97 protein-coding genes, 1 tRNA gene and 7 pseudogenes (1 of these 105 only partly in view) are annotated in these 104,025 nt (G+C 67.9%); 69 read left to right on the top strand and 36 right to left on the bottom strand.

The window, feature by feature from the left end; genetic code table 11:
• Positions 1-257: 257 nt before the first annotated feature.
• On the top strand, positions 258-599 hold the full coding sequence (locus tag MKK54_RS15455) for a hypothetical protein (protein ID WP_244012077.1): 342 nt from the start codon (positions 258-260) through the stop codon (positions 597-599).
• A gap of 88 nt (positions 600-687) precedes the next feature.
• On the opposite strand, the gene MKK54_RS15450 is transcribed toward MKK54_RS15455, so the two are convergent.
• Positions 688-764 (bottom strand) — tRNA-Arg (locus MKK54_RS15450).
• Positions 765-985: 221 nt separating this feature from the next.
• Between MKK54_RS15450 and MKK54_RS15445 the strand changes: the two genes are divergently transcribed.
• A complete protein-coding gene (locus MKK54_RS15445; RefSeq protein ID WP_244012076.1) occupies positions 986-2,584 on the top strand; it encodes a hypothetical protein in 1,599 nt (532 codons plus the stop codon).
• Here the strand turns inward: MKK54_RS15445 and MKK54_RS15440 are convergent.
• Entirely contained in the window at positions 2,566-2,781 is a 216-nt protein-coding gene (locus MKK54_RS15440) for a hypothetical protein (protein WP_244012083.1), read from the bottom strand. The genes MKK54_RS15445 and MKK54_RS15440 overlap by 19 nt on opposite strands.
• An 883-nt stretch (positions 2,782-3,664) precedes the next feature.
• On the opposite strand from MKK54_RS15440, the gene MKK54_RS15435 reads away from it, so the two are divergent.
• A complete protein-coding gene (locus tag MKK54_RS15435) occupies positions 3,665-4,228 on the top strand; it encodes a metallophosphoesterase family protein (RefSeq protein WP_244012075.1) in 564 nt (187 codons plus the stop codon).
• 94 nt (positions 4,229-4,322) lie between these two features.
• A complete protein-coding gene (locus MKK54_RS15430) occupies positions 4,323-4,502 on the top strand; it encodes a hypothetical protein (protein WP_244012074.1) in 180 nt (59 codons plus the stop codon).
• A gap of 55 nt (positions 4,503-4,557) precedes the next feature.
• Here the strand turns inward: MKK54_RS15430 and MKK54_RS15425 are convergent, their stop codons facing one another.
• From MKK54_RS15425 to MKK54_RS15405, 5 genes are all read right to left on the bottom strand, one after another.
• The gene (locus tag MKK54_RS15425) at positions 4,558-5,100 is read right to left on the bottom strand and encodes a hypothetical protein (RefSeq protein WP_244012073.1); all 543 of its coding nucleotides are present in this window, start codon (positions 5,098-5,100) and stop codon (positions 4,558-4,560) included.
• Positions 5,101-5,439: 339 nt separating this feature from the next.
• Positions 5,440-5,655, bottom strand: a complete 216-nt coding sequence (locus MKK54_RS15420; protein WP_244012072.1) for a hypothetical protein — start codon at positions 5,653-5,655, stop codon at positions 5,440-5,442.
• A gap of 68 nt (positions 5,656-5,723) precedes the next feature.
• A complete protein-coding gene (locus MKK54_RS15415; protein ID WP_244012071.1) occupies positions 5,724-6,044 on the bottom strand; it encodes a hypothetical protein in 321 nt (106 codons plus the stop codon).
• Positions 6,038-6,307, bottom strand: coding sequence for a hypothetical protein (locus MKK54_RS15410; protein WP_244012070.1), 270 nt, complete (start codon positions 6,305-6,307; stop codon positions 6,038-6,040). The genes MKK54_RS15415 and MKK54_RS15410 overlap by 7 nt, the downstream gene beginning before the upstream one ends.
• Entirely contained in the window at positions 6,300-7,124 is an 825-nt protein-coding gene (locus tag MKK54_RS15405; protein ID WP_244012069.1) for an HIRAN domain-containing protein, read from the bottom strand. The genes MKK54_RS15410 and MKK54_RS15405 overlap by 8 nt, the downstream gene beginning before the upstream one ends.
• Before the next feature lie 518 nt (positions 7,125-7,642).
• Between MKK54_RS15405 and MKK54_RS15400 the strand changes: the two genes are divergently transcribed.
• The 3 genes from MKK54_RS15400 (at position 7,643) to MKK54_RS15390 (ending at position 9,243) form a co-directional block, all read left to right on the top strand.
• Complete coding sequence (locus tag MKK54_RS15400; protein ID WP_244012068.1) at positions 7,643-8,026, top strand: hypothetical protein; 384 nt, start codon at positions 7,643-7,645, stop codon at positions 8,024-8,026.
• Positions 8,027-8,143: 117 nt separating this feature from the next.
• A complete protein-coding gene (locus MKK54_RS15395; RefSeq protein ID WP_244012067.1) occupies positions 8,144-8,554 on the top strand; it encodes a hypothetical protein in 411 nt (136 codons plus the stop codon).
• Between the two features lie 104 nt (positions 8,555-8,658).
• Entirely contained in the window at positions 8,659-9,243 is a 585-nt protein-coding gene (locus MKK54_RS15390; protein ID WP_244012066.1) for a hypothetical protein, read from the top strand.
• Between the two features lie 161 nt (positions 9,244-9,404).
• Here the strand turns inward: MKK54_RS15390 and MKK54_RS15385 are convergent, their stop codons facing one another.
• Positions 9,405-9,722 (bottom strand): response regulator receiver protein, encoded by a 318-nt coding sequence (locus tag MKK54_RS15385; protein WP_244012065.1) that lies wholly within the window; start codon positions 9,720-9,722, stop codon positions 9,405-9,407.
• 190 nt (positions 9,723-9,912) lie between these two features.
• Positions 9,913-10,284 (bottom strand): hypothetical protein, encoded by a 372-nt coding sequence (locus tag MKK54_RS15380; protein WP_244012064.1) that lies wholly within the window; start codon positions 10,282-10,284, stop codon positions 9,913-9,915.
• Between the two features lie 128 nt (positions 10,285-10,412).
• On the opposite strand from MKK54_RS15380, the gene MKK54_RS15375 reads away from it, so the two are divergent.
• From MKK54_RS15375 to MKK54_RS15365, 3 genes are read left to right on the top strand one after another with little or no spacing between them, the layout of a single operon-like run.
• Complete coding sequence (locus MKK54_RS15375) at positions 10,413-10,559, top strand: hypothetical protein (protein ID WP_244012063.1); 147 nt, start codon at positions 10,413-10,415, stop codon at positions 10,557-10,559.
• Positions 10,556-10,840, top strand: a complete 285-nt coding sequence (locus MKK54_RS15370) for a hypothetical protein (protein WP_244012062.1) — start codon at positions 10,556-10,558, stop codon at positions 10,838-10,840. The genes MKK54_RS15375 and MKK54_RS15370 overlap by 4 nt, the downstream gene beginning before the upstream one ends.
• Positions 10,837-11,589 (top strand): toll/interleukin-1 receptor domain-containing protein, encoded by a 753-nt coding sequence (locus MKK54_RS15365; RefSeq protein WP_244012082.1) that lies wholly within the window; start codon positions 10,837-10,839, stop codon positions 11,587-11,589. The genes MKK54_RS15370 and MKK54_RS15365 overlap by 4 nt, the downstream gene beginning before the upstream one ends.
• Positions 11,590-11,596: 7 nt before the next feature.
• On the opposite strand, the gene MKK54_RS15360 is transcribed toward MKK54_RS15365, so the two are convergent.
• The 4 genes from MKK54_RS15360 to MKK54_RS15345 form a co-directional block, all read right to left on the bottom strand.
• Entirely contained in the window at positions 11,597-11,953 is a 357-nt protein-coding gene (locus MKK54_RS15360) for a hypothetical protein (RefSeq protein ID WP_244012061.1), read from the bottom strand.
• Between the two features lie 33 nt (positions 11,954-11,986).
• Positions 11,987-12,754: a hypothetical protein gene (locus MKK54_RS15355; RefSeq protein WP_244012060.1), complete on the bottom strand. Its 768-nt coding sequence runs from the start codon at positions 12,752-12,754 to the stop codon at positions 11,987-11,989.
• Positions 12,755-12,793: 39 nt separating this feature from the next.
• Entirely contained in the window at positions 12,794-13,099 is a 306-nt protein-coding gene (locus tag MKK54_RS15350) for a DNA-binding protein (protein ID WP_244012059.1), read from the bottom strand.
• Between the two features lie 96 nt (positions 13,100-13,195).
• Entirely contained in the window at positions 13,196-13,447 is a 252-nt protein-coding gene (locus MKK54_RS15345) for a DUF2188 domain-containing protein (RefSeq protein ID WP_244012058.1), read from the bottom strand.
• A gap of 304 nt (positions 13,448-13,751) precedes the next feature.
• Between MKK54_RS15345 and MKK54_RS15340 the strand changes: the two genes are divergently transcribed.
• The 8 genes and pseudogenes from MKK54_RS15340 to MKK54_RS15310 form a co-directional block, all read left to right on the top strand.
• Complete coding sequence (locus MKK54_RS15340) at positions 13,752-14,081, top strand: CsbD family protein (protein ID WP_244012057.1); 330 nt, start codon at positions 13,752-13,754, stop codon at positions 14,079-14,081.
• Between the two features lie 461 nt (positions 14,082-14,542).
• Positions 14,543-15,556 (top strand): HWE histidine kinase domain-containing protein, encoded by a 1,014-nt coding sequence (locus MKK54_RS15335; protein ID WP_244012056.1) that lies wholly within the window; start codon positions 14,543-14,545, stop codon positions 15,554-15,556.
• Between the two features lie 178 nt (positions 15,557-15,734).
• Entirely contained in the window at positions 15,735-16,559 is an 825-nt protein-coding gene (locus tag MKK54_RS15330; protein ID WP_244012055.1) for a Crp/Fnr family transcriptional regulator, read from the top strand.
• A complete protein-coding gene (locus MKK54_RS15325; protein ID WP_244012054.1) occupies positions 16,556-19,888 on the top strand; it encodes a PAS domain S-box protein in 3,333 nt (1,110 codons plus the stop codon). The genes MKK54_RS15330 and MKK54_RS15325 overlap by 4 nt, the downstream gene beginning before the upstream one ends.
• Positions 19,889-19,994: 106 nt before the next feature.
• Positions 19,995-23,750, top strand: a complete 3,756-nt coding sequence (locus tag MKK54_RS15320) for a GAF domain-containing protein (RefSeq protein WP_244012053.1) — start codon at positions 19,995-19,997, stop codon at positions 23,748-23,750.
• 145 nt (positions 23,751-23,895) lie between these two features.
• Entirely contained in the window at positions 23,896-25,611 is a 1,716-nt protein-coding gene (locus MKK54_RS15315; protein WP_244012052.1) for a sensor histidine kinase, read from the top strand.
• 84 nt (positions 25,612-25,695) lie between these two features.
• Positions 25,696-26,127 (top strand): annotated as a pseudogene (locus MKK54_RS24785) (PAS domain-containing protein); the annotation flags it as partial.
• Between the two features lie 9 nt (positions 26,128-26,136).
• Positions 26,137-28,452, top strand: a pseudogene (locus MKK54_RS15310) (PAS domain-containing protein); the annotation flags it as partial.
• A 36-nt stretch (positions 28,453-28,488) separates the two neighbouring features.
• On the opposite strand, the gene MKK54_RS15295 reads toward MKK54_RS15310, so the two are convergent.
• From MKK54_RS15295 to MKK54_RS15285, 3 genes are all read right to left on the bottom strand, one after another.
• On the bottom strand, positions 28,489-29,394 hold the full coding sequence (locus MKK54_RS15295) for an SDR family oxidoreductase (RefSeq protein WP_244012049.1): 906 nt from the start codon (positions 29,392-29,394) through the stop codon (positions 28,489-28,491).
• A gap of 164 nt (positions 29,395-29,558) precedes the next feature.
• Positions 29,559-29,840 (bottom strand): hypothetical protein, encoded by a 282-nt coding sequence (locus MKK54_RS15290; RefSeq protein ID WP_244012048.1) that lies wholly within the window; start codon positions 29,838-29,840, stop codon positions 29,559-29,561.
• Positions 29,841-29,906: 66 nt separating this feature from the next.
• Positions 29,907-30,260 (bottom strand): hypothetical protein, encoded by a 354-nt coding sequence (locus MKK54_RS15285; protein ID WP_244012047.1) that lies wholly within the window; start codon positions 30,258-30,260, stop codon positions 29,907-29,909.
• Between the two features lie 278 nt (positions 30,261-30,538).
• Here MKK54_RS15285 and MKK54_RS15280 point away from each other — a divergent pair, with 278 nt between their 5' ends.
• A complete protein-coding gene (locus MKK54_RS15280) occupies positions 30,539-30,967 on the top strand; it encodes a LexA family protein (protein WP_244012046.1) in 429 nt (142 codons plus the stop codon).
• Positions 30,964-32,253: a Y-family DNA polymerase gene (locus MKK54_RS15275; protein WP_244012045.1), complete on the top strand. Its 1,290-nt coding sequence runs from the start codon at positions 30,964-30,966 to the stop codon at positions 32,251-32,253. Before MKK54_RS15280 ends, MKK54_RS15275 begins: the two co-directional genes overlap by 4 nt.
• Positions 32,254-32,620: 367 nt before the next feature.
• On the opposite strand, the gene MKK54_RS15270 is transcribed toward MKK54_RS15275, so the two are convergent.
• The 4 genes from MKK54_RS15270 to MKK54_RS15255 all read right to left on the bottom strand — a co-directional run bounded on the left by MKK54_RS15270 (position 32,621) and on the right by MKK54_RS15255 (position 38,419).
• A complete protein-coding gene (locus MKK54_RS15270) occupies positions 32,621-34,450 on the bottom strand; it encodes a cation:proton antiporter (protein WP_244012080.1) in 1,830 nt (609 codons plus the stop codon).
• Positions 34,451-34,725: 275 nt separating this feature from the next.
• Positions 34,726-35,928 (bottom strand): alpha/beta hydrolase, encoded by a 1,203-nt coding sequence (locus MKK54_RS15265; RefSeq protein ID WP_244012044.1) that lies wholly within the window; start codon positions 35,926-35,928, stop codon positions 34,726-34,728.
• A 248-nt stretch (positions 35,929-36,176) separates the two neighbouring features.
• Positions 36,177-36,380: a hypothetical protein gene (locus MKK54_RS15260; protein ID WP_244012043.1), complete on the bottom strand. Its 204-nt coding sequence runs from the start codon at positions 36,378-36,380 to the stop codon at positions 36,177-36,179.
• A gap of 65 nt (positions 36,381-36,445) precedes the next feature.
• Positions 36,446-38,419 (bottom strand): AI-2E family transporter, encoded by a 1,974-nt coding sequence (locus tag MKK54_RS15255; protein WP_244012042.1) that lies wholly within the window; start codon positions 38,417-38,419, stop codon positions 36,446-36,448.
• A 186-nt stretch (positions 38,420-38,605) separates the two neighbouring features.
• Between MKK54_RS15255 and MKK54_RS15250 the strand changes: the two genes are divergently transcribed.
• The 22 genes from MKK54_RS15250 to MKK54_RS15145 all read left to right on the top strand — a co-directional run bounded on the left by MKK54_RS15250 (position 38,606) and on the right by MKK54_RS15145 (position 52,772).
• Positions 38,606-40,159: a helix-turn-helix transcriptional regulator gene (locus tag MKK54_RS15250; RefSeq protein WP_244012041.1), complete on the top strand. Its 1,554-nt coding sequence runs from the start codon at positions 38,606-38,608 to the stop codon at positions 40,157-40,159.
• 105 nt (positions 40,160-40,264) lie between these two features.
• A complete protein-coding gene (locus tag MKK54_RS15245) occupies positions 40,265-40,444 on the top strand; it encodes a hypothetical protein (protein WP_244012040.1) in 180 nt (59 codons plus the stop codon).
• A 256-nt stretch (positions 40,445-40,700) separates the two neighbouring features.
• A complete protein-coding gene (locus tag MKK54_RS15240) occupies positions 40,701-40,961 on the top strand; it encodes a GlsB/YeaQ/YmgE family stress response membrane protein (RefSeq protein WP_244012039.1) in 261 nt (86 codons plus the stop codon).
• Between the two features lie 73 nt (positions 40,962-41,034).
• Entirely contained in the window at positions 41,035-41,991 is a 957-nt protein-coding gene (locus MKK54_RS15235) for a PhnA-like protein (RefSeq protein ID WP_244012038.1), read from the top strand.
• A 2-nt stretch (positions 41,992-41,993) separates the two neighbouring features.
• Complete coding sequence (locus MKK54_RS15230) at positions 41,994-42,491, top strand: YsnF/AvaK domain-containing protein (RefSeq protein WP_244012037.1); 498 nt, start codon at positions 41,994-41,996, stop codon at positions 42,489-42,491.
• On the top strand, positions 42,488-43,372 hold the full coding sequence (locus MKK54_RS15225) for a YsnF/AvaK domain-containing protein (RefSeq protein ID WP_244012036.1): 885 nt from the start codon (positions 42,488-42,490) through the stop codon (positions 43,370-43,372). Before MKK54_RS15230 ends, MKK54_RS15225 begins: the two co-directional genes overlap by 4 nt.
• Before the next feature lie 78 nt (positions 43,373-43,450).
• The gene (locus tag MKK54_RS15220) at positions 43,451-43,741 is read left to right on the top strand and encodes a 3',5'-cyclic-nucleotide phosphodiesterase (protein ID WP_244012035.1); all 291 of its coding nucleotides are present in this window, start codon (positions 43,451-43,453) and stop codon (positions 43,739-43,741) included.
• A gap of 37 nt (positions 43,742-43,778) precedes the next feature.
• The gene (locus tag MKK54_RS15215) at positions 43,779-44,327 is read left to right on the top strand and encodes a cupin domain-containing protein (protein WP_244012034.1); all 549 of its coding nucleotides are present in this window, start codon (positions 43,779-43,781) and stop codon (positions 44,325-44,327) included.
• 51 nt (positions 44,328-44,378) lie between these two features.
• Positions 44,379-44,843, top strand: a complete 465-nt coding sequence (locus MKK54_RS15210) for a YidB family protein (RefSeq protein WP_244012033.1) — start codon at positions 44,379-44,381, stop codon at positions 44,841-44,843.
• Between the two features lie 112 nt (positions 44,844-44,955).
• Positions 44,956-45,147 carry a hypothetical protein gene (locus MKK54_RS15205; protein ID WP_091713696.1) on the top strand — a complete coding sequence of 64 codons (192 nt, stop codon included), beginning with the start codon at positions 44,956-44,958 and terminating at the stop codon, positions 45,145-45,147.
• A 63-nt stretch (positions 45,148-45,210) separates the two neighbouring features.
• Positions 45,211-45,573 (top strand): CsbD family protein, encoded by a 363-nt coding sequence (locus MKK54_RS15200; RefSeq protein ID WP_244012032.1) that lies wholly within the window; start codon positions 45,211-45,213, stop codon positions 45,571-45,573.
• Between the two features lie 46 nt (positions 45,574-45,619).
• Positions 45,620-46,066: a hypothetical protein gene (locus MKK54_RS15195; protein ID WP_244012031.1), complete on the top strand. Its 447-nt coding sequence runs from the start codon at positions 45,620-45,622 to the stop codon at positions 46,064-46,066.
• Positions 46,067-46,110: 44 nt separating this feature from the next.
• Positions 46,111-46,476, top strand: coding sequence for a phage holin family protein (locus tag MKK54_RS15190; protein ID WP_244012030.1), 366 nt, complete (start codon positions 46,111-46,113; stop codon positions 46,474-46,476).
• Positions 46,466-46,822, top strand: coding sequence for a DUF3618 domain-containing protein (locus MKK54_RS15185; RefSeq protein WP_244012029.1), 357 nt, complete (start codon positions 46,466-46,468; stop codon positions 46,820-46,822). The genes MKK54_RS15190 and MKK54_RS15185 overlap by 11 nt, the downstream gene beginning before the upstream one ends.
• A complete protein-coding gene (gene aqpZ, locus MKK54_RS15180; RefSeq protein WP_244012028.1) occupies positions 46,822-47,592 on the top strand; it encodes an aquaporin Z in 771 nt (256 codons plus the stop codon). The genes MKK54_RS15185 and aqpZ overlap by 1 nt, the downstream gene beginning before the upstream one ends.
• 24 nt (positions 47,593-47,616) lie before the next feature.
• The gene (locus MKK54_RS15175) at positions 47,617-47,928 is read left to right on the top strand and encodes a hypothetical protein (protein ID WP_244012027.1); all 312 of its coding nucleotides are present in this window, start codon (positions 47,617-47,619) and stop codon (positions 47,926-47,928) included.
• A gap of 30 nt (positions 47,929-47,958) precedes the next feature.
• Complete coding sequence (locus MKK54_RS15170) at positions 47,959-49,095, top strand: chromosome partitioning protein ParA (RefSeq protein WP_244012026.1); 1,137 nt, start codon at positions 47,959-47,961, stop codon at positions 49,093-49,095.
• Between the two features lie 60 nt (positions 49,096-49,155).
• On the top strand, positions 49,156-49,692 hold the full coding sequence (locus tag MKK54_RS15165) for a CsbD family protein (protein WP_244012025.1): 537 nt from the start codon (positions 49,156-49,158) through the stop codon (positions 49,690-49,692).
• Between the two features lie 66 nt (positions 49,693-49,758).
• The gene (locus MKK54_RS15160) at positions 49,759-50,751 is read left to right on the top strand and encodes a mechanosensitive ion channel family protein (protein WP_244012024.1); all 993 of its coding nucleotides are present in this window, start codon (positions 49,759-49,761) and stop codon (positions 50,749-50,751) included.
• 17 nt (positions 50,752-50,768) lie between these two features.
• Positions 50,769-51,518, top strand: coding sequence for a hypothetical protein (locus tag MKK54_RS15155; protein WP_244012023.1), 750 nt, complete (start codon positions 50,769-50,771; stop codon positions 51,516-51,518).
• Positions 51,519-51,613: 95 nt separating this feature from the next.
• A complete protein-coding gene (locus MKK54_RS15150; RefSeq protein WP_244012022.1) occupies positions 51,614-52,459 on the top strand; it encodes a transglutaminase-like domain-containing protein in 846 nt (281 codons plus the stop codon).
• A gap of 121 nt (positions 52,460-52,580) precedes the next feature.
• The gene (locus MKK54_RS15145; RefSeq protein ID WP_244012021.1) at positions 52,581-52,772 is read left to right on the top strand and encodes a hypothetical protein; all 192 of its coding nucleotides are present in this window, start codon (positions 52,581-52,583) and stop codon (positions 52,770-52,772) included.
• Positions 52,773-52,825: 53 nt separating this feature from the next.
• Here MKK54_RS15145 and MKK54_RS15140 read toward each other — a convergent pair whose 3' ends face one another.
• On the bottom strand, positions 52,826-53,239 hold the full coding sequence (locus MKK54_RS15140) for a DUF1236 domain-containing protein (protein ID WP_244012020.1): 414 nt from the start codon (positions 53,237-53,239) through the stop codon (positions 52,826-52,828).
• A gap of 254 nt (positions 53,240-53,493) precedes the next feature.
• Between MKK54_RS15140 and MKK54_RS15135 the strand changes: the two genes are divergently transcribed.
• The gene (locus MKK54_RS15135; protein ID WP_244012019.1) at positions 53,494-56,154 is read left to right on the top strand and encodes an MHYT domain-containing protein; all 2,661 of its coding nucleotides are present in this window, start codon (positions 53,494-53,496) and stop codon (positions 56,152-56,154) included.
• Positions 56,155-56,192: 38 nt separating this feature from the next.
• On the opposite strand, the gene MKK54_RS15130 is transcribed toward MKK54_RS15135, so the two are convergent.
• The 3 genes from MKK54_RS15130 to MKK54_RS15120 all read right to left on the bottom strand — a co-directional run bounded on the left by MKK54_RS15130 (position 56,193) and on the right by MKK54_RS15120 (position 61,627).
• Entirely contained in the window at positions 56,193-56,567 is a 375-nt protein-coding gene (locus MKK54_RS15130; protein ID WP_244012018.1) for a response regulator, read from the bottom strand.
• 6 nt (positions 56,568-56,573) lie between these two features.
• On the bottom strand, positions 56,574-59,063 hold the full coding sequence (locus tag MKK54_RS15125; protein WP_244012017.1) for a GAF domain-containing protein: 2,490 nt from the start codon (positions 59,061-59,063) through the stop codon (positions 56,574-56,576).
• 140 nt (positions 59,064-59,203) lie between these two features.
• The gene (locus MKK54_RS15120; protein ID WP_244012016.1) at positions 59,204-61,627 is read right to left on the bottom strand and encodes a PAS domain S-box protein; all 2,424 of its coding nucleotides are present in this window, start codon (positions 61,625-61,627) and stop codon (positions 59,204-59,206) included.
• A 359-nt stretch (positions 61,628-61,986) separates the two neighbouring features.
• Between MKK54_RS15120 and MKK54_RS15115 the strand changes: the two genes are divergently transcribed.
• From MKK54_RS15115 to MKK54_RS15105, 3 genes are read left to right on the top strand one after another with little or no spacing between them, the layout of a single operon-like run.
• Positions 61,987-63,111, top strand: a complete 1,125-nt coding sequence (locus MKK54_RS15115) for a sensor histidine kinase (protein WP_244012015.1) — start codon at positions 61,987-61,989, stop codon at positions 63,109-63,111.
• On the top strand, positions 63,095-63,520 hold the full coding sequence (locus MKK54_RS15110; RefSeq protein ID WP_244012014.1) for a response regulator: 426 nt from the start codon (positions 63,095-63,097) through the stop codon (positions 63,518-63,520). Before MKK54_RS15115 ends, MKK54_RS15110 begins: the two co-directional genes overlap by 17 nt.
• 8 nt (positions 63,521-63,528) lie before the next feature.
• Complete coding sequence (locus tag MKK54_RS15105; RefSeq protein WP_244012013.1) at positions 63,529-64,734, top strand: hybrid sensor histidine kinase/response regulator; 1,206 nt, start codon at positions 63,529-63,531, stop codon at positions 64,732-64,734.
• A 263-nt stretch (positions 64,735-64,997) separates the two neighbouring features.
• Here MKK54_RS15105 and MKK54_RS15100 read toward each other — a convergent pair whose 3' ends face one another.
• The 6 genes from MKK54_RS15100 to MKK54_RS15075 all read right to left on the bottom strand — a co-directional run bounded on the left by MKK54_RS15100 (position 64,998) and on the right by MKK54_RS15075 (position 72,561).
• Entirely contained in the window at positions 64,998-65,168 is a 171-nt protein-coding gene (locus MKK54_RS15100; RefSeq protein WP_244012012.1) for a hypothetical protein, read from the bottom strand.
• Positions 65,169-65,255: 87 nt separating this feature from the next.
• The gene (locus MKK54_RS15095) at positions 65,256-68,015 is read right to left on the bottom strand and encodes an SNF2-related protein (RefSeq protein WP_244012011.1); all 2,760 of its coding nucleotides are present in this window, start codon (positions 68,013-68,015) and stop codon (positions 65,256-65,258) included.
• A 203-nt stretch (positions 68,016-68,218) separates the two neighbouring features.
• Positions 68,219-68,512: a hypothetical protein gene (locus tag MKK54_RS15090; RefSeq protein WP_244012010.1), complete on the bottom strand. Its 294-nt coding sequence runs from the start codon at positions 68,510-68,512 to the stop codon at positions 68,219-68,221.
• 663 nt (positions 68,513-69,175) lie between these two features.
• A complete protein-coding gene (locus MKK54_RS15085; protein WP_244012009.1) occupies positions 69,176-69,436 on the bottom strand; it encodes a hypothetical protein in 261 nt (86 codons plus the stop codon).
• Positions 69,437-69,814: 378 nt separating this feature from the next.
• The gene (locus tag MKK54_RS15080) at positions 69,815-70,216 is read right to left on the bottom strand and encodes a hypothetical protein (protein WP_244012008.1); all 402 of its coding nucleotides are present in this window, start codon (positions 70,214-70,216) and stop codon (positions 69,815-69,817) included.
• A gap of 1,367 nt (positions 70,217-71,583) precedes the next feature.
• Positions 71,584-72,561, bottom strand: coding sequence for a hypothetical protein (locus MKK54_RS15075; protein ID WP_244012007.1), 978 nt, complete (start codon positions 72,559-72,561; stop codon positions 71,584-71,586).
• Positions 72,562-73,385: 824 nt separating this feature from the next.
• Between MKK54_RS15075 and MKK54_RS15070 the strand changes: the two genes are divergently transcribed.
• The 5 genes from MKK54_RS15070 to MKK54_RS15050 all read left to right on the top strand — a co-directional run bounded on the left by MKK54_RS15070 (position 73,386) and on the right by MKK54_RS15050 (position 77,303).
• A complete protein-coding gene (locus MKK54_RS15070) occupies positions 73,386-74,090 on the top strand; it encodes a hypothetical protein (protein ID WP_244012006.1) in 705 nt (234 codons plus the stop codon).
• On the top strand, positions 74,009-75,385 hold the full coding sequence (locus tag MKK54_RS15065; RefSeq protein ID WP_244012005.1) for an N-acetylmuramidase domain-containing protein: 1,377 nt from the start codon (positions 74,009-74,011) through the stop codon (positions 75,383-75,385). Before MKK54_RS15070 ends, MKK54_RS15065 begins: the two co-directional genes overlap by 82 nt.
• Positions 75,385-75,711 carry a hypothetical protein gene (locus tag MKK54_RS15060; protein ID WP_244012004.1) on the top strand — a complete coding sequence of 109 codons (327 nt, stop codon included), beginning with the start codon at positions 75,385-75,387 and terminating at the stop codon, positions 75,709-75,711. Before MKK54_RS15065 ends, MKK54_RS15060 begins: the two co-directional genes overlap by 1 nt.
• Before the next feature lie 196 nt (positions 75,712-75,907).
• Complete coding sequence (locus tag MKK54_RS15055) at positions 75,908-76,408, top strand: hypothetical protein (protein ID WP_244012003.1); 501 nt, start codon at positions 75,908-75,910, stop codon at positions 76,406-76,408.
• Positions 76,409-77,126: 718 nt separating this feature from the next.
• A complete protein-coding gene (locus MKK54_RS15050) occupies positions 77,127-77,303 on the top strand; it encodes a hypothetical protein (protein WP_244012002.1) in 177 nt (58 codons plus the stop codon).
• Positions 77,304-77,511: 208 nt separating this feature from the next.
• Here MKK54_RS15050 and MKK54_RS15045 read toward each other — a convergent pair whose 3' ends face one another.
• Entirely contained in the window at positions 77,512-77,670 is a 159-nt protein-coding gene (locus tag MKK54_RS15045; protein ID WP_244012001.1) for a DUF3606 domain-containing protein, read from the bottom strand.
• A 740-nt stretch (positions 77,671-78,410) separates the two neighbouring features.
• On the opposite strand from MKK54_RS15045, the gene MKK54_RS15040 reads away from it, so the two are divergent.
• The 12 genes and pseudogenes from MKK54_RS15040 to MKK54_RS24775 all read left to right on the top strand — a co-directional run.
• Positions 78,411-80,336, top strand: a complete 1,926-nt coding sequence (locus tag MKK54_RS15040; protein WP_244012000.1) for a methyl-accepting chemotaxis protein — start codon at positions 78,411-78,413, stop codon at positions 80,334-80,336.
• Positions 80,329-81,807, top strand: coding sequence for a chemotaxis protein CheW (locus tag MKK54_RS15035; RefSeq protein WP_244011999.1), 1,479 nt, complete (start codon positions 80,329-80,331; stop codon positions 81,805-81,807). The genes MKK54_RS15040 and MKK54_RS15035 overlap by 8 nt, the downstream gene beginning before the upstream one ends.
• Entirely contained in the window at positions 81,804-82,910 is a 1,107-nt protein-coding gene (gene cheB / locus MKK54_RS15030; RefSeq protein ID WP_244011998.1) for a chemotaxis-specific protein-glutamate methyltransferase CheB, read from the top strand. The genes MKK54_RS15035 and cheB overlap by 4 nt, the downstream gene beginning before the upstream one ends.
• The gene (locus MKK54_RS15025) at positions 82,910-83,452 is read left to right on the top strand and encodes a HEAT repeat domain-containing protein (protein ID WP_244011997.1); all 543 of its coding nucleotides are present in this window, start codon (positions 82,910-82,912) and stop codon (positions 83,450-83,452) included. The genes cheB and MKK54_RS15025 overlap by 1 nt, the downstream gene beginning before the upstream one ends.
• 4 nt (positions 83,453-83,456) lie before the next feature.
• Positions 83,457-84,320 (top strand): CheR family methyltransferase, encoded by an 864-nt coding sequence (locus MKK54_RS15020; RefSeq protein WP_244011996.1) that lies wholly within the window; start codon positions 83,457-83,459, stop codon positions 84,318-84,320.
• Positions 84,313-84,711, top strand: a complete 399-nt coding sequence (locus tag MKK54_RS15015) for a response regulator (RefSeq protein WP_244011995.1) — start codon at positions 84,313-84,315, stop codon at positions 84,709-84,711. The genes MKK54_RS15020 and MKK54_RS15015 overlap by 8 nt, the downstream gene beginning before the upstream one ends.
• Positions 84,708-86,984 (top strand): chemotaxis protein CheA, encoded by a 2,277-nt coding sequence (locus tag MKK54_RS15010; RefSeq protein WP_244011994.1) that lies wholly within the window; start codon positions 84,708-84,710, stop codon positions 86,982-86,984. Before MKK54_RS15015 ends, MKK54_RS15010 begins: the two co-directional genes overlap by 4 nt.
• Positions 86,981-87,244: a hypothetical protein gene (locus MKK54_RS15005; RefSeq protein WP_244011993.1), complete on the top strand. Its 264-nt coding sequence runs from the start codon at positions 86,981-86,983 to the stop codon at positions 87,242-87,244. Before MKK54_RS15010 ends, MKK54_RS15005 begins: the two co-directional genes overlap by 4 nt.
• An 88-nt stretch (positions 87,245-87,332) precedes the next feature.
• A complete protein-coding gene (locus tag MKK54_RS15000; protein ID WP_244011992.1) occupies positions 87,333-87,716 on the top strand; it encodes a response regulator in 384 nt (127 codons plus the stop codon).
• Complete coding sequence (locus MKK54_RS14995) at positions 87,713-88,354, top strand: chemotaxis protein CheX (protein ID WP_244011991.1); 642 nt, start codon at positions 87,713-87,715, stop codon at positions 88,352-88,354. The genes MKK54_RS15000 and MKK54_RS14995 overlap by 4 nt, the downstream gene beginning before the upstream one ends.
• 41 nt (positions 88,355-88,395) lie before the next feature.
• Positions 88,396-89,196 (top strand): annotated as a pseudogene (locus tag MKK54_RS24780) (PAS domain-containing protein); the annotation flags it as partial.
• 366 nt (positions 89,197-89,562) lie between these two features.
• A pseudogene (locus MKK54_RS24775) lies at positions 89,563-90,771 on the top strand (ATP-binding protein); the annotation flags it as partial.
• Positions 90,772-91,094: 323 nt separating this feature from the next.
• Here the strand turns inward: MKK54_RS24775 and MKK54_RS14980 are convergent.
• Complete coding sequence (locus MKK54_RS14980) at positions 91,095-93,149, bottom strand: ATP-binding protein (RefSeq protein WP_244011990.1); 2,055 nt, start codon at positions 93,147-93,149, stop codon at positions 91,095-91,097.
• A gap of 763 nt (positions 93,150-93,912) precedes the next feature.
• Here MKK54_RS14980 and MKK54_RS14975 point away from each other — a divergent pair.
• Positions 93,913-94,307, top strand: a pseudogene (locus tag MKK54_RS14975) (response regulator); the annotation flags it as partial.
• Entirely contained in the window at positions 94,307-94,906 is a 600-nt protein-coding gene (locus MKK54_RS14970; protein WP_244011989.1) for a GAF domain-containing protein, read from the top strand. The pseudogene MKK54_RS14975 and the gene MKK54_RS14970, both read left to right, overlap by 1 nt.
• A 137-nt stretch (positions 94,907-95,043) precedes the next feature.
• Here MKK54_RS14970 and MKK54_RS14965 read toward each other — a convergent pair whose 3' ends face one another.
• From MKK54_RS14965 to MKK54_RS14950, 4 genes and pseudogenes are all read right to left on the bottom strand, one after another.
• The gene (locus tag MKK54_RS14965; RefSeq protein ID WP_244011988.1) at positions 95,044-97,416 is read right to left on the bottom strand and encodes a PAS domain-containing protein; all 2,373 of its coding nucleotides are present in this window, start codon (positions 97,414-97,416) and stop codon (positions 95,044-95,046) included.
• 144 nt (positions 97,417-97,560) lie between these two features.
• The gene (locus MKK54_RS14960) at positions 97,561-99,870 is read right to left on the bottom strand and encodes a PAS domain S-box protein (protein ID WP_244011987.1); all 2,310 of its coding nucleotides are present in this window, start codon (positions 99,868-99,870) and stop codon (positions 97,561-97,563) included.
• 398 nt (positions 99,871-100,268) lie between these two features.
• Positions 100,269-100,745, bottom strand: a pseudogene (locus MKK54_RS14955) (GAF domain-containing protein); the annotation flags it as partial.
• Positions 100,742-101,529, bottom strand: a pseudogene (locus MKK54_RS14950) (Crp/Fnr family transcriptional regulator). The pseudogenes MKK54_RS14950 and MKK54_RS14955, both read right to left, overlap by 4 nt.
• On the opposite strand from MKK54_RS14950, the gene MKK54_RS24770 reads away from it, so the two are divergent.
• The 4 genes from MKK54_RS24770 to MKK54_RS14935 form a co-directional block, all read left to right on the top strand.
• Positions 101,416-101,661, top strand: coding sequence for a hypothetical protein (locus tag MKK54_RS24770; RefSeq protein ID WP_409564191.1), 246 nt, complete (start codon positions 101,416-101,418; stop codon positions 101,659-101,661). The pseudogene MKK54_RS14950 and the gene MKK54_RS24770 overlap by 114 nt on opposite strands.
• Positions 101,662-101,794: 133 nt before the next feature.
• The gene (locus MKK54_RS14945; RefSeq protein WP_244011986.1) at positions 101,795-102,004 is read left to right on the top strand and encodes a hypothetical protein; all 210 of its coding nucleotides are present in this window, start codon (positions 101,795-101,797) and stop codon (positions 102,002-102,004) included.
• A gap of 364 nt (positions 102,005-102,368) precedes the next feature.
• Positions 102,369-103,397 (top strand): IS110 family transposase, encoded by a 1,029-nt coding sequence (locus tag MKK54_RS14940; RefSeq protein ID WP_244011985.1) that lies wholly within the window; start codon positions 102,369-102,371, stop codon positions 103,395-103,397.
• Positions 103,398-103,891: 494 nt separating this feature from the next.
• Positions 103,892-104,025 carry the 5' end (the start) of a hypothetical protein gene (locus MKK54_RS14935; RefSeq protein WP_055882999.1) on the top strand. Its footprint extends 250 nt past the window's final position, so only the first 134 of its 384 coding nucleotides appear in the window; its start codon is at positions 103,892-103,894; the stop codon falls past the right edge of the window.

Raw genomic sequence — 104,025 nt, 5'->3', positions numbered from 1 at the left:
CGGTAGATTAGGTCGGACAGCTGACGAGACGGAGCGCGGGTCCCCTCTCCTGGAAGGAGAGGGACAGGGTGAGGTGCGTGACCTCTCCGGAGATGGACTACACCTCACCCCAACCCTCTCCTTCCAGGAGAGGGAGCCCGTCGCGATCCAGTGATCCGAAGTGATCAGCCGGAACCAGTATCACAGCCGGGATCGCTCGTCTTGGCGTCGGCTTTGTCGGGAACCTACGCGCACCACAAGGGGGCAACTCCAAGCCGATGACCCCGGACATCCCGGTTCTCTCCGAACGCGCCAAAGCGATCGAGGATTGTCCGAGTGGCCAGGACACATGCCTCGTCAGCGAATGGGGTAAACCGTTCACGTCGAACAGCTTCGGCAACAAGGTCAAGGATTGGCGCGTCCAAGCGGGGCTGCCGCACTGCAACGGCCATGGGCTTCACAAAGCGGGCGCCGTCCTCGCAGCCGAGAACGGGGCAGCGATGCATCAGATGATGGCGATCTTCGACTGGCGGACCACCGACACGGCCGAGCCTTATACGAGAAAAGCGTCTCGTCGGACGCTCTCGAAAGGCGGGATGGGCCACGTAAAGTTCAAGTGAACCGCCGTCCCATCTGCGAGCCCGCCAAATTCAGAGTTGGACAACGAGGCCGAACAGTCATCGACTTTCAGCGTCATCATAGAGGGAGTGGCGACCCCGGTTGGGCTCGAACCAACGACCTGCCGCTTAGAAGGCGGCTGCTCTATCCAGCTGAGCTACGGAGTCGGGGCGCCGAAACGGTGGTAGCAGGCCCCTCGCCCCCTGTCACCAAGGGACTCAGTTGAAAGGCGTTTCCCCTCTGCAGAGGCCCCGTTTTCGGGCCATTCCGAAGGGTCCGGCAAACCCTGGCCGGTCCCGTCCCTGGGGATCCGAATACCGGAATTGGCCAATCGCATTTGCTACGGGTGCGCTACGCGGTAGAGCAGACGCCTACCTCGGAGCCATGCATGCCACGGAAAGCCGTCGCCGTCCTCACCGGCAAGCAGATCGACGACTTGATCAGGGACGCCCGCGCGACCCGGGCGGCGGCGCGTGACGTCAGCATCGGCGGGTGCGAGGGCGCCACGCTCCGGCTGACGCCGACGGCGGCGGTCTACTCGATGCGGTTCCGGCACGAGGGCGAGCCCCTGCGCATTCGCCTCGGCGACGCGGACGAGTGGACGCCGGTGCAGGCCCGCTCCGTCGGGGCTGCCGTCCGCCTCCACGTGGAGGAAGGCGCCGGCGTTCCGGACCCGGCCTGGATCGCCCTCAAGCGGGCGGCCCTGTTGGCGAAGGCAACCAAGGGCGAGGCGGTGGTTGTCCCGGCCCACATGCCGAAAAATCGCGCCCCGGAGACGTGGACCTACCGGCAGGCTCGGGAGGCGTGGGTCGTGCATTTGAAGGCCGAGGCGGAGAGCCCGGCTCAGGTCTACCGGCCCGACACCGTTCGGAACTATCGGAGCGTGATCGGCTGCCCGGCGATGCGCGCCCTCGACGACCGGTTCGTCTCCCGCATCCAGGCGCCCGATGTCGCCGAGGCGGTGGCCGGGCTGGTGCGCGAGGGCAAGCGAAGCCAAGCCCGCGACGTCGTCCGCGTCTCGAAAAGGTTCTGGGCCTGGATGGCGGAGCCCGGGCAGGTCCGCCTCAGCGGTGCCGCGCGGAAGGCGATGGAGGAGCTCAAGGCCCCGAAGCTCGGGGACACGAAGTCGAGGCAGCACTTCCCGTTCGTGTCGGAGGTCGCGATCATGCTGTCGATTGCACAGACCGGCATCCTCGTGGATTCGGTCGGGTTCGCGGTCGAGCTTCTCGTGTTCACGGCGCAGCGCCGCCTATCGATCTGCAAGGCGCGCGTCGAGGAGTTCCTGCCCTGGCCCGAACGCGATGGCTGGGGGATCTGGTGGGAAGGGCACCGGAAGGTCGGCCGGGGAAGCCCGACGGCGCGGGACCCGTTCGCCGGTAGCCATGCCATCCCCCTGCCCCCGGTCGCCTGGCACCGGTGCCAAGCCTACATCGAGCGCACCACCGAGGATGCACTGGCGGCCGGGAGGCTGAGGTCGCCTTGGATGTTCCCGCAGGTCCGGGCGCGCCGGGTCGGGGACCGGACGGACTGGCACCTCCACGAGGATACCCTGTCCCACGACGTCGCTGCGATGCCCGGCTGCCGGGCCACGCCCCACGACGTCCGGCGGGCGTTCGCCTCATACCTGCAGGAAGAGGCGGGCATTTCATCGAATCTGGTCGGCCTGGTGATGGACCATGCCAAGAGCGATTTGCTCCACGTCACTGACGCCAACGGCATGACGCGCCGGTACACCCGTGACGAGATGCTCGCCCTGAAGGCGAAGCCGATGACGGCCTGGGTCGAGGCGCTGCGGCTCGCCAGGATCGACGTCGAGCTTCCCGACAGCACCGAGCTCAAGGCCCAACTCGTTGCCGAGCATCAGCGCCAGCGCGGGATCAAGGACGTCGCGGCCGAAACAGCGCGTCGGCGTTCCGTGTCGGCCCAGGCCTACGCCGAGGGGCGAACGTCCCGGCAGCGCAAGCGAGCTCAGCCGACCGTCGCCTGAGCCTCGCGTTCCCGCCGGTCGCGACCGAGCTTGCGTGTCAAGTCCGCCGGCCTGCCCGCTCGGACGTAGCCCCGGCTGACCTGGCCGGACACGGTCGCAATCTCAGTCATCGCGTCGGCCAAGGCCCGGCGCAGGGCATTCCGGGCGTCGCCGCTGGAGGCCTCCAGATAGACGCTTGCGAGCTCGTCCAACGTCACCTCCATGCCCCCCGCGATAGGAACAGATCGTGAACGATATGCGTTCGGGAGTCGAGTCCGGAGGGTGAATGAAGAGGCAGCAGGAACCCAGGAACCTTGGCGAATTTCCATATCGGCGTATCCGCGTGTCGTGCCGGTGGTGCCCTCATCGTAGGGGCGATAACGACACCGAGAAGATGCTAGCCAGGGTCGGGCCACGGGTCAGCCTCGACGCGTTGCTGGTGGCCATCACTGCGTCCTGTCCGAGGCCGAAGCCGTGGGGAAGAAGAGGTCCCTCGCAGTATCTGCCCTGGTGCCGCGCTGTGTATGACGACCTCCATCGAGGTAAGCCCCCGGACAGGGGTTTCACGACACCGGCAGCGCATTGATCTAGTGAGTATGGGCGGCGCCAAGCCGCCTTGTATCGTACAGATGAAGCCCCAAACCAGTTGGTTGCAGAGGTCTATCCGAAAGGTTGGTCGAGCCATTGGCAAGGCCGACCGAGCCCTCCCAAAAAGGCGAAAGAGAGAGGCCCGGCTCACGGTAGTCGGAGGGGGCATCGGCATCGTGTCGGGACTGCTCGTGGGAGGCTCGATAGGAATAGCGACAGGCGGCTCCGGGTTCGGTGTCGCAATCTGGATGATCTGTGCGTTGGCCGGTGCCGTCATCGGAAACCGCGTTGGCCTTGAGGCTGACCGATACGCCGAGGTTGCTACGTCAAGGCCAGGGAATCCGTAACCGTGTCTGACAGTCCCGCTTGCCCAGGGATTCGCGAGCTGCGATCCCTTCGATTCCCCCGGACAACGAGGCGTCCCGTGAAACGAATATTACGCCCCCGCCCGCCCGAAAGACCCATCCCCGGGGCGTGACGCGCATGCGCAGCCCCATAACGGAAGCTGCCAAGATGCGTACCTTTTTCACCGCTGACACCCACTTCGGCCACAAGGGCATCCTCGCCATGTCGGGCCGCCCGTTCGGCTCCATCGAGGAGCACGACGAGGCCCTGATCGCGGCATGGAACAGCGTTGTTGGTCCGCGCGACGAAGTTTGGCACCTTGGCGACTTCGCGATGGGCGTAACCCCGGAGCGATGCGCTCAGATCTTCAAGCGCCTGCGGGGCGCCAGGAAGATCCTGGTGAAGGGCAACCACGATAAGTCCAAGGTGACGAACCTCCCGTGGCACGCACAGCACATGCTGGCCACGCCCAAGATCGAGGGCGTTCGCCTCACCCTTTGCCATTACCCGATGAGGGCGTGGGTGTCCGCATGGCGAGGCGGGATCAATCTGTTTGGGCACACTCACGGCAAGTTGCCGGACACCTCACAGTCCTGCGACGTCGGTGCCGATCGGTGGTCTTATAGGCCGGTGACGTTGGACGAGATCCGCGAGCGCCTCGCGGCGACGCCCACGATTCCCGAAGAGCGTCTCCTTGGACAGCCTGATGAGGACGATGATGGCGAGGCGTGACCGCGTCGTCGGTCCCGGCGAGGTGACCTGCCTTGCGTGCGGGTGGGTGGCCTACGCCGTTACCCGGTCCGAGGCCGAATCGGAGGTCGCATCGATGCGCGCCTACCTCGCCACCCTGTCGGCCACAGACCGCAGGGGCTGGGCGCCGGAGAACCCGAGCGTCGCCTCGTACGTCTGCCTGAAATGCGGCGGGTCGGATTTCCGTCCAGCCCGGTCCGGGGATTGCCCCTACGGCGTCACGGTCAACCCGGTCGTGTGGGAGGGGGACCTCTGAAACGAAGACAGCCCCGGATCGCTCCGGGGCCGTCATCCTTGGTTGGTAGGCAGGCCTACTCGGCGGCGAAGCGCATGTTCCGACGGACCTGATCCAGGAGGCGGGCGGCCCCCTTCAGGTCGTCCATGAGCGCGGCCCACTGCTCGGCCGTGGCGCCTAGGCCGCCCTCCTGGGCGCTCTCGATGCGGCCCTGCGGGGTCATGCGCTCCCAGAAGCGCTTGATCTCGTCGCTCGCCCGTCCCTGGGTGTCGATCTCGCGCTGGCGCCACGCGTAGATCTGCGCGAACAGCTCGGCCTCGGCTCGGTCGTTGCACATGAATGCGGTCATGTGGAACGAGGTCTCGCCCTCGGCCTGCATTCTCAGCAGCACCTCAGCACCGCCCTTGATCTCGGCGAAATCGGCGCCGCACGGCTTGGCCAAATCCGGGAGATCCGGGAAGGCGCCGAAGACCAAATCGTTGGCCTCGAAGACCTTCGCCATCCTCACGGCCTGACGCTTGGGCGAGAGCCCCTTCATGTCCTCACTGTTGAGGTACGCCTTCATGAGCATGTCATGGGCGAACTCAGCGGTGGACGAGAGATGCTTGATGTTGGTCATGTCGTGTAGCCTCCTGCAGAGGGTTGCTCCCTCGCTGTCAGGATAGAAACACACGCGCCCATGACTCCGCGAGTCAATTGACTGGCGGAGCGGGACCTAAAGTGCACCGAGATTAACAGGTGCTCACCTGCAGTAGATTTCACGCAGCCAGGAAAAACACAAGTCCGCAGTTTTTGCTTGGTTAGTCTCTGGTTAACCTGTGAGGGATTCGTGTTACGGTTCTGAGTTAGTCGATGGGAGTGGCCTCACACTGCGTGCCGAGGCGGACGAAATACCGGGCCTCGTCCCCCTCGATCTCCCGCTCCAGGTCCTCGCCCCCGGCGGAGATATCCTCCTGCGTCAGGGACACCCCCTCGACAAATTTGCGGCGAGATCCTCGCCCTCGGGCGTCAGGACGTAGACGGCGCCCAAAGTCGTCATGGGGACGATCTCGAATCCGGCGTCGGCCAAGGACTCCCGCACGGCGTGTGCCGTCCCGAGGGGGGCCATGCCGAGGCGCTGGCGGATCGCGGTCGAGATGGCGCCGTCTATTGTCTGAGTGGGGGTCGTGCTCATGGGACGTTCCTGATGTGCGGGGGTGATCGAACGGCAGCGCCCCTGTCGCCGGGCGCGCGACGGAGACCTCAGGCGGCGCGGTCGGCGGGGAGCGGCAGGGCTGCGGCAGCACGCACGGCTTCCAGGAACTTGCGGGCCGGCTCCTCGCCGGAAAGATCAATGACGATCTGCATTGGACCGACTTGGCCGTCGTGGACAATGCGGTACCCGTCGGACGCGAGGCGCGCGATGATCCGGTCAGCGACTTCATTGGCCGGGCGAGACCCGGAGGCGACGACCTCACCGGCGATGTGGGCGTGGGGGCTGTGCTTGCTCATGACGACCTCGATGATGGGATGACCTGGATCGGAGTGCCCCTGCCGCCGGGCACGCGACGGGGCGATCAGCACCCAGGCGGCTCTTCCTCGTACCGGGCGGCCTCCGCCAGTTTTTCGGCGGGCGTTCGAGCCGGGCGCTCGGCCTCGGCGATGGCGGCATCGAGATGCCTGATCGCCCAGCGTGACGTCCGGAGCAGCGCGGCCTCGACCCGGCGCAGGGCATCCCCATCCGTGCCGGCACGTGCCGCGGCCATGGCGGTGGCGAGGCGCCGTCGGGTCTCGACGGCATCCAGGCGGTAGAGGCCATCGACGAATGAGCGGGGGGGCTCAGACATTGGCCGAGGTCTCCGCCTGGATGCGGGGGACGTAGACCGAGGCGCGATCCAGCTTGCTGCGGGGGGCGCGGGCCCAGGCGCGGATCTCGTCGGCGAATGCCTGGGTGAGCTCCGCGTAATAGTCGTACCGGCTGATGACGACGCCGGCCTTCTTCCCGATGCGGACCACGGTCGAATCGGAGCACGCCAGATCCCCGGCGAGGTCCGACAGGTCGATGCGCGATCCGATGGCTGGAAGGGCCGGCTCGAATCCGACCGCCATCAGGGTCTCGGCCGCGTCGGCAAGGCGGCGCCTGCGATGGGCCTGCAGGATGTGCGTGAAACGCTCCGCCCGACGCTGGAGACGGCGTTCTCTCTTCGGGCGCGCCGGGGCCTCCAGGGCGTCCCGGACGACGTGCTCGATGTGGCGCTCATATAAAGGAGTGGCCGCGGCGCCGACGACGAGGGCACGGAGGCTCCAGGCCTCGCCGTCGCCGGGGTCCACGACATACACCCGGGCGGCCGCGCCGGCATCGAGGAGCGGGGCAACCTGGGCCGCGGCATAGCGGGGGAGGTGCCCGAGCATGTGCTCGTTCCTCCACCAAATCTGGCAAGCGTTCCCGTCGTACTCGTTCTCGGGATCACGGACGATGTGGAGCCGGTCGCCCGGCTGCGGGCGAAGGCGCGTCCCGGTCATCTCGTCCCGGGCGTCGTAGCGATAGAACTGGAGCCCAGCGATCTCGGACGAGAACCACGGCTCGCCCTTGGCCAACACGGCGGCCTCGATTCCCACGGGGGCGTCGAGCAGGCCGGAGAGGTCGGGGACGGCGTCGGCCATCACGATGCCCACGCGGCCACGAGAACGGACCCGTCCGCGGCGTGGATGACGACTTCTCTTGGCCGACGCGGCTCAAAGGTCGGCTCCGCGCGCTGGAGATTGATCGTGCGCAGGACTGAGTCCCCAGGCGGGCGGCGTCCGTTCAGGACGTCATTCAGGTAGCCGAAGCTCAGACCGTGACGGTCTGCCCACACCTTCTGGCCGCCTACGGCTTTGCATGCCGCCCGCAGCCTATCGATAACGTCACTCCTCTTGAGGACGGTCCCACCGGTGGTCATTAAGGTACGCCTTTGTCGATTCCTCCGACAAAGATAGCGCCGATCCGCGTATTCGCAAGAATTTCAATTCATACGAATGTCAAAGAATTCCAAAAGCCACAGCCGATTAAGTGATACCATCAATACACCAGAAATTCTCAATTGTCGCATGGTGCGCTTTGTCTGTCTTATGGCATTCCCCATCGCAGGGTCGGGTGGTTTAATACGTCAGTTGACGGATTCGACAGGAGCACACCCACGATGTTCAGCCTCATCCTCCTCGCCATCGTCCTCGGGGCCATCGCTGCCTCGGCGGTCTCGGCGGCTCACTCTCCCGTCCCCGTGACGCAGGCCCTGCCGCTCGCCTGCCTGGGGCTCTCGTGGCGCCGCGTCGGCGAGCGCAACACCAGGAACGGGCCGAAGACCCTGTGGCGCTCGGAGCCGGCAGACACCTCGGTGTTCCAGCGCGCCTACGCCGCCCACAGGGACGCCATGCGCGTCGTTGGTTTCTCGTGGGATGACCGGACGCCCGTCTGCTGGGAAAGCATCCCGGCCGCGAGCGACGAGGAGGTCCTCGCTGTCGTGGCCGCCGCCGAGGTCAAGGCCGACGCCCTGAAGGAGCAGGAGCGCATCGAGCGGCTCTAGGAGGCCGACAGAGACTGGCTGGAGCACGGGGCCGAGAGGGCGCAGGCCGTCGCCCGACTACGGGAATGCCTCGACGGCAAGCCCTGGGCGTGGACGAAGCGGAAGCGCGAGTGGGCCGTGGCCATTCTCGACAACGTGGATCAGCCCACGGCAAGGGCCGCCCGGATCGCCGCCGAGCTCGTGACCGAGGTCGAGGCCATGATCGCCGCGGTGATCGCCCGCCTCGGTAAGGAGAGGATCATCGAGTGGTGGGATCGCGCCGGTGACGAGGGCGTCCGCATCGCCGTCCTGCAGGCTTGCCGCGTCCTCTCAGGTCTGGATGAGGACCGCGCCGCCATCCGGAACGGGATCGGTTGGAGCGCCGCCCACAGCCACGTCGGGCATGTCGTCGCCAGCCTGTCCGAGCTCGATCAGACCCAGGCCTCGCACGCCCTCAGGGCCGTCTGGACTAACCGGAAACAGATCCCGGTCGAGTTGCGCGAGCGGATCTTCGAGACCCCAGCCCCGGAGCTCGGGCTCACCCCCTAGTCGATTTCGTAGCCCACCGGAACAATCAAGATCTCACCACCAGGACAGGACACCCACCCCTCATGCTTAAAGCAGCCCTCCGCGCATTCGCCGTCGCCCTCGCCATGGCGACCACCTTCACCGTAAAGGCCGTCTGGGAATCTGGCCGATGGGTCCTTCGCTCGGTTCGGGACAGCCTCCGCCCGCCCGTAGGCGCCCATGCCGAGGTCGAGGACGCCCTCGATGCCATCGCTACGAAAGCCGAATCCGCGACGTCTGCCGTCTCGGTCCCCGCACTCGGATCCGCCGTCACCGTGAAGCCGGCGGCCACGCCGATTCCGCTGGACCCAATCCTCGCGAAGGGCCGCATCGCCTCCGCCTACGCCAGTGCGATGCTGACCCTCAACGACGAGCCTTCGACCGAGGGCCTGGACGAGGCCAGCGCGGCGTGGCTGAATTCTCTCAACGCCTCCGAGTTGATGCAGATCGACCGCTACGGCGCCCACCGGGTCGGCAGCCACATGGCGGGCCTACGCCAGATCGAAGGGCTTCCGCTCACCCCCACCCCGGCGGAGTACCGGAGCGCCCTCTGTGCGGCGGCGCAGATCATGCCTGAGATGCGGGCGAACATCCGAGACGATGAGACGCTGAAGCGGGTCATTGAGGAGATGCTGGACCAGGAGCCCGAGCGGTACGCCCCCGCGATGTAAGCCAACCCGCTTCAACGAACAGGCCCGCCCGGGATGACCGGAGCGGGCCTTTTTGATGCTCGGATGGCACCCTGCGACATGCGCGCGCACCCCCCAAGAAAACTGTTGTGCCACCCCGCTTGCACACACGGTGTGCTGACGTGCGCACACCGAATGTCGTCTCAGGCTGCCCTCATCACGCGGACGAGCAAGCCCTTCGCCCGGAGGGTTTCCGCCTTCGAGGCAGCGAGCTCGCGCTGCAGGCGGGCGTTCTCCGACACCAAGGCGGCGTTCTCGGCCTGGGTCGCGAAGAGCACCTGACGCAGGGCATCGACGGCCCGGGCGGCGCGCTGGGAGGCGTGAATGTTGCGGTTGGCCTGCACGGCATCGGCATGGGCCTGCGCGGCGAGGCGGTCCTGGCGAGCCCTATGGAGGACGCCCGCGAGACCGAGGCCAGCAGCGTCGAAGGGGGCAACGATTGCGTGGGGGGTCTGGCTCATCGGGGGTCTCCTCAGCGCTCGGTGTGAGGAGACGATCGCAGGTCGAGATTTACCCGTCGATGGGGAGCCAACACCTGTCCCTGGGCTGGACGCAGAAACAGGCGATCCATTTCGTGTAGGGTTAGCGCCCCGTTACTTCTTTAGTGAGTAACGGATAATCCGCTGGACGGCATCCGGCTGTAACGCGTGATCACACAATCCGGAGTCGCTGCGCCAGCACCTTTCCGGCGGTCTTCCTGTCGATGTGGCGCCCCTGAGTGAGCGTCAGCATGGCCTCGGCCATCAGGGTCTCCAGCGGCAGGCGGAAAATGCTCATGTCGCCACCCTTGGCCTGGATGCGGGCGGCCGCGTTGCCCTTCACGAGGACGGTCGCCAAGGCGGAGACGATTGCCGTATCGACCACCCGCGGGTCTGGCAGCCCCTGCGCCTTCCGCTCCGCGCGCTCTTCCCTCTTGCGCTGGGCCTCGCCCCGGCGTCCGGCGGCCGCCTGCGCAGAGGCGCTCTCGATTGGGGACGGGAGGGGCGTGCCGGGCGTGGGGAATACGGTCATCATCTGGGTCATGGTGGCCTCCGGGGGAATGAGGGATTCTCCCCCTCGGGGCCGAAAACGGCAAATCCGGACGGTGTCCGAGGCCGACGCCGTCCGCAGGCGGGGTTGTCCGTTGCGGACACCGTCCGCACCGTCGGGGCATGCTCAAGATTGATATCGAGATCGACATTTCTGCCTTCGAGAAAAACGTCGACGACCACAGGGTTCGCGCCTTCCAGCCGGCCGTCGTGGAGTCCCTGAACAAGGCTGGCGAGGCCAGGCGGGACGCCGTCCGGAAGGGGGGATGATCTCGGCTTTCGGCCTCCCCAATATGTTCACGCTGGCGGGCGTCGACATCGTGAAGGCGAGCGTCAGGACGGACGGCGGCGATCCGTCGGTACTGATCTTCATCCGGGATCGGACGGCGTCCTACCTCGATCTGCACGTCGAAGACGGCGTCCGTCGTGCCGGCTACCCTCGGAGTCCAACGGCCACCGTCCCGCAACCGATGCGGCGGATACACAGCCATCCCCATCGACGAACGGAACAAAACAGGTTCGGGACGCATGAATCCCGAACTTGGCCGTGATCACGACGGGGGCTTCCATGCGCGCCCGCGCCCTCAACCCAATCAAGAAGTCCGTCGCCCCTCCCAAGGCAGCCGCCGCGTCGCGACCGACGCCGAAGGCCGCCTTCCCGCCGAAGGCGACGTCGGAAAAGCCCGAGGTTCGCGTCTTCGTGTCCTACTCGCATCGCGATGCGGACGCCCGCGCCCGCCTCGAAACCCATCTGGCGCCACTCAAGCGCGACGGCGTCACGACCTGGTTCGACGGTGACCTCAACGCCGGCGACAAGCTCGACACGGAAATCTCCCGCGCGCTCCGGAACGCCCACGTTTTCGTGGGCCTGCTCAGCCCCGATTACCTCGCCAGCAATTACTGCTGGAAAATCGAATACCGGCGCGCCATGAACCGGCGCGCCAACAGGACCATGCAGGTCGTCGCGGTCGTCGTGCGGCCCTGCGACTGGAAATCGACCTCCGCCGCGGGCTTCAAGCTCCTGCCAGAAGACGGCAAGAAGGCGACCCGCTGGCGCAGCGCCGACGATGCCTACCTCAACGTCGCCCAGGGCATCCGGCGCGTCGTCGCGACCGTCCGGAAAGAGCTCGCCTCGAAGGCGATCACGTCGCCGGCCAGGAAGCGGCCGGCCGGACCGAAGGCAGTCTCCAAGTCGGCGATCAAGCCGCAATCGCCCCGCTCGCCGAAGACCGTCATCGCGGGCGCCCGCACCGCTCGCCCGCCCGCTGCGAAACCTCGGGCCGGGCGCAGGAAGCCTTGATCGGTCCCTAGATCAGGCCAGGGCTCGCCTCGGCCCAGATTAGCCGGAGGGTGGTTCCGTACATCTCGACTTTCAGGCCCGTCGCGTCCCGCAGTGCCTGCTCCATGCCAGCGAGTGCGCCCTTGCCGAAGCCATAGGTGGTCATCTCCAGAGAGGCTTCCTTGCACTCGGCCCGGTCGACGGCCTCCTGAACGATCCGGCCAAGGTTCGTCTCGACGAAGTCGGTCCCGGCATCCCGGCCATACAGCTTCACGTTCCGGAACAGGTCGTCGATGTTCGAGCCGCGCTGCATCTGCCGGAACCGGTCCTCCAGCGCCTTCAAGTAGGCGCCCTGGACCCTCGCCTTGATCTCACCTGGGGTCACCGAATCGTCTCCCGTCCAGACCGAGACCCGAGGCTACCCGGTCCGCGCCATCTGCAACAACGGGACTTCACCATCCCAAGGCACCTCGCCGGTCAGGGCGGCGAACCTGCCGTCGGCCAGCTCCTCAAACGGCCGGTGCTCGTCGATGCGGACCCGAAGCTTGTAACGCAGCCGGCCGGGCATGATCTTCTGGAAACGCCTCGTTTCGAGGACCAGTTGGGACGGCATCCTCGCCAGGATATCCTCGACCGGCAACGGGCCGTGTTCCACCAGGATCTGGTGCACGCTCAGGACGAACATGCGCCAGAAGGGGCGCTTGCCCAGGAGGTCGGCCTCGGCGGACTCCTGTATGCCCGCCGCCTCGTCGACCGCCGGAGCGACCGGTGCGAGGCTGAACCTCCCCTCGATCTCCGCCACCCCCTCGACCGCCTCCGACAGCCGAAGGAGGTGGTAGCGCAACCATGCCGGCGTCAGCGGTAGCCCGACCTCCGCGCCGCGCGCCTTCAGGCGGTCCGGCAGCGCCCGAAAGAGCCCGTCGATGGCCATGGGACCTTTCCTGCGCATCGACGCCTCGACCGCATCCCGCACGTCCTGCCAAAACGCGTCGGCATCCCGGGCCCGCTTCCTGCCCATCAGGGTCTCGACGAACCCGGCCAGGTCGGGGGCATCCGGATCGGACGCCACCGGCGGCTCGGGAAGGACCGGGCGAGTATCAGGCGACGTCTCGCCGCCGGGGCGCGACCGGTCGACCTGAAGTCGCAGCGCCGCCACCTCCTCCTCTAGCTCCTCGACCCTATCCAAGGCCTCTTCGAGCGTGGATCGCTCCCGGGCGGCACCATCCTAGCGGGCGGCGTACTCAGCCAGCCGCTCCCTGGTCACCTCGATCCGAGCCTGCTCCAGCATCTCCCGCCCAAGCGTCGCCAGCCGGGTCGCGAACGCATCCGGCAGCGCAGCCTCCTCGATGATTGGCTGGTATTTCTCGACCCGCTTCCAATTGAAGAGCGGCCGGGCGATGTCGCTGAAGGACCCCTTCCCGAGTTCCTTCCTCACCGACCGAACGGAAACACGCTCCTTCCAGCCGTCCTGCCCGGGCGGCCTCGCCCGTATCCTCGCGGCCGCGTTCCAGACCTCGTTCCGCCCGACCATGCCCGCCACCTAGAATTAACGGCGGCATCTTCGGCGGAAGCGATGAAGAAACGGTCGAGGTCCGACCCAAGTGGCGCCTGTTCCCCGAGAGCTAACTCAACCGGGCGACTTCTTGGGATCCGCCCCGTAGGTTCGCTCCTCACGGATCGTACCATCGCTCTTATGCAGGACGGCCTGCCCAAGGCCGCCGGCATCCTGCGCCGCATGGCCGGCCTTCACCGCGGCACGTTCGGCGGTGGCCTGCTTGCGATGGTTCGAAACCACCTCGCCTCCTTGCTGGACGACCCAACCATTGCCGTCCTTCTTGGGTGTCGAGTGGAAGACCTCGCGCTTGGGTGATTTGGCCATGACTTCCTCCATCTATCGCCGCTCGACAAATCGGATGCCGGCGAGCCGGCTTCAAGTCATTGATCCATCGAACCCAGTATTCAGAACGTCACGACGGAGCCCATCGATATCCGGTCGGTCCGACCGGGGTCATAGTGCACATGTCCCGGAAACCATGAGCTTGGCCGGAACAAGGTTGCACACGAATCGTTTTTGATCCGCTGCCGACGCATCGCGATACCAGGTCTGCAATGCGTCAAGTCGCTGCCGCCAAGGATCTCGCGGGCCGTCGCACAACCCATCCGAGCCGAGCTGGAGGACGATCATGGTCGACACGCACCGCATCACGGGCGCCGCGAAGGATCTCGCCGGCAAGGCGCAGGGCGCCATCGGAGACCTGGTCGGGTCGCATGACGACTCGGTCAAGGGGCGCCTCCACGAGGCCCAGGGCTCGGCCGAGAACCTCTACGGGCAGGCCAAGGACGCGGCCCGGCACGTCGCCGACGAGGTCTCCGACTATGCCGAGGACGCCTACGACCACGGCAAGCGGCAGTTGCACGACGTCCACGAGCGCTCGACCGAGTGGCCGCATGCCTCCCTCGTCGTGGCAGGCCTCGTCGGGTTCGGCCTGGGGCTCCTCGTCGCCAAGCTTTGAGGCCCGCTTTTCAATTTTTCGAATTAGCGTGACTTCCGGAGATCCAAGTTCCGCCGCGGCACGGCAGCGAGGGGCGTCACGGGCGCCCAGGCGGGAGCTTTTTTCGAGCTGGACCGTCTCGCACGCGGTGCCGTCGGCCATGAGGCCTTCGCGCGTGAGTTGGCGAGGATCTCAGAGATCCTCAGGTGCGACGGGCACCATGCCTCCGCAGAAGGTATGATGAACCTCAGCCTTCACCACCGCATCAGGGGCATGGAAGTTCGCGGCAACCTCGCGGCACTCAGGAACGACGTCCCACATGAGGCCGGTGGCGAGTGATATCGGGTGGTAGCCCGTCGAGCGCCCGGTAACGGGACGCGACCGCAACCCGCACCTTCATCCCCCGGAAAGTCGGCAACCGATGTTTGGTCCGCCGGTTGCCCGTCCAGGCCTGACGCGAGCGGCCGGGACCGGAGGCGACCGTGTTTGAGGACGAGGAGGCAAGGCGTGGCCGGCCCGATCCGGACGTGCTCCTTGCCGCGGTCGAGGCGACCGGCGAGGCCATCATCATCACCTCGGCCGTGCTTGACGAGCCGGGACCCACCATCGAGTACGCCAATGCCGCCTTCACCCGGATGACCGGCTACGCGGCCGACGAGGTCCTGGGCCGCTCCCCGCGCCTCCTGCAGGGCCCCCTGACCGACCGGGCCGTACTCGACCGGATGCGGGCCGCCTTCCTCGCCGGCGAGGCGTTCCAGGGCGAGGCACTCAACTACCGCAAGGATGGCACGACCTATGTCGTCGAGTGGCTGATCACCCCGTTGCGCGACGACGACGGGCGCATCACGCGTTGGGTCTCCGCCCAGCGGGACATCACCGACCGCCGGGCCGCGGAGGACCGCCAGGCCCTGATGGTCCGGGAACTCCACCATCGTGTGAAGAACACGCTGGCTACCGTCCAGGCCATCCTCAACGCGAGCCTGCGCTCGACCGGCGGCCTGGCCGAGTTCCGCCAAGCCTTCACCAACCGGATCGCCTCGCTCGCCAAGACGCATGCCCTCATCACCGAGGACGCCGGCCAGGTTGTCACCTTCGAGGGACTCCTGCGGACCGAGTTGGAGGCCTACGACGAGCCGGGACGCCAGCGCGTGACACTCGACGGCCCGAGGGTCAGGTTGATTTCCGAGCAGGCGGTTCCGATGGGCATGGCGCTGCACGAGTTGGCTACCAACGCGATCCGGCATGGTGCGTTGGGCCACCCGTCAGGCCGGCTGGAAGTCCGCTGGTCGCTTCAGGACGTCCCGGATGGCCAAGCCCTACTCTGGACCTGGCACGAGCGGGGCGGTTCGCCCGTCGCCCCGCCGGCGCGCGAGGGCTTCGGCTCCCAGCTTCTCAACCGCGTGCTCAGGCTTCAGGTAGGCGCGACGGTCGAGACCTCATTCGAGCCGGACGGATTGAGCGTGACCGTCACCCTTCCGCTTCCGAGCCAGAAATAGGCATCCTGGCCGGTGGCGGACGTCTTGGCCGGGCACGTCCGCCATCTGCGACGCAGGCTTTGCGCGACGGCTCACGACAATATGACAAAAAACGACAAAGGCTCGATTGTGGCAGATAATCGCTCATGCCATACGGCGACCACGGTGGCCGTTCCACCGGCCGCGAAATTCTCATTCCATGTCGAGCCATCCTTCCAATCCATTCGAAGGCAATCTCCTGCTTTCCGCTCTCGACCCTCGGGACGCGGCTTTGTTGGAGCCTCATGTCGTGCGCCGCGACCATCCGCGCGGTGACACGCTTTTTCAGGTCGATGACGACGTCTCGCACGTCACATTCCCCCTCAACCGAACCGTGGCGACCCTTGTGGTCCCCCTGTGCAGCGACCGAACCGTCGAGACGGCCACGGTTGGGCACGAGGGCGCCATTGGCGGGGTAGTCAGCCAGGGATACCTGCCAGCCTTCAGCCGATGCGTGGTCCTGGTGGAGGGCTCCGCGCTTCGAATGGACGCCGACCGCCTCCGGGAGGCCAAGAAGGCATCGCCGACGCTGAACGACCTATTCGTGCGCTACGCCGACTGCATGCTCGCCCAAGTCCTGCAATCGGTCGCCTGCAACGCCGGCCATCCCATCGGGCAGCGCGTCCTGCGCTGGCTTCTAGGCCTGCAGGATCGGCTCGGAACCGACGACCTGCCGGTCACCCAAGCCGTACTGGGCAACATGCTCGGGGTCGGACGCTCCCACATGACCGGGGTGCTCGCCAACCTTCAGCGCCAGGGCCTGATCCATCTCGGACACGGCCGCATCCACATGCTCGATAGGGCACGGACGGAAGCCGCCTGCTGCGACTGCCATTCCCGGGTGCGCCGCCACTTCAGAACCGTGTTGGGTGCCACCTATGCGCCGGACGGAAAGTTCACCGCCATCGAGACCACGGAACCCGGTACGCCGCCGAGGCCACGGCCCGAGGCCATCCTTCCGAAAGTCCGGGAAGCGGCCCCATGATCACGTTCCTCGATGGTTCCGGCGAGATGGCGTCGCGGATGCGCGCGTTCGACTGGAGCACGACCTCGCTCGGGCCCCCGGAGAATTGGCCGGCCGGCCTGCGCACGGCCGTCAGGCTTCTGCTGAACAGCCACCACCCCATGCATATCTTTTGGGGGGCGGAGGCGATCTTCTTCTACAACGATGGATTCGTGCCCTCGGCCGGTCTGGAGCGGCATCCATCCGCGCTTGGGAGGCCGGCGGCGGAGAGCTGGGGCGAGATCTGGCCCGTCATCGGCACGGAGGTGGACAGGGTCCGCAGCGGCGGCGGCCACACCTGGTACGAGGACCAGCACGTGCCGATCCTGCGCAACGGCTGTTTGGAAGATGCCTACTGGACCTACGGCTTCAGTCCCATCGACGACGATACCGCACCGAACGGGATCGGCGGGGTCATTTCGATCCTCACCGAGACCACCCGGCGCAAGGAGTTGGAAGGCAGCCTGCAGGGGCTGAACTTGACCCTGAAGGCCGAGGGCGACCGCCTGCACGAGATGTTCGAGCAAGCTCCGAGCTTTATGGCGGTGCTGCGCGAACCCGACCATCGCTTCGAGCTCACCAACGACGCCTACCGACGCCTGATCGGCGGACGCGACGTGGTCGGCCTCACCGTCCGCGAGGCACTCACCGACGTCGACGGGCAGCCGTTCTTCGACCTGCTCGACCGGGTCTACGCCACGGGCGAGCCGTTCGTCGGACGCGGCATGGAGATCTGGCTGGAGCGCACGCCCGGCGCGCCGAGCGAGCGACGCATCCTTGACTTCATCTATCAACCGATCCGGGACCGAGCCGGCGTCGTGACCGGCATTTTCGTCGAGGGCAACGACGTCACCGAGATGAAGGTGGCTACGGACGAGCTTCGCGAACGTGAGCAGCGCCTGAGCCTCATCGTCGGGGCTGCCACCGACTACGCCATCCTGACCCTCGACGGCGACCGGACCGTCACGAGTTGGTCGGCCGGCGCCGCGGAGATCTTCGGTTATGCCGAAGATGAGATTGTCGGTCGGGGCGTCGACACGCTGTTCACGCCGGAGGATCGCGAGGCCGGACAACCGGCCCGGGAACTCGCCGGTGCGCGCGCCGACGGCCGATCACCCGACGTCCGCTGGCACCTGCGCAAGGACGGTGGTCGCGTCTTCCTCAACGGTTCGATGCGGACCCTGCGCGACGCTGCCGGCCAGGAACTCGGATTCCTGAAAATCGCCCGTGACGAGACCGAGCTTCGACGGGCCGAAGAGGCGCTTCGGCAGGGCGAGGAGCGCTTTCGGACGATCCTAGACACCGTCCAGGCGGCCTTCGCCATCGTTCAGGTCAAGTTCGACGCCGACGACGTGCCGGTGGACTACCTGTTCGTCGAGGCCAATCCCGCCTTCGAGCGCGAGGCCGGGGTCAATTTGCGCGGCAAGTGGGTCACCGAGTTCGCCCCGGACCTGGAGCGCTTCTGGTTCGAGACCTACGGTCGTGTCGCGAAAACCAGGGTGCCGGAAAACTTCGAGAACTATGCCAAGGCGTTCGGGCGGTGGTTCGACGTCCGGGCCGTCCCGGTCGGGAACGCTGCCGACCTCCAGATCGCGCTGATCTTCAACGACGTCACCGAGCGTCGCGATGCCGAGGAACGCCTACGCGCCAGCGAGGCTCTCGCACGCGAGAACGCGGAACGCGTCCAACTCGCCCTGGCCGCCGGCGCGATCATCGGCACCTGGCACTGGGATCTGCCAAGCGACCGCTTCACAATCGACGAGGCGTTCGCGCGTTCCTTCGGCGTTGATCCGGCGCTCGGTCGGGAAGGCATCCCGCTCGCCCGCATCGTCGAGACCGTCCATCCCGACGACCAAGCCGGCCTGGCGAAGGCCATCGAGGAGGTAATCCAGCGCGGTGGGGCCTACGCCCACCAGTACCGCACCCGACGTGCGGACGGGAACTACTACTGGCTGGAAGCGAACGGCCGGGTCGAGCACGCGCCGGACGGTACGCCGCTGACCTTCCCGGGGGTCCTCCTGGACGTGGATGGGCGGCGCGCCGTCGAGGCGGAGCGCGACCGTGCCGCGGCGGAATTGCGGGCACTGAACGAGACGCTGGAGCAGCGGGTCTCGGAGCGCACGGCCGAACTGATGACGGCCGAGGAGGCGCTGCGCCAGAGCCAGAAGATGGAGGCCGTCGGACAGCTCACAGGCGGCGTGGCGCACGATTTCAACAACCTGCTGACCATCATCCGCTCGTCGGTGGACTTCCTGCGGCGCCCGGAACTGCCCGACGCCCGCAAGCAACGCTATCTCGACGCCGTCTCGGATACGGTCGACCGGGCCGCCAAGCTGACCGGGCAGCTCCTCGCCTTCGCGAGACGCCAGGCCCTGAAGCCCGAGGTGTTCGACGTCGGCACAAGGGTGCGCGGCGTGAGCGACATGCTCGATACGGTCACGGGTGCGCGGATACAGGTCACCACCGTCGTACCGGAATGTCCGTGCTTCATCCGCGCCGACCTCAGCCAGTTCGAAACGGCGCTGGTCAACATGGCCGTGAACGCCCGTGACGCCATGGACGGCGTGGGCAAGCTGACCCTACGTCTGTCCTGCAACGTACCCATGCCTCCGATACGAGGGCACGCCGGCTCGCAGAGCCGCTTCGCGGCGGTCTCCGTCACGGACGAGGGCACCGGCATAGCGCCGGACCAGCTTTCGAAAATCTTCGAGCCGTTCTTCACCACGAAGGAGGTCGGGAAGGGCACCGGCCTCGGCCTGTCCCAGGTGTTCGGCTTCGCCAAGCAATCGGGCGGCGACGTCGACGTCGAGAGCGAGATCGGCGTAGGCACCACCTTCACCCTCTACCTGCCAGAGGTCGAGGTCGAGCCGTCGGATGCGCCGAAGGTCGACCCCAACCAGCTGCTGGCTCCGGTCGGGGCGGGGCAACACGTGCTGGTGGTCGAGGACAACATCGAGGTCGGCCGTTTCTGCACGCAGATCCTCGACGACCTCGGCTATGTCACGGCGCTGGCCAGCAACGCCGAAGAGGCCCTGGAGATGATCGGCTCTGATGGGGGTGGCTTCGACGCCGTGTTTTCGGACGTCGTCATGCCGGGAATGGGCGGCGTCGCCTTCGCCAGGGCCCTGCGCGACAGGCTCCCTGAACTGCCGGTGGTGCTGGCCTCGGGCTACAGCCACGTTCTGGCAAGCGGGGACGACCACGGCTTCGAGCTTCTGCACAAGCCGTACTCGGCCGAGCAACTCGCCCGTGTGCTGCGCCGTGTCACGGCCAAGCCGGTCATGCCGTTGCCGCAAGAGGCGAATGCGTGATCCCGCTCGTGGACATGGAGCGTATCCCAAGCCTTCGGACCAGGCCCGGTACGCCGCCGGGGTTATCGTCGGAGGACTTCCGCCTCAAGCTTCGGAAAACCGGACGATGATCGCACGGCCCCCCATCCCACCGGAGGTCGAGGTCCCCTTCAGGCTCGCGGCTCTGGATGCGTACGACATCCTCGATACACCGCCGGAAAAGGGTTTCGACGACATCGTCCTGCTAGCACGCAAGGCGTGCGGCACCTCCGTGGCGCTCATCAGCCTGGTGACGGGTGACCGGCAATGGTTCAAGGCCCGGGTCGGCTTCGAGATGTGCGAGACCTCGCTCGACGGTTCGGTATGCGCACATACGCTCGGCCGGTCCGAGATCCTCGTCATCCCCGACCTGACGCAGGACCCGCGGACCCGCGCGAACATCCTCGTGACGGGCAAGCCGTACATCCGCTTCTACGCCGGCGCTCCCTTGGTGTCGTCGAACGGCGAGGCCATCGGTTCCCTGTGCGTGATCGACGGAACCCCCCGTCCGGAGGGATTGACACCGGACCAGCAGGAATCCCTGCGGGCCCTCGCGGGGCAGGTGATGGCCCAGCTGGAACTCCGTCGGGCCCTGGCGGAGCGTGACAGCATGCTCGCCGGCCAGCGTGCGACCGTGACCCAGCACGAGGCGCTGCTAGCGGTCCAGGAAGCCATGGCGGCATCTGGTGACGGCCTCGATGGCATCCTCAAAGTCGTGGTGGACGGCGCCATGCGGGCATTGCCCCAGGCCGAAGGCGCCGTCGTAGAGATGCGCGAGGGCGACGAACTCGTCTACCGCAGTGGAACGGGCAGCCTCGGCCGGCATTCCGGCTTGCGGCTTCCGGTCCATAACAGCCTGGCCGGGGCATGCCTGCTATCTCGGACGGCGCGGGTCGTGGCCGACGTGTTCGATGACCCGAACGTCAAGCGGACCGTTGCCGAACACCTCGCGCTGCGCTCTTGCGTGGTCGTACCGCTCTATCGCGCCGGCGAGGGCATCGGCGTCCTGAAGGTGCAGTCGAGCCGGGTCGGCGCCTTCACCGAGCGTGACATGGAGGTCGCCGGCCTCTTCGCCGGCACGGTGGCGGCCGGGATTTCCCAGGTCGGGGAGGCGGAGGCCCGTCGCAGCGCCCTCGTAAGTCAGAGCCGCTACAAGGCGGTGTTCGACAGCGCCATCGACTACGCCATCATCGTCCTCGACCGGGACGGCATCGTCACCGACTGGAACGCCGGGGCCGCCACTATCCTCGGGTGGGAGCCCGGCGAGATGTGCGGCAAGCCGGCCGACACCTTCTTCACGCCAGAGGACCGCGAGGACCGCATCCCGGCCAAGGAGATGGCGGCCGCCCTGGAGACCGGGCGCGGCACCGACGAGCGCTGGCACCTGCGTGCGAACGGCGAGCGCTTTTGGGCGAATGGCGAGATGATGGTCCTGCGCGACGAGGCCGGCGAGGCGGTCGGCTTCGTCAAGATGCTGCGCGACCGGACGGAGCAGCGCCTCGCGGCCGAGGCGCTCCGTATGCAGACCGATTTGCTCCAGACGGTCACCGACCACGTCGGACAGGCCGTGTTCCAGATGGACGAGCGAGGGCTCATCACCTTCGCGAACCCCACCGCGGAGGCGATGTTCGGCTGGTCGGTATCCGAGTTCCACGGTCGCAACCTGCACGAGCTCCTTCACCACAGCCATCCGGACGGCAGTCCCTTCCCCGCCTCCGAGTGCAACTTCGTCGATGCCCTTCGGCACGGCCGGACCATGGTCGACCGCGAGGACACCTTCTTCCGTAAGGACGGCACCACGGTGAAGGTGCTCGCCACCAATGCACCCGTCCACGTCAAGGGGGCGGTGACGAGCGCCGTGCTCACCGTCAGCGACATCACCGCACGCAAGGCGAGCGAGCGTCGCCTCGACCTTCTTGCCCAGGCATCCACGGCATTGCTCGACGCATCGGACCCGGCATCGGCCCTTGGGCCGATCCTGGAGGACGGCGCTGCGGAGATCGGGTTCGACCGGAGCTTCACCTACGACGCCGACATGGCCTACGGCACCCTCGTCCTCACCCACACGGTCGGCGTGGACGATGCGGGCCGGACCGAGCTGCGCTGCACCCCCTTCGCCAGCACGCTCTGCGGGCTGGTGGCCGAACTCGGTCGTTCGGTGGTGCTGACGGACCTGCAAGGGAGCCACGAGCCGCGCCACGCCTTCGCGAAGGCCGCGGGCATCACGGCCTATGCGGGCTACCCAATCCTCAGCCAGGGCAGGGTGAGCGGCGTGATCTCGTTCGGCAGCGGGGACAAGGCCGCCTTCGACGACGAGACCCTGACGTTCTTCGAGACGGTCGCACGCTTCCTCTCCATCGCCCGCGAGCGCTTGGAAGACGAACGGAAGCTCACCGCGAGCGAGGCCCGTTGGCGGGGCCTGTTCGAGAACATGCAGGAGGGATTTTTCGTTGGCGAGGTCGTGCGCGACTCGGACGGCAAGGTTTCGGACTACCGGTACCTGAAGATCAACCCGGCTTTCTCACGTCAATCCGGGTTGCCCTCCAACTGCGTCGGACGCACCATCCGGGAGTTCGTGCCCGACATCGATCCGGGCCTAATCGCCACTTACGGGCGGGTAGTCGAGACGGGTCGACCGACGCTCTTCGACATCACGGTTCCGGGTCTCGGACGCAGCTTCGAGGTGCGGGTCAGCCCCGATCGCGGCGAACGCTTCACCTGCCTCTTCCTCGACGTCACGGCACAGCGCGGGAATGAGGCCCGCCAGGCTGCGCTGATCGAGCTCGGCGACCGCCTGAGGAACCTGAGCGACCGCCCCTGCATCGCCGCCGTCGCCGCCGAGATCGCCGGACGCACCCTCGGGCTCAGCCACGCCGGCTACGGCACCGCGGACGCCGACCGGGAGACCATCACCATCGAGCGCGACTGGTCGGCGCCGGGGCTCGGGACCATCCCGCGGGAGCATCGCTTCCGCGATTACGGGTCGTATATCGAGGAGCTCAAGCGCGGGGAGACGGTCGTCATCGACGACGTCACCACGGATCCGCGTTCGTCCGAGGAGGCGGCGTCCCTCGTCGCGATCCAGGCCACCTCTCTCGTGAACATCCCGCTGATGGAGCACGGTCGCTTCGTGGCGCTGTTCTTCATGCTGTCCGGGCATGCCCGCACCTGGACCGCCGATGAGATCGGCTTCCTGCGCAACGTCGCCGACCGTACGCGCTCCGCCATCGCCCGCTCCGAGGCGGAGGGCCGGCAGGACCTGCTCAACCACGAGCTCAGTCACCGGATGAAGAACCTGCTGGCCATGGTCCAGGCCATCGCCACCCAGACCCTTCGCGGCGCCACCGACATCGTGGCGGTCGGAGAGAAGCTGTCGAAGCGCCTGATCGCCCTCGGCAAGGCCCATGACGTGCTGCTCGGCGGCACCGCTGAGGTCGCCGGGCTCGACGAGGCGATCCGCGGCGGCATCGGTCTTCTCGACGACGGGTCGGGGCGCATCACCTACGAAGGGCCCGACATCCAGGTCGGGGGACCGGCCGCCCTGTCCCTCGGCCTGATGCTGCACGAGCTTTCCACGAACGCCGCGAAGTACGGGGCCCTGTCCCGTCCCGAGGGACGCGTGTCCATCACGTGGTCGGTGGACGGTGAGGATGGCGAGCCGATGGTGCACCTGGCTTGGCGCGAGAGCGGCGGCCCTCCCGTCTCGCCGCCTTCACGGAAGGGGTTCGGGTCGAGGCTCATCGAGCGGGGCCTGGTCGCCCAGGTCGGAGGTACGCTGAAGCTGGAATACCCCTCAGCCGGGGTCACGTGCCTGGTGGAGGCCCCGTTGCGGGGGTTCCAGTAGGATGCCCGATGCCCCGTCGTGTCGTCGCCGGCATGCCACGTCCGATCCATACGCCTCCTGGCGATGCCGCATGGAACGGCGCGCCCTTCCGGCGCCCCCAAACGTCCCGGTCCCCCAAGGTGCCGCGTAGGACCTCGTGCAAGCCATGTCCCTGACGACCCGCATCCTGCTGCTGGTGCTTCTCGCCCTCGCCCCCGCCCTCGCCATCCAGGGCTACAACGAGTTCGCCCTGCGCACCGCCCGCGACGCGGCCGTGCGCGCCGATACGATGGCTACCGCCCGTACCGTCGCCGAAGACCTGTCGCAGGTCGCCGACATCGCACGGCAGGCCCTGAACTTCGTGGCGCAGGACCGTACGATCAGGGCGATGGAGCCCCCGGGCTGCACCGAATACCTGCGCGGTGCCGTCACGGACAACCCGTACCTTGCGGTCCTGGCGCTGACCCGGCCCGACGGAACCGTCGTGTGCAACAGCATCGGGTCGGCTGCCGGCTCCTATACGGTACCCGACCGCGCCTACCAGCGTCGGGCTGTCGCGGAGAACGGGTTCGTCATGGGGACCTACGCCCGCGGCAATGCCTCCCGGAAGGACTCGCTGCATTTCGCGCAGCCGCTGCATGATGCGGAAGGCAAGACCATCGGCGTCCTGGCGGCGGCGGTCGACCTCGATTGGCTCGACAGGTACCTCAGGCGTAACCTACGGCTGCCCACGACCTCCGTCACCGTGGCGGACGGCGACGGGACCATCCTGGTACGCTACCCGGACGGGGGCGGCTGGATCGGCAAGCCGATCCCGGCCGAGCGGCAGCGCATCCTGACGGATCGGGGCGAGGGCGTCCGCGTAGACCTCGGCATCGACGGCCGGGAACGCGTCCTCGCCAACGCCAAGCCCTCGGGCGCCGCCTCCCCCGCATGGGTCACGGTCGGCCGCGACCGGGACGTCGCGTTCGCGGACGTGGACGCCGCCACGCGACGTGGGCTGGTGCTGATAGCGCTCGGTGCCATCCTCGCCTTCGCGGCCGCCCTCCTGGCCGGACGTGCCTTCATCCGCCGACCCTTCGACCGTCTGCTCCGGACGGCCTCGCGGTGGCAGGCCGGCGACCTCGCCGCACGCAACGGCCTCGACGGTGGCGACGAGTTCGGCAGGCTCGGGCGCAAGCTCGACGCGATGGCAGCGACCCTCCAGCGCAACGAGGCGGAGCTCAAGGACGAGATCCGCAATGGCCGGGCCATGCAGGAGCGTCAGGTCACGATGCTGCACGAGCTGAACCATCGCGTTAAGAACACGCTCGCCACGGTCCAGGCCTTGGCGAGGCAATCGACCCGCGGCGGCGATGCCCCCGGGGAACGCCTTGAGGCGCGCATCCTCGCGCTGTCGAAGACCCACGATCTGCTGACGCGGGACGACTGGTCGGGCGCCCCGTTGCGCGCGGTGCTCAAGAACGAGATCGACCCCTATCGCGGCGACGAGGTCCGGTTCGTGCTGGACGGTCCGGACGTCGACCTGCCGCCGCGCCACGTTCTCTCCCTCGGCATGACCCTGCATGAGCTCGTCACCAACGCCGCCAAGCACGGTGCCCTGTCGGTCGAAGGAGGCGAGGTCCGTGTCGCATGGTCCGTAATCGTCGACGAAGGCGGTAGGCGTCGTCTGCGGCTGGATTGGCGAGAGGCGGGAGGACCGCCCGCCTCGCCGCCGGCGCGTCGCGGCTTCGGAACCCGCCTGATCACGGTCAGCGTCGAACGTGAGCTCGACGGGACGGTGGCCCTCGACTTCGCCAGATCCGGGCTGCACGTGGCCGTGGACGTCCCGTTGACCGACATCGGTTCGGTTCATCTCAGTCCGCTCGCCACCGCTCACTGACCGGACATCGAGGAACGGGGCCGGTGTGGCGTCCCGCCCTAGATCCTCTCTCGTGCAACACAATCGCGCGCTAACCTGGTCCGCATGCACCCCGTGATACTTCCGGGACCCGAAACCCTATCCCGTGAGCAACTCGAAGCCGAGGTCCGCAACCTGCGTGCCCGGTCGGCCTCGCTCGCCCAGATGTTCGAACAGGCCCCGAGCTTCATCGCCCTGCTGACCGGATCGGAGCATCGCTTCGCGCTGACCAACGCAGCTTACCAACAGGTCGTCGACCATCGCGACGTGATCGGTCGCACCGTGGCGGAGGCGCTCCCGGACGCGGCCGCGCAAGGCTATGCGGACCTGCTCGACGAGGTTTTCCGCTCAGGCAAGGCACACAGGGCCACGGGCGCCAGGTACGACGTCCAATCGACGTCGGACGGTCCGGTCAACGAGCGCTACCTCGACTTCGTCTACCAGCCGATCACCGACGCGCACGCGGCGGTCAGCGGCATCTTCGTCGAAGGGCACGATGTCACCGAGCGTACTCTCGCCGAGGCCGCCCTGCGGAAGAACGAGGCGCGCTACCGCACGCTTTTCGAGAGCATCGAGGTCGGGTTCTGCATCGTTGAAATGAAGTTCGAGGGCACGAGCGCCATCGACTACCGCATCCTGGAGGCCAACCCCGCCTTCGTCCGCCAGACTGGCGCCGACGTCGCCGGCAGGTGGGTGAGCGAGTTCGCGCCCGACCTGGAACGGCACTGGTTCGACACCTACGGCGGCGGCGCACTGACCGGCGAGCCGGCGCACTTCGAGCACTACGCCGACGTGTTCGGACGGTGGTTCGACGTGCGCGCCCTGCGGACCGGCGATCCGGCCGCGAACCATGTCGCGATCTTCTTCTCGGACATCACCGAGCGCCGAACCATCGAGAAGCGTGCCGAGTCCGGCGAGCGCGAGCTCCGCCTCATCACGGACGCGCTGCCGGTCCTGATCTCCTTCATCGGCGCCGATCACGTCTACCGCTTCGCCAACAGGGCCTACGACGACTGGTTCTCGATCCCCGCCGAAGCGGTCGTCGGCCGGGACGTGAGGGAACTCCTCGGCCCGAAAGGCTACGTGGCCCGCAAGCCTCACATGGACCGGGCCCTGGCGGGCGAGGCGGTCACCTTCGAGCTCGACTGGCCCCGCCGCGACGGGGAACCGCGCATCGCCGAGATCCGATACCTGCCCCGCCGCGCCGCGAACGGGACCGTCGACGGCTTCCACGTGTTCGTCCACGACGTCACGGCACGTAAGCGAACGGAAGCCGGCCTCGCCCGTCAGGTCGCGGCCCGTACGGCCGAGCGCGACCAAGTCTGGCAGGCGTCGTCCGATATGCTCTGCGTGGCCAACCTCGACGGTTACTTCGTCAGCCTCAAACCGGCTTGGCCGGCGACGCTCGGCTGGAGCGAGGCGGAGTTGCGGGCCCGGCCCTTCCTCGACTTCGTGCATCCCGAAGACGTCGCCCCCACCCTGGCGGCCGCGGCCGGCCTGGCGCGCGGCGAGCCCCAGATCACCTTGGAGAACCGTTACCGCCACAAGGACGGCGGCGATGTCTGGCTATTATGGAACGCGGTGCCACGGGACGGCCTGATCTACGCCTCAGTGCGAAACGTGACCGGGATCAAGCGCCAGGCCGAGGCGCTTCGCCTGACCGAGGAGGCCCTGCGGCAGAGTCAGAAGATGGAGGCCGTAGGCCAGCTCACGGGCGGGCTGGCGCACGATTTCAACAACCTCCTGGCTGGCATTTCGGGTTCGCTGGAACTGATGCAGACCCGGATGGCGCAGGGCCGCCTCACGGAGATCGACCGGTACATGACGGTGGCCCAAGGCGCGGCCAAACGCGCCGCCGCCCTGACCCATCGCCTGCTCGCCTTCTCGCGCCGCCAGACCCTAGACCCCAAGCCCACGAACGTGAACCGCCTCCTCACGGACATGGAAGAACTCGTCAGGCGCACGGTCGGGCCGGCCATCCACCTGGAGGTCGCGGCCTGTCGGGGATCTGTCCGGCCCTAATCGACCCGGGCCAGCTTGAGAACGCGCTGCTGAACCTCTGCATCAACGCTCGCGACGCGATGCCGGACGGCGGCCGCATCACCATTGAGACGGCCAACAAGTGGATTGACGAGGCCGGTGCCCGCCAGCACGACATGCCGCCGGGGCAGTACCTCAGCCTGTGTGTCAGCGACACCGGCACGGGCATGTCGGCCGACCTGTTGGCCAAGGTGTTCGAGCCGTTCTTCACCACCAAGCCCCTCGGCGAAGGCACGGGGCTCGGCCTGTCGATGGTCTACGGATTCGCACGCCAGTCCGGCGGGCAGGTCCGGATCTATTCCGCGGTCGGCGAGGGTACGACCGTCTGCCTCTACCTGCCGCGCCACTATGGCGAGGCCGGAGAGGATAGACGTCGCCAGACGGCTTGCCGAGGTCGGACGGGCCGGCCAGGGCGAGACGGTGCTGATCGTCGACGACGAGCCCTCGGTGCGCATGCTGGTCACCGAGGTCCTTGAGGATCTCGGCTATACCGCCATCGAGGCCGCCGACAGCGTGTCCGGCCTGAAGGTGCTGCAGTCGGATGTGCGCATCGACCTGCTCGTGACCGACGTGGGGCTACCCGGCGGCATGAACGGTCGACAGATGGCGGACGCCGCCCGTGAGCGGCGTCCCGACTTGAAGGTGCTGTTCATCACCGGCTACGCCGAGAACGCCGTCCTCGGTAACGGGCACCTCCGACCGGGGATGCAGGTCCTGACCAAGCCGTTCGTGCTGGAGACGCTCGCGACCCGCATCAAGAATCTCATCGCCGCCTCCCTATGAGGGCGACGGCATCCGAATGGCGGAAGCCGCTTAACGCTACGCGGTGCCGTTACCCCCGGTGGCGCCGTAGACCTCGCCGGTGACGAAGCTCGCCTCCTGCGAGGCCAGGAACACGTAGATGGGGGCGAGCTCGACCGGCTGGCCCGGCCGGCCCAGGGGCACCTCGGAGCCGAATTTCTCGACCGCCTCCTGCGGCTGGCCGCCCGAGGGCTGGAGCGCGGTCCAGAACGGGCCCGGCGCGACCGCGTTCACGCGGATGCCCTTCTCGATGGACTGCTTGGCCAGCGCCTTCGTGAACGCGATGATGCCCGCCTTGGTGGTCGCGTAGTCGACCAGGATCTTCGGCGGGTTGTAGGCGACGACGGACGCCGTGTTGATGATCGAGGCGCCGGCCGGGAGCAACGGCATCGCCGCCTTGGTGATCCAGAACATCGCGTAGAGGTTGGTCTTCAGCGTCAGGTCGAACTGCTCGTCCGTGATGTCGCCGATGTCCTTCTGGTTCGTCTGCTTGCCGGCGTTGTTCACGAGAATGTCGAACCCGCCGAGCTCGACCACGGCCTTGTGGACGAGGGTCTCGCAGAACGCCTTGTCGGTAATGTCGCCGGGCAGCAGAACCGCCTTGCGCCCTTCCGCCTCGATCAGCTTGGCGACCTCGTGCGCGTCGGGCAACTCGGCCTCGACGAAGCTGAGGGCCACGTCGGCTCCCTCGCGCGCGAACGCGATGGCGGCGGCGCGGCCGATGCCGCTGTCGGCCCCGGTCACCAGGGCTTTTCGGCCAGCCAGGCGACCATGTCCCTTGTAGCTCGTCTCTCCATGGTCCGGCTTCGGGTCCATCGCCTTGGCGAGCCCAGGGGCCTCTTGCGGCTGACGCTTGAAGGGAGGCTGCGGGTACTGGGTGCGGGGGTCCTGCATCGTCAGGCGATGTTTCACGGCATCCGTCATTCTGGAATCCTGGAAAATGCGGTCGGATCAGATCGACCGCGGAAGGGCAGAGACCCGCTCATGCCCGGGCCCGTGAAAATCGTGTCGTGGCGACGGGAGTTCCGGTGGGACCCGCGCGAGCAATCGTCACCCGGAAGGGTCGCCTGCTGGAAAGGGGTGGTTCGTCAGGGCCGCGCTTCCAGAGAGGCCACCTCGTCGCCATCCCATCGAACGTGAAAGCCGGCCTCATTGGTCGCTTCGGCCACGACCGCCTTCCAATCGGACTGGGGGCGGTCGGCGGCATGCACATGGACGAGCTCGCAGATCCGCGTGACGCTGCCGACGGACGTGGCTCCCCGTGCGGACCAATGGCGGTTCAGGCTGGCGAAGGCGACGTCGTACAACGCAGCCTGTTCCGCGGCGGCGAGGTCCAGTCGCATGTCCTCGAATTCGGCTGCCCCGAGCATCGCTTCACCCTTTCATGTCGATGGATACCGATCCGGACCAATTCCGGACCGGCCGAAGCGGGTTACCTACGGCAGGGCGCCGATCATGCCCTTGGCCTCGCTCATGGTGTTCTCACAGGCGCGCTTGTCACCGCGACGGTCCTCGTCGGTCGCCCGGATGATGAGGGTTCTTGCGATTGCGACGTGGTCGGCCGTCGAGACGGTATCGGGATCGCTCGGGGCATCGAGGCGCACCGTGGTCACGGCACGGGGAGACCCGGTGCGGACCGTGTGGCCGTCCTGCAGTCCGGCGACCTCAATGGCGCCGGCGCTGTCAAGGCGGCGCTCGATGGTGCCGATCTGCTCTGCGCATGAAGAAGCGAACGCGGGAAGCGGCGCGAGCGCGATGAGAACTATGGATAGGGCGGGCACGATGCGCATTGGAACGGCTTTCGGCGAGGTGGCAGCATCGTGGCGGCGTTCGACGAACGCCTGGCCCGATGCCGTCCCTCACGCGGCGATGCAAGGGTAGCTTCCGTCCAACGGCTCAGGGCCCGCGAATGTTGCACTGCAACACGAGACGCCGGGCAGGGCTGCGTTGGGCACGGGCTGGACCCGAGCGCGCGTCCTGACATCTAGCCTCCCCGACGAAGCGTAGCTGCTATACGGAACTCCATAAACGTGTTCTGCTTTTGTTCCTGGATTCGCGGAGGAGCACCATGCACATCAGCGGCGTCACCATCGGCTTTCCCATGCCGGTCCCCCTTCTTGCCAAGCCGGTCCGGGCCGGCTTCCCGAGCCCGGCGGACGACTTCATCGAGGAGGAGATCGACCTCCAGCGTCTGCTGATCGTCAATCGCCCGGCCGCCTTCCTGGTCCGGGTCGCCGGTGACAGCATGATTCTCGCCCGCCTGTTCGACGGTGACCTCGCCATCGTCGACCGGTCACTTACCCCGCGTACCGGCGACATCGTCGTGGTCGACATCGACGGGGAGCGCTCCTTCAAGGTCTGGAAGCGCCAGGGACCGCGGATCAGCCTCCACTTCGCCAACCCGCGCTTCCCCGAGTTCCAGCTCTCCCCCGATGCCGTGATCGAGGTTTGGGGGGTCGTCTCCGGGTCCGTCTGCGCAAGACGCCGCTGCGAATGAGCGCCAAGGCCTACGCCCTCTCCGATGGAAACTCGTTCTACTGCTCGTGCGAGCGGGTTTTCGACGCGCGCCTAGCCAAGGTGCCGGTGATCGTACTGTCGAACAACGACGGCTGCGCCATCGCCCGCACGGCCGAGGCCAAGGCGCTCGGGATCAAGATGGGCGACCCGTTCTTCAAGATCCGCGATATGTGCAAGGCCCGGGGCGTCCGGGTCTACTCCTCAAACTACGCTTTCTACGGGGACATGTCGGCCCGGGTGAACGCGGTCTACCGGGACTTCTCGCCCCGCATCGAGATCTACTCGATCGACGAGAGTTTTCTGGACGTCTCCGACGTACGGGAGCGCGACCGGGAGTCCCTCGCCCGCGACATGCGCGAGACCGTCCGGGCCTGGACCGGCATCCCGACCTGCGTCGGCATCGGTCCCACCAAGACGCTGGCCAAGCTGGCGAACCACATTGCCAAGAAGAACCCCGTTCTCGGCGGTGTCTGCGACCTGACAGACGACGAACAATACGACCACTGGATCATCCGTGTTCCGGTGGCCGACATCTGGGGCGTCGGCCCGGCGAACGCCCGCCGCTTGGAGGCTCTCGGATGCGACAACGCCGCGGACGTCCGCGACCTCGATCCGAAGGTCGCCCACAAGGCCATGACCGTGGTCGGCGAGCGGCTCGTGCACGAGCTCCGCGGCACCCCCTGCCTCGACCTGGAGACGGTCGCCGCCACCCGGAAGGGATGCGCCGTCACCCGGTCGTTCTCGGAGCGGGTCGAGGATCGCGCCACCATGGAGCAGGCCGTGGCCACGCATGCGTTCAGGCTCGGGGAGAAGCTCCGGCGCGAGGGATTGGCCACCAACCACGTCACCGTCTTCTTCCACACCTCGGAGCATGACCGCGACCGACCGCAGCGTTCGGTCTCGACCCTGGTCACGCTGCCCGAGGCGACCAGCGACACCCTCGCCCTGCTGAAGGCGTGCCTACACGGCGTCCGCAAGACCTGGCGGGACGGGTACCGCTATTCCAAGGGCGGCGTGGTCACCACCGACCTGATGCCGCTCGCCACTTCGCAGCGGGCGATGCCCGGCCTTGGGCAACTCGAACGGGAGATGAGGGCGGCCCTCATGGAGGCGCTCGACGCCTGCAACCATCGCTTCGGACGCGGGGCGGTCGTCCCGGGGGCGGCAGGGTTCGCCCCGAATCACGAATGGTCGACCAAGTTCGAGATGAGGTCGCCCCGCTACACCACCAGGATCGACGAGCTTCCAGTCGTCAGGGCAGCCTGAGGATCGACAGTGGCCTGGATGGATCGCATCACCTACCTGCCGAGCGGAACCCGACGTTTGGTCCCCGGGAGGAAGGCTTCTTTCGACCCAACATGGTTGTACATGCTGTTGCGAGCGTCGCCCGTAAGCGGACGTTGCCCCAAGGTCGGCTAAACGACGGGAAACCAATCGTTGCAAGCATTGAGCCCGCGCCGGTTCAGAACTTGATTCAGACAATGGTCCGACATACTAAAAGCGAGTATAATCTGAACGCTAGCTCGATGGCTTAAACAGATCGCTCATGACGGTCCGTCCAAACCATCGATCCCCTGGATAGCCACGGCTTTTTTCCACTGGGGCACGAAAAACGTCATGAAGAACGTTTGTTTCACAGGAGTACGGGCGCGATTTCGTCGCGCTCAATGCTCGACGCCTTGACGACCGGAGAGCGAAGGACGAGCAACCTTCCATCTACGGATGCCTCCCTGGGCTCATGGTCGGCAGAGGAGAGTTCGATGACACCGTCCGCGCCTATCGAGAGCAGGCGGAGGTCGCCCTCGGCATGGTTGTCGTCAAATCCGACTAAGGCGAACCCCCATCCCGCTTCGTGCCGTCCGGCCATGGCATCGAAGTCGAGGTTCCCGTCCCCGAGTACCTTGCCGCGGGCATCCCGGCTGACCCCGGTGTCTTCGTGCAGTAGGTGGTCGGCCGAGGGCGCGAGCTGGTAGACCCGCTCCCGGCCGAGTTCGGGGGCCAGCCGCGTGCACACAAGGGCGTTGTAGAGTTCGTCCCGGGTGGCGGCGATCAGGTGGTCCGGCGGATGGTCGGCCAAGCTCTCCTCGGCGTGACGTGACAGAAGCTCGACCTGCAACGTCGGCACCCCGGCTTCCCGTGCCGTTCGCAGGGCGCCAGGATAGGTGTCCACCAGCACGACCGGCACACTCGCTCGATGCAGCGCGATCACGAGATCGCTTGCCCATGGGGAGGCTCCGACGACCGCGAGGCGCTGCGTATCGGCGGCGGTCGAGAGGCCGAACCTGCGCGCGAGCGGTGCCAGTGAGAACCCGTGGGCGAGCACGGTCGAGACGATGACCGCGAACACGGTCGGCTGGATGAGGTCGCCGCCGGCATAGCCGGCCGCGCTCAGCCTCGGACCGGCAAGGCCGGCCACGGCCGCCGCGACGATGCCGCGCGGCCCGATCCAGCCAACGAATAGGCGTTCGCGCCACGAGAGGTCGCTGCGCAGGGTCGCGAGCCAGATCGCCGCCGGGCGCACCACGAAGAGGACCGCCGCCGTAAGTCCCAGAATCGGCAGGGTCAGCTTGCCGAGGACGGCGACGTCGAGGTCGGCGGTCAGCACCACGAACAGGCAGGACACCAGAAGGACGACGAGAGCTTCCTTGAAGCGGCGCAGTTCCCCCAGCCCGGGCACGTGCCGGTTGGCAAGCGCGATGCCGAACACGGTTGCGCCGATCAGGCCGGCCTCGTGCATCAGCAGGTTCGGTACGACGTAGGCGACGAGTGCGAGCGCGAGCAGAACCGGCGTCTTCAGCGTCTCCGGGATGAGGTCGCGCCGGAATGCCCAAGCCACGAAAAGCGCCGAACCAACGCCCAGTCCGCTGGCGACGAGCACGCCCTCCGCGAGGTGGAGCGCGAGGGAACCCACCGCTTCCTCCGCCACGTGGTTGGGCACTTCGACGAGGATCTCGATGACGACTGCCGTGAGGATGGCGCCGACCGGATCGTTGACGATGGCCTCCCACTTCAGGAACGCGGCCGAGCGGCGCTCCAGGCGGGCATGGCGCAGGAGCGGCAGGATGACGGTCGGTCCGGTGACGACGAGGATGGCCCCGAACACAGAAGCCGGCCCCCACATCATCCCGCCGATCAGGTGGGCGGCGAGCGTGCCAAGAACGAAGTTGATGGGCAGGGCGAAGGTGGTGAGCCGGAGTACGCCCTCGCCGGACGCACGAAGTTCACGGAAGTCGAGGGCGAGACCGCCTTCGAAGACGACGATGGCCACCGCCAGGCCGATCAGCGGCCGCAGATTCGGACCGAACTCGGCGGACGGGTGCAGCCAGCCGAGCACGGGTCCGACGAGGAACCCGACCCCGAGCAGGAGGACGATGGCCGGGATGCGCAGGCGCGCCGCGAGAACCTGGGCCGCGATGCCGCCGCCCACGATGCACAACACCGCCGTTGCCACGCTAGTTTCCATCAAAGCGCTCCAGGCCGGATCGTCGTAGGCCCGGGAACCGTCCGAAAGCCGTCGGTGGTTCGTCCGCATCACCTCGAAGACGAGGGATAGCATATCCGCATCCGGATAAGGGAGCGGCGAGCACCCAGGGCGACACGGCTTGATTGGTTCAAGCCAGTATCCCCGCCCGAGGCATTGTCACCCACACGGATGCGGCCACTGTTCCTTGTTCATGCGACAACAATTCCCGACCGAGTCCGAATAACCCAACGTCGCCGAAGTCGGCGGCCGGCGTACTACCGCCCGGCGCCTGTGACGGCGCGGACCGGTGCCCCAGCGAGGTCGACCGTCGAGCCGACGGTGTCCCTGAAACCGCTGCCGACGTTCGAGAGGTGGTCGCCGTAGGTCTCTCGCGTCTGCGGATCGACGAGGGCCACCGGCGCCGCCACCGCCAGCGCGGCGCCGGTGGCCACCGTGGAGGCGGCACCCGCCGCCGTGCTCACGAGCTTGTCCCCAATCCCGACCTTGCCATCCGAGATCGGCTGGCCATCTGCTAATCGCTTGCCCAGTAGGGCGACGACGTCGCCGGAGGCGAACTTGCCGTGGTTGAGGGCGTCGTCGGATTTTACCGAGGATAGGTTGAGCACGCCGATGTTCTCGCGCTCCAGCTCAGACTTGTAGGGTTCGGCATTCGGGTCGATGGCGCCGAGACGTACGCTGTCGCCCCAGACAAGGCGCGACACGGCCAGCGCCTGGTCATCGCCCGAGACCATCAGTGTCAGACGCGGACGGTCCTTGCCCATGTCGTGGAAGGCGCCCCGTGCGAGGTCCATGTCGACGTCGGGGGCCGCCAGGATGACGTTCCGGATCTTGGGCGCCACGCGTTTGTCGCGGATGGCCATCTGACGGAGGCTCTCCAGGGTGAGCCAGTTGCCCATGGAGTGGGCGAGCACCGTGACCTCGCCAACATTCGGGTCCTTGGTAAGGTCGCGCAGCAGCGTCTCCAGTCCGTTACGCGAGAAGTTGGTGCTTTCCCGGTCGTAGCCGTAGGCGAGCACCGAACCGCGGGACGGCCAGGTGAACAGCACTGGCGCGACCTCGGCGCCGGAATCGTGCACGATCTGCGCGAAGCGGAAGACGGCGTCCTCGAACTTGTTGTTGAACCCGTGCACGAACACCAGGACGTGGCGCTTGCCGCGTCCCCTGACCGCCTTGCCGGTCCAGGCCGCGACCTTTCCGCGGTCCACCGGCTCGGCGCGGAGCGCGACGAAGTCGGTGGCGGGGTTGCCGGGCAGGCGTTCCGGCCACTGCACGGTGCCTGGCTGGCGGGTGGCGTCGGGCGGGATCGACACAGCGAGGTCGGTGTAGGTCACCGCCTCGCCGCGCTCGCCGGAGAACAGCACGCCGCGGTCGGTCGCGGACTTGCGGGTCGTGGCGACCAGCATCTCGACGCGGGACGTGCCGGCGACCGGTGCCATGTCGGCGATGGGCAGCAACACGCCGGTCGGGCGTCCGCCGCAGGCCCCGAGGCTTACGAGGACGGCGGCTACCAACGTGGCGGCCAGTGCCCGCCCGGCACATGCAAATCGTGGAAACACCCGCACCCCCGAACCATGGCCGGGACGGGTGACCGGGTCACGGTCCGTCGAGGCCGGGAAGTCCTAGCGGATGATTGCGGCGGCGTGCGGACGGCAAGCCCGAAGATCGGCTCCAGGGGCCGTCGGACAATCGTGACGGCCGGCAGACATCAGTTGCCGAAAGGCGAGGCGAGCACGACGCGTACCTTCTTGTTCGACGCTGCCTGCGCGACGGGTGCGGGGGCGGCGTTCACGACTGCGGCCATCTGGACCGTCGCCGGCTTCACAACGACCCGGACGACGTTCGGCGTCTCGGCTGCGATGGCGGGCGCGGCGGCCAGCAGGGAGATCGTGAGGGCGGCGATTGTCTTCACGGCGGCTGTCCGAGGCTTAGCTATATTGCGCCTGAAAACCGCCAAGCCATTGGCGGGTTCCAGCTTCAGGCGGCGTTCGCCGCGGCCGGGGTCTCGTCGTCCGTGGCCGTCGCGCCCGCCTCCCTCAGGCACGCCTCGACCGCGCCGCGCAGCGACGACACATATGCGTCGGCCCCGACCTGCCGGCCGAGGTCCGTATCGGTCAGGACCGCCTCGCCCTGCGGCCATAGGCCGACCAACAGCCTGATGTCCCCCGACTTCCTACGGAGACGCTCCAGCAGGTAGCGCAGGTGCGACGGGTTGCCGGTGATGTCGAGGTAGGAGATGCACACCATCGCCACGCCCGAGAGGTCGAGGTCGCGGATGCCCTCGCGTGAGGCGGACTGGTAGGCCGTTACGCGCGCGCCAAGCCCGTGCTTGCGCAGCAGTTGCGCCAGCATCGCCGAGGAGGCCTCGTCGAGGGGGCCGCGCCCGGCCAGGCACAGCACCGGCGCCTCGCCGCGCCACGCCTCCGGCAGCGCCTCGCGAGAGGGCGCTTGGCCGGGTACGGCCTCGTTCTTCGGATGCGCCAGCTCGGCGAGCGTCGGAGTGTCGTTCGGGTTGACCGTCGCGTCGGTGCCGGCCGGCTCGACGTCCGGGTGGTCCTCGAAGTCCTCGACCAGAGACCGCGCCGAGGCCCGGATGTTCTCAAGCTGCGCCGGTGTGACCACGCCGCGGGCGTAGTCGTTGGCGGCGAGCTGCAGGCCCTTCAGCGCCACCTCGTCGTAGTACGACGACAGGGAGCGCTCCTTCAGCATCTGCTCGCCGAGGTCCCGGGCCTCGTCCGGGTCGCCGGCCAGCATGCGCTGGTAGAAGTTCTCGACCGGGGTCAGCGGCGGCCGGTCGCCGAGCAGAATGTCGAGGAACTCCAGGCTGTCGACGTGGCGACCAAGCACCACGAGGCAGACTGTGAACGGGGTCGCCAGGATCAGGCCGATGGGTCCCCACAGGAAGCCCCAGAACAGGGTCGAGACGATCACCGCGAACGGCGAGAGCCCGGTGGAGTGGCCGTAGAGCAGTGGCTCGATGACCTGCCCGAACACCGGCTCGGCGATCAGGAACAGCGCCGCCGTGGCGATGACCATGTTCCAGCCCGGATCGACAGCAACCGCCAGCGCCACTGGAAGGATCCCAGAGATGAACGCGCCGATGTAGGGCACGAAGCGCATCAGCGCGGAGAACACGCCCCAGAGGAGGGGATTGGGCACGCCGATGAACCACAGGCCGACGCCGACGATGACGCCGAACGCGGCGTTCATGCCGAGCTGGGCGAGGAAGTAGGTCCCGAGGCGACCGGCCGCATCATCCATCGCCACGGTGGTGCGGTGCAGATCTCTCGATCCGAACAGGCGGATCATGCGGTTGCGCAGGTCCTCGCGCTGCAGCAGCAGGAACACCACCACGACGAGCACGATGCCGACCGTGGTCAGGGGCTCGAAGATCGGGCCCAATACCTTCTCAGCAAGCGCGAGCGGCGAGATCTCGGGTTCCTGCACCCGGACGAGCTGCGCCTTCGGCGTGTCACCCCCTGGGTCGGTCGCCGCGGTAGTGCCGGCGGCGTCAGCCTTCTGGGTGGCATCGTGGACTTGGTGGCTGAACTTCGAGATGACCCGATTGGCCTCTCCGAGCCAGCCCTGCTGCAGGCCGGCGAACTTCTTGGAGACCGTGGCCTGGTACTGCGGCAGGTTGCCGGCGAGCCCGGCCACCTGCGTGCCGATGACCGCGCCAATGCCGCCGATCACGCCGAGCGCGAGAAGGACGGCGACGATAACGGAGGGGACGCGCCCGAGCTTGATCCGCCGGAGCAGGTTGACCACCGGGGCCAGGACGAAGCTGAGGAGCACCGCCAGCACGAGGGGGATGAACACCTCGCGCCCGAAGTACAGGGCCGCGATCAGCACGACCCCGACCGCGAGGGTCAGCAGGCCGCGCAGGCCGGGCACGAGCGGGGGCGGCACCTGGGCGGGCGGCTTCGCGGCTACGGCGTCGTCCATCGGCATGCGGGATTCCCGGTCACGCCACGTTCCGCGGCGCATCGCACCTCAACGCCGAAAGCTTCGATTTGTCCCGGAGGACCTCGTGGCGTTGCGGACGGGGACGCCCACGGCCCGACATGCTAGTGTTGCGTGACACGATCCGGCTCTGCCGTCCTGCCGCGACGCTGAGCCAAGCCTACGGGGGCGACCATGAATCCAAAGGTCAACCCGAAAAATGCTTCGGTCGGAAGCCGACGCACCCCCGGGCGCGAGATCGAACCACGGGGCGCTGGCGGCCATGGCCCCGGACGTGGACCCGTCGCGACCGATGCCAACCGCTCGGAACTCCGCCAGCTCGTCGCCGGCCTGAGCGAGGGGGTGATCCTGGTCGAGCCGGACCAGCGCATCTCCTGGGCCAACGACGCGGCGCTGGCGATGCACGGCGTGGCGGCTCTGTCCGACCTCGGCGCGACGGTCGACGCCTACCGCGCGCGCTTCAGCCTTCGTTACCGCAACAACCGTGCGCCCGGCCGCTACCCCATCGAGCGCGTCATGGACGGCGAGACCTTCCGCGACGTCGTCGTCGAGGTCAGGCACGCCGACCGGCCCGGTATCGACTTCGTGCATTCCCTGCGCAGCCTCGTGGTCACCGACGCGGGCGGCCGCCCGACCTTCCTGGCATTGATCATCAAGGACATCTCGGCACAATTCGAGGCCGAGGAGCGCTTCGAGAGCGCGTTCGCCGCTAACCCCGCCCCCGCCGTGATCGTCCGCCTGACCGACCTGCGGCTGGTCCGCGTAAACACGGGGTTCCTGGAGATCACAGGTTACGTGCGCGACAAGGTCCTCGGGCGCAGCGTGTACGAGGTCGACCTCCTTGCCGACGCCCACGGGCGCGAGAGGGCGTTGGAGCACCTGAACGCCGGAGAGCCGATCCCCCATCGCGAGGCGTTCCTGAAGCGCCCGGGCGGTGGCACGCACGCCGTGATCGTCGCCGGCCAACCCATCGAGATGGGCGACGTTGCCTGCATGCTGTTCACCTTCGCGGACCTGGAACCGCGCCGAAAGGCGGAGACCTCCCTGCGCCAGAGCGAGGAGCGCTTCGCCAAGGCGTTCCGGCTGACCCCGGTCCCGACCGTGCTGACCCGTGCGAGCGACCACATCGTGACAGGCGTCAACGAGGCGTTCGTCCGGGTGTTCGGCCGTGCCGAGGGGGATACCCTCGGGCGGACGGTCGCCGAGACCGGCCTCTGGGTCGACGCCGCCGCCCGCGAGCGGTTCGAGGCGACCCTGGCGAACGAAGGGTCCGCTCTCGGCGTCGAGACCTGCGTGCGCGACGGGGGTGGGACGGCGCTCGATTGCCTAGTCTCGGCCGAGCGCGTGGTCATCAACGGCGAGGATGCCGTGCTGGCCGTGTTGCAGGACATCACCGAGCGCAAGCGTTCCGAACGCGAGCTGTACTCGGCCATCGAGACCGTGATGACAGACGCCTCCTGGTTCAGCCGCGGCCTGGTCGAGAAGCTTTCGGTTCTGCGGAACCCCGGCGAGGGTGCGCGGCCCGCGACGCCCGACCTCACCGCCCGCGAACGGCAGGTGCTCGACCTGATCTGCCGGGGACAGAGTGACAAGGCCATCGGCCAGGCCCTGGTGCTATCGGGAAGCACCGTGCGCAACCACGCCGCCGCGCTCTACCGTAAGATCGGCGTCAACCGGCGCACCCAGGCCGTGGTCTGGGGCCGGGACCACGGCTTCCCGGTGACCTGACCAGTACATAAAACATCTGAACAGGTACGTTCCGACGATTTGCACCCGACGGGACCAGGGCTATCTTCAACCACGACGCAAGGCTGGGCGTCGACCGGAAGGCGAATGGCCGACGAACCCAAGCCGACGGACAAGCCCGAGCCGATCCTGGAACAGGTCAGGGCCTCGGTACGGGACGCCCTGGAGAAGCTCACCGGAGATCCCGGCCGCGAACCCGGGATCACGCCGTCGAACCCAAGGGGGAAACGACGCAAGGATCGGAAGCTCGAACCCGGCGCCGACTGACGAAAACCGAAACCGCGTATATTCGCTACGAACCAACGCGGTGAACTTGCGGCTTTATTGGATGTTAATCGGCGGAACATCGCGGTCGCGGAAGCGCTTGTCGCGTATCGGGTCCGACCGTCGAGCGGACGAACGCAGGCAAGTTCGGCGGTAGGCAGCCGCCTTATCGCGAACGCCGTGACCGAGAGTAGCCCACACCCCATCCCTTCCCGCGCGGCCTCGGCACCGACCGACCACGCATGCCCGGAGATCTTCCATGTCCCTCCTCGCCTGGATCGTGCTCGGCCTGATCGCCGGCTTCATCGGCAGCAAGATCGTCAACAACACCGGACAGGGCCTCATCGTCGACATCCTGCTCGGCGTCGTCGGCGCCGTCGTCGGCGGCTTCCTGTTCAACCAGTTCGGCCAGCCTGGCGTCTCCGGGGTGAACCTCTACAGCCTGCTCGTCGCCGTCGTCGGCGCCGTGATCGTGCTGTGGCTCTACCACGCCCTGATGGGCCGCCGCCGGGTCCTCTGACCCGGCCGAACCCGCTTCCGCCGATCCTCGGCTGAAGTCCGACCCGACACTTCCCGACGAAAGAGTTTCCACGATGGCGTTGACACCAGACACCACCCGTCCGGCCTACGACCGCGACCTGCCGACCACCAGCTTGGCCACCCCGGCCGAGGACATGCGCACGATGGCGCTGCACTCCGTCTCCTGGGGCGCCGTGATCGCCGGCGCCGTGATCGCGCTCGTCGCCCAAGTCATCCTGAACATGGTCGGGCTCGGCATCGGGCTGTCGACCGTCGACCCGGCCGGCAACGGCACCCCGACCGCCGGCAGCCTCTCGTCCGGCGCCGGGATCTGGTTCGTGATCTCCGGCATCCTCGCCTCCACCGCCGGCGGCTGGCTCGCCGGGCGCCTCTCGGGGAAGCCCGCCAACACCACCACCGCCTACCACGGGCTCCTCGCCTGGGCGGTCTCGACCCTGGTCGTCGTTTACCTGCTGTCCTCGGCGGTCGGAGGCATCGTCAGCGGCGCGTCGAGCGCGGTGTCGAGTACGCTCGGCGGCGCCGGCAACCTGATCGGCGGCTCGGTGAAGACCGCTGCGCAGGCTGCGGCCCCGTCGCTGCCGGGCATGGACAACCCGTTCTCGAATATCGAGAGCCAGGTCCGCGGCACGACCGGCAATGATCCCGAAGCCCTCAAGAACGCTGCCGTCAGCGCCATGCGCGCCGCGGTGACCGGCGACGCCGCCCAGCAGAAGGACGCGCAGGAGAAGGCCGCCCAGGCACTGGCCAAGGCGCAGGGCATCCCGGTCGATCAGGCCCGGACGCAGGTCGCCCAGTACGTGCAGCAGTTCAACGACACGGTCGCGAAGACCAAAGAGCAGGCCAAGCAGGCGGCCGACGCCACGGCACGTGTAGCCTCGCAGGGGGCGCTCTACGGCGCCCTGGCACTGATCCTCGGTGCCCTCGCCGCCTTCTTCGCCGGCCGCGGTGCAGCCGTCGATCCGGTGCTCACCCGCACCGCACCCACCGTCACGACCCAGCGCCGGGTCTGATCGTGGGCGACCCCGCCGCCACCGAGCCGCATCCCTTGGGGACGCGGGACCAGCAGGCAGCGGAGGTCGCCATCGGCGAGGAGGCGGTCCTCCCGCTGATCGCCGAGAACGCCCGCATCGACAGGCGGGCGGTGGAGACCGGGCGCGTGCGGGTCTCGACCCGAACCGAGACCGTCGACCAAGTCCTGCGCGAGACCCTGCGCAGCGACATGGTCGGGGTCACCCGGGTGGCCATCAACCGGACCCTGGCCGAGGGCGAAGTGCCCCCGGTGGTCCGCGAGGCGAACGGGGTGACGATCATCCCGGTCCTGGAAGAGATCCTCGTCGTCGAGAAGCGCCTCGTCCTGCGGGAGGAGGTGCATGTCCGCCAGACCACGGCGGGCGAGGACGTCGAGATGCCGGTGACGCTGCGCAGACAGCACGCCGTGATCGAACGCGTGTCCCCCGAGGGGACCGTCACGGCCCTGATCCCAACGCCACAGCCGGACATCGACTCATGACCCAGACCATCACCGCAATGTACGACACCTACCCCGAGGCCACCGCCGCGCAGGCCAAGCTCGTCGCACTCGGCATTCCCGAGGCCGGCATCAGAATCTTGTCCGGCAGCCAGACCGGTACGACGGCCGCCACCCACGAGGGCGGCATGTGGGGCTCGCTGAAGGAGTTCTTCATGCCGGAGGACGACCGCCACGCCCACGCCGAGGGCCTCAATCGCGGGGGCACCATGCTCAGCGCGACCGTCGAGGACGGGTACGCCGAGCGGACCTACGACATCATGGAAGAGCACGGCTCCGTCGACATGGACGAGCGCGAGGCGTCGTGGCGCAAGGAGGGTTGGACCGGACAGGCTGCAGGCGCGCCGGTCGCGGCCGTTGCTCCCGCGTCGACGACCGCCACGACCGGTCTGCGTGCGGCCGGTTCCACCGAGGCCGTCGCGGCTCAGGGGACCGCCCAGGGCACCGACTACATCCCGGTGGTCGAGGAGCGGCTCAACGTCGGTAAGCGCATGGTCGACAGCGGCCGGGTCCGCGTCCGCTCCTACGCGGTCGAGAAGGACGTCAGCGAGAACGTCACCCTGCGGGACGAGACCGTGCACGTCGATCGCCGCGTGGTCGACCGGGCGGTGACCCCGGGTGACATGGCCCTGTTCGAGGACAAGGTCATCGAGGCCACCGAGATGCGCGAGCAGGCTGTGGTCTCGAAGGAGGCCCGCGTCGTCGGCGAGGTCGGCATCCGCAAGGACGCGACGCAGCGCGTCGAGACCGTGACCGACAAAGTGCGCCATACCGAGGTCGAGGTCACCGACGAGCGCGGCAACGTCGAGCGTACCGGCACGACCGACACGACGAACGGAACCGTCCCGCGCAAGCCGCTCTGAACCTCGCTGTCGGGGGCGGCCCATCGGCCGTCCCCATCCCGGTGCAAATGCATGCGCCCGCCATCGGATGCCAGCGTCATGATCCGATCTCGCATCCTGGTGCTGACCGCGCTGGTCGCCCTACCGCCCGCGGCGGCCCGGGCCAGGGACCTCGGCGCCTCGGTTGAGACGCTTAGGTTGGCCTGCACCGGCGACTACCGCAGGCTCTGCGCCGGCATCGATCCGAACGCCGACCATGTCGAGGCATGCTTCCGAGCCAGGATAGCGCAGGTCTCCGACGGCTGCCGTTCGGCTATCGCCCGTTACGGGATGCAGGAGTCCTCCGAGGAGGGTTGGTCACAGCAGGCCGAGAGCCGACGCCCCCGATGACGCACACACGCACCGAGCCAAACGAGGATCATTCCCGATGACGCAGGCAGCCGACGGTTCGCTGATCGCCGTGGCCGACGAGATCGAGACGTCCGGCATCAAGCTGCCTGGAGCGACGCCGGACGGCATCGAGGCCCAGTTGCTCAACATGGACGCCGCGCGCGGCGTGGTCGCCACGATCATCCACATCAAGCCGGGCGCCGACATCCCGGCGCACTTCCACAGGAACGGGGCGGAAGCCCACTACGTGCTGGAGGGCGACCTCGTCGACGCCGGCCGTAGCCTCGGTCCCGGAACGTACCTCACGCACGCGGCCGGGATCGTGCACGGTCCCCACGGGTCGGTCCACGGCTGCAAGGTCCTAACCATCCAGGCCACCGAGGTCGGCTCGCAAGGGTACGACTTCAACCTTGCGGATACCGGAGAGTCGCCAAAGCCTCCCGCCGATGCTTCGACGGACCCGATGCCGGCTCGCGGCACGACGCCCCCCGACATGGCCCTGGAAGAGGTTCCGACCGACGACCGTCCGGAGACCGAGAGGCTCGGACCGACCGACGACAACCCGACCAACCCGACGACCGGCTAGGCCCGACCTTGGGGCGCAGCGGACGGCATCGACGGCGACAGGAGACACGCGATGAGTGACGGCTTCCCTTCCATGACCGCCCTGCTCGGCCTGCTTGCCGTGGCCGGGTTCCAGAACAAGGACAAGATCGCCGAGATGCTCGGCGGCGGTCATCCCGCCCCCGGAGCGGGGTCCGCGGCCGCGCCCGGCCAGGCCGGCCTCGGGGGCCTGCTCGGCAACATCGGCGGTGCGCTCGGCGGGGCCGGCGTCAGCAACGTGCTCGGCGGGGGGCTGGGTCAGCTGGTCGAGCGCTTCCGGCAGAACGGCCACGGCGCGGCCGCCGATTCCTGGGTGAACCACGGTCCCAACCACGAGATCGCCCCGCCCCAGCTGCGCCAGGCCATCGGTCCCGACGTCATGGACGCCCTGTCCCGGCAGACCGGGCTGTCGCACGACGAACTGCTTTCCAGGCTCTCCCGGGAGCTTCCCTCGGCGGTGGACCGCTACACCCCCGACGGCAGGCTGCCCGCCCTCTGAGGCGGCGCGCCTGAGGACATCCCGCACGCCGGTCGGGATCCGTCCCGCCCGGACGCGCCGGTCGACACGACCGCAACGAGCACCGTGACGGTGCCGCACGAGGAACACCACCATGGCCAAGACCGCGCACGACGAGGCCGCCAAGCACCACGAGGCCGCCGCCAAGTCGCACAAGACCGCCGCCGAGCATCACGAGAAGGGCGACGAGGAGAAGGCCGCCAAGCACTCCAAGGAGGCCCACGGCCACTCCGAGAAGGCGCACGAGAGCTCGACCAAGGCCCACGGCAAGAGCGCCAAGAAGTAAACGACCTTCACCCCACCGCCGGACGCGCATCCCGCGCGTCCGGCCCCATTCAGGAGAAAACCCATGGACGAGAACCGCATCACCGGTGCCGCGAAGGAGTTCGGCGGCAAGGTCCAGGGCGCCGTCGGCGACGTGACCGGCGACCGCGAGACCAAGGCCAAGGGCGCCGCCAATGAGGCCAAGGGCAACGTCGAGAACCTGTACGGGCAGGCCAAGGACGCCGTGCGCGACGTGGCCGACCAGGCCGGTGATCTTGCACAGGGCGCGCTGAAGCAGGGTCGCGATGCCTTCCCCGACGCCGGGCGCGCCTACCGCCAGGGCGCCGACACGGTGACGAGCTACGCCAAGGAGTCTCCGCTGATGATGGCGGCGATGGCGGGCGCACTCGGCTACCTCCTCGCGATGGTCGTCCACGGTCGCCGCTAGGTCGGTCCCCCATTCCAACATCGTCCCGCAGGTCCGGAGCAGCACCATGAACGATCCGACCCGATCTGCGGGACTATCACCCGCCGTCGACGGCCCTATGCAGGCGGTGCGCTCGCCGGCGGGCCTAGCAGACGCCGTGCGTGATCAGGCGAGCGGCTATGCCGACCGGCGCAGGACCGAGGCGGCCGGCTTCCTGTCCGAACTTGCCCGCGCGTTGCGTTCGGGCGGCGGCAAGCTCGACGGGCAGGCGCGGGCAAAGCCCTTCGTCCACACGGTCGCCGACAACCTCGACGCGCTCTCGAACCACGTCGCACGCCGTGGCTTGCGCGAACTCCTTCGCGATGCCGAAGCGGTGGCGCGAGGCAACCCGCTGGCGACGGCCTTGGTGGCCAGTGCGCTCGGGTATAGCACTTTCCACCTCCTGCGGTCCGGGAACGGCGATGCCCCCAAGTCCCCTGGTGAGCCCAGGCAGGCCTGGGGCGGGTATCCGTGAGCGCCGTTCCCCCACCCCCGCCCTCCGGAGGGCTCCAGGGTCTGATGGCCGAGGCACTCCGCGGTGCCGGTGATATCCTGCGGGGCGAGATTGCCCTGTTCCGTCAGGAGATGGCCGACAACCTGCGCCGCCTGATCGTCGGCCTCGCGGCGATGGCCGCCGCAGCTGTGTTCGCCGTCGTCGGCTTCCTGGTCTTGGTCGACGCCCTGGTGAAGTGGCTCGCCACCGTCGTCGGCTCGGAGGCGCTCGCCGCCCTGATCGTTGGCACCCCCTTCCTCGTCATCGGCATCGTCCTGGCGCTCACCGCCAGGAGCCGGTTCTCGGTCGACGGACTCATACCGACCCGGACGGGCCGGCAGCTCCGGCAGGATGCCGTCGTCATCAAGGAGCGCGTGACGCATGACGAGTGACGCAGATGGCTTGGAGCTTGAGATCCAAGCGAGCCGTGTCCGCCTGGACCGGACGCTGGACAGGCTTACCCAGCGCCTCACCCCCACCGGGATCGTCGAGGACGTGCTCGGCACCGTCCGGCGCGACGCGACCGGGGCCGGCCTCTACGACGGGGCGCTGGAGGCGGTGCGGCGCAACCCGGTGCCGGTGCTGCTGATGTGCCTCGGTGCCACGATGCTGCTCAAGGGCAAGGAGCCGCGTGGGCCGGCGACCTACCGCGCCGTGCGCGATCCCGACCGGTACGCGGCGACGGCGATCACTTCCACCTTGGCCTCCGGCATCACCCTCCCGAAGGACCCCCGCTGATGCGTCCCTACCTCGCCGAGTTCATCGGCACCTTCGTCCTGGTGTTCTGCGGCTGCGGCAGCGCGGTCCTTGCGGCGGACCACATCGGCTATGCCGGTGTCGCGCTGTCCTTCGGCTTCGTCCTGATGGCGATGATCTACGCTCTGGGTCCTATCTCCGGCTGCCACCTCAATCCCGCGGTCACGCTGGGCCTGACCCTGAGCCGGAAGTTCAATGCGGCGCGCCTGCCCGGCTACATGGCCGCCCAGGTCCTCGGTGCCGTCGTCGCAGCCTACGTCCTCTACGTCGTCGCGCAGGGGCATCCCGGCTTCGACGTCGCCTCGGGCTTCGCCTCGAACGGCTACGACGCGCGCTCGCCGGGCCACTACAACGTGACGGCGGCGTTCATCGTCGAGTTCGTGATGACGGCGCTCCTCGTCCTCACCATACTCGGGGCGACCGACCTGAAGGCGCCGGTGGGTTTCGCCGGCCTCGCCATCGGCGTCGTCCTGGTGGTGATCCATCTCGTCTCGATTCCGGTGACCAACACCTCGGTCAACCCGGCCCGGAGCATCGGCCCGGCCCTGTTCGCCGGCTGGGACGCCGTGGGGCAGCTCTGGCTATTCGTTCTTGCTCCGCTCCTCAACGGAGCCGCCGCGGCGGGATTGTACTCGACGATGCGCGCCCTCGACCCGGTGCTGCAGATGCCGGTGCGCCAGGCGGTGCAGGCCCTGCCGGCCGAGCTTGAGCAGCGGCTGGAGAAGGCCGGCATCAAGCCAACAGAGTTCTAGCGCCACCACCGGAGGGACCCGCCGATGCCGACCATGCGAACGCAGATCCATGCCAGTGGCAACGACGACCGGTGGTTCCTCTGCCATGGCGACGATGCGGCTGACGTGTTCGTTTTCCACGAGCCGAACGGTCCGTCCGGCGGATTGCCGTCGCGTATCGAGCTCACGACCTTCCTCGCCTCCGGGAACGGATCGCCCGAGCACCGCGCGCTCCTGACGATGATCGGCTCCTTGGTGGAGGCGGGACATGCGGGCTCGGCCCCGCCCGTCCGTGGACCCGAGCCCGGAGCCGCAGGTGCCGAATCGACCCCGGGCGATGCCACCGCTTCGATCTGACCTGATACCCCTCGAACCCGAAGGACCGCCATGGCCGTCGACTATCGTTCCGAGCTTCGCCGCCCCCTCCCGTTCAGCCTGGCGGTCATCGCCGCCGTGCTGCTGCTCTGGCTGGTCGTGGCCTCCATCGCCGGTGCCAAGCAACGCGGCGCCAGGGATCACCGCATCGGCGAGTTGGAGGGCCAGCGGACGGCCCTGCAGACGGACCTCGACCAGCAGCGGTCCACCGCCGGCACCCTCGCGGCCCTGCAGGCCAGGATCGCCACGTCCGAGACCGAGGTGAAGCAAGCGACCCAGGCCGGCGAGGAGGCCAAGGCGAAGGCGGCCGGCCTTGCCGAGGAGCGACAGGTGGCCGAACGGAAGGCCGGCGAGGCGAAGGCGGCGTCCGATGCGGAGACGAAGCGCCTGTCCGACCTCCAGACCCAGGTGACGGAGGCGGAACGGAAGCTCGCCCCCCTGCGCGACGCGACCACCGCCGCGGAGAAGGCTGCCACCGCCCGAACCCAGGAACTCGCCGACGTCGGGCGTCGGGTCGAGGACGCCCGGCAGCAGGAAGCCAGGCTGCGCGCCGACATCGCCGCCATGGCCCAAGAGGCCAACGGAAAGACCGCCGACCTCGCCAAAGCCGAGGAGCGTCAGCAGAAGGCCCGTGAGGGGGCGGCCGTGGCACAGAAGGAACTCGCGGATGCCCGGACCGCGACCGAGCAGGCGACCAAGCAGCGCGGCGACCTGGAGCAGGCGGTCGCCGGCCTGACCGCGAACCGCGAAAAGCTCGTCGCCGGGAACGAGCAGATGACCCAGCAAGCCACGCAGGCACGGGAGACCCTGGACGGCACCCGGAAGGATCTCGCGACGGCGCAGGCCGAGCGGGACCGTGTCACCGCCGAGCGGGGACAGGCGGAGCAGTCGGTCCTGAAGCTGACCTCGGACCGCGACGAGGCCGCCGCGGCGTTGGAGGCGCTGAAGAAGCGGCAGGCCGACGCGCAGGGCCAGCTTGCGACGCTGACGGAGACGATGTCCGCCAGGAACAAGGAGGTGGCGGACGTCGAGGAGAAGCTGCGCTCCGCCCGGGCCGAGCTCGCGGATGCACAGGCCAAGCTGGCCGACACCCGGCAGCAACTCTCGACCCCACCGGCGCCGGCCGCGACGCCCGTGAAGCCCGACTGAGGCCGGCCGGCATCGGATGCACTATATCTAACCCCCCGCCGTGACGACAGGAGAGACGACATGGACGAGAACCGCATCACCGGCGCCGCCAAGGAACTCGGCGGCAAGGTGCAGGGCAAGGCCGGGGAACTGACCGGCGACCGTGAGACCCAGGCGAGGGGCGTGGCCAACGAGGCCAAGGGCAACGTCGAGAACCTGTACGGGCAGGCCAAGGACGCGGTGCGCGACGCCGCCGACGCCGTGGGGGATGCGGTCGAACGCGGCGGCATCGACGGCGACCGGGTCGCCGGGACCGCGAAGGAGATCCGCGGCAAGGTCCAGAGCGCGGTCGGTGCCGTCACGGGCGGCGAGCGTGACCGGGTCGAGGGCCGGCGGCGCCAGGTCGAGGGTCGCGCGCAGGACCTCCATGGACGGGCGGAGGATGCCGCACGCGACGTCGGAGGCTACGCCCGCGACCTGTACGAGCACGCCGGCGACTACGCCCGGGACGGTACCCGGGCCGTCCGCCACCAGGTCGAAGAGAGCCCGCTGGTCGCGATGCTGATCGCGGGCGCGGTCGGCTACGGCCTCGCGCTGCTCGTCCACGGCCGCCGCTGACGTCGTCCCTCGTCGCCCGGCCGCCGCACGGCGGCCGGGTCAAACACCGCCACCCGGGGCGTCCCCTTGCATCTGTTCGGAATCAATTGGGTCGGCGTCAACGCCGAGAACGGGCGTAAGCTCGTCCTGTCGCTGGTGTTCATCGCCGTCGTCCTCGGGGGCGGGTTCGGGCTGCGCGCCCTGGTCGGGCTTGTCTTGACGCGCACCGACCACGCCACGCTCCAGACCAAGTTCTGGACGCGTCAGGGCATCAGCCTGCTCGCGGCGGTCCTGCTCGTCCTCGGCCTGCTCTCCATCTGGTTTAACGATCCGACGCGCCTGGCGACCGCCTTCGGGCTGCTGTCGGCCGGCCTCGCCTTCGCCCTGCAGCAGGTCATCACCTCGCTGGCCGGCTACTTCGTCATCCTGCGCGGGGCGACCTTCACGGTCGGCGACCGCATCTCGATGGGCGGCGTGCGCGGCGACGTGCTGCGCCTCGGCTTCATTCAGACCACCATCATGGAGATGGGCCAGCCACCCTCGGTCCAGGGCGCCTCGCCGGCGATGTGGGTGCGCAGCCGGCAGTTCACCGGCCGCATCGTGACGGTGAGCAACGCCCAGATCTTCTCCGAGCCGGTGTTCAACTACACCCGGGACTTCCCGTTCATCTGGGAGGAGATGGCCGTGCCGGTGACCTACCAGGCGGACCGGGCCAGGGCCGAGGCGGTGATGCTGGAGGCCGCCCGGAGGCACGCGCTGGACACGAACGCCATGACCGTCGAGGCCAAGGCCAAGTTGCAGGAACGCTTCGGGGTCGAGCCGGTCGACCTGGAACCTCGGGTGTTCTACCGCATCACCGACAACTGGCTCGAACTGACGGTCCGGTTTATCCTCGGCACGCACCAGATCCGCGGCGCCAAGGACGCGATGAGCCGGGATATCCTCACGGCGTTCGACGCGGCCGGCATCGGTATCGCCTCGGCGACCTACGACATCGTCGGCCTGCCCCCCATCGAACTCGTCCGCCGGCAGCGCGTAGGGAGCCCCGATGCCGCGGCCGCCTCGAAGGCCGGCGAGTGACTGGCGCGATGGTGCCCATGGCGGCCCTTGCGGTGATCCTGCTCGGGGTCGTCCACGTCGTGACGCCGACCCTACGATTCCTGGACGGCTCACCTCGAAGCGTCTGGCTCTCCGCCGCGGGCGGGGTCGCGGTGGCCTACGTGTTCGTCCATTTCCTCCCGGAACTGGCCGGTGGCGAGGCCAGCGTCGGCCGCATGGCGGGGGACACATTCGGCGGCTTCTCGGAGCGCCACGTCTACCTGATCGCGCTCACCGGCCTGATGACATTCTACGGGCTCGACCGGCTCGCCAAGGTCGACCGCTCCCGCAGGGCCGGCATCCCTGTCACCGATGCCCGCGGCGCCTCGGTCGACGTCGGCACCGGGGCCGGGGTGTTCTGGATCCACATGGGGTCCTTCGGCCTCTATAACGGCCTCGTTGGTTATCTCCTTCTCCATCGCGAGGCGACGGGGCCCGCTTCCCTGGCCTTCTTCACGGTGGCCATGGCGCTGCACTTCGTCGTCACCGACTACGGCCTGAACGAGGACCACAAGGCCGCCTACCGCAGGATCGGGCGCTGGGTCCTCGTCGTCGCCGTACTTGCCGGGTTCGCCGTCGGCGCGGCCACGGCAGTCTCGGACGCGGCCGTCGCCGCCCTGACGGCCTTCCTTGGCGGCGGCGTGATCCTCAACGTCCTAAAGGACGAAGTGCCGAGCAAGCGCCAGAGCCGGTTCTGGGCCTTCGCGCTCGGGGCTGCCGGGTACTCCGCGTTGCTGCTCACCCTCTGAGCCGGTCGCCCCCGGGCGGGGCACGGCACATGCAGGCATCGCCGGACACCGCCGAACCGAATGGGGCGGCGAACCTCCCAACCACGAGGTGGACCATGAGGATCAGGGCTGGATACACCATCGGCTACGACACGTTCGGTCCGACGCCGATCATCTACCAGTTGAACGTCCACCCTTCCCGCGCCCACGACCTGCTGACCTCGGACGCGATGCGGGCCGACCCGCCGGTGCCGATGCGGACCTATTCGGACGGGTTCGGCAACACCTGCGTTCGCCTCGTCTCCCCGGGCGGGCGGATGACGGTCTCGGCGGACTTCCTGATCGCCGATACCGGCGAACCGGACGCTTACGCGCCGGATGCCCGCCAGATCGCGGTCCAGGACCTCCCGGACGATGCGTTGGTCTACCTGCTCGGATCGCGCTACTGCGACACCGACAAGCTCGCCGGCACGGCCTGGTCGCTGTTCGGCAATGCCCCCGAGGGGTGGGAACGGGTCCAGGCCATCGTCACCTGGGCGCACGAGCGCATCCGCTTCGACTATCAACTCGCCGACGCGACGCGCTCGGCCTTCGACGGGTATCACCAGCGGATCGGCGTCTGCCGGGACTTCGCCCACCTCGCCGTCACCCTGTGCCGGTGCATGAACATCCCGGCCCGGTACTGCACGGGCTACCTCGGCGACATCGGCGTGCCCGTGGACCCCAACCCGATGGACTTCTCGGCGTGGTTCGAGGTCTACCTCGACGGCCCCGACGGCCCGCGCTGGTACACCTTCGACGCCCGTCACGACGCCAGACGGATCGGGCGGGTCGTCATAGCCCGCGGTCGTGACGCCACCGACGTGGCCATCTCGACGAGCTTCGGCACGGCGCTGCTCGCCCGGTTCGACGTCCACACCCTGGAGGTCGCCGACGACTTCGTGCTTCGGCCTCAAGGCTGATGTTTCGATGCCGCGGGGCGAGGGAGGGACCCGCCGTCCGGACGCGTTCCGCGAAGGGGCCGCTGTAGCGGACCGATGACCCGTCCCGTGCTATGGGAGGGTCCGTTCGAGGAGGCGACCCATGACCGAGACGAACGCGTCCGGGGCGATGCACACCGAGGTCGTCATTGCTCGCTGGCACCTGACCCTTGCCCGGTTCGCGGACAACGACAACGAGCCGCGGGGCATGCGGGCCGCGGCCATGGTCGCGGTGGTGGGTCTGCCGCTCGCCTCCACGGCCGCCCTTGCGGCCTGCCTCCGATTCCTGCTCTAGGCCACGCCTCGTAACGCCACGGGCACGCGGCCCGTGGCGTTCCCTCGCGTCGCTCAGTCGATGACCTCGACGATGCGGCCGCTGCCACGCTCGACCAGGACGGTGCGGCCGTTGACGACGGTGTAGCGGTGCCCGCGGGCGCCGTATTCCTCCGGGACGTCGTAGTAGCTCACGCCGGCCGATGGCAGGACCGTACCGACCCGGACGTCGCCGTCGTAGGCGTAGGACGCGCGGCGCTCGCCGCGGACGTAGGTGCGGAAGCGCGGACGGTCGTCGACGCCGAGGATGCCGTTGACGGTGCCGGTCGCCGCGCCGATGGCGCCGCCGACGATGGCCCCGATGGGACCGCCGGCCGCGCGCCCGTCCTCGGCACCCTCCTGTGCGCCGCGCACGAGACCCTGCGCCTGGACGACGGCCGGGAGCGCGAGGGCGAGGGCCGCCGCGGCGAGAATGGACTTGATGCTCATGGAATCCCCCTGATGCCAATCGCGGCCGGTGGGTTACGTCCGGCGCGTTTGATCCGATGCCGGGACATCCGCCCCGGACGCCATGGGATACGGGATACGATGCCGGCGGATTTACGTCCGCATGGTCGGGGACGACGCGAAGGCCTCGACGCTCACCGGACCGCCGGATCGAGGGGCGGCTTCACGAATGGGCGATTGCCCCGACACCGCTGCGTTTCCATGGCATGACCCCACGGAAACCCGACGGAAATCCCATGGTCCACACCGGATACAACCCACTCCTCGTCGCGCTCTCCCTGATCATCGCGGTCTTCGCGTCCTATGCGGCCCTCGACCTCGGCGCGCGGGTGCGCCGGCCGGACGTCGGACCGCGCTGGGCCTGGGGTGCGGGCGCGGCGGTGGCGATGGGCGGGGGCATCTGGTCGATGCACTTCGTCGGCATGCTCGCCTTCGAGATGGGGCTGCCCGCCGCCTACGACCTCGGCCTGACACTGCTGTCGCTGCTGATCGCCGTCGGCGTGACCGCCGCCGCCTTCTCCTGGGTGGCGCGCCGGGGCACCGGCACGCGGTCCCTGCTGATCGCAGGCCCGCTCATGGGCCTTGGTGTGGCGGCGATGCACTACACCGGCATGGCGGCCATGCGCGTGCCCGGCAACCTCGCCTACGACCCTGCCGTCGTGGCCGTCTCCGTCGCCATCGCGGTCACCGCCGCGACCGCCGCCCTGTGGCTGACCTTCCGCCGCAACCGCCCCTGGCAGAAGCTCGCCGCCGCCTGCGTGATGGGCCTCGCGGTCGCCGGGATGCACTACACCGGCATGGCCGCGGCGACGTTCACGGCGCAGGAGGCCGGCGCCCACGCCGCGCACGCGACCACACTGGCGACCGGTCAGCGGGACGTCGCCCTGGCGGTTGCCGGCGTGACCTTCCTGATCCTGTTCCTGGCGATGATGGCCTCCTCGCTCGACCAGCGCCGGGTGCAGCGGCGCCTGCACGTCAGCGAGGAGCGCTTTCGATCCGCCGTCCGGGCCGTCAACGGCGTGATGTGGACCACCGACGCCGCCGGACATTTCGTCGAGGAGCAGGCGGGGTGGGCCGGCATCACCGGGCACGTACCGGAACAGTACATGGGCGGCGGCTGGGCGAAGGCGATCCATCCGGAGGACCTTCGTGCGACGGTGGCCACCTGGGGCGACGCCCTACGCGCCGGGACCCCGTACACGGTCGAGCATCGCGTGCGCACCGCCCACGGCGAATGGCGGCGGTACGTGGCCCGCGCGGTGCCGGTGCGCGACGCCGACGGTACGATCCGGGAATGGGTTGGGGTGCACGAGGACATCACCGAGCGCCACGCGTCCGAGGTCGCCCTGAAGGAGGCGAGGGACGCCGCCGAGGAGCACAGCCGGGCCAAGAGCCGCTTCCTCGCCAATATGAGCCACGAGCTGCGCACGCCGCTGTCCGCGGTGATCGGCTATTCGGAGATGCTGGAGGAGGAGGCCGAGGAGCTCGGCCAGGACAGCCTGCTGAAGGACCTCGGCAAGATCAAGTCGAACGCGCAGCACCTGCTCGGGCTGATCAACGACGTGCTCGACCTGTCCAAGGTCGAGGCCGAGAAGATGGAGCTCTACCCCGAGGACATCGACGTCGCCGCCTTTGTCACGGACGCCGCCGGCACCGTGGAGGCGCTGGTCGCCAAGAAGGGCAACGTCCTCGCGTTGGACGTCGCCGGGGACGTCGGTCGGGCGCGCACGGACGCGACCAAGCTGCGCCAATGCGTGTTCAACCTGCTGTCGAACGCGGCAAAGTTCACCGAGGGCGGGACGATCACCCTGGAGGCGGCTCGCGAGGTCGACGTCGTCGGCGACTGGCTCCGGTTCACGGTGCGGGACACCGGCATAGGCATGAACGCGGAGCAGGTCGGGCGCCTGTTCGAACGCTTCACCCAAGCCGACGAGAGCACCACGCGCAACTACGGCGGAACCGGCCTCGGACTGGCGCTGAGCCGCGCCTTCGCCCACTTGCTCGGCGGCGACATCACGGTCGAGAGCGTCGAGGGTCAGGGTACCAGCTTCACGCTGCGCGTCCCGGCGGTGGCGCCCGAGCAGGCCGTCGAGGCGGCACCGGCGGCACCCGAGAACCAGGTGACGGTGGGCGACCTCGTGCTGGTCATCGACGACGAGGCCAACCAGCGCGAGCTGATGACCCGGTTCCTAGAACGCCAGCGCTTCGCCGTCCGCACGGCCGGCGACGGACGAACAGGTCTCGACCTCGCCAGGTCGCTCAAGCCCCGGGCCATTCTGCTCGACGTGATGATGCCCGAGATGGATGGCTGGTCGGTGCTGGCCGCCCTGAAGGCCGACCCGGAGACCGCCGGCATCCCGGTGGTCATGGTCAGCTTCGCCGCCGACGCGGCGCTGAGCGCCTCGCTCGGGGCGGTGGAGGCGGTGCCCAAGCCCGTGGACTGGACGCGGCTCCGGACGATCCTCGACCAGTTCCGGGCGGCCGACGGCGACGTGCTCGTGGTCGACGACGATGCCGACATCCGTCATCGGCTCCGGACGATGCTGGAGCGCAACGGCTGGAGCGTCCGCGAGGCCGGGAACGGCTGCGAGGCGGTCGACCAGGTCCGGCACGGCGTGCCGCGCCTGGTGCTGCTCGACCTGACCATGCCCGTGATGGACGGGTTCTCGTTCCTCGACCGGCTCCGGGAGCTGCCAGGCTGCACCGAGGTCCCCGTGGTGGTGCTGAGCGCCCGGGACATCACCGCGGCGGAGCGCGACCGCCTGTCCGAAGCTGACCGGGTCCTGCGCAAGGGCGACACCAGCCTGCAGGACATCGCCACCGAGCTTCGCAAGCTCGACAACCGGCAGACGGACGCCGCGGAAACGGTGGCGGCGGAGAAGCCATCACGCGTTTGACGGCTCAACCCACAATCCGCCCGCCTCACGAAGCTGGATCAGGCGGCGAACTTCTGGATGGCCGCCACGATCCTGCGTCGGTCGAACGGCTTGCCCAGCACGATGCCGCGGGCGGGAATCTGCGAGGCGTCCCAGGGCTTCGACGAGACCATCAGCAATTCGATGGGTGGCCAGCGGTCGCGGATCGAAAGAGCCAACTCCATCCCGGCGGTCGAGCCGCGCATGTCGAGGTCCGTGAACACCGTGCGGATGTCGGGGCGCGTCTCAAGGATGCGGATCGCGTCGGCCACGCTGTCGGCCTCGATGGCCTCGCAACCGGCGTTCTCGACGAAGTCGACCAACGACAGCATCAGGATCGGATCGTCCTCGACGACGAGGACCAGGGCGTGTTCGGGGCGGTGCGTCTCGGTCATCAGGGGTCAATGCACGTGGATCTGGATGTCTGTCAGGGGTGCGCGGAATTCGGCGCGCAACCCGGTCTGACCATACTCAAGGTCGGCGTTGCGGGTTCCCACCAGACCCATGCGGATCAGCTTCGACCCGAACCCGCCACGACCGTCGGGCGCCGTGACGCTCGGGCCACCGGTCTCGGTCCAGTCGAGCACCAGCGTCGGCGCTTTGCCCTGCTCGGTCCGCCAGGCGATGCGCACGCTGCCCGCCCTTGCCGACAGCGACCCGTACTTGAGCGCGTTGGTCGCGAGCTCGTGCAGCAGCAGCGTCAGCGACAGGGCCGCCTGCGGACTGATGTCCATGTCGGGACCGTCCAGGGCGAAGCGGTCGAGGTCGGCCTGCATGCCGAGCACGCTCTCCATGACCGACCGCATCCGGGCCGCCGCCCAGCTCTTCTGCATGAGCACATCATGCGCGCGCGACAACGCCAGTACGCGGCGCTCGAACGCCTCCACCGGCTCGCGCTCCGTGACGCCGCGCAGGGTCTGCGTGGCGATGGACTGCACGACGGTCAGCGTGTTCTTCAAGCGGTGGGCGAGCTCGGTGTTCAACACGGCCTGGAGTTCCTCCGCCCGCACCCGGGCGACGCCGACCTCAAGCCGGTCGGCGACGTTGCGCAGGAAGGCGAGTTCCTCGGCCGTCCAGGTCCGCGGCTCGACGTCGTGGACGATGAACGCCGCCACGGTGCGCCCGCGCTCGCGTACCGGCATGTTGACGAGGGCGCCGATGGCGATGGCCCTCATCGGCCCCGGGTCGTCCCGCGTGCGCGGGTCGGTGGAAACATTGTCGATCACGAGCGGTTCGCCGCGCCTGAGCGAGCCGCGGAGGTCGCCGTAGTCGTCGAAGCGGTGCCGCCCGGCGATGCTGGCGATGCCCGGGGCGGTCCAGTCCAGCTCGATCTCGATGGCATCGACGTCGCCCTCGATCCGGCCGAACCCGGCGCGGGTTGCGCCCAGCGTCCGGCCGACGATCTCGGCGGCGGCCCTGGTCATGTCCGCCGTGCTGGTCAGGTCGCGCAGGCGGTCGCCAAGCGTCAGGAGCGCGGAGCGGCGGGCCTCGGCCTCGACGCGCTGGGTGACCTCCAGGAAAATGACTCCGAAGCGGTTCGCGTCGAGCCTGAACGCGCGGCCCTCGTACCAGCGGCGGATCGTGTCGATGCGCCGGGTGAAGTTGGCCACGACGCCGGTCTCGACCACCTGGGCGAACTCGTCGACCCACGCGTCCTCGATGCCCGGGATGACCTCGCGGACGGACCGACCGACCACCGTCTTCGGGTCGATGCCGAGAAGGTCGCCCCAGGCCGGGTTGACCTCGACGTAGGTCCAGTCGGTCACCCGCCCGCCCGCGTCCCTGACGACCTCGCCGACCACAAACCCCTCGCTCAGGCGGTCGAACAGGCCCCGCCAATAGTCGTCCTTGTCGCGGGTCTCGGCCCGGGCCGACTCCTCGGTCAGCCCGGCGGTCGCCGCGCTGGTGAACAGGCCCACGATGTCGAGGTCGCCCACCGTGAACGCGTCCGCCTTCGCCGACTGCAGCTTGAGCACGCCCAGCACGCCGTCGCCTCCCAGGATCGGCGCGAACACCGCCGAGCCCAGACCGAGCGTCCTGACGAGGTCGCGGCTGACGTGCGGGTCGGTACCCGCGTCCGCCATCAGGTAGGGCTCGCGTGACAGGGCGCAGTGACCCGCCGCGCTGGACGACACCGGGATGCGCTGGCCCTTGTGTCCCGCCAGCCTGCCGAGGACGGCGCGGTATTCGAGGTGGTCGCCGTCGAGGAGCTCGATCACGCCGCCCTCCGCCGCCGGCACCGCCGACATCGCGCCGGCGACGACGGCCCGCAGCACTGCGTCGAGGTCGCCGCCGGCGACCGCGATCCGTGCCTGCGCCTCGCGCAGCGCCTCGCGGACCTGGTAGGCGCGCTGTTCCTCGGCCCGTGCGGCGTCGCGGCTCGCCACCGCCCGGCGGAGCTCAAGCTGGGTGACGACCTGGCGCGCCAACGCCTTGAGGCTCTCGGTCTGGGCCGCGGTCAGCCCTCCGGGCCGGACCACCTTGTCGATGACGCACAGGGTGCCCAGCACGTGGCCGTCGGGTGTGACCAAAGGTGCGCCGGCGTAGAACCGGATGAACGGCTCGCCCGTCACCAGGGGATTGGCCCGGGTGCGCGCGTCGACCATCAGGTCGGGAATGACCAGCACGATGTCAGGCCGGGCCAGGGCGTGGGCGCAGACAGACCGGTCGAGGTCGGTCTCGCAATGCGGGAAGTCGACCCGGGCCTTGAACCACTGCCGGTCGCCGGCCACCAGGCTGACGAGGGACACGGGGACCTGGCAGAGTTGGCAGGCCAGCTGGACGATGTCGTCGAAGCCCTGCTCGGCCGGGGTGTCGAGGATGGCATAGCTCTGCAGGGCGCCGAGGCGTCGGGCATCGTCCACGAGGTTCGGGAGCGGACTGTTGTTCATCGGTGACCGTTTCCTGTCGCCGAATGCATAGCCCACCGGATTCCGTTCGTCAGCCGTCGTGGTGCCGCCGAAACGTCGGGTGTACCGGATGAGCGCGTCAGAGCACCGCGTCCGGTGGTGGGCTTACCGGGGCCGGGGCGCTAGCCCGGGCGCGAGGCGGCTCGCTCCACGGCCATCCTCAGGATGCGAGACAGGTCCGCGACGGAATACGGCTTCCTCAGCAACTCGAACCCGTGTGACCCTCGCGCCGCGAGCACGTCGCTGTAGCCTGAGGCCAGCACCACCGGCAGGCCCGGTTGCCGGCGCCGGATCTCGCAGGCAAGGTCGATCCCGTTCATCCCCGGCATCACCACGTCGGAGAACACGACCTCGAACCGGTACGGGATGCGTTCGAGTTCGAGCAACGCCCTCTCGGCGTCCACGGCCCACACCGTGCGGTAGCCGAGTTCCTCCAGCGCCTGGGCGGCGAAGGCGCCGACCTCCTGGTTGTCCTCGACCAGCAGGACGCAGGTCCCGTGCCCGTCCGCCAGCGGGGCGGGTTCGGGGGCCTCGCCCTCGGGGACGGCGGTGGCCGAGGCGCGCGGGAGGTACAGGGTGAAGGCGGCCCCCGCGCCCGGGCGGCTCTCGGCGACGACCTCGCCGCCGGACTGCTTGGCGAAGCCGAACACCTGGCTGAGACCGAGGCCCGTCCCCTGCCCGACGCCCTTGGTGGTGAAGAACGGCTCGAAGATCCGGTCGAGCACGTCCGGGGCGATGCCCGGCCCGGTGTCGGCGACCGAGACGGCGACGAAATCGCCTCGCAAGGCAGGATGGGCTCGCACGGCCGGCACCATGCTCGCGGTTCGCACCCGGATGGCGATGCGGCCCTCGCCCCGCATCGCATCGCGGGCGTTGACCACCATGTTGACCAGGGCGGTGTCGAACTGGCTCGGGTCGGCGTCGACGAGGCACGGGACCTCCCGGCCTCGCGCATCCCGGAACGGGTCGACGTGCGTCTCGACATGGATGCGCGATCCCGTCAGCGTACGCACCATGTCCGAGACCGAGGCGACGCCCCGCCCGACGTCGAACACCTCGGGCCGAAGCGCCTGGCGGCGGGCGAAGGCCAACAGCTGGCCCGTCAGCTTGGCGGCGCGGTCGACCGTGTCCGATATGGCATCGACGTAGCGGATCCGGCGCTCCTCGGCGAGGTTCGGCCGCTTCAGCAGGTCGGTGGACGACTTGATGACCGTGAGCAGGTTGTTGAAGTCGTGCGCGACCCCTCCCGTGAGCTGGCCCACCGCCTCCAACTTCTGGCTCTGGCGAAGCTGTTCCTCCAGGGTTTTGCGCTCGGTGACGTCCCGGCCGGCTGCGTAGAAATGGTCGCCGCGCGGGATCGCGTACCAGGACAGCCAGCGGAAGCCGCCGTCGCGCGTCCGCATGCGCACGTCGAGGTCGTCGAGCACGATCCCGTTCACGAGGTCCCCGAACACCGCTTGCACGGAGGCGAGGTCCTCGGGATGGATGAACGCGTCGAACGTCGCGCCGACGAGTTCGTCCTCGGACCAACCGAGCATCTCGGTCCAGGCCGGGTTCACCGAGCGGTAGTGACCGTCGAAGCCGCAGACCAGGAACAGGTCGCGGCTCGTGCGCCAGACCATGTCGCGCTCGTCCGTCCGCTCGCGGGCGGTGTCCTCCAGGACCCGCTCGGCCTCACGCCGCTCGGTGATGTCGTTGAACAGGATGGCAACCCGCCGCCGGGCGGCCTCGCCGATACGCAGGGCGTGGACGTCGAACCACCGGCCCATCGCCACCGCGCCGCTCTCGAAGCGCGTCGGACGGCCGGTCAGGGCGACCTCACCGTAGGCGTCCTTCCACGATTGCTCCAGACCGGGGATCACCTCGCTGACCCAGCGTCCGGCAACGTCCCGGAGCCCGGTGTGGCTCTCGAACGCAGGGTTGACCTCGACGAAGCGGTAGTCAACGGCGCGGTTGGCCGCGTCGTAGCGCATCTCGACGATGCAGAAGCCGGCGTCGACGGCCTCGAACAGGGTCCGGTAGCGGGCCTCGCTCTCGGCGAGCCGGCCTTCCTCGGTGCGGAAGCGGGTGACGTCGAGCTGGCTCGCGAAGAAGTAGCGCAGGCGCCCGTCCGGATCGAAGACGGGGCTGACGTACAGTTCGTTGCGGAAGGGCGTGCCGTCGCGGTGGTAGTTCACGATCTCGACGACCACGTCACGACATGCCGCGATGGCGTCGCGGACCTTGGCGACGTCGGCCGGGTCCGTGTCCGGCCCCTGGAGGAAGCGGCAGTTGCGTCCGATCAGGTCCTCCGCTCCGTAACCGCAGAGTTCCTGGAATGCGCGGTTGGCGAAGACGATGGGGTTGTCGGGCAGGTTGGGGTCGGTGACGATCTGCGGCATGCGAGTCTTCTCCGCCGCGGTGAACAGCAGATTGGTCCCGGCCGCCGAGGTGCGCTCCGCACCGACCGGGGCGTGGACATGGCCCTCGTTGCGTGCCCGCAACCGTTCGATCTCCGCCTCGGCCGCCCCGAGCCGGCGCCGCAACTCGTCGTTCTCCGTCGTCATCCACCCGTGCCCCGCCTGGCGTCCCGGAACCTGACCGCCCAGGTCAGAACGGTTGCCGGGGCGATGGGGTCCCGAGACTGGACGCATCGCCCCACGTCCGCGGGAGGACTGAGGTCACCGGAGGTCGGAGCCGCCGGAAAACGCGATGATTCCAATGTTCGCCCTGGGCCGGTCCTACGCTCGCGACAACCTTTCAGGACGACCGGCATCCCCCATTGATGGGCGGGGCGTCCAACATAACGCCGCCGATCCCTCGCCGTGGAAATGATGCCGATGACGGCGACCCGCTTCCCGTGTAAGCGTCTGTCGGGTCACACATCCGGGCCTCAGCGGCCATCCACGACGAGGGAGGCTTTCGCGTGGAGCGAGCCGCGAACCTGACCACGGACGACTTCCGCGCCCTTGCGGACGCACTGCCGCAGATGGCGTGGATCGCCGAGTCGAACGGCGACATCATCTGGTACAACCGACGCTGGTACGACTACACAGGCACGACCATCGAGCAGATGCGCGGATGGGGTTGGCGGGACGTCCACCACCCCGACCACGTCGAGCGGGTCGTGGCGCGCATCACCGAGTCCTTCCAGACCGGCGAGCCCTGGAAGGACACCTTCCCGCTGCGCGGCGCGGACGGTGGGTACCGCTGGTTCCTGTCGCTGGCCATGCCCCACCGCGGACCGGACGGGCACATCGTGCACTGGTACGGGACCAACACCGACATCACCGAGCGCAAGGGCATGGAGCGACGCCTCGCTAGGCACGCCATCGACCTTCGCCGATCCAACGAGGAACTTGAGCAGTTCGCCTACGTCGCCTCGCACGACCTCAAGGCCCCGCTGCGCGGCATCGAGAACCTCGTCGGCTGGATCGAGGAGGACCTCGAAGGCGCGCTGACCGGCGACGTCCAGAAGAACATGGAGCTTCTCAAGAGCCGGGTCCGCCGCCTCGACAGCCTGCTCGACGATCTCCTGGCCTACTCGCGCGCGGGTCGAGGCGAGGTCGTCCTCGACCGGATCGAAACGAGGAAGCTGGTCGAGGAGCTCTCCGTCCTGGTCAGCCCGCCCGAGGGGTTCACGGTGACGGCGGACGCCTCGTTGCCGACCCTGCGGACGGCGCGCGCGCCCCTGACGCAAGCCTTGCAGAACCTGATCGGGAACGCCATCAAGCATCACGATAGGCCCGCCGAGGGACGTATTCGCGTCACGGCCGAAACCCATGGGGATTCGGTCGAGTTCGTCGTCACCGACGACGGGCCGGGCATCCCCGAGCAGTTCCGCGAGCGTGTGTTCGGCATGTTCCAGACGCTCAGGCCCCGCGACGAGGTCGAGGGCAGCGGTATGGGGCTGGCCATCGTGCGCAAGCTGGTCGACCGCCAGGGCGGAAAGGTCTGGCTCGCGGACGGGACGGACGGGCGCGGCCTGGCGGTGCATTTCACGTGGCCGCCCGACGGCGGGAAGGGACAGGCGGATGGGGTCGACAGTTAACATCCTGCTGGTCGACGACGACGAGGTCGACGTCCAGGGGCTCAAGCGCGCCTTCAAGAAGAGCAAGATCGGCAACCCGATCACGGTGGCCCGTGACGGCGTCGAGGCGCTGGAGATCCTGCGCGGGCAGAACGAGCACGCCCCGCTCCCGAAGCCGCACCTGATCCTCCTCGACCTCAACATGCCGCGCATGAACGGCATCGAGTTCCTTGAGGCGGTGCGCGCCGACGACGAGCTGCGCTCCGCCGTGGTGTTCATGATCACCACGTCCAAGGCCGACGAGGACCGGATGCGCGCATACGGGCACAACGTGGCCGGCTACATCGTCAAGCGGGACCCTGCCAACACGTTCATGGAGGCGGTCGCCCTGCTGGAGCACTATTGGAAGGTGGTCGAGTTCCCAACCTAGGCCCTGCCGTGGCGACACCGACCCGCATCCTGCTCATCGACGACGACGCGGTCGACCGGACCGCCGTCCGGCGCGCGCTGGCCAAGTCCGGACTGGACCATGTCCTGACGGAGGCGTCGGGCGGCGAGGAGGGCCTGCGTCTCGCCGGGAGCTCGGCCTTCGACTGCGTTCTGCTCGATTACCGGCTTCCCGGCATCGACACGTTCGCCCTGCTCGACGCCCTGCTCTCGGCCGAGGGGGAGGCGCGCGCCGTGCTGATGCTGACCGGCGAGGCCGATCAGGACCTCGCCGCGCGGCTGATGCGGGCCGGCGCGCTCGACTACCTGGCCAAGGCCGAGGTCACCCCCTCCGGCCTCGCCCGGGCGATCCGCTACGCCGGGGCGCGCCGCGCCTTCCAGGCGGAACTCGCGGCGGCCCGGCGCGAGGCGGAGGCGAAGTCGCTGGAGCTCGACACCCTGAACCGGCAGAAGTCGCTGCTGTTCTCGATCATCGCCCACGACCTTCGCAATCCGTTCCAGGGGTTACTCGGCCTGTCCGAGGTGCTGGGGAAGGCCGTGGTCGAGCGGGACCATGCGTCCATCGAGCGTCGCGCCCGTGGCATCCACGATGCGGCGTCCCAGGCCTACGCCCTGCTCGACAGCCTGTTCGCCTGGGCGAGCGCTCAGATGGATACGCTGACCGTGACGCTCGGTCCCGTGGAGCTCGACGCGGTGGCCGCCGAGGTGATGCAGGCCGCGGGCGAACAGGCGTCGGACAAGGGGCTGACGCTCCGGGCGGAGACCTGCGGGCTCTGCGTGGTCGGTCAGCGCGACATGCTGGCGACCGTCCTGCGCAATCTCGTGAGCAACGCGATAAAGTTCACCTTGCCGGGAGGCGCGATCACGGTCGCAGCGGCCGGTGTCGCTGGCGGGGTCGAGATCACCGTCTCGGACACGGGTCTGGGCATGTCGCCGGGCAAGCTCGACGACCTGTTTCGGCTGGACCGCCGCGTCACCACGAACGGAACCGCAGGCGAACGAGGCAGCGGGCTCGGCCTTCTGCTGTGCCGAGACCTGGTCGAGCGCCAGGGCGGACGCCTCGACGTGCGCAGCGTCCTGAAGCGCGGCACCAACTTCGGCTTCGTCCTGCCTCGGGTGTCCGACGGGGCGGATGGCGCCCTGGGGCGGGACCCAGGCGCGTACCCGTCCGAGATCAAGGCCGAACCCGGCAAATGAGCTTCATTGAATCCTGCCATCGGACCAGGATCGGCGGTCCATCCAGGGAAAATCACCCGGATGGCGGGTCATCCGCAAGTTCGATACTGAACCTTGGCTCTTCCCGGCCGTGCGGCTTGCCACCCGGACCTCGGTCGCGTCACGGTAACATGCGGTTGCCGGCAACGAACCGCAGCACATCGCGTTGAGGCCCGCATCGAAAGTAGGCCCAAAGACAGACCCAGCAGCCGGCATCCTGCAGCGACGGAGAGGCTGCCGGGCCACTAGTCACGGGCGTAGGGCCGCTTCTCGGCGGTGGTCCCTGTCGCAGAGCTCCCTCTTAAAAACTCAAGCTCAAGAGCCTGCCGGCCGACGAGCCGTTCGAGCGCGGCGATGTGCGCCTCGTAGGCTTGCATCGTGTCGTCGTCGAACGTGTCAGTCTCGTACTTCTGCACCCACTTAGGAGCGAGGGCGACCAGGTGAGGAAGAGCGCATCCTGGCACCGAGGCGCCACCTCGCCCTCGACGTGTTTAACAATTTTCTCAAACAACTTCCCACCTAAGCGTGAAAAGAGGCAGCAAATCGGCGCTGATCTTCAAGCTTAATGCCATTTTGTCTAAATTTTCTTGCGCGGATTCTTGTATCTTCTTTCGCCGCGTCATTGTTTCCATTTCAAACACGTCTGAGGCATGCTTCAACATTCCAATTCGCTTGCGTTCCTTGATAGCATCTTCAGGGCTGATGGAGGTATTCGTCCTAAGCGACTTCTGGGCGGTCTTTATTTCCGCGTTAAGCGCTTTCGATTTTTCCTTGGCAGAACGGATTAAATCATCTGCTTGGGCCTCAAGGTGCTTATCCTCTTCCTCTAACCACTGAGTATTGAGCGACAGCGCCTCTTCTGTTCGTAGAATTTCGTGCTTCTGCTCCAAGGTTTTGAATTTATCGCTTGGAAGTTTTGACAGAGTAAGCCCATTGTAGTCTCCCGGTGTGAGGAATAAATGTTCCACAGTTTCTGGGGCGACTTCAACACCATCATCTGTCATAGCCGCAAACACAAAAACCTCGCGCGGCGCTTGTGATTCGGCCTCGGTTCGCAGGACAAGGCAGGAGACTCGTATCCAGCCAGCCTGACCCTTGAGGCGGTCCACATCCGCGAATCCAGGAAAGCCCAGAACACGAAGGCGTTCGCTGTCGAATACGACCTGACCAGCAGGCAGATCTCGAGTTGCTGCGCGTGCAACGATGTCGGACGCCATTTCCCCGTCTCCGAGCCGGAAAAAACGCCAACCTCGCTCGTCGGCAGTCGCCCAATCGGTTGTCCATGTCACGCCGTCCAGATCGAAGCAGCGCCCGTTCTCGGAATGAAACTGCGCTTCCGGAAGTTCAGCCCGAGCGACAGTGAGTAGCCATTGCTCGAAATCGCTGAGAAGTGCAACGACGGTCTCATTGCGTGCACGCAACTTCGCGACAACTCCTTGATCGAGGTGATCAAAAAGCCTGCGTCGAGCCTTCGACATATCAGAAGCAATGCTCGCGTCGAGAGTTGCTTCAAGTTTTGCGAAGGCATCCTCAATTTCTATGTCGGTTCTGCATGTTTGGGCAATCTCAAGAATATCACGCTCAAAATGAACTCCGGAAGCGATAGCGCCGAGCACATCATCAGATACACCGAACACACCTTCGAAAAGCTTGAACTTGTTTCTCAGAAGCTCGTAAACGCGTTCTTCCACTTTGTTGCGCAAGTTTAGGAAATTTATGACGGTAACGTCGAGTTTCTGACCGTAGCGGTGGCACCGACCGATACGCTGCTCCACGCGCTGAGGATTCCATGGAAGATCAAAGTTGACAAGAAGAGAGCAGAACTGAAGGTTGATTCCCTCTGCGCCGCTTTCAGTTGCGATCAGAATCGATGCTTCTTCGCCTTTGAACGCGTCTACGATAGCCGCTTTCATGTCAGCACTTTTCGAACCTGAAATCGCATCGGAGTTGACTTGCCGCTTTACCCAGTCTCTGTAGACTTTCTTACTATGCGGATCAGAATTTGAGCCATTCAGAAGCACGACTTGGCCGTTGAACCCGCCATCGGCCAGAAGTTCCGCAAGATAGATTTGTGTTCTAACACTTTCCGTGAAAACCACAGCCTTTCTTCGACCGCCCTTGCTGACAACATCATTCAATAATGCGGGAAGTTGAGCTACGAGCATTTCTCCCTTCGTGTTGAAGCCAATGCCTCGTGCCAAAGCGAGGTAATGCTCAACCTCGGCAATTTCCGTTTCCGTCGCAGCAAGCGTAGCGTGAACTGAAATGCTTTCTTCTTTTTCTTCGTAGCCCAACTCTTCTCTGGCTTCTGCTATTACCTCGTCTACATCGCCGACATCTACGAGATCGTTCGGGCTTATAGGCTCGCGTTCTTTCAGGCGAGCCAAAACAGTCTCGAGAAACCCTATAATAGCAGCAGTAGATGACCCGAGCGACTTACGCGCTCCGGTGAGCAGAAGCGGGTTTGGCCTACCTCCGAATGCAACGCTCGCCGATCTCTGCAAATAATCCGAAACTCCGTTGTAAAGGTCGACTTCTACATCAGCAGGTTTGAAATTAAACGTCACGACTTTTCGGTTTGTAAAGGAGACGTGACCTGCTTCTTGTACATCTTTTCGGAGATGGCGTTTATATATTGGCCCCAAGCGTGAACGCAGAGCAGTCAGGCCTGTCTCGCTGATTTTGCCTCCATACAGCGTTTGAAAAGTTTCTTTGTCGCCAAAAAAATCAGTGTCAATCATCGATACGAGACCGAACAGCTCCATTAGGCTATTTTGCAACGGTGTAGCCGTAAGAAGAATTTTGAAACGGCCATTTAAATTCTCTCTGAGTTCTTTCGCGCGCGCTGCGCCCGAAGAACGATACACGTTGCGCAAACGGTGCGCTTCATCAAACACAACCAAGTCCCAAGGCGTCAAACCTATTTCGGATGCATTAGCCGCCGCGAATTCATAGGACGTGACAATGACGGCACTCGAATCCTCAAACGGTCTCTTTCCAGAATTTATCGCATCGCGGTAGGATTTAGTTTCTATGATCACGCTGGCGAGGCTAAATTTTTCATGCAGTTCCTGCGACCATTGCTTACGCAGCGAAGCTGGCACCACAAGCAGAATGCGGCGGCGGTTCTCCGCCCATCGCTGTGCAATAACTAAGCTGGCTTCGATAGTTTTCCCCAAACCGACCTCGTCGGCCAAAATCACTCCCTTTGTGATGGGTGAGTGTAGAGCGAAGAGCGCCGCTTCAACTTGATGCGGTTTCATGTCCACCCGAGCCATCGAGAGCGATCTAGCAATCGGAGGGCCTGCCATTCCTGCCAAAGCGAGCCTGCAGGCAGCGAATTTTGAATGGTACTGAGTAAACACGATGAACTCGTTTCGGACAGAGGGAAGAGACGATTGCAGTTAGTTCTACGTACGATACTATGTTCAAAATAATTGAACACAGTTCTCAGACTGAGGTCGCCTCAATCAAGATTCTGGGCGTCCTGGACGAGTTTGCGAAGCAGTTGAAAACTTTCCAGGAAAGTCTTGCCGTGATCCACAAACGCCCTCCCTGGAGCCGTTAGAGGCTCTTCCTTGTCGCTCCGGGCCTTGGCAAAGAGACGAACGTTGAAGGCTGCTTCGACGCGTTTCACTGCTTCCGTAATTGTTGCGCGAGATACTCCGTGTTTTTCAGCGGTACGACTGCGCGCACCACGGGGCTGTTTGCTGACTATATCCGCTGCGTCCCATACCATCTGAACATCTATCATGCGCATGGCGGCCTCACTTACAGAGGGCGTTGGCCGCCCCGAAGCACGTCCGGATAGGGGGTCGAGCCGACTTTCAAAGTTGACTAAAACTCTCTTCATGATCACCTCACACGTACATCGTTCCGGCAACAGGCATTTCGCCTTTTGGAAACCTCTTTGGCTAACTGTGCTTAAGTTCAGGTCAACGACTGGCGCTGGGCTAGCCTTATCAGCGTGAACGAGGCTATCTAAGTCGCCCTCAGACCTATGGATCGGGCGCAACAGAACCTCATGTCCATAGAGGACGCTGCACGTGGCAAGCGGCACGAACGGCTGCGCGATTGCTTGGAGCTCCGGGGAAAGCGATCCGGGCTCCTTCGTTGATCGGCGAGCACTACAGTTTCCTGACCTCTCGCATTTTTGCTGTTCCTCGGCGGAGCGCAGTCCTTAATGTCTGACGCGCAAGTTAGGGGCTCGCCGTAGCGGCGAGTTTGACCTATGCCCGACGCACGCCGAGGCCTTTGCAGATTAGCTGCTTGACCCACCCGACGGCGGTCTTCTTTTCGTTCCAGTCATGCTGCTGGTGCCGTTGTCGGTGCCGGGTCGGGTTCTCCTGAACATCTCGAACAAAGGTAGAAATGTGATTCAGGTAGCCAGAAGTTGGTATTGTCTCCATTGAGCTCAGCCAGCCTATTCACGATTGAGAACGAATTTTGCCGGGGGCGGGCGCTTTTCCAACCACGCGGTCGCGCGTTCCGCGTTTTTGCCATGGCGCTGGTTCGGGCTGGCGTTCGCATCCCAAAGGCGGTCGGCCTGGTTCGTTGTGATGTTGCCGTCGGGCATTAGCACCACGGTGATAAGGCCGGAGGCGATGGCCTTTCTCACCGCCTTCGGCGTCACGCCCCGACGCGTCGCATAGGCCAGCTGCGACAGGCCGATCTGAAACTTCATAGACAGTCACCATGGGGACCCGGGTCCTCGCCTCGGTCGCTATCCCGGAAACTTAGGTCTCATCCCATGCCGGATCTTCGGCGACATGGGTATCGGCTGAAGAGCCAGCCCATGCATCGGGTGCATGTGGTTCTTCTGACCAAAGGGCCAACCCATCTACCGGAAATATGGAATCCCTTGATCCGGTGCCGTTTGCCGGCGACGTTTCGTCGGAGGGGACCCGGCCAGGGAAGGCTGCTGAGGCGTGGGGATTCCCCGAGGCTACCGAGTGCGTCGAGACCGCCTCGACCCCGCCCTGGGGCCTTCGCCAGCGGGGTGGGGACCTCGTTTTCAGGCTGGCCCAAGCGCGGGCCCGCGCCCAATGCTTCCCGTGGGATTTCATCTCGCCAGGGAGGCCCGCATGGGGGACCTCCCCCCACCACCCGCAGCCCCACCGCCTTGCCCTGAGCACCAGCAGGTCCACGCTTGAAGGTCCATGCATAGCTGTGCATGCGCCACGATGGCCTGCCCGAGGATCGCCTCGGCATGCCGGAGCACGAGACGGTTCGGGCTGGCCTCGGGCACGGCCTTGGCCATGGCCTCCACCGCTGCCATGGCATCCATGCCCATGGCCATGAGGGCCACGAGGCCGAGGGCTGGCGCACGCCCCAGGCCTGCCTCGCAATGGATGAGCAGGCGCTCGGCCCCATGGCCATCCCCATGGCCATCCCCATGGATGAGCCCATACCGTCCCATGGTGGCCAGCAGCCCATTGACATGGGCCGCCATGGGGATCGCCATGGGCCTCATGGGGCTTTGATGGGCTTTCATGGGACGACCATGGGCGACGCGTCCAATGCCACCCCCGGCCTGACCGGCGTGCTCGCGATCCTGAAACACCATGCTGGTCCATGGGCCGTCCCATGGTCTCCCCATGGTCTCCCTATGGGACGCGATGGGCTGCTGATGGAGACGACGACGTCCGGTCGCCATGAGGCGATGGCGTCCAGCAGGGCGGCGCGGGAGGTGATGGCGAGGTGGGGCATGCCCATGGATGGGGCTGCGGGCACCTGCAACGGACAACCCCCGAGGGGTGGTGGCCACGGCCTAAGGCGAGCTTAGGCCGCCACATGAACCATCGGACCATTCACCCGATGGCGCCCCCAACACGGGACGCTTCATAACCAACGATTTCACCAACAGTTGTTGGTGAAACACGTTGGTGAAATGGGCATGCATGGAGGCGGCATCACGCATGCCCAGACATGAAGAGACCCCCCACCGTTGCCGGTGAGGGGTCTTCGAGGATGTGGTGCATCGCATCGAGCCCGAGAGCCCCTGTATATTATCAGTTCGCTCGCAATAGACAACGTCTATTGAAGCGCTGACGGGTTTCCTCGCGCTGTCTCGCCGCCTCCCGGCGATCCAAAAAATTCAACGACCGCCCTCATGGAGGAAGGAGGCGCCAGCACAGCACGGGGCATCGGCATCGTAGGCCTGACCATCTCCGCAACGGGCTCCACCACGGGCGGCGACTGAGGAGTATGACGAGGCGCAGGAACGGTCGCCACCGGCCTTACCTTGACCGGGGCGGGGGAATCCTTCCTGGGAGGCAGAGGCGCCCACTGACCCCGCACGGAGGCAGGAGGAGGCGCAGATTCCCGGACGAGCGCAGCGGCGGCAGCGGCAGCAGCAGCCGCCTCGGCCTCGGCACGGAGCTCTTCACGTGCGGCCTGGAGGAAGGGTGGCAGGGGGGGACGGGTAGAAGCGGCAGCGTCGACCACGGGTGCGGGAGGAGAAAGAGGGGCCGGAGAAGGGGCAGCCATAGAGACCACGGGACGGGGAGAGGTAGGCCGGGGTGCGGGTCGCCTCACAGCCAGGACGGGGCGGAACGACGCCTCCGGACCGGGGGTATCAAGAAGGGATCGCGGATCACCTAACCCCTCCGGGGAAGAGCTATCCAGACCCTCCGGGGAAGGAGCGGTCTCCATACCGGTAGGACCGCCCAGAGCCTCCGGGAGCGGGGTCTCTAAGAGGGATAAGGTATTCCCCCGGTCCTCCGGAAGAGGGGCGATCTCGGGCTCCGCAGAGGAGGTCTCCTCCAAGGAAGGAAGAGAGCTCCGCTCCGATGTCGCGCCCCCCGAGGGGGTATATCGGATCGATTGGTCCTAAACCCCTGAAGAGACAGGAGAAATGGTCGAAATCGTGTGGGCCAAAACGTCCCCCATTATTGCGGTCACGGCGGCCTTTCTGGACCCCGGTGCGACGAACGAGTCGTGGACGGGCAGGACCGGGATAGCCTCGGCGCGACACCTCGTCATGACCTGCTGGGCCATGCGGGAATCGACTGCCATGAGGCGGATGCCGGCGTCGGACCCGATGTCCCCGGCGATGGCCGGGTTAGCCTTCTTGACGGCCTCGACGATCCGACGGGTCTCAGCAGGCCCGTAGGGCCATGCGGGTGAGCCATCGCCTTTCACATCGCGACGCTTCTTCAGGAGGGCCTGGATCGCGCTGTTCAGGGTCGGGGCGTTGATGGACACGTTGAGCGCCAGTTTTCCGGCGGACCTGTCCCAGCCCTGGAGCTCGTAGGGATCGTGCTGCAGGACGATGCCGCGCATGGCGTATAGCAGCGTGGGGTGGAGGCAGGCGAAATCGGGCTCGATGCAGATCTCGCCATTTATCAGAAGTTCGGCCCTCCGCGACTTGGGCAGGTTCTGCCACCACCCGTACCAGCGCCCGTGCCGGTCCCACCGCCCCCGCCCGAAAACGCGGAAGACCTCGGGGCTCGGCGTCGGGCGGACGCATGTCCAGGTCTCTCTCCCGTCCTTGATCTTGCGCGCACGGATGTGGTGCTGGGTGTGCTGCCAGTCGTCGGGGTTGGCGTCGGCGCTGATTCCGACTTCGATGGTGCCGAGGTAGCTATTGATGTCCTCGACCTCGGCCACGAGGCGCCGGGTCTGCGCGGTCTCGCGGAAGTCGACGCGGGTGCCGGCCTCATCCTTCAAGACGATGGGGCAGCGGGTTCCGACGTGCAGCAGGTCGACGCCTTGGGCGAGACGGATGAGTTTGTCCGTCGCGATCACGCGAGACTGGAAGCCGTGCGTTAGGTGCGAGCCCGGCTTCGACCTCATCTCCTCGATCATGCCGGCCTCGGCGATCTCGGCGACGGCGAGCCTGACGTTCGAGTAGGAGTAATCAGTCCCCTCGTACCGGCCTTCGGCTGCGTAGAAATCCCGCGACCGGGAATAGGAGACCCAGGGCCGGTCGGAATCCGCGGCGAGGACCAGGGAGGCGAGGAAGCTGTCGCGAGCCCGCTTGTAGGAGGAGCGACCGAGTTCAGCGAGGCCGGCTCGCTCGGCGATGGCGCTCGGCGCGCGCCAATGAAAATCGAGGGCGCGGGCGTTAGTACAACGGGGATCGAAATTCATGGGGGGATGGGCTCTCTGGCCCGCGACAGGCACCACACCGCCACGGATCGAGCATTCTCCCCCTGGATTTGCCCTGCTACCAGAGTGGCTTAGCTACCCCTTGACGCCCCTAGAAATGCGAGGGGCAGCATGGAACCTCATGGGCAGAAAACGGGATCTGAGCCACGAGAACTGGGTGAGTTTCGACTGGGCTGAGGAATCCGACCCTCGACTCTGGCGATGGGCTGGCGAAGCTGCCAGGTGCGCTCATTGCGAAGAAATATATTTGACGGTCGAGGAGGGCCGTTCTGACATTTCATGGGCCGATGCATGGCTCCCATGGGGCGTCATGGAGCGTCCAGCGTCGGATGCATGACCGTGTTGAGGACAGTGGATTCGGTCCATGGCCGACGGTGCCCGGAACGCCCGTCAAGCACTTGACGTGTCCTACCTACTGGAAGGTAGGCGAATCGGGCGTGATTCCATAGACTTGCGGCGTCTCCTTGAGCCCGAGGTCTGTAGATGAGTGCGGTGCGTGCGTCTCCCACACGTACATCAACATGCGCGATGCGGTGGTCGAGGCCAGCCTCGATCATATCCGGGAACAAGGGCTGACGCCGGCGCAAGTGACGAAGCTCATCGCCGAGGCGCCGTCCGAGCTGCCTCGTCAGATCAACGGCGAGGTGCATGCGGCCGCCCAGGCCCGCATCGAGGCCAAGGGCTATCACCCGTCCGAGATCGCCCAGAACGTCCCCTCGGTTCGACGGGAATTCGTCAAGAGGTTCATGGCCGGGCGCGAGCTCGTAAGCCTGGAACGGTCCCTCTCGATCCTGGAAGGCGTCGGTATACGGTGCCGCCTGGTCATCGAGCCCGACGAGAGCATCTCCCCCAGGCGAAAGGCTGATGCCCCCAAGGCCGTCTACGAACGGTGGAAGCCGTCGCACCAGAGCAAAGGGATCTACCGCAAGCGCCGGGAGATCCATTCCCTCAAGGCCCGTGTCCTCGACGGATGGGCCGACGGGCTGAGCCGCCAGGAATGCGCCGAGCTCACCGAGATCGAGCTCGGGTACGTCCATCGCATCATATCGGTCGCGCGCCAGCAGGGCGATCCGCGTGCGAGCCGGCGCCGGGCACCGAACGGGTCCGCCAAGTCAGAAGACGAGTCCGGGCCGGCCTGGGGGTTGTGCGTTGCAGGCCGCGGCCGCCCTCTCCCTGGCACGGTGCCGTCGGGTCCGGGAGCGTCTCTCCCCCTGTCCTGTTCCTGAGGACATTCCCGCCTCCTGGCGGTGCCGGCCTTCCAACATCCCGGAGCCGGGCATGCGCCTCTCACCCGACATCGTCACGGCGGCGAAGCTCGTCGCCCCCCCAGTCCGGCGTCGAGGCGGCATGCCTGCTGACGGTCATCGAGGTCGAGACCGGCGGAAGACCGTTCGAGGCGGCCGACCTCGACCCCTCCGATGGAAACGAGCCGGCCCTTCTGTTCGAGCGCCATGTGTTCCTCAAGCGCCTGAAGGCCCTCGCGCCCGGGCTTGTGGATGAGGCCAAGCGTCAAGGCCTGACGGTGTCGAAGTGGGGCGGCCCCGGCAGCGCGCAGTACGCCGACCAGAAGACCAGCGCGGGGCGCCTTGCTCTGATGGCGAAGGCCGCCGCCCTCCACGCCGAGGCCGCGTACCAGAGCGCAAGCTTCGGGCTCTTCCAGGTCATGGGCTTCAACTACACCGCCTGCGGATTCCCCAGCGCCGTCGCGATGCATGCCGCCCTGACCCGGGGCGGCGTCGCCACCCACCTCGCCGTCGGCATCGCCTTCATGCGGTCCAAGGGCCTGTTGCGGAAGCTCGGCGCCCACGACTGGAAGGCGTTCGCCTCGGGCTACAACGGCACCGCATATAAGAAGAATGCGTACGACGCGAAGCTGGCCGACGCGTTCGCCCGCTGGACAACCGTCCTCCGCGCCGCTCCGGTCTCCCCCGCGGCCGCCGCCGATCCGACCGTCCTCAAGCTGGGCGACCGGGGCCCTCGCGTCCGCGCCCTGCAGGAGACCATCAACGCGTTCGGTATACCGCTTAAGGCCGATGCGGCCTTCGGCCCGGCCACCCGGCGCGCGGTCGCGGCCGCCCAAGTCGAACTCGGCCAGACCGGCACCGGCATCGCCGACATGACCTTCGTTACCGCCATCGAGGCCGCCCCGGCGATCAGCCGCGGCGCCTGTGAGGTCGCCAGCAAGAAAGAGATCAAGGAGGCCTCGCAGCCGGCCCGGATCGGGGACAACATCAAGGTGGCCGGTCAGGTCGGCCTTGGCACGGTCGCCACTTACCAGGCCTACGCCTCGACGGTGACGGATACCGCATCGCAGGTTCAGTCCAGCGTCGATCAGGCCCGTGCCGCGAAGGAGACGGTGACCTCCATCGTCGGCGAGGGCTTCATGTCGACCGCCGGGATCTGGGTCGTGGCCCACTGGCAGGCCATCGCCCTCGCCGCGGCGTGCGCCACCGCCGTCTACGTCGGGAGCCAACTCGTCCGGTGCGCGGTGGCGAACTACCGCGCAGGGCGGGCCGCCTGATGACCGAGGTCCTCACGTACGTCCCGGCCGGCATCGTCCTCGGGATCGCCCTGGCCCTAGTGTTCTCGCCTCTCGGGGGAATCGTGCTCGGCCTGCTGGCCTCGTCGAAGGTGGCGCGCTGGATCGCGGCCGCCGGCGCCGGCGCCGTCGTCCTCGGGATGGTTTTCGCTGCCGGTCGATTCCGCGCGGCCGGGCGCCGGGAAGGCCGCGCCGGTGTCGAGACGGCGAACGCCGCGGCCAAGGCGGACCGGGAGCGCATCGAGGCATCGATAGAGGGGAGGACGGACGATGAGGTCGCCGCCGAGTTGGGGAGGTGGTCCCGATGATCAGGATGTGGACGCTGGCAATCGCCCTGACGTTTTCGTTGGGAGCATGCTCCACGCTGACTGGCGGTCGTGGGGGCGGAAGCTTTTGCGACGTCGAGAAGCCGATCAGGCCCTCGTCGGCCGAGCTCACGGTGATGTCCCCGGCGCGGAAGCGGGAGACCCTCCCGCACAACGAATTTGGGGCCCGGCAGTGCGGGTGGCGCCCATGAACGTCGTCAAAGTCCGCGCGCAGCCGGCGCTGTGGATCTTCACGCCGACGCGTATCATGAAATGGCAGGGGGCGTTCCTCGCCGCCGGTTTCGCCTTGGCACTGCTCCTCGGACCGGTGTTCGACACCGGTGGCCAATGGGCTCGCTTCTCCGAATGGGCGACCAAGAGGGAGTGGGGCGTCGTCATCGGCGTCGTCGCCCTCATCCGAATCGCGGCCCTTCTAATAAATGGCCACTGGCGCAGGACCCCGGCGCTGAGGGCCGGAACGGCGCTCCTCGGCGCCGGGCTGTGGGCGTTCGTCAGCGTGATGTTCATCGTTCCCGACGAGCCGGTCACGACAGGCGTCTTTGTCTACGGCGTCCTGGCCTGGGGCGACCTCGTCAGCGCGTGGTTCGCGGCCCGGGACGCCGCGACTGCTGACTGGCTCTGGAAGAAGGCGATGCGGGAGAACCCGCCCGCCAGGACCTATTGGGAGCCGAGTGCGTGAGTGTCCTCGCTGACCTGTCGACTGCGTTCCTGCATGGTGCCTCCGCCACCTGGGATGTCGTGCGCCCTTACAAGGAGGCGATCTTCGGCCTGCTGACCATCGTCGGCGGCGGTTTCGCTGCTGTCTTCGGTGCCTACCGGAAACAGTCCCGTCGCCCTGAGGAAGCCCTGTCCGAGCCGGCGAACTACGTCCAGCGCCCCAGCCGAGGTGAACTCGCCACGCGCCACCAACGCGTCGACCCAGGCTGCGAGCGGTGCGGTCAAGGCGATGTGGCGGGCGTGTTTGACGGGCATACTCGGGCTGTACCACGATTCACCGTGGCAGGTGTCCCATCGACGCCACCTCGCACTGCGGATTGCCGCCTATGCCTGCAGCCACACGTAGATGTGAGCGCGGTCGATGCCGACGGCGATCAGGTACGTCCGCATCGATTTCCATTGGCGACGGCGGGTCAGGCTCCGAGACGTCAGACAGCTTAAGCCTCGCACGCTTGCATTCGTGCCAGTCGCCCCACGTTCGCCGGGACGAGCCGGAAACTCAAGGCGGTCTCGCAAGCTAACCCCGTCAACGCGGAGCCTCCCATGGGCATCGCAGTCGGCGTCGTCGTCCTGCCGACCAGACCGTCGTCGCCCATGCCCAGACGCCGGAGGGAACGGCCGCCATCGGCCCGTGGGAGGTCGACGCGGTCTCGAAGGGTCAGAGGTTCGAGCGGTGCGCGATGACCCGCACCACCGACGACGGGATCGACGTGCAGTTCACCCCCAACGCATCCGGGCTCGACCGGACCATGAGCTCGCCGAAGCGGAAGCTCGGGTTCGTCAAGGGCTACCCGGTCGAGTTGGCTGCCGGCTCGTCGGTGCCGCAGGCCGAGGTCGCCGCCGCGGACAACACGTAGCCTGCCGGCCATGGACGAGGGGTTCGTGAAGGCGCTGAGGATGGATGAAGCGCTCGACGTTAAGGATGAGGGAGCGACCATCAGGATGGCGCTGGACGAGAGCGCGTCCGGCCTGGACTGATCGGAGGCGTGCTACGCCAAGGACGGATACACCACCGAGACCAACCCGTTCGTCGCCCCCAGCCGCGAGCCATGAGCGGGCCCAGCCTCAGCGCCGGAGGTGGCCGCGCAACGTGCTGACGCGGCTGCCCACGAGGCGCACGGCCTTGCGGAGTTGCTCCTCGCTGACCCCGAACAGCCTGGCGTAGGACTCGCGGCTGGACCGGTCGTGGATGTCGAGGTGCGTGCGTTCGGTCTCGGTGGCCATCGGTGTTCGCTCCCTGACACGCCTCCCGAAGGAGTGACGTCGACTGTAGGAACAACGCGACCGCACCCTGCGTGTTGCGCCCCTAGTAGATGCGCTCCACAGCTCATGCATGGTTTCGTCCGGCAATCCGACGGATGGAAGCGTGCCGCCTTCATGCTCGCCGAAATCAGGATCGGCGCCAACGACATGGCGGGATGTGGCGACCGTGTCGCGTCTCCTGAGGATGATCCGGCTCCGGCGAACTCCTTTCCGTCTCGGCCCTCGAATCCACCCGATCCGGCGCCCCGGGCATACCCAATGCAACCGAGGGCGCCTTGCACCCATTCTGCCATATTCATCACATCGAACATTTCGCCGGCAGCGCCCGCCGGATGATCCGCGTTCGCCAAGGCCGAAGCCATGATGGCTGCGCCTGCAGGGCCATGTCTCGGTCGAGCGCGTCGAGCGAGCCGTGCCGCCGCTATCGCGGGCGTACGTCTCGCCGACGGAGAGGCACGCTACCGAACCCGGTCGAAGGCCGTGCATGCCTCCGCCCTGACGGCAGGGCCGGTACCATGCGGGCGTCGGCGGTGGCCACGCGGCATCCGGGCGCAAAGTGCGGATGACGCACGTGCCCACCCGTGGCCGAGGACTTGTCCTTGACCCGCTCCCGTCCCGGCTTACAAGCCGAACTCCATCTCCGAACCATCCTCCACCTTAGCTCCCCGCGGGAAGGACGGTCGAACGCGGGCGAGACCTCGATGTCGTTGGTGAAGAGGACGCGGCTCGCGCCGCAGGAGGCCCCCGCCGAGGCCGTCTCGTCGGTCCCGGTCGCAGCGCCGGCCGCCACCGCCGGGCGTTCCCGCGAGCGGTCGCGGGCGCGGCGGCAGAAGGCGGCGGAACGGCTCGCGGCGGCCACCGAGGAACTCGCCGCGGGGGTGACCGAGGCGTCGTCCGCCGCGGAGGAGCTGCGCCGCTCGATGGAACAGATCGCGGCCGGGGCCGAGGAGGCCGCCGGGGCGGCGCAGGAATCCCTTGGGGCCATCGGCGGCATCGTCGGGCGCCTTGCCGAGGCCCGGGCGCGTGCGGACGCCTCACGGCAGTCCACCGCCGCATTCCAGACGCTCCTGGCGGAGACCGGCGTCCAGATCGTCTCCTCCGTCGCCGCGGTTCAGGCGAACTCGGAACGGCAGTCGGCAACCGTCTCGCTGATCGAGCAACTCGACCGGGGGGCCGCGAGCATCGGCGAGATCACCGGCACGGTCGAACACATCTCCGACCAGACCAACCTGTTGGCGCTGAACGCCGCCATCGAGGCGGCCCGTGCCGGCGACCACGGTCGCGGCTTCGCCGTCGTCGCCGACGAGGTGCGGGCGCTTGCCGAGACGTCCGAGGCGAGCGCCGCCGAGGTCCGGACGCTGTCCGAGGCGATCCGCACCGAGGTCCGGGGCGTCGGCGAGATCATCCGCGCCGCAGCCCTGGCGGCGTCGACGGAGGCGGAGGCGGGCGGACGCGTCACCGTCAGGCTGGAGACCGCGCGCTCGGAGTTGGGGTCCGTGTCGGAGGGGGCGCAGGCCATCCTCGCGGCCGCGGTCGAGGCCGAGACCGCCGTCCGCGAGGCGCAGCGCGGCGCCGAGCAGATCGCCTCCGCCGCCGAGGAACAGGCCGCAGCCGCGGGGGAGGCCCAGCAGGCCGTCGCCCAGCAGGTCCAGTCGCTGGACCAGGCGCAAACGACGGCGCAGTCCCTCGCCGGCTTGGCCGACGATCTGACGGGAAGCGGATCTGTTCAGGCCCGCGTCGAGGAGGTCGCTTCGGCCGCGGAGGAGCTGTCCGCGACGGTGCAGGAACTCTCCGGCGCGGCCGGCGAGATCCTCGCCGCCATCGACCAGATCAGCCGCGGGACCGCCGTCCAGAGCGCCGCGGCCCAACAGTCGAGCGCCGCGATGGTGCAGGTCGAGCGCAGCGCCGCCGTGTTCGGCACGAACGCCACCACCGCCCGCGAGAGCGTCGCCGGGATCGGCGCCACCCTGGGCGAGGTACGCTCCGCGGTAGGATCCCTCGCGGACGGTGTGGAACGGTCGCTCGACGAGACCCGGGCATGCCTCGCGCGCATCGGCGAGCTGGAGGGCAGCAGCCGCCGCATCGACAAGATCGTCGGCTCCATCGCCCTGGTGGCGGTGCAGGTAAACATGCTCGCGGTCAGCGGGTCCATCGAGGCGGCCCGTGCCGGAGAGGGCGGACGCGGTTTCGCCGTGGTGTCGAACGACATCCGCGCGCTGGCCCGCGACGCCGCCGAGAACGCCGAGCGCATCCGCGACACGGTGCGGGACATTCAGGACGGGGTGGCCGCCGTCCGCCGGGCCCTGGAACAGGTCGTCGCCGCGTCGGAGACGGAGGTCCAGCGCAATCGCGGCCTCGTCGCCACACTCGTCGGCGTCGGGGACGACGTCGCGAAGTTGGAGGCCGGCAACGCCGACGTGCTGTCCGGCGCGGGTGCCATCGTCATCGCGGCCCGGGAGGGGCTGAAGGGGGCGCAGCAGATCGCCGCCGCCGCGGAGGAGGCCGACCGTGCCTCGGCGGAGGCCGCCACCGCGGCGCGGCAGCAGTCGCGCGGGGCCGAGGACCTCGCGGCGAGCATTGAGGAGATCGCGTCGCTGGCCGACGAGCTGCAGGCCGTCGATGCCTGAGGCGGCCGGCACGGGCGACGCACGCTACCTCGTCTTCACGCTGGGGCCGGACGACTTCGCCCTCGACCTGGGCGTCGTGCGCGAACTCATCCGGCCGCCCCGGCTGACGCGCGTGCCCGGCGCCCCCGCCGCATTGGCCGGCTTGGCCAACCTCCGCGGCCTGGCGCTTCCGGTGCTCGACCTGCGCCGCGTCTTGCGGCCCGACGCGGAGCCCACCGCCGAGCCGACCCGCGTCGTGGTGGCGGAGGCGGGCGAGCCAGTCGGCCTCATGATCGACCGCGTCCTAGCGTTCTCCGGCGGCGCCGGGGCCAGCGGAGGGGACGACCAGCCGGGAAGCCGGCGCATCGCCACGTCCGTCGGGTCGGGGCGAGCCCGGCTCGTCGACCTCGCCGCCCTGGTCGCCGAGGCATTCCCCGAACGCAAGGCCCGTCCTGCAGCATCCTTCGCCGGGCTTCGGACGACCCGGGATGGCGACCGCGGCGGTGCGGAGCGCATCGCCCTGGTCTCGTTCAACGCCGCCGGCCGGTCCTACGCCCTTCCGCTCGAACGGGTCGCGGAGGTGCTCGCGCTGCCGTCTGACATCGTTCCCGTACCCCGTGCCGGCGAGGCCGCGCTCGGCGTCGTGGCGCGCCGCGGCGGCGTACTGCCGTTGCTGGCGCTGCCGACGCTGCTGGGCCATGTCGCACCCCGGCCGGGTCCGGACGCGCGCATCGTGGTCGCGCGGATCGGTGGGAGCGAGGTCGGGCTGGTCGTCGACGCCCTGGGGCCGATCCTGCGGCTCGCACCGGATGCGGTCGACCCCGTGCCGGCGGCCTTGGGCCGGGGACGCGCGACAGCCGTCGAAGCCATCTGCCGCGTCGACGGCGATGGGACGCTCGTCTCCGTCCTCTCGACCGACCGTCTCCTAGAGGGAACCACCGTGACCGCCACGCCGCCGCGATCCGCCGACGCCACCCAGTCGGACGGCGCGGCCGGGGTGCGAACAGAGCAGTTCGTCGTGTTCGACGTCGCGGGCGAGAGCTACGGCGTTCCGGTGGCATCGGTGCGCGAGGTGCTGCGGGTCCCCGCGACGATGACGCGCCTGCCCCGTTCGCCGGACCTGGTCGCCGGCGCCATCGACGTGCGCGGGACCGTCCTGGCCGTCGTCGACCAGCGCCGGCGCTTCGGCTTGCCCCCGGGCGAGGACGGGCCCAGGCGACGCATCGTCGTCCTGGAAGCGGCGGGCAACGTCGCCGGCCTGCTCGTCGACGGGGTCTCCCGCATGCTGCGGCTCGAAGATACGGCCATCCGGCCGACGCCGGGCCTTTCCGACGAGGCCGGGAACGCGGTCGCCCGCGTCGCGACGCTCGACGGCGGCGGCCTGCTGCCCATCGTGGACGCGCAGGCCCTCCTCGCCGGGACGGAGCGCAGCGTGCGGGCGGCGACGAAGGCCCTCGCCCACCGGGCGCCGGGGTCGGACGCCCCGGCATGATCCGGCTGCTGGTCGTCGACGACTCCGCTCTGATGCGCAAGCTCCTGGGCGGGGTGTTCGCGGCGGAAGGGGACTTCGAGGTCGCCTTCGCGCGGGACGGCGACGAGGCTCTGGCCGAGCACGCCCGCTTCCGGCCGGACGTGATCACCCTCGACGTCAACATGCCGGGCCTCGACGGCCTCGGCTGCCTCGACCGCATCATGCTCGACCGCCCGACGCCGGTGGTGATGGTGTCGTCTCTGACCGCGGACGGCGCCGAGGTCACCCTGGATGCCCTGGGCCGCGGGGCGGTGGACTTCGTCGCCAAGCCCGGGGGCGCCGTCTCGCTGGAGATGGACCGCCTCGGGCCGCTGATCGTGCAGAAGGTGCGGGCGGCCGCCCGTGCCCGCCTGCGCCCGACGCTGCGCCTCGCCGAGCGCATCCGCGCCCGGACCGGCGGGACGGACGGTCCCCTGCCTCGGTCCGCACGGCGCCCCGCACGGACGGCATCGCCCGAACCGTCGACCGTCCAGCCGCCCATGCCAGGCTCGGTCGGGGGCATCGTGCTGGTCGGCACGTCCACGGGCGGGCCTCCCGCCCTCGACGCGCTGCTCTCCGGCCTGCCGGCGGACTTCCCGTGGCCGGTCGTGGTCGCCCAGCACATGCCGGGCAGCTTCACCGGCCCCCTGGCCCGGCGTCTCGACGGCCTGTGCGCCCTGCGGGTGCAGGAGGCGTCGCGCCCGATGCCGCTTGCCCCCGGCAACGTCTACGTCGGCAAGGGGGATGCCGACGTGACCCTCGCGCGCCGCCCGTCCGGCCTCGTCGTGCAACCGGTGCCGGCAAGGGCGGAATATCCCTGGCATCCGAGCGTCGACCGCCTGGTGGCCAGCGCGCTCGACCTCGTCGAGCCGGGGCGCCTCGTCGGCGTCCTGATGACGGGCATGGGACGGGACGGGGCTGAGACGATGGCTGCGCTGCGGCTGCGCGGCGGCCGCACCATCGCCGAGAGCGAGGAGACGGCGGTGGTCTGGGGCATGCCGGGCGAGTTGGTCCGGGCGGGCGGCGCCAGCGTGATCGCCCCGCTCGAAGACATCGCCGACGCCCTCCTGAGGATGGTGCCCTGATGCCGCTCGTCCGCCGCGATCCACCCGGACTGCCGAAGGCGGAAACCGCCACGCCGACCGTCCGGTCCGCGGAGGAGCTCGGCACGGCGCTGGGATCGGAGCGGGACCTGCGCCGCCGCGAGGCCCTCCTCGCGGCGCTCCTAGCCCTCGCCGACGCGTCCGCCGCGACCGCGCTCGCCCGTCACCTGCGGTCGGAGGATGCCGGGCTGCGCAACGCCTGCATCGAGACGCTGCAGGCCATGCCCGCCGCGGCCCTCCCGGTCCTTCCCGGCCTGCTTTCCGATCCGGACCCGGACGTGCGGCTGCTCGCGACCGAGGTCGCGCGCGCCCAGCCGACCGAGGTCGCGAGCGCGTTGCTCGCCCACCTGCTGGAGGGGGAGACCCACCCGAACGTCTGCGGCGCCGCGGTCGAGGTGCTTGCCGAGGCCGGTACGGCGGCGGCGCTGCCGGCGCTCCAGGCCGCCCGGGCCCGGTTCGCCTCCGAGGCGTTCCTGCCCATGGCCATCGACATGGTGCTCGCCCGCATCGGTTCGGGGCGCTGAACGCGTGTCCGATGCACCGTCACCGGTCACCGACGCCGACTTCGCGCGATTCTGCGAGTTCCTGTACCGCCGCACCGGCATCCTGTTCACGCCGGCGAAGCGCTACTTCGTGGACCGGCGCCTGGGCGAGCGCATGCAGGCCACCGGGTCGCGGTCGTTCGCGGTCTATCTCGCGAGGCTTCGGTCCGACGCGGACGGCGAGGTCGAGCGGCTGATCAACGCCTTCACCATCAACGAGACCTATTTCTACCGCGAGGACCACCAGCTCCGTTGCCTGACGTCGTCCCTGCTCCCGGAGACGGTGGCCCGGAAGGCCCCCGGCTCGACGGTGCGGATCTGGTCGATGCCCTGCTCGACCGGCGAGGAACCGTACTCGGTGGCGATGTGGCTCCTGGAGAACTGGCCGGAGGTCGACCGCTATGACGTCGAGATCGTCGGCTCGGACATCGACACGCGGGCGCTCACGGCGGCCGAGGAGGGACTGTACGGCGAGCGCGCCCTGATGCGGCTCAGGCCGGACCTCGTCGCCCGCTACTTCGTCCGGGAGGAGACCCGCCTCGGCCCGGGATGGCGCATCCTCGGCGATCTGCGGGGTTCCGTGCGCTTCACGCCCTGCAACCTGACGGACGCAACGGACATGGCCGCGCACGGCCGGTTCGACGTCGTGTTCTGCCGGAACGTGCTGATCTACTTCGACGACGCATCCCGGCGCATCGCGGCGGACCACATCTACGACGCCCTGGTCCCGGGCGGCTTCGTCTGCCTCGGCCACACCGAGAGCATGAGCCGGATTTCACCGTTGTTCAGAGTCTGCCGCTACGATGACGCCATCGTCTATCGAAGGCCGCGGGAGGGGGAGCATGTCTGAGGCCGGAATCGGCGGTCCCCCGCATGTCCTCCTCGTCGAGGACGCGAGCCTCGTGCGGCTGTACTATCGCGGCGCCCTGGAACGGGCAGGCTTCGTCGTGGACGAGGCGCTGAACGGCATCGAAGGCCTGGAGCGCGTCCTGACCGCAACCTACGACCTGCTGGTCGTCGACGTGAACATGCCGAAGATGGACGGCCTCAGCTTCCTGCGGGCCCTGCGCGGGCGGGAACCCGGGGTCCGCGCGATCCCGGCCCTGATGACCAGCACCGAGGCCGGCGACGGGGACCGCGCGACCGCGCGGGCGGCCGGCGCCAACTTCTACCTCGTGAAGCCGGTGCCCGAGGGGGTACTGGTGGCGCATGCCCTGGCGCTCGCGGGACGGCAACCGTGAACGATCTGCTCGAACAGTTCCTCGTCGAGACGCGGGAGCTCGTCCAGTCTGCGACGGAGGACCTGCTGGCCCTGGAAGGCAGGCCCGGCGACGCGGAGGCCGTGAACCGGGTGTTCCGGGCCTTCCACACGCTGAAGGGATCCGTCGGGCTTTTCGACTACCCGCCATGGTTCGCGCTCCTGCACGCGGCCGAGGACGGCCTCTCCGCGGCTCGGGCCGGCACCCTCGCGGTCGACGCGCCCCTGATCGACCTGTCGCTGGAGGCGCTCGACGCCACCGCGCGCTGGTCCGACGCCGTCGAGGCGACGGGACGGTTGCCCGACGCGGCGGCCGGCGAGGCGGCGGCGCTGGCCGAACGGTACCGGTCGCTCCTGTCGCCCGGCCCGAAATCCACGACGGAAGCGACGGGGGCCGTTCCCGACTGGGCGGCCCGCCTGGTCGCTTCCATGGCGGATGCGCCCCTGGGCCCGTCGACGGCGGTCCGCTACCGGCCGCGCGGCGACTGCTTCTTCTCCGGGGACGACCCCCTCGGCTTCGTCCGGAAGGTGCCGGGCCTGCTGGCCGTGTCGGTCGAGCCGGCCATGCCCTGGCCGCCGCACGGGGAGTTCGACGCCTACGCCTGCAACCTCGACATCACCCTCCTCGCCGGCACACCGCGCCCGGAGGTCGAGGCGACCTTCCGCCTGGTTTCCGACCAGGTTTCGGTCGTCGACGTTCCCGCTCCCTCGGCCGGCTCGACGGAACCCACCCCCTCATCCACTTTGGACCCGGTCGTGGCGGCCATCCTCGGGGAACAGCTCCTGGCGATGGCCGCCCCGGGCGACACGGAGACAGCCGCAGGCCGCCTCGAAGCCTGCACGCGGTCGGCGGCGAACGCCCTGCGGTCGATTGGTCACGAGGCCGATGCCGAACGCTGCCTCAAGGGGGCGGACCTCGGAGCTGACATCCTCGGGCAAGCCATCGAGGCGGCGCTGGCCGGAGGGACCTTGACCGGTCCGGGAAGCGGGATGGAAGCGTCCGGCGCCGACGGCTCCCCGGCTGGCGTGCACGGCGGGGATACGGCACGCACGCTCCGGGTCGACGCCACCCGGGTCGACGCGCTGGTCGGCCGGGTCGGCGAGCTCGTCGTGGCCCGCAACGCGCTGGGCTCCCTCGCGGCGCGTGCCGAGGCGGGCGAGGACCTCGCCACGCTGGCCCGGGCGATCCGCGAGGCGGACGCCGTCATCGGCCGTCTCGCGACCTCGCTGCATCGCGATGCGGTATCCCTACGGCTCATGCCCCTGTCCGAGGTGTTCCGGCGCTTCGCCCGACCCGTCCGCGAGGCCGCCCGCGGCCTTGGCAAGGAGGTGGCCATCGACTTCGAGGGGCAAGGCACGGAGGCGGACAAGGGCATCGTCGAGAACCTGTTCGAGCCGCTGCTGCACGTCGTGCGCAACGCCGTCGACCACGGGCTTGAGGACGCCGGAACCCGCCTTCGCTCCGGGAAGCCCGCGGCCGGCCGCATCAGGATCGCGGCCGGACAGGACGGCGACGGCATCGTCGTGTCGGTCGCGGACGACGGTCGCGGGATCGATCCGGACTTCATCCGCAAACGGGCCGTCGAGCGTGGCCTGCGCTCGCGGGACGCCGTGTTGGCGATGGACGACGCCGCCGTCACCGACCTGATCTTCGCGCCCGGCTTCTCGACGGCCGGCAGCGTCGGCGCCCTCTCAGGCCGTGGGGTCGGCATGGACGCGGTCAGGGCCGCCGCCGGGCGCATGGGCGGTCGGGTCTCGGTCGAGAGCCGCACGGGCGAGGGTACGACCGTCGCCCTGCATCTCCCGCGGACGGTTGCTCTGGCCCGCGTGCTCGTGGTCGGGGTCGGCACGGAATCCTACGGGATCGCGATGGACGCCGTGGCCGAGGTCGTCCGGGTCCCGAGGTCGGCCATCCACGCCGTCGCCGGGGGCGCCGCGACCGTCCTGAGGGGCCGGACCCTTCCGGTGTTGCGGCTCGCCGACCTGCTGGACCATCGAGACGGTGCCGGCATCGGGATGGAGGCACTCCTCCTCGTCGTCCACGCGGACGGTGAGACCGTCGCGCTGGAGATCGACCGCCTGGACGACCGGTTGGACGCCGTGGTGCGCGCCCCGGCCGGCCTCGTCGGAACCGTGCCCGGGGTGGGCGGCACGACCACCCTCGGCGACGGAACCGTCCTGCTCGTCGTCGATCCCGCCGCGCTGCTGACGGACCCGGCATGGGTCGGGCAGGACACCTCCGGGGATGGAAGATGACGGTGACGCTCCGGGCGGAAGACGGGACGATCCGCCTGGAGGGCAACTGTCCGGTCGAGGACGCGGATACGCTCGCCTCGCTCATCCTGGAGGATGCGGGCCGGGCGGTGGACTGGACCGCCTGCACGAGGATGCACACCGCGGTCTACCAGGTGCTGCTGCGACTGCGACCCGTCGTCCGCGGGGCCTGCGGAGACTCCTTCGTCGGCCGGTGGCTGCCCCCGCCCGGCCCGGAAAAACGCGGCGCGACGCAAACTTAGCGCTATGCCCCGGCGAGGTCCCGACGCATAAATGCCGCCATCGCCACGCATCCGCCCCCAACGCGCGCAACCTCACCAGCATCGCCCCATGACGACAACCGCACTCATCGTCGACGACAGCAAGCTCGCACGCCTCGTCGCCGCCAAGCTCCTGCGCCAGGTCAAGCCGGACTGGGAGGTCGCGGAGGCCGCGAACGCCGATGCGGCGATGGTCGTGGTCGGTGGGCGTCAAGTCGACGTGGCGCTGCTCGACTTCAACATGCCCGGCAGGGACGGTCTTGAACTCGCCGCCGAACTGCGTGACTTGAGCCCCGGGATGCCTATCGCCGTGGTCTCGGCCAACATCCAGGACGAGATCATCGCGCGGGCCCGCAACGTGGGCGCGACGTTCCTGCCGAAGCCGCTCACCGAGGAGGCGCTCTCCGGCTTCCTGTCCGGCGCCGCGCTCCGGTTGCGCCGGGCCGCGTCGTGACGGCGGCCACGGTCGACCTTACGGAACTGCAGCGCGACGCCTTCACCGAACTGGTGAACATCGGCGTCAGCAAGGCGGCCGCGAGTCTGCGCGGGATGATCGGCGTCCAGGTGCTCCTATCGGTGCCGTCGGTCGAGATCGTCTCTCAGAGGCAGGCCGCGCGCATGATCGGGGAGCGCGAGGCGTCCGAGCTCGTCGTGGTGCACCAGGACTTCACCGGCGCCTTCGCCGGCCGCGCCCTGCTGATCTTTCCCCAGGAGAACGGTCGCGAGCTCGTCCGGGCGGTCGCCGGGGAGGAGCTCTCCCCGGAGGAGGTCTCCGAGATGGAGGAGGAGGCCCTGACGGAGACGGGCAACGTCATCCTAAACGGCTGCCTCGCCACGATGGCGAACCTGCTGCAGCGGACGCTGACCATGTCGCTGCCGGAGGTCATGCGGGGAGACGGACAGCGCATCTTCCGGCCGACGGGCGACGTGGGCGGCGACGCGCTCGTCCTGTTCCTCTACATCAACTTCTCCGTGCGCGAGCGGGACATCCGCGGCTACATCGCCATGCTGATGGACCTGCCGTCCCTTGAAAGCCTGAAGGTGTTGATCGACGACTTCGTCGAGCGCGCCATCGGCGAGACGGAAGCGTGACGGCCATTTCTCCCGAACACCTGGCCCGGGCGACGGCCGAGATGCGTGGCCGCGCCGCCCCCTTCATCGCGGCCCTTGAGGTCAATCGCCAGCCGATGGTGGTGACCGACCCGCGCCTTCCCGACAATCCCATCGTGTTCGCGAACCGCGCATTCCTGGAACTGACGGGCTATGCGGCCGGCGAGATACTGGGACGCAACTGCCGTTTCCTGCAGGGACCGGACACGGACCCTGCCGCCGTCGCCCTCGTCCGGGACGCATTGGCCGAACGGAAGGAACTCAAGGTCCAGCTGCTCAACTACCGCAAGGACGGCGCACCGTTCTGGAACGAGCTCTACCTCAGCCCTGTCTTCGACGGTGCGGGCGAGCTGGTGAACTACTTCGCCTCCCAATTCGACGTCACGTCCACCCGTCGGGGAGAGGCCGCCCAGGAGCGTTTGCCCGCCATCGAACGTCGCCTCGCCGACGCCCAGCGCCAACTGAGGATCACCCTCACGTCCGCAGGCGTCGCAGGCACCTGGGACTGGGACATCCCGGGCGGGCGCCTCCACGTCGACGACCGTTTCGCCCTGCTGAACGGGATCGGAAACCGGGCCGGCCCGGACGGCGTCGAGACGAAGGCCTTCTTCACCCGCATCCATCCCCAGGACCGGACGCGGGTACGCCTGGCTGTGACCGGCATCCTCAACGGCGCGGAGGTGTTCGACAGGGAGTACCGCCTGCAGGCTCCGGACGGTGCCGTCCATTGGGTCCATGCCCAGGGACGCTGCGCCTACGACGGCGGCGGCAACCCGATGCGCTTCACCGGCGCGCTGGTGGACGTCACCGAGCAGAAGCGGGTCGAGGAGCGGCTGCGCATCGCCCAGACCGCCGGCCGGATCGGCACGTTCGAATACGTCCCGGGTTTCGCGACCGTCGAGGTCTCCCCCCAGTTCTGCGCCCTGCTCGGCGTCGTCCCGGCCGCGACGCTGGCCGTCAGCTCGGTCAACGCCCTGCTGGTCGAGGGCGGTCCGCTGCTCGATTCGGCCTTCCGGCAGGCCGGCGAGTTGCCCTATGCCGAGATGCGCGTCCCCGTCGGGGACACGGGGGAGACGCGTTGGCTCGCTCGGCGCGGCGAGGCGGTCAGGGACGACGAAGCCGCCGAGCTGCGCCATGTCGGCGTGATCTACGACGTGACGGCGACCAAGGCGTCCGAGGTGGCCCTCCGCGGGATGAACGACACGCTGGAGGCCCGTGTCCAGGAAGCCATCGCCGAGCGGGAGCAGGCCGAGGAGCAGTTGCGCCAGTCGCAGAAGATGGAGGCGGTCGGGCAATTGACCGGGGGCATCGCGCACGACTTCAACAACCTGCTGACCGGCATCGTCGGATCGCTGGACCTGATGCAGACGCGCATCAACGAGGGCCGGACCGAGAACCTGAGCCGCTATTCGGGCCTGGCCATGGCCTCGGCCCAGCGGGCGGCGGCGCTGACCCACCGCCTCCTCGCCTTCTCGCGGCGGCAGCCCCTGGAGGCGAAGCCGGTCGACGTGAACCGGCTGGTCGGTTCGATGGACGACCTCCTTCGCCGCACTTTGGGCGAGCGCGTCCGCCTGGAGGTGGTCGTCGCCGGCGGCCTGTGGCTGACCCTGTGCGATCCCAACCAGCTGGAGAACGCGATCCTCAACCTCGCCATCAACGCGCGGGACGCGATGCCGGACGGTGGCAGGCTGACCATCGAGACGGCGAACAGCTTCCTCGACGACGCCTACGTCGCCCGGGAGATCGGCGTGCGAGCCGGGCAGTATGTCTGCGTCTGCGTCACGGACACAGGGACCGGCATGCCGCCGGACGTGGTCGCCAAGGCGTTCGATCCGTTCTTCACGACGAAACCCATCGGGCAGGGCACGGGGCTCGGCCTGTCCATGATCTACGGCTTCGCCAAGCAGTCCGAGGGCAACGTCAAGATCTATTCGGAGGCCGGCGAGGGCACCTCGATCAAGCTTTACCTCCCGCGCTACTACGGCGAGTTCGAGGAGAACGGCGCATCGCGGGGCGAGACGCCGCGCGCCGAGGAGGGCGAGACCGTCCTCGTGGTCGAGGACGACGACACGGTCCGGACCCTCGTCGTGGAGGTGCTGAGGGAACTCGGTTACGCGACGCGGGAGGCGCCGGATGGGCTTGCCGGCCTGCGCATGCTGCAATCGGACGTGCGGATCGACCTCCTCGTCACGGACGTCGGCCTGCCGGGCCTTAACGGGCGCCAACTCGCCGACCAGGCCCGGGCTACACGACCTGACCTCAAGGTCCTTTTCATGACCGGGTACGCCGAGAACGCCGCCTTCGGGGCGGGCCATCTCGACCCCGGCATGCAGATGATCACCAAGCCCTTCCCGGTCGAGGGTCTCGCAACCAAGATCCGCTCGATCATCGAGACCTGACGTCCATCGTGGCTGGGGACCAGTCCGGTCATCGAATGGCGACCCGTCCCGCAGGCGATGGTCAGCCCACGTTGGTCACCCTATCCTTCAATTGCGTTCGATGACCCGCGCAGGGAACCTTTTCCTCGAAATTGCGCAGGCCGGTGTCCGGCCGCGGATACGGGAGTCGAGGGCGGCCTAAGAGGCGAAGACCGCGATGACGACGGACGCGCGGCGGGCGGACCCATTGGGGCCATCCTTTGGGTGACGGCGGACCGCGCGTCGGGCCAGGCTTTCAGCCTCCGGCGAACCCGGCTTCGGGATGAGGCGTCAGGCGTCGGGCGTCAGGCGTCGAGAACCCTTTCCCCACGTCGGCCCCTCTTGGCGTTGTGCAGTGTCCGGGAGAGCTGCGCCACCGAGTAAGGCTTCTGCAGCAGATCGAATCCGTGCGTGCCCTCGCGTGCCAGGACGTGGCTGTATCCGGAGGTCAGAACCACCTGCAGGCCGGGATACCGACGCCGGATCTCCTCGGCGAGGTCGATCCCGCTCATGCCGGGCATCACCACGTCCGTGAACACCACGTCGAAGCGGTCGGCGTCCCTGGCCAGCTCGGCCAGCGCCTCGTCGCCGTTGGCGGCGAGGATCGGCAGGTACCCCAGCTCGATCAGGGCCTGCACCGAGAAGCTGCCCACGTCCGCGTTGTCCTCGACGACCAGCACGCAGGTGTCGTGGCCCACCGTCAGCAGGTCCGGCCCGACGGGGATGGCCGCCTTGCGCCCCGCCTCGGCGACGCGCGGCAGGTAGAGCGTGAACGTCGTGCCCTCGCCGACGACGCTCGACACCATCACGTCGCCACCCGACTGCTTGGCGAACCCGAACACCTGGGAAAGGCCGAGGCCGGTGCCTTTGCCGACCTCCTTGGTGGTGAAGAACGGCTCGAAGATCTGGTCGAGCCTGTCCGGCGCGATGCCGCTGCCGGTGTCCCTGAGCGAGATGGCGACGTAGGGACCCTCGATGGCTTCGTGGGTGCGCATGGCGGGCATCGCGTCCGCCGCCCGTACGCCGATGTCGATCCGGCCGTCCCCGTCCATCGCGTCGCGGGCGTTGACCGCCATGTTGACCAGGGCGGTGTCGAACTGGCTCGGGTCGGCGTTGATGAACAGACGGTGCTCGGGAAGGTCGATCCCCAGCTTGATCCGGGTCCCGGTCAGCGTCCCCATCATCTCGGTGATCGCGCGGACACCGTCGCAGGCGGCGAACACCTCGGGCTGAAGGGTCTGGCGGCGGGCGAAGGCGAGCAACTGGCTGGTCAGCCGGGCGGCGCGGTCCACCGTGTCGGAGATGGCCGCGACGTAGCGGGTACGTCGTTCCAGCGGAAGATCGGGCCGCTTGAGCAGGTCGGAGGACGACTTGATGACCGTGAGCAGGTTGTTGAAATCGTGCGCGACGCTCCCCGTGAGCTGGCCGATGGCCTCCAGCTTCTGCGACTGGCGCAGCGCCTCCTCGGTCCGCAGCAGGCTTTGCGCCTGCTCGGTCTCGACCGTGACATCGCGTCCGTAGCAGTAGATCAGGTCGTCCTCGGGCGTCGTGACCCAGGCGATCCAGCGGAACGTCCCGTCCCTGTGCCGGTACCGGTTCCGGTGCGAAGGCAGGGGTTCCCGCAGGGCCTGCGCGAGCGCCTCCCGCGATGCCTGGTGGCCGTCCGCGTGGGTGAACGCGAAAAGGTCGCGACCGACCATCTCCTCGGGCGTCCACCCCAGCAGACGCGTCGCGGACGGGCTGACGGTCCGGAACACCCCCGACGCGTCGATGACGAGTTGCAGGTCCTGGGCGTTGCGCCAGACCCGGTCGAGATCGGCGCTGCTCCGGGCGACCTGTTGCCCGAGCGATGCGTTCAGCCCGGTCAGGGCTGCTTCCGTCCGCGACTGGGTCTCGCCCTTGCGCCGGAGGTCGAGCAGGGTCGTCACCTGACGGGCCAGGGCAGTCAAACTTTCCCGTTGCCCCTCGGTCAGCCCGGCCGGGCGGGACTTCAAGTCGATCACGCACAGGCTGCCGATGGTCACGCCCTCGGGGGTACGAAGCGGCGCACCGGCGTAGAACCGGATGAATGGCTCGCCGGTCACCAACGGGTTGGCCTCGGTACGGGGATCGAGCGTCAGGTCCGGGATGACGAGGATGTCAGGCTCGGCGAGGACGAACTTGCAGACGGAGCTAGCGAGGTCGGTCTCGCAGCGCGGGAAGCCGACGCGGGCCTTGAACCACTGCCGGTCGCCGGCGACGAGGCTGACCAGGGCCACCGGTGCGTCGCAGATCCCCGAGGCCAATAGCGTCAGGTCCTCTAACCCCTGTTCGGCCGGCGTGTCGAGGATGCCGTACGCGGCGAGCGCTGCGAGCCTCACGCCATCGTCCGCCACGAATGGCCGAGCCTCAGGCGCCGGCTTACACATGTTTGTTGGCCGTCGATGCCGGGATCTCGCCGACGTCGTCTCGACAAGTCTCATCCTGCTTTCCGGGCAGGCGTGTGGCGGTGGGTATCATGTCGCCTCCGTCGCCTCGACGGTCCACACACTCAAAGGTGGGGCGGGTCGACGGGACGGGACGTAACTGCTTGGCGGGCATGGCTGGATCGTCTCACGCCCGGATCGGGTATCTCCCTATAGCACCACTGCATCATGGCCCTATAGCGAATGATGTGTCTGACCGACCGTCCCGTCACGAATGACCGAGGAACCATTCGGCAATCGAGGCGGCCTGGATGCCGCCGCCATCGCCTCCCGAACCTGCGTCGAACTGACGAATGCCATCCAGGAAACGTTGCGGTGGCATGGACACATAGCCGCTTGGCCAATGCGGTTCGCATGACCTCGAAGGTGCAACCCAGGAATGGACGCCTGAGGCTGCCCCCGGTGGGAGCACCGGGGTCGATCACTCACAAAGTTCGCTTTACTCTAGGTTGGGATTGCGCGGAACTTTGGGGGTCTAAAGCGGAACATTGGATCGGCTATCAACAGAAATGGGCCAGTACCGCCAGCAGCAGCAGGGCGATGATGTTGATGATCTTGATCGCCGGGTTCGCAGCGGGATCAAAAAACCTGTCCGACGCCACTTCGCTGTTATCCTGCAATTGCCTCGCTCTTTCTCTGTAACGATATGAGCCTTTCAGGTGGCGGTCAGCGCGTGCTGGTGGTCGAGGACAACATCGAGGTCGGCCAGTTCTGCACGCAGATCCTCGAAGATCTCGGCTACGCGCCCGAATGGGTCGCCAACGCCGAAGAGGCTCTTGCCAAGCTCGGGACGGACGGGAGCGGGTTCAACGTGGTGTTTTCAGACGCGGTGATGCCGGGGATGGGCGGCGTTGCCCTGGCCAAGATCCTCCGCCAGCAGATGCCTGCCCTGCCGGTGGTTCTGGCGTCGGGCTACAGCCATGTACTGGCTCGTGAGACCGACCACGGCTTCACCCTGCTGCATAGCCTTACTCGGCCGAACAGCTTGTCCGTGTGTTGCAGAAGGTGGCGGTACAGGCGGCCCCCTCATCGGATCAGGTTGCGGCTTCGTAATGGGTCAGTTCATGCCGCCGCAAGCTGCGGCCGACGCCGACCGCCTGGCTGCGCTCGATGCCTACGGCATTCTCGGTACAGGCCCTGGGGCGGAGTTCGATGGGATCGTACTGCTGGCGCGCACGCTGTGCGCTGCTCCTACGGCGCTGATCAGCTTCGTGGCCGACGACTGCCAGTGGTTCAAGGCACGCTCAGGATTCGGGCCTACGCACACACCGTTGAGCCAGTCGGTCTGCGCACATGCGTTGCGCCAATCCAGCCTGCTGATCATTCCCGACATGACGGCGGACCCACGCACCAGCCGCAACACCCTTGTGACTGGCCAAGAGGGGTTGCGCTTCTATGCCGGGGCTCCGTTACGCACTTCGGATGGCTACGCCCTTGGCACGCTGTGCATTCTCGACACCGTTCCACGTCCGGACGGGCTAACGCAGGAACAAGCAGAGGGCCTACGCCTGCTGGCTCTACAGGTCATGGCGCTGCTGGAACTGCGGCGCGAGATGACTGCCGCCAAGGCCGAAGTGGTGAGTTTGCGCGAGAAGCTGGCGGGGTCGTTCCCGGCTTTTCTCTCATCACGGATCGCCGACAGAAATTCGTGATTTTCGAAGGGCCGTCCCGCAGCCGTATCGTCTGCTCGATCTCTGCACCGACTGCTTCGCCAAATGCCCGAGGACAGACGTTCCCAAGGGCCGCAACGGGTCGAGAGTGGACGGTATCAACTGTTAGATTCCGACCACTAGAGGCCCAAGGCGCTCTTACGCCGACGCCACATCGCGACCTTGCGCAGGATGCGTGATAGCTGCTCCACCGAGTAGGGCTTGTGCAGCAGCTCGAATCCGTAGGTGCCGTTCCTCGCCAGCACGTGGCTATAGCCGCTCGTCAGCACCACCGGCAGGTCGTGGTAAAGCCGCTTAATCTCATGCCCGAGGTCGATCCCGTCCATGCCCGGCATCACGACGTCGGAGAAGACCACGTCGAACCGGGCCGCGTCCCTGGCCAACTCGGCCAGTGCCTCGTCGGCGTTCGCAGCCCAGACGGTCACGTAGCCGAGTTCGGCCAGCGCCTGGGTCGCGAACCTACCCACGTCGACGTTGTCCTCGACCACGAGCACGCGGGTGCCGTGGCCGTCGACCAGGGGTTCGGGCTCGTCGTCCGGGATGTCCGAGGCGACGGGATCGGGCACGCGCGGGATGTAGAGCGTGAAGGTGGTCCCGTGGCCGGCCTCGCTCTCGACATGGACGTCCCCACCGGACTGCTTGGCGAAGCCGATGACCTGCGAAAGGCCGAGCCCGGTCCCGTGTCCGACACCCTTCGTGGTGAAGAAGGGCTCGAAGATCCGGTCCATATCCGCCTGGGCGATGCCAGCGCCGGTGTCGGTGATCGACACGGCGACGAACGTACCTGGCGCGGCGGGATGCACGCCGACCGCCGGGATGCCGGAAACCTCGGTCATCGCGATCACGAGCCGTCCCTCGCCGGCCATCGCGTCCCGGGCATTGACGACCACGTTGACGATGGCGGTATCGAACTGGCTCGGGTCGGCATCGACGAAGCAGGCATGGGCCGGGACGCGCACGTCGACATCGATGCGCGATCCCGTCAGCGTGCCGACCATGTCGCCGATGGACGACAGGCTGTGCCCGATCTCGAACACCTCCGGTCTGAGCGCCTGCCGGCGGGCGAAGGCCAGCAACTGGCCCGTCAGCTTCGCGGCTCGGTCTACCGTGTCCGAGATAGCGCCGACGTAGCGGAGACGCCGCTCCTCCTGCAGGTCCGGCCGCTTGAGCAGGTTGGTCGACGACTTGATAACGGTGAGGAGGTTGTTGAAATCGTGCGCGACGCCTCCGGTCAACTGACCGATGGCCTCCATCTTCTGGGCTTGGCGCAAGGCGTCCTCGGCGGCCTGTAGCGCATCGGCCTTGGCGCGTTCGTCGGTGAAGTCACGCCCGACGGCGTTGATGGCGTCCTCGTCCGGTCGGGTCGACCACGAGATCCATCGGTATTCCCCGTTCTTGTGTCGGTAGCGGTTGTCGAAACGGGTGAAGGCATGTCCATCGGAGGATGCGGATGCACCCTCCGCCGTATGCTTGAGGTCGTCGGGGTGGATGAACTCGAAGATGTTGCTCCCGACCAAATCCCCCTCGCCCCAGCCCAGGACCTCGGTCCACGCCGGATTGACCGCGATGATGACGCCATCGAACCCACACCGGAGCATGATGTCCGACGAGAGCTGCCAGAGGGCGTTGCGGTCCTTCGTCCTCTCCGCGACCCGACGCTCCAGGGTTTCGTTCATCTCGCGCAGGTGATGTTCGGCCTGCTTGCGGTCGGTCACGTCGAGGACGAAGACGTAGAAACCATCGACGGTCCCGTCATCCGCCCGGCGCGGCAGGTAGCGGATGTCGGCGATCCGCGGGCGCCCGTCACGATGCGGCCAATCCAGTTCGAGCCTGACCGGCTCACCAGCCAGCGCGGCTTCGAAGGCGGCGCGCCGTGCGGCGATGCAGGCCTCGTCCAGAAGGTCGTGGACACTCAGTCCGATCACCTCTTCGGGCGACCTGAAGAACCAATCCTCGTAGGCACGATTGGCGAACCGGTAGACGAGGTCTTGATCGATGAAGGCGATCAGCACCGGAAGCGTGTCGGTGATGAGCAGGAGTTCCCTCTCGCGCGCCCGCAGGGCACGTTCGGACAGGACCCGCTGCGTCGTCTCCGTCACGACGCAGAGGAAACCGCCGATATCCTCATCCTCGTCGAACACCGGCGAATACGAGAACGACCACCAGGTCTGCTCCCCGACGCCGTTCCGAGCCGTGATGAGTGGCAGGTCGTCATAGCGACTCGCGGTGCCAGCCAGCGCGAGTTCGACCATCGGCCGGACCTGCTCCCAGGCGTCGGGCCAGAGTTCGGGTAGCGAGGCGCCGAGCGCTTGGGAGAGCCTCGGTCCGAGGATCGGGCGGTAGGCGTCGTTGAAGAAGAACGTCAGGTCCGGGCCCCAGGCCAGGAACATGCTTTCGGGCGAAGCCAGGATCAGGTTGACGGTCACCTTCAGGGCGGTGGGCCAGCCCTGTGGAAGGCCCACCGGCGTGCGGGACCATTCATGGGCGCGCATGAGCGCACCCATCTCACCGCCGGCACGCGGAAATGGCTTCGTTCGTGACGTTGGTTCAACGAGCATGCGGCGGGGGTTCGGGGCTCCGGGGAAAGAAGGGCCGCAGCGACAACGGCAAGGTCGGCGAGGTGTTGCGGGACGATCTCAAAGCGCATCCTGGAAGTTGCGCAGTGGTGCCTGGACGACACATCGGACGCCGTCCGGCGGGTAGGTCAGCGAAACCTTCCCGTCGACCGCACCGACGAGGCCGCGCTCGATCAGGCGCGTCCCGAACCCCTTTCGCGATGGCGGGACGACGGGCACGCCGCCGCTCTCGCACCACGAGACGGCGAGCGTCCGTCCCGCTTCCTCGCCCGCCAGGGTCCAGACGATGTCGACATGGCCTTCCTCGGTCGAGAGCGCACCGTACTTGGCGGCGTTGGTCGCGAGCTCGTGGACCATCAGCGCGAGGGCGAGCGCGGCCTTGCCGCCGATTTCGACCTCGGGGCCGCGGTAGCGGACCCGGCCGGAACCGTCGTCCTGCAGGCCGACCGCCCCGCGGATGACGTGTTCCATTCCGGCATGCTCCGCGGCCCCTCCAAGCAGAAGGTCATGCGCCCGCCCGAGGGTAATCAGGCGGTCGGCCAGCACCTCCTTGGCGACCTCGATGTCGGTGGCTCCGCGCAACGTGTTCGAGGCGATGGCCTGAACCATCGCCAGGAGGTTCTTCATGCGATGGCTGAGCTCGGCGTTAAGCAGGTCGCGCTGCTCCTCGGCCCGCCTGCGCGCGTCGATGTCGGAGATGGCCGCGACCACCCCGGTGGCGGCCCCAGCCGCGTCACGCACCGGCGTGGCGACGATCTGGGTCCAGATGCGGCTGCCGTCCGGGCGTTCGAACTCGACCTCAAGCTCGGCGCGCTCCAGGCCCTCGCGGATCACGCGCGCGACCGGGAACTCGGTCGGGGCGACCGGGCGACCATCCGCATGACGGGCGACCCATTCGCTGTCGCTCTCGGCGCCGCCAGGCTCGATGGTCGGCCGGCCGATCACCCTCTCCATGAAGGCGTTGCCCCCGACCACACGGCCGGAGGGCGCCTCGGCGAACAGGATGCCCACCGGCACGGTCGCCAGGATCGAGCGCTGGCTCGCCTCGCTCGCCCGGAGCGCGTCCTCAATGCGCTTGCGCGCGGTGATGTCGTTGAACAGGACCGCGACCTGATGGGACCCGGGACCACCGAACGGATAGGCGTAGACCTCGAACCAGCGGTCCCCGAGGGCGTTCGCCACGTGCTCGAACCGCTCAGGTGCGCCGCCGCGGGCGATGCGGTCGTAGATCTCGAACCAGTGCTCCTCGTGGCCGTCGGCAAGGCTGCGCATCCACTTCCCAAGAACGCCCTTGAGCCCTGACTGTCGCTCGAAGGCGGGGTTCACCTCCAGGAAGCGATAGTCCAGCGGGCGTTCGGTCGCGTCGAGCTTGACCTCGATGACGCAGAAGCCCGCATCGATGCTGTCGTACAGGTCGCGGTAGCGTATCTCGCTGGCGAGCAGGGCCTCTTCGGCCTTCCGGCTCGCGCTGACGTCGCGGGATACGGCCAGGAGCTTGGCGACCGCACCGTCGCCGTCACGGATCGGCGTCAACTGCACGTCCCACCACTTCCGGGTGCCCTTCATCGTGCAGGCCGGCCCGGTGAAGCGCCCGACGCCACCCGACACGGCTGCGTCCAAGGCCGCCCGGGCCTCGGCCTTGTCTGCCTCATCCCAGAACCCGGTCCAATCCATCCCGGCGATGCCATCGAAGTCGTCGATCTCCATGACGCGCCGGCCGCCTTCGTTCATGGACTCGATGCGGCCGTCGAGGCCGAGCACCTTGATGCAGTCGGCCGAGGAATCGAGCACGCTGCGGAGGAAGCGCTCGCTTGCCTGCAGCCGGGCGGCGGCTTCGCGCTGCTCGGTGCGGTCGCGCAGGATCTTGAGGAAGCCGACGGCGGCGCCGGCCTCGTCGCGCAGCGCCATCATCTCCCCGTTGGCCCAGAAGCGGCTACCGTCCTTGCGCAGGTGCCAGCGCTCGTCGACGCCACGCCCGTGGTCTAGGGCGCCCTGCATCTCCTTGCCGGCGATGCCGTTCGCCCGGTCCTCCGGCGTGAAGAATACGTCGGCCGGCCGCTGGACCATCTCCGCCGGCGACCAGCCGAGGATGCGAGTGGCGCCCTCGTTCCAGTCGTCGACGCGCCCGTCGAGGCCCATCAAGATGATCGCGTAGTCGATGGCGCTGTTAAACACGGTCTTGTAGCGGTTGTCGGCGTCCTTCGCTCGGCTCCGGGCCTCGGCCTCACCGACCTTGTAGAGACCGGCGGCGACGGTGCCGGCGAACAGACCGACGACCTCGACGTCGCGCTGCGAGAAGGCCCCGGCCCGGCTGGACTGGACCTTGAGGACGCCGATGCGCTCTCCGTCCCGCGTGATCGGAACGACCACGCAAGACCGCAACGCAGGCGCTCGACGAGGTCGCGCTTGACTTCGGGGTCGTCGAGCACGTCCGACACCGCCCGTGCCCGTCCGGACAGAAGGCACGCACCCGCCAAGCTGCCGTGGAGCGGTAGGCGAAGGCCGGCATGGCGGAGTAGGTTTCCGGCCGCGTGCCGGTAGACGAGTTCGTCGCCCTCCAGCATCTCGACGACGACGCCCTCGGCCTGGGGCAGGGCCCGCAGGACGCCCCCGACGACCGCGTCGAGGACGTCGTCGTGCCGGCCGCCCGAACCCACGACGGCGGCCTGGGCGGCGAGCAGGGCCTCGTGCTGGGCCACGGTCGCACGCTGGATGGCGATCATGCCGTCGCGTTCGGCCAGCGACCGCCGGAGCTCCAGTTGGGCCATGACCTGGCGGGCCAGGGCCCGGAGGGACTCCGCTTGGTCCGTGGTCAGGCCATCGGGTCGCGGCTCGACGTCGATGACGCACAGGGAGCCGAGGCACCCGCCGATCGCCGCATCCAACGGCGCGCCGGCGTAGAAGCGCAGGAACGGGTCGCCTGTGACCAGCGGGTTATCCCTGGTGCGATGGTCCTCCCTCAGGTCGGGAATGACGAGGAGGTCGGGCTGCCCGAGGACATGCGCGCACACCGACTTATCGAGCGTGGTCTCGCACGTCTCGAACCCGACGCGGGCCTTGAACCACTGGCGGTCGCCGGCCACCAGGCTGACCAGGGCCACCGGCGTGCCGCAGGCTTTCCGGGCCAGTTGGACGATGTCGTCGAACCCCTTCTCGGGCGGGGTATCGAGGATGCCGTAGGCGTCGAGCGCCGCAAGTCTCGACGGTCGGGAAACCTCGAACGGGGTGGCCGTCGGGGCGGTCATCGGCCGGCCTCCCGGAGTTCCGGAAGGATTGCATCGGGCCGGGGCGGCGGTTCCGTTCCGGGCTCCGTCGCCTCAACGGCGACGATCTCGCCGTCGGGCGCGTAGATCGCCCCGAGGACGGTGCGGAAGTGCCCGCGCACACGGGCGTGGCAATCGCAGCAGGCGGCTTCCGTCCGTGCCCGGTCGAGCATGTAAATGCGGCCGCGTCCGACGTGGATCAGGCCCTGGTCCTGGAGCTTGGTCAACACCGTGGTGACGTAGGTGCGCCCGATGCCGAGCATCCCGGCGAGCACGACCTGGGTGACCGGCAGGGCGTCGGTACCGACCCGGTCCTGGAGGCCCAGGAGCCATCGCAGCACCCGTTGCTCGATGGGGTGGGCGGCGTTGCAGGCGACCGATTGCAGAACCTGCGCAAGGAGGCAGTCGGCGTAGCGCACGAACAAGTCGTTCAGGGTCGAGGAGGAGCGCTTGGCCTCGCGCAACCGGTCCGCATCCATGCGCAGGACCGCACCCTCGACCTGGACCACGCATTGGGTGAAGGCGGGCAGGTAGCCGTGGCTGACCACGCCGCCGACCGCCCCCTCGCGACCGACCGTGGCCGTCTCGGCGGTTCGGCCACCGCTTAGCGGCACCATCAGGGTGGCGACGGTCCGGTCAAGGGGAAAGGAACGTGCGAGACGTCCTCTCCGACGCGGAACAGCAGGTCTCCCCGGGCATGTTCCTGCCGGGCGAGATGCGGCGCGAGAAGGGCTACGTCGGGCGCCGCGAGCGCGGCAAGGAGCAGGTTTCCCTCGAACGGGTGACCAGGTTCGCTCGCCATGAAAATGAGGGTTTCCAGTCGACGGCCGCTCATCGACAAGGCGCATTCATGTCATGGGCAACGTTCGCACACAATCCTACAATTGACGGGTCATGACACGATCTCGGTATGCCTCGGATCGGGGATCCGTCCGTGGCCATGGCGGCATCCGGGCGAGGGACCTGGAACCTCGCTCGGATGCCGGGTCTTGGGTTCAAGCGCCGGCATCCGACCGGCCATGAGGGACGCCATGTCGAGCGATACGGAAAAGCACCACGCGCTGCTCAGCGGGCTCAAGGCGGCCATGGGCAAGGGCGACGGGTCCTTCGAGCAGGCCGTGACCAACGCCTTCGAGCATGTATTCGAACATCTGGATCGCCTGAACTCGAACGTCTCGGTGGGCGGGCGCGATGGCCAAGATCGCCCCCTTCAGGATGGGGAGTCCTCGACCCTACGATAGGGCATTTCCCCCATCCTCTTCGCAAAAAGTGCTAGTGCTTCTGTTTATGGCTCGCTGATGCTGGCAGGGTCGTTGTATTATCCGCCTTTCCAGTCAGAGCAGCTGAGCAAGTGGTCTGGCACCCTACGCATGTGCCTATGTCTGCTTAAGCACAGCACGTCACCGAAAGCAGCCGGACTGCTCTCCGCCCGACTCGGTCGTAGAACGGACGGACGGGTTGCGACCCAACTACGCCGTAAGAACAAGCCAACGTATCTCTCGAAAGCAGATGGGGTGGATGGCTCCCGCTCCGACTGACGGCATCTCGGTGCCAAGATGTGGTTGCTGTCAAAGCAGCAGCCACGCAGATGCAGGAGCCATCCCCATGGAGATCACCACCGTCGGCATCGATCTGGCCAAGAGCATTTTCCAGGTTCACGCCGTTGATGCAGCTGGGCACGTCGTCGTTCGCAAGGCGCTACGCCGGGCGCAGGTCGTGCCGTTCTTCGCCAAGCTGCCTCGATGCGTGGTCGGCATAGAGGCGTGCGGCACGTCCCATCACTGGGCCCGGGAGCTCATGAGGCTCGGCCATGAGGTTCGGCTGATGCCGCCCGCTTACGTGAAGCCGTATGTGAAGCGCGGTAAGACCGATGCGAACGACGCCGCTGCCATCTGTGAGGCGGTGACGCGCCCGAGCATGCGCTTCGTGCCGGTGAAGTCGACCGAGCAGCAGGCGGCGCTGGCGCTGCACCGGACGCGCGACCTGCTGGTCAAGCAACGCACGCAGTTGGTGAACATGATCCGCGGCCTGCTCGCCGAGTTCGGGATCGAGATGGCGCGGGGCCTGCGGCACGCGCTCGAACTGGCAGCCCGGCTCTCGGCTGGAGACGCAGCCGAGGTGCCGCCACTGGCGCAACGCGTGGTGACCGGGCTGGCCGACCAGATCGGCGCCTTGCAGATCCAGCTCACCCGCCTGGAGAAGGAGTTGCTCGCTTGGCATCGGGACAGCGACCTGTCGCAGCGCCTGGCGACGATCCCCGGTGTCGGCATCGTCTCGGCGACCGCGCTGGCCGCCTCGGTGAGCGAGCCCGAGCGCTTCCGCTCCGGTCGGCAGTTCGCCGCCTCGTTGGGCCTGACACCGCTGCAGAACTGCAGCGGCGGCAAGGAGCGCCTGGGCCGGATCTCGCGCATGGGCGACCGCTACCTGCGCCGCCTGCTCGTGGTCGGCATGACCTCTCTGGTCCGGCGCGCGAAGGCGACGCCGACTTCGGTCGACCCGCGTCTGCCGGCGCTGCTGCAGCGCAAGCCGGTGCGCGTGGTGACTGTTGCGGCGGCCAATCGCACGGCGCGGGTCGCCTGGGCGATCATGACCCGCGGCGGCACCTACCGCGCACCAGCGGCCACGGCCGCCTGACAGCAGGAAGGGGAGCACTTTTCCGAGTTGCGAGGACGATGAGAGTTGATGGCGAACCGGTCAGACCGGGAGCCGGGACACCCCGCTGAATGTCCAGGGCATCATAGCCCGCAAAGCAGAGTGGGACCCAGCTCGCGGATACCATCAGGGCCAGCGGTCACATGAACGACTGCATCAACAGGCCGGACACAAGACTGCACCCGACCTACGCGTCAGAAGCTCAATTCGCCCCTTGCAATGCGGGAGCCATCCACACAGGACGTTGCAGTCGATCTTGCCCTGCGAGGGCATAATCTCGGATCTTCGCCTTTCAGAGTGGTGACGCCGCCGCATCAGTCCACTGTTTGCTCCTAGGTGACGACCGTCTGCCATAATTGAGGACGAGTCGGCGGTCACGCTGACGTGACCAAACTTTTTCGCGTGTCAGTGGAATAGAGGCGCCCATTCGACATCCCTCCCGATGCGGTCATGCTCGACCGCGGGAGAACTCACTCATGCACACCATGCTGATCCGCGCCGCCTTTGCGGCCTTCGCCTTCTCCGCCGTCGCCGCCCAGGCCGCCGCGCCTGCGATGACCGCCGAGACTGCCAAGGGGCCGGCGCTCGTCGATTCCAAGAGCATGACCCT

Origin of the sequence: Methylobacterium sp. J-068, from assembly GCF_022829445.1 — a bacterium.
Taxonomy (GTDB): Bacteria; Pseudomonadota; Alphaproteobacteria; order Rhizobiales; family Beijerinckiaceae; genus Methylobacterium.
The sequence above is the reverse complement of the archived record's forward strand: the minus strand, read 5'-3'. Positions and strand labels throughout refer to the sequence as shown.

Bases quoted from the DNA above. Each gene is read 5' to 3' on its own strand.
- MKK54_RS15455 (WP_244012077.1), top strand. From the start codon at position 258: ATGACCCCGGACATCCCGGTTCTCTCCGAACGCGCCAAAGCGATCGAG.
- MKK54_RS15445 (WP_244012076.1), top strand. From the start codon at position 986: ATGCCACGGAAAGCCGTCGCCGTCCTCACCGGCAAGCAGATCGACGAC.
- MKK54_RS15435 (WP_244012075.1), top strand. From the start codon at position 3,665: ATGCGTACCTTTTTCACCGCTGACACCCACTTCGGCCACAAGGGCATC.
- MKK54_RS15430 (WP_244012074.1), top strand. From the start codon at position 4,323: ATGCGCGCCTACCTCGCCACCCTGTCGGCCACAGACCGCAGGGGCTGG.
- MKK54_RS15425 (WP_244012073.1), bottom strand. From the start codon at position 5,100: ATGACCAACATCAAGCATCTCTCGTCCACCGCTGAGTTCGCCCATGAC.
- MKK54_RS15420 (WP_244012072.1), bottom strand. From the start codon at position 5,655: ATGAGCACGACCCCCACTCAGACAATAGACGGCGCCATCTCGACCGCG.
- MKK54_RS15410 (WP_244012070.1), bottom strand. From the start codon at position 6,307: ATGTCTGAGCCCCCCCGCTCATTCGTCGATGGCCTCTACCGCCTGGAT.
- MKK54_RS15405 (WP_244012069.1), bottom strand. From the start codon at position 7,124: ATGGCCGACGCCGTCCCCGACCTCTCCGGCCTGCTCGACGCCCCCGTG.
- MKK54_RS15400 (WP_244012068.1), top strand. From the start codon at position 7,643: ATGTTCAGCCTCATCCTCCTCGCCATCGTCCTCGGGGCCATCGCTGCC.
- MKK54_RS15390 (WP_244012066.1), top strand. From the start codon at position 8,659: ATGGCGACCACCTTCACCGTAAAGGCCGTCTGGGAATCTGGCCGATGG.
- MKK54_RS15385 (WP_244012065.1), bottom strand. From the start codon at position 9,722: ATGAGCCAGACCCCCCACGCAATCGTTGCCCCCTTCGACGCTGCTGGC.
- MKK54_RS15380 (WP_244012064.1), bottom strand. From the start codon at position 10,284: ATGACCCAGATGATGACCGTATTCCCCACGCCCGGCACGCCCCTCCCG.
- MKK54_RS15375 (WP_244012063.1), top strand. From the start codon at position 10,413: ATGCTCAAGATTGATATCGAGATCGACATTTCTGCCTTCGAGAAAAAC.
- MKK54_RS15370 (WP_244012062.1), top strand. From the start codon at position 10,556: ATGATCTCGGCTTTCGGCCTCCCCAATATGTTCACGCTGGCGGGCGTC.
- MKK54_RS15350 (WP_244012059.1), bottom strand. From the start codon at position 13,099: ATGGTCGGGCGGAACGAGGTCTGGAACGCGGCCGCGAGGATACGGGCG.
- MKK54_RS15345 (WP_244012058.1), bottom strand. From the start codon at position 13,447: ATGGCCAAATCACCCAAGCGCGAGGTCTTCCACTCGACACCCAAGAAG.
- MKK54_RS15340 (WP_244012057.1), top strand. From the start codon at position 13,752: ATGGTCGACACGCACCGCATCACGGGCGCCGCGAAGGATCTCGCCGGC.
- MKK54_RS15330 (WP_244012055.1), top strand. From the start codon at position 15,735: ATGTCGAGCCATCCTTCCAATCCATTCGAAGGCAATCTCCTGCTTTCC.
- MKK54_RS15325 (WP_244012054.1), top strand. From the start codon at position 16,556: ATGATCACGTTCCTCGATGGTTCCGGCGAGATGGCGTCGCGGATGCGC.
- MKK54_RS15320 (WP_244012053.1), top strand. From the start codon at position 19,995: ATGATCGCACGGCCCCCCATCCCACCGGAGGTCGAGGTCCCCTTCAGG.
- MKK54_RS15315 (WP_244012052.1), top strand. From the start codon at position 23,896: ATGTCCCTGACGACCCGCATCCTGCTGCTGGTGCTTCTCGCCCTCGCC.
- MKK54_RS15295 (WP_244012049.1), bottom strand. From the start codon at position 29,394: ATGACGGATGCCGTGAAACATCGCCTGACGATGCAGGACCCCCGCACC.
- MKK54_RS15290 (WP_244012048.1), bottom strand. From the start codon at position 29,840: ATGCTCGGGGCAGCCGAATTCGAGGACATGCGACTGGACCTCGCCGCC.
- MKK54_RS15285 (WP_244012047.1), bottom strand. From the start codon at position 30,260: ATGCGCATCGTGCCCGCCCTATCCATAGTTCTCATCGCGCTCGCGCCG.
- MKK54_RS15280 (WP_244012046.1), top strand. From the start codon at position 30,539: ATGCACATCAGCGGCGTCACCATCGGCTTTCCCATGCCGGTCCCCCTT.
- MKK54_RS15275 (WP_244012045.1), top strand. From the start codon at position 30,964: ATGAGCGCCAAGGCCTACGCCCTCTCCGATGGAAACTCGTTCTACTGC.
- MKK54_RS15270 (WP_244012080.1), bottom strand. From the start codon at position 34,450: ATGGAAACTAGCGTGGCAACGGCGGTGTTGTGCATCGTGGGCGGCGGC.
- MKK54_RS15255 (WP_244012042.1), bottom strand. From the start codon at position 38,419: ATGCCGATGGACGACGCCGTAGCCGCGAAGCCGCCCGCCCAGGTGCCG.
- MKK54_RS15250 (WP_244012041.1), top strand. From the start codon at position 38,606: ATGAATCCAAAGGTCAACCCGAAAAATGCTTCGGTCGGAAGCCGACGC.
- MKK54_RS15245 (WP_244012040.1), top strand. From the start codon at position 40,265: ATGGCCGACGAACCCAAGCCGACGGACAAGCCCGAGCCGATCCTGGAA.
- MKK54_RS15240 (WP_244012039.1), top strand. From the start codon at position 40,701: ATGTCCCTCCTCGCCTGGATCGTGCTCGGCCTGATCGCCGGCTTCATC.
- MKK54_RS15235 (WP_244012038.1), top strand. From the start codon at position 41,035: ATGGCGTTGACACCAGACACCACCCGTCCGGCCTACGACCGCGACCTG.
- MKK54_RS15225 (WP_244012036.1), top strand. From the start codon at position 42,488: ATGACCCAGACCATCACCGCAATGTACGACACCTACCCCGAGGCCACC.
- MKK54_RS15220 (WP_244012035.1), top strand. From the start codon at position 43,451: ATGATCCGATCTCGCATCCTGGTGCTGACCGCGCTGGTCGCCCTACCG.
- MKK54_RS15215 (WP_244012034.1), top strand. From the start codon at position 43,779: ATGACGCAGGCAGCCGACGGTTCGCTGATCGCCGTGGCCGACGAGATC.
- MKK54_RS15210 (WP_244012033.1), top strand. From the start codon at position 44,379: ATGAGTGACGGCTTCCCTTCCATGACCGCCCTGCTCGGCCTGCTTGCC.
- MKK54_RS15205 (WP_091713696.1), top strand. From the start codon at position 44,956: ATGGCCAAGACCGCGCACGACGAGGCCGCCAAGCACCACGAGGCCGCC.
- MKK54_RS15200 (WP_244012032.1), top strand. From the start codon at position 45,211: ATGGACGAGAACCGCATCACCGGTGCCGCGAAGGAGTTCGGCGGCAAG.
- MKK54_RS15195 (WP_244012031.1), top strand. From the start codon at position 45,620: ATGAACGATCCGACCCGATCTGCGGGACTATCACCCGCCGTCGACGGC.
- MKK54_RS15190 (WP_244012030.1), top strand. From the start codon at position 46,111: ATGGCCGAGGCACTCCGCGGTGCCGGTGATATCCTGCGGGGCGAGATT.
- MKK54_RS15185 (WP_244012029.1), top strand. From the start codon at position 46,466: ATGACGAGTGACGCAGATGGCTTGGAGCTTGAGATCCAAGCGAGCCGT.
- aqpZ (WP_244012028.1), top strand. From the start codon at position 46,822: ATGCGTCCCTACCTCGCCGAGTTCATCGGCACCTTCGTCCTGGTGTTC.
- MKK54_RS15175 (WP_244012027.1), top strand. From the start codon at position 47,617: ATGCCGACCATGCGAACGCAGATCCATGCCAGTGGCAACGACGACCGG.
- MKK54_RS15170 (WP_244012026.1), top strand. From the start codon at position 47,959: ATGGCCGTCGACTATCGTTCCGAGCTTCGCCGCCCCCTCCCGTTCAGC.
- MKK54_RS15165 (WP_244012025.1), top strand. From the start codon at position 49,156: ATGGACGAGAACCGCATCACCGGCGCCGCCAAGGAACTCGGCGGCAAG.
- MKK54_RS15155 (WP_244012023.1), top strand. From the start codon at position 50,769: ATGGCGGCCCTTGCGGTGATCCTGCTCGGGGTCGTCCACGTCGTGACG.
- MKK54_RS15150 (WP_244012022.1), top strand. From the start codon at position 51,614: ATGAGGATCAGGGCTGGATACACCATCGGCTACGACACGTTCGGTCCG.
- MKK54_RS15145 (WP_244012021.1), top strand. From the start codon at position 52,581: ATGACCGAGACGAACGCGTCCGGGGCGATGCACACCGAGGTCGTCATT.
- MKK54_RS15140 (WP_244012020.1), bottom strand. From the start codon at position 53,239: ATGAGCATCAAGTCCATTCTCGCCGCGGCGGCCCTCGCCCTCGCGCTC.
- MKK54_RS15135 (WP_244012019.1), top strand. From the start codon at position 53,494: ATGGTCCACACCGGATACAACCCACTCCTCGTCGCGCTCTCCCTGATC.
- MKK54_RS15130 (WP_244012018.1), bottom strand. From the start codon at position 56,567: ATGACCGAGACGCACCGCCCCGAACACGCCCTGGTCCTCGTCGTCGAG.
- MKK54_RS15125 (WP_244012017.1), bottom strand. From the start codon at position 59,063: ATGAACAACAGTCCGCTCCCGAACCTCGTGGACGATGCCCGACGCCTC.
- MKK54_RS15120 (WP_244012016.1), bottom strand. From the start codon at position 61,627: ATGACGACGGAGAACGACGAGTTGCGGCGCCGGCTCGGGGCGGCCGAG.
- MKK54_RS15110 (WP_244012014.1), top strand. From the start codon at position 63,095: ATGGGGTCGACAGTTAACATCCTGCTGGTCGACGACGACGAGGTCGAC.
- MKK54_RS15095 (WP_244012011.1), bottom strand. From the start codon at position 68,015: ATGAAACCGCATCAAGTTGAAGCGGCGCTCTTCGCTCTACACTCACCC.
- MKK54_RS15090 (WP_244012010.1), bottom strand. From the start codon at position 68,512: ATGCGCATGATAGATGTTCAGATGGTATGGGACGCAGCGGATATAGTC.
- MKK54_RS15085 (WP_244012009.1), bottom strand. From the start codon at position 69,436: ATGAAGTTTCAGATCGGCCTGTCGCAGCTGGCCTATGCGACGCGTCGG.
- MKK54_RS15080 (WP_244012008.1), bottom strand. From the start codon at position 70,216: ATGGCGATCCCCATGGCGGCCCATGTCAATGGGCTGCTGGCCACCATG.
- MKK54_RS15075 (WP_244012007.1), bottom strand. From the start codon at position 72,561: ATGATCGAGGAGATGAGGTCGAAGCCGGGCTCGCACCTAACGCACGGC.
- MKK54_RS15070 (WP_244012006.1), top strand. From the start codon at position 73,386: ATGCGCGATGCGGTGGTCGAGGCCAGCCTCGATCATATCCGGGAACAA.
- MKK54_RS15060 (WP_244012004.1), top strand. From the start codon at position 75,385: ATGACCGAGGTCCTCACGTACGTCCCGGCCGGCATCGTCCTCGGGATC.
- MKK54_RS15050 (WP_244012002.1), top strand. From the start codon at position 77,127: ATGACCCGCACCACCGACGACGGGATCGACGTGCAGTTCACCCCCAAC.
- MKK54_RS15045 (WP_244012001.1), bottom strand. From the start codon at position 77,670: ATGGCCACCGAGACCGAACGCACGCACCTCGACATCCACGACCGGTCC.
- MKK54_RS15040 (WP_244012000.1), top strand. From the start codon at position 78,411: ATGTCGTTGGTGAAGAGGACGCGGCTCGCGCCGCAGGAGGCCCCCGCC.
- MKK54_RS15035 (WP_244011999.1), top strand. From the start codon at position 80,329: ATGCCTGAGGCGGCCGGCACGGGCGACGCACGCTACCTCGTCTTCACG.
- cheB (WP_244011998.1), top strand. From the start codon at position 81,804: ATGATCCGGCTGCTGGTCGTCGACGACTCCGCTCTGATGCGCAAGCTC.
- MKK54_RS15025 (WP_244011997.1), top strand. From the start codon at position 82,910: ATGCCGCTCGTCCGCCGCGATCCACCCGGACTGCCGAAGGCGGAAACC.
- MKK54_RS15015 (WP_244011995.1), top strand. From the start codon at position 84,313: ATGTCTGAGGCCGGAATCGGCGGTCCCCCGCATGTCCTCCTCGTCGAG.
- MKK54_RS15005 (WP_244011993.1), top strand. From the start codon at position 86,981: ATGACGGTGACGCTCCGGGCGGAAGACGGGACGATCCGCCTGGAGGGC.
- MKK54_RS15000 (WP_244011992.1), top strand. From the start codon at position 87,333: ATGACGACAACCGCACTCATCGTCGACGACAGCAAGCTCGCACGCCTC.
- MKK54_RS14970 (WP_244011989.1), top strand. From the start codon at position 94,307: ATGGGTCAGTTCATGCCGCCGCAAGCTGCGGCCGACGCCGACCGCCTG.
- MKK54_RS14965 (WP_244011988.1), bottom strand. From the start codon at position 97,416: ATGCGCGCCCATGAATGGTCCCGCACGCCGGTGGGCCTTCCACAGGGC.
- MKK54_RS14945 (WP_244011986.1), top strand. From the start codon at position 101,795: ATGTCGAGCGATACGGAAAAGCACCACGCGCTGCTCAGCGGGCTCAAG.
- MKK54_RS14940 (WP_244011985.1), top strand. From the start codon at position 102,369: ATGGAGATCACCACCGTCGGCATCGATCTGGCCAAGAGCATTTTCCAG.